We start from the raw sequence: 115,343 nt of genomic DNA, 5'->3' as shown, positions 1-115,343 counted from the left end.
TTATATTCATGGTATCATAAAACTGATTTGCTTAATTCAGACACCAGTATATTATTTATCAAAACCCCCGGATTGTATATTTGTGAGATTAATGACGGTTATTGCATAAATAGGGATACGTTGCTGGTTGAAATGGATAATCCTAAAATTAATATGTATTCAGATAATACAGTTATATGTCCTGGAGATACTGTTGTATTATTTACAGAATATGATACATCCTATATTTATTCCTGGTTTTTAAACGATTTCGATTTAAGTTTAGATAGTAATAATATTCGCGTGGAAAAAGGCGGTAAATATACCGTAAATGTTAATAAGGGCAAATGTAAATCATCTGATTCTGTTACGATTATTTCCAGTTATGCACCTGTTTTTACTTTCGAAAAGGATACAATTTATTCGGATGTGCTACCAATTCGTCTTTCTCCTGAAAATGATTCAACCTATGAATACAATTGGTATTTTGAAGACACAAACTTTATTTCTTCGAATTTTACTATTGATGCTTCTAGATATGGGAAATATAAAATCATTGTAGAAAATAGATGTGGAGCAGTTGCTGATAGCATTTATGTGATTCTCGATGTTACTGATAATTATCAGGGGATAGATAAGGAAGGAAATATTCTTATTTATCCAAATCCAACTAAGGGACTATTTACTATTTATAGTACCAAAGATAATTATACATTTGAACTTACCGATATTAATGGAAGATTGATCGTTGAAAATGATATGAATTTTAATAAAGTTGTAGATATTTCAAAAATGTCAAGAGGTGTATATATTATTAATATTAAGATGGATAATATTGTTGTAAAGCAAGTTAAAATTTTAAAGAACTAGTTCATTATTAGATGTTTAAAAATATTGTATAGAAGTTCGACTTGAACCAGACTAAAAGATTAAATGCTATGTTTTTTGTTAAAAAAATCGTATTCTTTGTGCTAAGTGCAATTGTGATGTCTTCCTGTCATAATAAGCTCCCTGTGGATTCAAATTCTCATATAATTAACAGGATTGACAGCATGAGTTTCACAGATACCGTGTATGAAGTGACCTTTAATGCAGAGGACATCATACAGGACACAATATCCATCAGGTATATAAAAGAAAATGACTCAGGTCAGGTCGTATTCGAGCGGTTGGAATCACTACATCCCAACTTTTATTCCGTTAATGAATCTTATTATAAAGATGGGCGTTTAGTATTACGCAACGCGCAATTAAACGGGCAACCTTATTCAAAGTATGAGAATTTTTTTGATAAAGATACCTTACTTATCAGGTCAGACATGATAAATTTTGACAGTGGAAGAAACGATACATTTATCATTCGCTACAATTATACTTACTTTCCTGATGGAACTAATAAAACCATTAAATCCTTTACCGAAGGTGATACAACGGATACCTATCAGTTGACCAGGTACAATGAAAAAGGTAAGGCAGTTTCAGGGATATTTGTTTTAAAGGGCGATACGGTTCAGGATATGACGTATTTCTATGACAATGGTAAATTAAAAAAATCGGTTCTGGAGTTTATCGGATCAAACCGGAAAGAAGTGCATAATTTTAATCGCGATGAAAAGGAAGTCTTAAGAGAATATTATGCGCTAATCAATAATAAGCCAGTTCTCACTAAAGAAAAGAGCTGGGAATATGATCATGATGGAATCCTTCTTTCGTCGGAAACAAAATACATGGATAACAGAAAACCGGAATTGAGAAGATACATTAAAACAAGTGACTGAAGGGATAAAAAATAAGTCAGCTGGGGGAGTATTTTGTCCGTATGTGTTAGAAAAGTAATCGAAAAGTTCATCCCGTGATATCAGGTTAAGTTCAGCGGTTGACATCGATTGATGAAACAGGCTGTCTGAGCCGTTAATATTTCAAAATTTTGGGAGCCAATCGGCTTAATCCAGCCAGATTACGTTACTTTTACCCTGATGTTATCCGATATTGACATACAGAAGGCGCTGGCCTTGCAATGGCCAGTTATCGATGTGCGTTCACCGGGCGAATTTGAGCATGGTCATATTCCCGGTGCTGTTAATATTCCTTTGTTTTCCAATGATGAAAGAGCGCAGGTTGGAACCGTTTATAAAAAACAGTCCAGAGAAGCTGCGATTGAGCTGGGGCTGACTTTTGTAAGCCCTAAGCTGGAGGATTTTATTACGCAATCGTTTCAGCTTGCACCTGACGGAAAGGTTATTGTGCATTGCTGGCGCGGAGGCATGCGGAGTCAGGCTTTTGCCAGGCATTTAGCGGATAACGGCTTCTCTGATGTCAGGGTGATTACGGGGGGATATAAATCGTACAGACGGCAGGTATTAAGCGATTTTGCTTTTCCGGTTCATCTGAATGTATTGGGAGGATATACCGGGAGCGGCAAGACTTATATTTTAAAAGAGATCAAGAAGAACGGGAATCAGGTGATCGATCTGGAAGGTCTGGCACATCATAAAGGATCAGCCTTCGGTGGAATTGGTCAGGCTAAGCAGCCAACAGTAGAGCAATTTGAGAATAACCTTCATTCGGTTTGGCGTCTGCTTGATTTACAGAAACCCATTTGGGTGGAGGATGAAAGCATTGACATCGGACGGGTAAAAGTTCCGGTACCACTGTTCAGGCAAATGACCGATGCACGACTTATTTTTGTTGAGATACCAAAAGAACAGCGGGCTAAACATCTGGCAGCAGAATATGGAAGTTGTGATACAGAGGCACTTGCAAGTGCGGTAAAGCGTATTTCCAAACGTCTGGGCGGATTGAGGGTGAAAAATGCGCTCGATGATCTTGATAAGCAAAACTATTATGATGTTGCACAGAATACCCTGCATTACTACGATAAAACCTATTTAAAAGGCATGCAAAGGAGGAATAGACAAAACGTATTGCAGATCACCCTTCCTTCGACTAATCATGCAGAAAATGCCTCAAAAATTGAAAAATACTTGAACATGATGGAGAATATTAAACTAACACAATACAGTCACGGTGCAGGTTGCGGATGTAAAATATCACCAGCTGTGCTATCCGATATTCTGAAAACGAACCAGGTGGCTACCCCTGATGCCCGTCTGCTTGTAGGTAACGACAGCCGGGATGATGCTGCGGTATATGATATGGGTGACGGAACAGCGATCATCAGTACCACCGATTTTTTCATGCCCATTGTTGATGATCCGTTTGCTTTTGGTAAAATAGCGGCCACCAATGCCATCAGTGATGTGTATGCTATGGGTGGAAAACCGCTGTTGGCTATTGCTATTTTGGGATGGCCTGTGGACAAGTTACCGGCAGAAGTGGCTCAGCAGGTTCTTGAAGGCGGACGGCAGGCCTGTAAAGAGGCCGGGATTTCCCTGGCAGGCGGACACAGCATTGACAGTCCCGAACCAATATTTGGCCTGGCTGTAACGGGACAGGTTGAGCTGAAAAAACTTAAACGCAATGATACGGCAACAGAGGGATGCCGGCTTTATCTGACTAAGGCACTTGGTGTCGGAGTATTTACCACAGCTCAGAAACAGGGAAAACTACTGCCGGAGCATCAGAATATTGCACCCGATTCCATGTCGAAACTGAACAGAATAGGACAGGAACTGGCTGAGATAAATGGCATTACGGCCATGACTGATGTGACAGGATTTGGTCTTCTTGGACACCTCACCGAAATGTGTGAGGGCAGTAAGCTTTCTGCAGAAATTGTGTTTGATAAAATACCGGTCTTCCCGGATGTGCAGCAGTACCTGGATCAGAAATGTATCCCCGGAGGAACACACCGCAACTGGGCAAGCTACGGACAGCATATTCAGTTAAAATCAGAAAGCGACAAGTTTATTTTATGTGATCCTCAAACCAGCGGAGGACTACTGATTGCTGTGGCAGAAGAAGCTGTTGAGGCCGTGGAGGTGTTGTTAAAAAACAATGATATAGAACCGGTTTCTTTTGGCCAGCTATACCCGCCATCAGATACACTGATAAAAGTTATTTGATGTTTTAATTAAATCTGATTTCCAGGAGTAAATTGTTGCGATATTTACTACCTTGTTACACTTTTACCAACTTACTTAAAAAACCAACCGTTATGATTGTTAAATTCTTAGGTGCGGCTCAGGAAGTTACCGGAAGTAAGCACCTTGTTATCACCCAGAAAAACAAAAAGATATTATTGGATTGTGGCATGTATCAGGGTAAAGGAAAAGAAACCGATGCCATGAACCGTGATCTTGGCTTCGAGCCATCCGAAATAGATCATATCATTCTAACCCACGCACACATCGACCATTCGGGCCTTATACCATATGTATACCGGCGCGGGTTTCGTGGTTCGGTGATCTGTACACATGCCACGCTTGATTTGTGTAAGATTATGCTGGCAGATTCAGGTGCTATACATGAGGCTGATACGATATTATTTAACAAAAAAATGCTGGCACGCGGTCTTCCACCGGTTGAACCGATTTACACCCGTAAGGATGCTGTAAAATGTATGGAGTTGTTTATCGGTGTGGCTTATGAACGAAAGTTTTACATTGACCCTGAAACAAAAGTGCGGTTCACAAATACCGGTCATATGTTGGGAAGTGGTACCGTAATGCTGGAAATACTGGAGACGGATGGGTTGAAAAAACTGGCTTATACCGGTGATATAGGAAGAAAACATAATAAAATACTACGTCCGCCTGTGCCTTTCCCGCAATGTGATTTTCTGATTACGGAATCCACCTATGGCGATCGTCTGCATAAGGATCATAAGGAAGCACGGAATGAGCTCCTCCACGTCATTAAACATACCTGTATTGAAAAGAAAGGAAAACTGGTTATTCCTTCGTTCAGTGTGGGACGTACCCAGGAAATTGTGTATACCCTGAACCAGTTGTTCAATGAAGGCAAGCTGCCACGGGTGGATATCTATGTGGACAGTCCCCTGGCTGTGAATGCCACAGACGTATTCCGTTTGCATCCGGAGTGCTTCAATGATGAGATGCTGGACGAAATATATTCTGATCCTGATCCGTTTGGCTTCAACCGCTTGTTTTATACCCGTACAGTGGCAGAATCAAAACGCATAAATGAACGCAAAGAACCCTGTGTGATTATATCTGCATCGGGCATGATGGAAGCCGGACGTGTAAAACACCATTTGGCCAATACCATTGCAAATCCAAGGAACTCAGTTCTGGCAGTAGGATACTGTGCGCCGCGAACGCTGGGAGCTAAAATATTGCGGGGGGACAAAGAAATCTCAATTCATGGCAATGTTTACCCGGTGAATGCTGAAATATTCAGGATTGATTCTTACAGTGGGCATGGCGATTATGAGGAGATGATCGATTTTTTGAATTGCCAGGATAAGGAGCAGATTAAACGGACCTTTATCGTACATGGTGAGAAGGATGCCCAGGAAACGTATAAACAACATCTGGAAGACGATGGCTTTGGCAATATTGAAATTCCGGAAAGAGGATATTGGGTGTCGTTGTAAAAAATGCTTGGTGACCTTTGTGCGATACTTCGTGACCTCTGTGGTAAATTTTAACCACAAAGCTCGGGGTAAATCACTAAGGTCACAAAGATATTCTAAATACCTGGCTGCTTTTAGACATCAGAAGAGCTTTAATTAACGAGTCGAACTCAGGTGATTAATTAATGTATGAATTTTAATCTTCCAGTATATGCTTTACCCGTCCTACTTCACCCGATTCCAGCATCACTTTAATACCGTGCGGGTGACTGGCAGATTTAGTCAGAATTCTGGCTACAGCTCCTTCTGTTAGCTCTCCGGTGCGCTGGTACTGTTTCTGAACCACCGCAACAGGTAATCCCACTTTTATATTATTTCTTATACGGCCATCTTTCCCCGGTTCATTCATCTTTTACCTGTTTGCAAATGTGTTCAAATTTTACAGTGCAAATCTAAGTTTATTTTCTATGATTCACATCCTGCACCTATATAGGATTTGTAAATCAGGTTTTTTATATAAAATTTGTAACTTTTCTTTCAACTTCTGTACTAATGGGTAAACCAAAGATTAACATAGTGAAGAAAGAAGACACATTTAACCGGCTGGTGTCAGAGAATAGCGAACGGATCAGACGCATCTGTTGCTATTACAATAGCAATCCGGATGATCAGAAGGATATGTACCAGGAAGTGTTGGTAAATGTCTGGAAGAGCCTGGACAATTTCAGGGGTGATGCCAACATCAACACCTGGATCTACCGTATTGCTGTAAACACCTCGCTCACCTTTACCGGTAAAGCATTTAAGGAGATGAAGCTGCTTGTTAGGCAGGATGCAGAGCATCTGAGCTCGATTTTGGATGACGAAGATCTGGCAGCAAAAAAAGTACAGGAGACACAACTGGAGAATCTGCAACTGGAACTGAATCAGCTATCCGTTATTGATAAGGCTTTGATTTCTCTCGTGCTCGAAGGCCTGAGTATGAAGGATATCGCCGATATCATAGGGATTTCTGAAGCGAATGTGAAGGTTAAGATTCACCGGATCAAACAACAGTTAAAGGAAAATTTAAAAGCGTTTACCCATGAAAAATGAAACAAATAAAAATGGATCTGTCAATCTGGAATCCTTAGTTGACCGATTGAGAAATGAAGATCAGCGTTACTCAAGATTGAGTAAGGGGATACAAATTGTTTATTTTGTATTGCTACCCATTTATGTGTTATTATTGGTAGTACATATTATTGAAGGCAGTACCTGGTACGAAATTTTTGGAAGCGTGTGCTTTGCATTATCCATGCTTATTTTTGCCCTTTTCTTCCGCAGATACTATAAAGAGTATAAATATGTGGATTATGCTCAGCCCACACTATCCATGCTTAAGGATGCAGCTTTTCGCTATCAGCCGTTTCAGTGGCGGATGATCTGGCTTGTGTTGGCACTCTTCTTTATGGACATAGGATTAAGTCTCACAACCTTTCAAATGGCATACACAGTCCTGGTACAGATTTTGTTTTTAGGAAGTCTTGGGATTGCAACAATTATCGGATATATCATCTGGTGGTTTCGCTACAGACCCTTAAGAATGGATACTTTGAAACTGATTAAGGAAATAGAAGAAGATTAATATTATGGGTGATCCGATGACTTCAAGTCATCGGATCATTAAGCTGGATGTTATTTCGCTGCACATTCCATGCACACTTTTTTGTCTCCTTTAACGCGTCCGTATTCCATTACAGTCATTTCGCCGCATTCTTCGCATACAAAGCTGTTAAAAGAGTGAACCGGTTGTTTCCATTGGTATTCAAACACCTCTGAAATTTTCATCATCTTATCTTCCGGTGCATTCATTACTTTAACTACCAGAGGTTCTACCACGTCGTCAGGAACCTGTGTTGGGGGCACTCCTTTTTCCCTGTAATCTTTAAAAAAAGTTGTTTTTTTATTGGCCAGCATGGCTTCTGCTGTTGGAGTAACGCGTACGGCACGGTTTGTTTTTTTGTCGATCAGGGTCAAAGCCCATTTCCCTTTGTGGGTTTTTTCAATGTTTCCTTTCCCAAACGTACAACCTGTTATGACCTGAATACCATCTGCAAAACAGGTGGCGCAGTGATTCTCTCCAAGGTCTAGGATGGCGTGTAGGGCGCTGTCGCCGGTCCGTTCAACACCAAGTGCATTCATTGCTGCTGAACCAACCCGTAAGCCGTTCGGCATTGCAGGACATTTGTGCCCGTGAAATTTTTGCCCGAATTCGAGCCAGTCTTTTGGATCTACCATAATTTTTAATTTTATGTTGGTGTAAGTTTTATATTACTAATTAAATGATAGCTGTAACTGGATTGTCACAAAGTAATTTTTAAGTTCCCCTTTGGCAACATTGATTTTGTTATCAAGCATAAGCTTTAAATTGTCGCCGTTTATTTTGTAATTATATCCAAGGTGAACCTCAGGGAAACTATTCGTTTCAGATATCAAATCCGTGTATTGGTTCCATGAGACAGCCAGTTGATTTTTCCCAATATTCACATGTGCTAAAAGATACCATCCGGATGCGGTCGTTCCATTCAGACTGGCTAAAAGATATTCTGCCTGAATCTCTGTTCTTTTTGTGCTATATTTTGTATACAGGTTATATCTGAGATCATTCCCTGTAAAACGTGTTGTATCCGGCAGGATATTCTGTAATTTTAACTGATCTGCTTTTCTGTACATGACAGAATACCCTGCACTAAAGTGGCGTTCCGGCAAAGTAAACTCAGTTTTATGGGTAAGTAGAATCCCAAAATTCTTCAAGCGGTATTCTTTAATTCCGGAACCGTTAAAGAGACCTAGCCATGACTTAAAGCATTCATTTCGGCTTATATAGTTAGCTTCCAGTCCGATATCGCGTAACCCAAGGGTTCCGTTTGGAATCAGACTTATAATGACTTCAGCCCGTTCGGTCAAAGGCAAAAAGAAATCGCGCTGAAATTGTTCTAAACTGTAATGCGGAATGAACTGTCCCATGTTCAGTCTGAATCTGCCATTTTGATAATAGACCAATACATCCTGTAAGCTGAATATCTCATTTGGGTAGCTTTTATAATTTGCCTGAATATGAAATCCCCAATGTTCGCTTAGTCCCGGTGCCGAATTAATCCAGAGTTTCATTCTACGAACCGAAAATCTGTTTACAGTACCTAAATTACTGGTGAACCTTAATTGTGTGTACCCGTCCCATTCTATCGGAGAGGGTTCATTTATGGTTTGAGCCGGAATTGACAGACTTATCAACAAGATTAATATTGTACATATTTGTCTCAATATCATTCATTTATTAATGAAATGCAGACGTAAGGAGCGGCCAGCTCAATTTAACAGCCATCAGTAACAGGATAACAGCAAGGATCTTTTTTACTGTTTTGGGATCAAGTTTTTTATGCATGAATATGGTTCCTAAAGTGGCGCCTGCCAATCCGCATGCAGCAGCTATTAGCGATACCTTCCAATCCACGACACCCAGGCTCCAGTAAGTCAGAAATCCTGAAAACGACGAAAACGGAACGACGAATGCAGTTATCGTTGTTATTTTTTTGGGGTTGAACCCCAGCATTAATAAGAGCGGAGATATTATGCTGCCACCACCGATTCCCAGGATACCCGACAACAATCCGGCAAAGATGCCTATGAGAGTTAAGGCTAATATGGGATTGTCTTTCCGGTACACATCCAATTCTTTCCGTTTGTGAAAAAGAAACATGAACCCCGAGAATACTAAAAAGGCGATAAAAAGTCCCAGAATTATCTGTTTTGGGATGAACTGAGAAACCCAGGCTCCAACAATAGCAAACAGAAATGATGAAATGATAATTGGAATTGCTCCTCTGAAATCAAGAAGTTTGTTCCTGATATTGCTAATGCTGGCACCCGTTAAACTGATTGTATTGTAAAATAATCCGACCGGTCTGGCAACATTAATCGGAATTCCCAGAGATATGAGAATTGGAATGAGTATAACGGCACCACCAATCCCTCCAAGAGAAAAAACAAAAGCGGCAATAAATGATATGATCCCGATTAAGTAATCCATCGTTCATCATTAATATTCTGGTTGAGATTTAAGATGCAATAAAAATGATATATGTTTCATAAAGTCCGATCCCAATAAATAATATGGCAACAACTTTCCGGAACCATGTTTCAAAAACTTTTATCTTGTTGTACAGATTTCCGACTGATCCAATGCTGAAAGCAACTAACCATGCAAAAAGAATAACCGGGATCCCTGTAGCAATAGCAAATGCCAGGGGAAGGAATAATCCGCCGGGACTGCTCATCGTCATCGGGATCAACATACCAAAATAAAGCACGCCACTATACGGACAGAAGGCAAGGGCGAAAACAAGGCCAAGTAACAATACGCCCCAAAATCCGGAGTTGGATTTGCGTTCCATTTTTGAAGTGAGTGTACTGATGCCCGGTATACTTAAACGGAGAACACCCAACATAAATAAGCCGATAATGATAAGTAAGGGTCCGAGAAGTTTTTCGCCCCATTCCTGCAGGAGTGAAGAAACCTCGAACTGGCTGGCCCCCAAAAAGAAAATGATTCCGATGGAAGTATAGGTGATTGCTCTCCCGAGCGTATAAACCACGCCGTTGATAAAAACTGTTTTCCGGTTCTCAATATCTTTACTTATAAACCCTATTGCCGTAATATTAGTCGCTAAAGGGCAGGGACTTATAGCAGTCATAAGTCCCAGTGTAAAGGCTGATAATAACGGAATTTCTGATGACTCAAAAAAGTTTTGAAGCAGCTCCATTACTATAACATTGCATCAACCGTTTCCTTAATCTTTTCTTTTAATTTCTCTGGTTTGGTTCGTGCATTCATAAATGCATCATTGGTAAGATTTACAACTTCATCACCTTTAATAATCAATAATGTAGTGCCACTGACCTGGTACTTTTTGATCAAAGGATTTTCTTTGTCCTTTTCCCTGTTTATTGACTGGAAAGAAATTTTGTCTCCGTAATTCTCTTTCAGTGTTTCCTTTGTTACTTCTTCTACCGCCTGACAGGTAGCACAGCGTTGGGTTGCATGAAAATAGTAGGCTTTAACAGCAGATTCAGCATTTTTCTGATCCGCTTTTTGTGCGTTTTCTTTGCAGGCCGGATCAGGCGTGCTGCAACATTGTGCCTGTATGGCTACCAGTCCGGTTACAAATACAAAGCAGAATAAAATGAGTGTCTTTTTCATGATGTAAATTTTAATTATTCGCAATTCGTAAAACACCGAACATTTTGAAGAAATTTTTTAGAGATTTAAAAACTTCCTGAAAAGTTCCTGTGCTTCATTCCAGTTTTCTTTATTAATGCAATACTTAACCTTGGGTGTTTCAATCTCTCCCTGTATTAAACCTGCCTCTTTTAATTCTTTTAGATGTTGCGAGAGGGTTGATTTAACAACAGGTAGTTCTTCGGAAATATCGCCACTGTAACAACAACTTTGTTTGGAAAGCAACTCCAGTACATGCATCCTGATAGGGTGTCCCATAGCTTTTGCGTAGCGGGCCATTTTCTTTTGCTCTGTTGTTATGACGTCTTTCTTTGACATTATTGTTCGTTAATTAACGAACAAATATAATTACTTTTTTTATATTGATTGCCGGTAAGATGTTAATTTATTCAAAGTGATCCGATGAAATTTGATTCATCGGATCTATATTGTTTCATAGAATTTTTTTCCAGGCTCCATTTATGGATTTGTTATGTCCTCTGAACAGAACATTGAATGCATCAATCATTAACTGATCTTTTAAAGTCATACTCTCATAAAATTTCATTCGGTCTGGAAATAATTCAATGTAATCATGAATAAAAATGCTAAGCAGAACCATGAGATTTTTAAAGTTGTACTTTACTAAATCAGCATAAGCATTGTTTTCACTGCCGAACATCTGACTGAATTGAAAAACCGAAACGTTTGATGGATGCGAATAAAATGAAAAGTAGGTGTAATTGTCATCAAACAAATTACTTTTCAGGTTCATGGCCGTAAAAGTGTCTTGCCAGCTTAATCGTGTCACCTGGTTGTCTTTAAAAACAAGCTTATATTCATTTTCGTCAATTGCTGAAAGAATTTTTCCCTGATTCTTTGCATCCAGATTTTTAAATAGAGCACTGTTTTCAATTTGATTGGTCAGGTCCTTTATAATTTCCTGATCATCCTTTATTATTTGTTTGCTTTCTTCTCCGGCAGCATATTTGGTAAAGCGTTGTCTGTAATTTAACCCGGATAATACCCATAAATTATAGAGAATTAAGCGCTCGTCCTCGTTTTCAGGTTTAACATAAACAATGTAAAACATCGAGATGGTCTCAAAGGTATTTTGAAGATGTGCTGCAACGGTTGTAGGATCAATTAGTTTTTTAAGTTTGGCTCCTGTTTCACTGTCGTTGTAATTCACCCCGGATAAAAGTTTCCTGGCAGCCAGTAATTTTACAAAAACCATTTGTAAAATAGTCATAGCATCAGCTTCCCTGTCAGTTTTTTCAGTAAAATCCTGACTTTCCATCACCCTGAAAAGAAACCGCTCAAATATGTTGGTCAGATCGAATAAATCATCAATTGTATCTAAAGAGGTTAATCGCTCAATTTCCTTTCTTAGTTCATCTGTATTCATAATGTCAAGTTTTATCCGTTAGCAAATTTACTGAATATAATATTCTTTCAATATAGTTTTTTTATGGCAAAATAACTAAAACAAGATAGTATTTATTTATATAGTTTGAGAGGAGCTGTTCGATAATTTATGCTAAAGTTAAAACTCTCTTGTTCAAAACTGCATTGCTATCCCAGGGATAGTCATTCACGGTTCTTTTGAAAGCCTAAAAAGTGAGGATGCTATTTATGTATTTTGAAATGCGGACAAAACGATTAAAAAATGATCAAATCATTTGGGCTTACAGTGCTTCCAGCAACAATTAGTAATTCTATTAATTTTTGAACGATTGCAGGTGTTATAATTAAAAAAATAGTCATATAATTATAATTGTAGTTGTATGATTATAATTATAGTTGTATGTTTGCAGGATCATGGAATAAAACAGAATGACATCGATGAAAGAGCTAACAAAAGCAGAAGAACAAATTATGCGTTATCTGTGGGAATTGGATAAAGCATTCCTGAAAGACATTGTGGACCAATTCCCTGAACCGAGACCAGCCTATACCACGGTTCAGACAGTTGTCAGGGTTCTGACTCAAAAGGGCGTTATCGGGTATCAAACGTTTGGAAAGACTAATCAATATTATCCAATTATTTCCAGGGATGAATATTTCAGAAAGCATTTTAAGGGTGTCGTCAAAAATTTCTTTAATGGTTCCGTAAGTAATTTCGCGTCCTTTTTTACGGATGATGATGATTTAAGCCTTTCGGAACTGGAACGAATGAAAAAGCTCATCGAATCAAAAATTGATAATCTGAAAAAGAACGATGATTGATTATCTGTACTATTTAATCAAAGTCAGCGGGATCTTTGGTATCCTGTATGTCTTTTATTTCGCCTTCTTCAGCAAGCTGACCTTCCATAGGCTAAATCGTGCATACCTGTTAAGTATATTACCACTCTCCTTAATTCTCCCTACTTTAAAAATTGAATTCGGCCCAAATATTCCGATCTCAAAAGGACTTCCTTTTTTATTTAACGATTTTGGAACGGTGCATGGACATGGAATTCAGGCAGACTCTGTCAATCAATTTGAATTGAGTGTGGGAAATCTGTTCTTCATCATTTACAGCTTCGTATTAGTGCTGTTTCTAATAAGGCTAATTCTGAATGTTTTCAGACTAATAAGGATTAAGCGTCAATCAACAACAACTCTAAAAACAGGGAAATTCTCAATTATTCGCACCGGGATATCTTCCTCATTTTCATTTTTTAAATGGATATTTCTTCCTCAGCATATAGAAGTTGAAACAGCTAATCAGATTATTGAGCATGAAAAGTTACATGGAAGTTCATACCATACGCTTGACTTGATCCTGGTTGAAATATTTGCAGCATTCTTCTGGTTTAACCCCATTGTCTATTTTTTCCGCAAGGACCTCAAATCGGTCCATGAATTCCAAATTGACCAATTGCTTCTTAAAGGTCGTATGAAAACATCTGACTATTTGCAACTGCTTCTGAATAATCTGGAGCTCTCAGGTACAACGGCCGCTTTCTGTAACAGTTTTAATGGTTCAACCATTGAGAGAAGAGTTAAAATGATGACAAAAACCAAAAGCTCGGAATGGAAAGCAGTAAGATACGCACTGCTTGTTCCTCTCCTCGCTTTCATAACAATGGCATTCTGCGATCAATCCGGTCTGGCTGCTAATATACCGGATATTTCTCCCGTAAAGCCAGGAAATTATTCTAAAATGTCAGGATATGGTTATAGGATACACCCAATCACTAAAGAAAAAGCTTTCCATTTCGGGATTGACTTTGCGGCCAAAACAGGAACACCAGTCGTAGCCACTGCCAATGGTGTTGTAACCCGTGTTGTATTTCTAAAAAAAACCTATGGAAAATTAGTTGAAATCGACCACAGGAATAGTTATGTCACGCGTTATGCTCAGCTGAGCGATTTCGCTGTGAAAGAAGGAGATCAGGTAAAGAAAGGGGATGTCATAGGGTACGTTGGTCAATCGGGACTCTCTACCGGTCCACATTTGCATTATGAAGTATTTAAAGATGGCAAAAATGTAAATCCTAGGGATTATCTCACAAAATAACAAGCTTACTTCGAATGAAAACAATCCAAATTCTTGCCTTCCTGTTGCTCACGGGCACTGGTTTTAAGTGTTACAGCCAACAGGATACGATACCGGTTTATGCTGATATTTTAAAAAATACTGCATTCGATACAACTTCCATAGATTCAATATCAACCGGCCATTTCTCCGAATTTCTGATTCCCGGGAACAACGGATACATCCTGAGCAGGTTTGGCCCACGGTGGGGAAGAATGCATTACGGAACAGATATCAGGATGAACAAAGGCGATACTATTGTTGCTGTGGAAAGTGGAACCATAGTACGTTCAAGCTGGGGAACGGGATTCGGAAATATTATCATTGTTAAACATCCCAACCATATTGAAACTTATTATGGACATCTGTCAAAGTTCTTAAAAAAGAAGGGCGAGAAGGTAAAACGGGGTGAAGCTATAGCTTTAGCCGGAAGTACGGGAAATGCACAGGGAGTTCACCTGCATTTCGAAATTCATGAGAACGGAAAAGCATACGACCCTGAATTGGTTTACGATTTTAAACAGCATAAAATTAGGAATGAAGCACGGCAGGAGGAATCTCTGTCTGTGGTTCATAAGTTACTTAGACCTAAAGGCTATGCCAACAAAGTTGCTGTTCCTGAGTTTTACAGTGTTCGCGCGGGTGACTCGCTTTGGAAAATTTCACGTAAGTATAAGATATCTATCAATACAATTTGTCAATTAAACCATATTTCGGCTAATAAAGTTTTACGAATTGGGCAGCCATTGCGTTTATATTAGCTAATTGACCCGGAGAGCTCCATAGGAGTGAAAGAATTTCAGGCCATATCTGTCGGGATTATTTACATGATCCCTTTTGCTCCGAATTCCGAATGCAAAGCCCGTTATAAGTCAGCAAGAGAATGAGCAAGAGTTGAGAGGTTTTATTGTATGCTCAATACTGTTGCTCAAAACTGATTTAGATTAAAATTAATAGCTACTGATTTGATCGAAACAATATGTACGTTATTTTCTGCACTAACCTCCGGCAAGAGGGCCGTTGGACTGAAAGTATGGTAGATTGTTTAGATAATTGATCCGGAGAGTTCCATAGGAGTGAAAGAATTTTAGGTCATATCAGCCGGGATTATTTACATGATCCCTGTTACTCCGAATTCCGAATGCAAAGCCCGTTATAATTCAGCAAGAGAGTGAGCAAGAGTGGAGAGGTTTAATTGTATGCTCAATACTCTTGCTCAAAACTGATTTTAAGATAGGTGCTTTATCATTGAAAACAACATTCTGGATATTTCGTCAAGGTCAGAATAAAATTTGGCAAATTCACTTTCGGTAATAGTTCCAATATCTTTTAAATAATCGAAAATAGCAACACATTCAAAAGCTGAGCCCCTTGAGATAACATAAAAATTTCGTTTGTCTTTTTGAGTATATCTTCCGGAGCCTTCTGCTATATTCAGCATAATACTGAAGGATGCACGCCTAAGCTGATCAGTTGTGGTCCTGTCCTGCTTGTTGGAAACCAGAAAATGATTCACTTTTTTATTGAAATCTTTTGCGTGTGAATAGACAGTTAATTTTTCAAAATCAAACATTGTGTAATAATCGTTTAGGGTTGAGTCAGCAAGAGAAAGAGCAAGAGTGGAGAGGTTTAATTTATGCTCAATACTCTTGCTCAAAACTGATTTTAAGATAGGTGTTTTATCATTGAAAACAACATTCTGGATATTTCGTCAAGGTCAGAATAAAATTTGGCAAATTCACTTTCGGTAATAGTTCCAATATCTTTTAAATAATCGAAAATAGCAACACATTCAAAAGCTGAGCCCCTTGAGATAACATAAAAATTTCGTTTGTCTTTTTGAGTATATCTTCCGGAGCCTTCTGCTATATTCAGCATAATACTGAAGGATGCACGCCTAAGCTGATCAGTTGTGGTCCTGTCCTGCTTGTTGGAAACCAGAAAATGATTCACTTTTTTATTGAAATCTTTTGCGTGTGAATAGACAGTTAATTTTTCAAAATCAAACATTGTGTAATATTCGTTTAGGGTTGAGTCAGCAAGAGAAAGAGCAAGAGTGGAGAGGTTTAATTGTATACTCAATACTCTTGCTCAAAACTGTTTTAGTGATCCCGACGGGATTCGAACCCATATCGTCAGAACCGGAATCTGAAATTCTATCCATTGAACTACGGGACCAGAATGGTGGATGCAAAAATAATAATTTTACAATACATCAGTGCACATTACCGATTATGAAATGGTTATTCTAACAAAACTTAAATGAAATATGAATCGTATTGGTAAATTACTAAATTTGCCACACATCCGTTAATACATTATGTTTACTATATATCTTAAAGAGATAAAAACATTTTTCAGTGCACTGCAGGGGTACATCATTACCGGATTATTCCTGTTGTCAACCGCGCTGTTTCTATGGGTAATTCCGGGCAGCTGGAATATACCCGAAAGCGGATATGCTACGCTGAACGGTTTATTTGAACTGGCCCCCTGGTTGTTTCTGTTTTTTGTTCCTGCCATGACCATGCGCATGTTAGCCGATGAATACCGTACCGGGACCATTGAGTTAATCGTCACGCGTCCGGTATTGCCATCAAAAATAGTTGCCGGGAAATATTTAGCAGGGTTGACCCTGTTATTCATCACATTGCTGCCTACATTAATCTGGGTTTTTTCTGTGTCTGCAATGGCTTTACCGGTTGGGAATATTGATGGCGGTGCTATTTTGGGTAGTTACATCGCCTTGTTTTTGCTGGGCAGCTCATATGTTGCTATTGGCGTATTTGGATCATCGCTGACTGATAACCAGGTGGTGGCATTTCTTATAACACTCGCGCTGTCATTTTTGACCTACTCCGGTTTTAGCCTTTTGGGTTCAGCACCCGGAATAAATGCTATAACGGGTTATATGGAACAGCTTGGCATTGAATCGCATTACCTTTCCATGAGCCGTGGAGTAATAGATTCCCGCGATCTGCTCTATTTTATATCGGTGAACCTGTTTTTTCTGGTCGCTGCCAACATTTCACTTAAGCGACGAAAATGAAAAAGTTACTGAAAACCATATCGCGTTCGTGGGCAAGCCTGTTGGTATTGTTTATTGTTCTCTTGCTGGTTAACGGTGCTACCCGCACCATCTTCTTTCGTATGGATTTGACAGGTGATAAGCGCTATACGTTGGCTGATGTTACTAAAAATTATTTAAAGAAACTGGATGAACCTGTCAAGATCAGGGTTTATCTCACAGGAGATCTGAATCCCGGATTTAACAGACTGCGTCAGGCCACAGAAGATATGCTGATGGAGTTTGAAGTGTATGCTGGAAGAAATCTGACATTTTCTTTTCCGGAGCCTGGTAAAATTAAAGATCAAAACGAATATAAAAAATTGCAGAAAGAGGTTCAGGACCTGAATCTTACACCGGTAAATGTGGTGGATAAAGGCTCAAAAGGAGAAGTAAGTCAGATTCCGGTTTTCCCCTGGGCTGTCATCGAAACCAGTGGGAAGCGTTATCCTGTGCGTTTGCTGGTTAATGCCACAGGAAAAAGTGCCGAGGAAAATCTAAACACTTCTATCGAAGAACTTGAATATAATCTGATGGATGGTTTGCGGATTGTTTCTGCCAAATCAGTCCGAAAGATTGCTTTTCTGGAAGGACAGGGCGAACTGGATGAAGGTCATGTGTATGATATTACGACATCCTTAAGTCATTATTTTCAGGTGGATCGCGGAGGAATCAGTAACGATCCTTCAGTATTGGATGGCTATGATGTGTTGATCATTGCCAAACCAACACAGGAATTTGGTGAAAAAGATAAGTTTGTTATTGACCAGTACCTGATGAAAGGGGGAAAGATTATCTGGCTGGTGGATGGCGTGAAAATTTCGGTGGATAGCCTTGCAAAGGGACCTGAAACCATTGGGATATACAATAACCTGAACCTGGAAGACATGCTGTTTACCTATGGCGTTCGGGTCAATCCTACATTGGTACAGGATATGCAATGTGCATTGTATCCGATCAATTTTGCAGAGCCCGGGCAGAAGGCCGATTTTCATCCTGTGCCCTGGTATTATGCACCACTTTTATTCGGATATAAGGATCATCCCATTACACGGGGTTTGTCACCTGTAAAGTCTGAATTTTGCAGTTCCATAGATACGGTAGGTGATGGAAAATTGGTAAAAACACCTTTGCTGGTGACCAGTGGCAATTCGAATGTGTCACAGGCTCCGACGCCGGTCGATTTGCAATTGGCTGTTGCTGATGTAAAATCAGAAGACTTTAAACTGGGACCGCAAATGGTGGCCTGTCTGGTGGAAGGTAAGTTTAAATCTGTTTTTAGGAACCGTTTCGTGCCGAAAGGACTTGTTAATGCTGGTAATGAGGTGGTTAAGGAAAGTGCTCCGACTGCTATGATAGTGATTGGGGATGGTGACATTATTAAAAATGAGGTGGAAGGAAGCGGTGCAAATCAACGGATCATTCCATTGGGGTACGACAGGTTTACATCGCAAAACCTGTTCGGGAACCGCGATTTTCTGCTGAACTGTGTCAATTACCTGACTGATGATAAAGGCTGGATGGAACTAAGGGCGCGAAAGGTTACATTGCGTTTATTGTCTAAAGAAGAGGCAAATGAAGACCGGTTGAAATGGCAGCTGATAAACATTCTTTTACCACTGTTTGTACTTGTGATCGGAGGCGTATTGTTTGTTCGGATCAGGAAAAGAAAATATGCAAAACATTAAAGGTAAAGTCTGATTTCAACACGATTTCCAAAGTTTTTAACAATGCATTCTCAGTTTATAAAATTTATCTATCTTTGATAACCACAAAAAATTGAAAAACATGAAGTTTATTGTTTCAAGCTCAGCACTTTTAAGTCATCTGCAGGCAATCAGCAGGGTTATCAGTTCAAAAAATACACTGGCTATTCTGGACGATTTTTTGTTCACCTTGTCCGGTAACGAATTGAAGATAACAGCTTCTGATCTGGATACAACTATGGTAACAAGCATTCAGGTAGAATCAGCGGAAGGAGAAGGAAGCTTTGCTTCTACAGCCCGCACATTGCTCGATTACCTGAAAGAGTTTTCGGAACAACCTTTGAATTTCAATATTGATGAATCAACACTGACTATTACCAGCGATAGCGATAACTTTAAAATAGCAGCTATTGATGGTGATGAATATCCTTCATTGCCTGCTCTGGAAAGTAATCTTACGGAATTTATGATTACTGCGGAGGCACTGGTAAGAGGAATTAATAAATCAATTTTTGCAACAGCCGACGATGAGCTTCGTCCTGTAATGAACGGGATCTATTTTGATATTAATGAATCAGGTCTGACATTTGCAGCATCAGATGCGCATAAGCTGGTACGGATTACTGACAGTTCAGTGAAAGATGCTCCGGTATCTTCATTTATTCTGCCAAAGAAGCCGGCTGCGTTGTTGAAAAATGTGTTACCAAAGGAAGATGGTAATGTGCATGTAGAATTTGATTCAAAAAATGCAAGCTTCACCCTTCCGAATTACAAGCTGGTTTGCCGGTTGGTGGAAGGACGTTATCCGAATTACAACTCCGTAATTCCAAAGGATAATCCGAACAAGATGATTGTTGACCGTTCTGCTTTACTGACTACTTTAAAACGTGTAGCCGTATGTTCTAACCAGGCCAGTAACCTGATTAAAATTGAACTCGAAGCCAATAAGGCAACAATTTCTGCCCAGGACATTGATTTTTCTATCTCTGCATCAGCAGTGCTCGCATGTCAGTATTCAGGTGATGAACTGACCATAGGGTTCAAATCCAGTTTCCTTATTGAGATTCTCTCGAACATAGAAGCGGATGAGGTTGTTCTTGAATTTGCCGATTCTACACGGGCCGGAGTGATCCTTCCGTTTGAAAAGGACGAAACACAGGATCTGCTCATGTTGCTCATGCCAATGATGTTGAACGATTAATTATTTCACTAAAACATATAAAAAAGGTTTCCGCCGGGAACCTTTTTTTCTATTTATCATGCAGTTAAAACTTAAAAATCCAATTATTTTTTTCGATCTTGAAACTACCGGAATTGATATTGTAAATGACAGAATTGTAGAGATTTCGGTATTAAAGGTCAGTCCCAACGGGATGGAAGAGACAAAAACCGTACGTGTGAATCCGGGAATGCCAATTCCTAAACAGGCATCCGATATACATGGGATCACTGATGAAGACATAAAAGATGCCCCAACATTTAAAGAAGTTGGAAAGGAACTGGCGCGTTTCATAGAGGGATGTGATCTGGCAGGGTTTAACTCAAACCGTTTTGATATTCCTGTGCTGGCTGAAGAATTTTTGCGCAATGGTATTGATACTGATTTTTCAAAGCGCAAATTTGTTGATGTGCAAACTATTTTTCATAAAAAGGAACAGCGTACCCTTACAGCAGCATATAAATTTTACTGCGGCAAGGATCTGGAAGATGCTCATAGTGCAGAAGCCGACGTTACTGCAACCTATGAAGTGTTAAAGTCACAACTGGATCGGTATACAGATCTGAAAAACGATATTGAGTTTCTCTCGGCGTATTCATCATTTAACCGTAATGCCGATTTTGCCGGTCGGATCATCTATGATGAGGATGGAGACGAAATTTTCAATTTCGGTAAGCATAAGGGTAAAAAGGTAAAGGATGTTTTTTCGCGTGAACCGAGTTACTATGCCTGGATGATGAACGGAGACTTCACATTATATACTAAAAAAGTGCTGACAGCCGTTAAACTGAGAGAATTTCAAAAGTAGCGTGTTATGAAGCTGATCTGTGTTGGTAAGAATTACGCAAAACATGTAAAGGAACTGCATGGTGAAGTTCCGGAAGAACCGGTATTATTCATTAAACCTGATTCAGCCATTCTAAAAAATGGTTCAATATTCTATCTGCCGTCTTTTTCGAACGAGGTTCACCACGAAATTGAAATTCTTGTTAAGATTAATCGTTTGGGTAAAAACATTGAACAGCGGTTTGCGCATCGTTATTACGACGAAATAGGTCTCGGCATTGATTTTACAGCCCGTGATTTGCAGGCAGAACTTAAGAAAAAAGGACTACCATGGGCCAAGGCAAAATGTTTTGACGGTTCAGCACCGATCGGGGATTTTGTTCCGTTATCCAAAATCGGGGGTGATATCAACAATATTGAATTTCATCTGGAAAAAAACGGAGAAACCGTACAAAAAGGAAACACAGCAGATATGCTGTTTAAAATAGACGAACTGATCGCGTATATTTCAACGTTTTTTACGTTAAAAATTGGTGATATCATTTATACCGGAACTCCTGAGGGAGTAGGGCCGGTAAAGCCTGATGATCAATTGATTGGTTTTATTGGAGAAAAGCAACTGCTGAAAATTGGCGTTAAATAGGAAGCAAAATAATTGGGAATGAACTACGATCATTGGGGAAGGTTTCTGGCTCAGAAGGTAAATGAACATACCGGCCTGGATATCCTAAAATGGAAAAATGAAAAAAAGCATACCTGGGAAGCACTATCCTGGCCGGATTTTTATGATAAAGTAAACAAAACAGCTCTTGCATTACTTGATCTTGGTGTTAAGTCGGGAGATAATGTCGCTATTTGGGCAGAAAATATGCCACAGTGGCTGGTCGCTGATATGGCAGTATTTTCAATAAGGGCAGTAACGGTACCCTTATATGCCAACTCACCGGAGGTGCAGGCTGAATATATTCTGCACGAGACAGAATCACGCATAGTATTTGTAGGCGAAAATGAGCAGTACACCAAAATAAATGCAATCAGGGAAAAACTACCCTCCTTAAAGCAGGTTATCGTTTTTGCTGAACCGGAATCCCCTGAAGAACCGGATATGTCGTTCGAAACCTTTGTTAGTGCCGGTTCATTTGCTAATAAAGCCGAGGAGTTGGAAAAAAGGCGCAGGGATGCTTCAATGGAGGATCTGGCAACCATAATATATACATCAGGAACCACAGGTGTTCCGAAAGGCGTTATGCTGACCCATGCCAATTTTGCTGAAACGTTGCGTACGCATGAAATCCTTTTGGATATGAACTCGGGTGATACCTCAATAGCTTTTCTTCCCATGAGTCATATCTTTGAAAGAGGATGGATCTATATGTGTCTGAACCGTGGTATGACGATTTACTTTAACCACGATCCAAGGGAAATACAGACTACATTGGCAGAGGTCAGGCCTACATTTATGTGTACTGTGCCCCGGTTTTGGGAAAAGGTTTACGGTGCCGTGACTGAAAATATAAATAACGGTCCTGCCATTAAGAAAAAGATTTTTAACTGGGCTCTAAAAGTTGGGGATTCCTACTATATGAACCATAAACGGGTTAAAAAAGAACCTGGGGTGGTATTAAAACTGCAGCATGCGGTTGCAAATGCCATTGTATATTCAAAGGTTAAGAAAAAGGCAGGCCTGGAAAATGCAAAATTCTTTCCGTGTGCCGGAGCGGCTATTGCCCCCGAAGTAGCCACATTCTTTCATCGCATGGGTATCCATCTTATGATTGGATACGGATTATCTGAAACTACAGCCACTGTTACAGTAAATCGGTATTATGATTTTAACCTGGCCTCAATAGGGAAAGCAATGCCTGATCTGGAGGTTAAGGTTGGGGAGAATAATGAGATCATGGTGAAAGGCAAAACGGTAATGAAAGGGTATTATAAGAAGCCTGTTGAAACTGCCGAAGTGTTTGATGGCGAATGGTTCAAGACAGGTGATGCCGGATATTTTGGTGAAGATGGCAATCTTGTTATGACCGAACGTATAAAGGAGCTTTATAAAACAGCAACAGGTAAATATGTGGCACCTAATTATATTGAAGCCAAACTGGCGATGGATAAATACATTGAACAGATTGCCGTGTTTGGGGATCGTAAAAAATATATTATCGCGTTAATTGCACCTTCGGTTCAAGCCATAAAGGAATATGCTCAGAAAATGAATATTGCCTATGATAACCTTGAAGAGTTACTGAGCCATTCGGGAATTATAAGTTTCTTTGAGGAGCGCTTGCAGAAGATTCAGAGAGAATTTGCTCGCTTTGAACAGATAAAGAAATTTAAGCTTCTGCCATATCCGTTTACCGTTGAAACCGGTGAACTAACATCCACATTAAAATTGCGTCGTAAAATCATCTTCGAAAAGTATAAAGAGCTTATTGAAGGGATGTATGTGGATTAAGTGGTAAGTAGTTAGTTGTAAGTGATAAGTTATAAGAGTCACGTAAAACGATTTTTTGTTTACTCGTAATACCTAATTCGTATGTTGTAATTTATACGGATCCTGTCGGCGTGAATTACTCATTGTCGACTTTTTCACCTTTTCTGTAGTAATAGATCAGTCCGTAGTCGCGACATTTTTGAAGTCGCCTGTCAGGATCTTCAACTTCTGAAAAATGACCTTCCACCTCATTCCAGATAGTCAGAATAATATCATCTGCCCTGTTGCGTAATCCGGCAATATTTTCGAGGTAACGTGCCGTGTTATTCTGTAACACTTTCTGTTTATTGTAAGCGTCTCTGAATATATCGTAATGAACTTTCACATTGGCAATGGACGGAGAGTAAATCGCAGTTCCACCCTGTGATATTCTCTGGCGCTCACCTTCTATAATTTTATGACCCCAATGAATCAGTGAGTCATCCGAGCTTAAATCCGGTACTGACTTTGTATTTGGTTCAAGACCGTATAGTTCCTGATTCACAGCCTTAACCTCACCACGTATCACAGCAAGGTTCATGACCTGAATGAAATGAGAGATGTACAATCTGGCTTTTTTAATTTTTTCCTGGTACTTTAGATTTGAGGCAACCTGAAGTTCATGCGCCTGCTTGTATTCAAACAAAGCTTTTTCAAACAACGGGAGAAAAGATTTGATCTCAACAAGCGTTTTTTGAGTAAACGCAAGGTCGTACATGTCTAAAATTTCACCCTTTTGCAGAGCTCTGTGCAGAGAACGCAAGCGGGCCTGGTCTGTGTTTGGAAGTCTTCTGTATGGCATCTTGTTGATTATGAACCATAAAGAAATGAAAAAAACTGCGAATAAAAAAATATTATCATAAAAAAATAGCTATTCTCGCTCAAAAAAATAATATTTAGTAAACATTAAATTAAATATTAGCATTTGAATGTTAAGTTTTATTTGCTTAAATATGATGTGAGTGATAGTTTGAAGCAATGAATTAATTATTATTTTTATTGGTTAAATAATTATCAGAAAGTTTTTAGGCTAAGTATGGTATAAATTTTTGCTTCTTACATTAAAAAAATCCTTTCTGAACCAAACTCATAAAGAAAACGTTAATTAGGTTAAAATCAAAAAGCGTATGAACCTTCACGAATATCAAAGTAAAGAACTTCTTGCCAGAAATGGCGTACCGGTACAGTTGGGTTATGTGGCTACAAGCATGGACGAAGCCATGGATGCGGCCCAAAAAATCGAGTCAGAAACCAAAGGTGGTGTTTGGGTTATTAAAGCCCAGGTGCATGCCGGGGGAAGAGGGAAAGCCGGAGGCGTAAAAGTTGCATTTTCTCATGATGAAGTTAAGGATAAGGCTTCAGCCATCCTTGGGATGAAGATTGTGAATAACCAGACAGGGAGTGCAGGAAAGCTGGTAAGAAAGATATTGATAGCTGAAGACGTTTATTATAAAGGGAAGCAGGATCCTAAGGAATATTACATGAGCATTCTTTTGAACCGTGCAACCGGAAAAAATATTGTATTGTATTCTCCTGAAGGTGGTATGGATATTGAAGAAGTATCCGAAAAATTCCCTGAAAAGATATTTACAGAAACCGTAGAACCGGGATTTGGATTGACTGATTTTCAGGCACGAAAGATCGCCTTTAATCTCGGGCTGGAAGGAACGGCTGTAAAGGATATGATAAAGTTCGTAAAGGGACTCTACCAGACCTATGTGCAAAATGATGCCTCACTGGTTGAGATCAACCCGGTGCTGAGAACATCGGATAATCATATTGTGGCTGTGGATGCCAAAATGAGTATTGATGACAATGCCTTGTACCGCCATCCTGATCTTGAAGCTATGATGGACAAGGATGAGGAAGATCCTGCTGAACTTGAAGCAGCAGAACACAGTCTGAACTTTGTGAAGCTGGATGGCAATGTTGGATGTATGGTAAACGGGGCCGGTCTGGCTATGGCAACTATGGACGCAATTAAACTTTCAGGCGGTGAGCCGGCCAACTTTCTTGATGTTGGAGGAGGAGCCAATGCTGAACGTGTGGAAGCCGGTCTTCGTATTATATTAAAGGATCCGAATGTGAAAATTGTACTGATCAACATATTTGGTGGTATTGTTCGTTGCGACCGTGTGGCAAATGGTGTGGTTCAGGCATATAAAAACCTTGGTGATATTGCTGTTCCTATGGTGGTTCGTTTGCAGGGAACCAATGCTGAAGAAGGTGCTGCCATTATTCAGGAAAGCGGCTTAAAGGTTCATGGTGTGACAACCATTGATGAAGCAACTGAAAAAATTAAGGAGTTATTATAGGTTAATTGAAACAATTTTTAATCATTGCTAAAGAACTGGCAAAATTATTTGAGATGGTTTTGTCAGTTCTTGTTTTTATTTTATATTTGCACCCGCCAAAGGGCAAATGAAACAGAAAAGTATTACTTAAAGATATTATATTGCGGGGTAGAGCAGTTGGTAGCTCGTCGGGCTCATAACCCGGAGGTCGCAGGTTCGAGTCCTGTCCCCGCTACTACAAACCCTCGAAAACAACGTTTTCGGGGGTTTTTTTGTTTGCCGTGTTTTGGTCGCAGGTTCCCCCGAGGCATCGGGGCTGTCCCCGCTACTAAAAAAACAGTGTGAGTGTGAAGAGCCAAAGCGATGAACACTACACAGTTTTTTGTTTGGACCTGATCAAACCGCTCTCACACTTGGACTCGATCTTTTCTTAAACTCGCTTCCTTTCCAATCACTAATCAGAATGTGTTAAATGAATAATCTGATAAATGGAAGCGGAATTTGATATTTACTGCTGAATCCAGTTGCTGAATAATAGCTTCATTTTTAAATCCAAATCCATTCCATTTGTAACTGATGATCATTTGATTTGCTGAATTTTTAAAACGTTCCAGAATAATTAATCGATTACTAATACTATCAACCTTGAAGTCAACAATTGGATTTCCAACTTTGGATCCAAGCCATTTAGGATAGATGTAATCTTTAGAAATATTATATACGAATATCCGGTTCTCTTCAATATTTTGATAGCGTGTTTTCTTCAATACTCCTACTATTAATTCAGGTCTTTGATCCTCATCAACATCCATTATCTCAAGTTTCCATGGAAATAAGCCGGTGTGACTGTCTATCGATGGTCTTAAGAATTCATTTTTAAGAGTAGCGTATGGAAAGATGGCTAATCTTGAGATGTTGAGCGAAGTATCTTTAACTATGGCATAAATAAAAGCAGTATCCCTTTCTGTATTTAATACAGCATCTGATAAAACAAAGGAGGAATCCTGCATTGAAAACGTTGTTATTTTGTGGTCATAATAACAATCAATTTTGTTTTGGAAGACGTTGAAATGTACACCATCTGACATTAATTCTTTTAGAGGTTTTTCTGCGGAATAGTTGATCTCATAAGCTGCGTTCTTTTTACTGATTTTAACATCGAATGGATTAGATAATCTGTTTAAGCGTTTAATTATTTCTTCAGATGTTTTTTCTTCTGCGGGTTCCGGCCGACAGTTATTTATCCAAACCGGTATAAGTTCAGGAACCATAATTTGACCATTGTGAAACTGACATCGAAAAATAGCACTCTGCCTTTGCTCGTTTTTAGAATTGTCAAATACAAAGTTCCCCAAACTATAGAGTATGAGCTTCCCTCGGTAGTTTTCAATGGACTGCAGTACATGTGGATGATGTCCTAGTACAAGGTCTGCCCCGGCATCAACTACAGCATGGGCCAGTTCTACCTGTCTTTCTGTTGGGAGAGTTTGGTTTTCATTTCCCCAGTGAAAGGAGATGATGATGTTATCTACAACCGTATTGTATTTGGTGATAAGTTTGCAAAGTTTTTCAGTTTGACCATATGCCGGATAAACAGAATGCTCATTGAAAACGGTACCTTCAAGGAGGAAATCCAGAATGGCAAAAAATGCAAATGTTTCACCGTTCTTTTCTATAAGTACCGGCTCAAATGCTTCCTTCTGATCAGAACCTGCACCTACCGGAAGGATCGATGCTTTTTGCAGATTTTTCATGGTTTTCAATAATCCCGGTTTGCCATAGTCAATTGTATGGTTATTGGCAACCGAAGCAACATTGAATCCCGCATATGCAAGGCCATTTATAAAGTCCGGGTCTGCTCTAAATGAATATCTTTTGTTGATTGCATAACCTTCGTCTGGATTTGCAACAGGACATTCCATGTTAAAAAAAGCAATATCGTTTTGAGAAATGAGCCTTCTTGTTCCTTCAAATGGATAGAATGTGCCTTTATCTTCAATAACTTTTCGAACTTCCCGATCCAGTAAAATATCTCCTACCGCACAAAATCTGACCTGCGAAAAGGATGTCCAGTATACGCATGACAGCAATAAAATAAGTGTATTTTTAGCAGCCGGTTTCATAATATATGATTCGCCATCCAGGTTCTTTTGATGATTCCGGGATATCCATCTTTTCAGGTTTATATAAAGGTGTTAAAAATCGTTCTACAGGCATGTTCGATTTGTAATTAATCCAGGAAGGTTGATCCGGTTCTTCCCTGTTTTCAATAAGTTTCTGCCATTTTTCATCAGTTAACCGGTCCGTGGCAGGCCATTCAAATTCATAATAGGAAAAGATGGCTCCACGGGTCAATTTTAATTTGCCTTCTATGTCTACAATAACATACATTGCCTGTGCACGACCCACACCAACCTCAAGTGCTTTATCAGCAGCGGTGTGAACATCTGCTATTACAGGCATGCTTTTATCCGGACCGTCAACCTCCCACCATTCATAGGCACCCTCGGATAATATGCGTAACGTTAAATTATCCAGAAGTGATCCGAACTTCTGAATTTGTTCGTATTCCTCCAGGCTGATTTTATCCTTGTTGTTTTCTTTCTCAGATATCGTGCTCAAAAAGATGAGAAGCTCCATTAATTCAGAACCCGTATATTCCAACCTGTAGTTCAGCATATCACGTTCCTTCAATCCGGCTGTTGTAAATTTTATCAGCGAAAGCATCCTGTCATAAAACTCTGTGTTTGGTTCTACATATCCTTTGGGAGGTTCAGGTATCCATATTGTCAATTCCTCTCCACCGCTTCCACATTCAGCCGCGGAACTTTGTTTGGCATACAATATGGTATTATGGCGTAATTCTGCCCAGCTTGCCATGGCTGTGTTTAATGTTTTAATTTTCCAACCTTCAGTGGTCATGAAAAACGGCTGATTGTCCTTGCTCTTAATATCGTATAACGCTTTTAAATTATATAACCAGTAATAATAAAGGTTCTGTGTCCAGTCATTTTTAGTATAGTTATTTGTCTCTTTTATTATCTGAGCTAAAGTATCAGGGTATCCCGGAAAATCTTCCCACGATGCTTTAAAATCATTCAGCATTAAGGCTTTTGCCGTTGTATTTCCGAAGCCAGCCATAATATCCATTCCGTTAGGCATAGCTCTTTTTCTTGCATCAGTTAATCGGTGAAATATATAGGAGTCAGGGATAAAACGCTGCCCCATTAAACGAAACTGTTTACCCTGTTTTGCTTCAGTTCCATGACCAGAAATTTTTTCGAAAGGAAGGTCTATAAAAAGTTGATTCAACTTTTCTGAGTTCGCAAAACTATTAATATCTGTGTTATCCGTGAACTGGTTATCCATTTTGAGCTTCATTTCCACCGGACCGGTATCATCTGATAATCCTACATAAAAAACGGTTGGCTCGTAAATTTCATTCCACAGCTGGATTAATTTGCCATGTTCATATGAGGTATTGTAAAGGGCTGAAGTTATCAGCATGCTCCCAAGTAATTCTCTTTTATATTTTAAGGAAAACCCTGCATTACCTAACCACATCATAGCCATAAAATAATTTTCAAGGGCTTTACTTCTGGTATAATGGCCCCTGGGAATGTAAAGGCTGTAATCCATATTTCTTCCAAAAAATTCTGAACCTTTCCACGGCACATGATTTTTACAGTTTTCAATTTCCTTCATAACAAGGTCTTTGTATCGACCCTGAATTTCCGTTTCGCCTTCGGATATGAAGTATTTACAGACCCCTAAATACGCCAGATCGTAATCTATGGCATCAAGTATTTCAGAATTGTTTGTTTGAAGTTTTAATTGCCCCAGTTCGATTATTAACAAGTTAATAAGTTTTTCAAGCCGCCCGGTCAGGTATTTGGTTTCAATGGTTCGCAGACTCATATCAAAATAAAGGTGATATAATTGTAGTACTGCATCCGTCGTTATGAAGCTGGGAATTCCCAAGTAATCATTGTTTTCATAAATATAGAAAAGCTGGTCCCTGTTTGTTGGTGTTGCCAAAAATCCATTCTCGCGGAGTTTCTTTTTTTCATATGCATTAAAAGAAGGGTATTGAAAGGTATTGTAAATATTCTCAATGTTAACTTCTTTTGAATCACTGGTGGTTATGTAATCTTTTTCTTTGAGCTGATTTTCCCGTAAACCTATTAAATTAACATTATAACGATCAATATCGGATAAATCAGACTGTTTATATTCCTGATTTGGTTTATACCACGGTTGTTTCATGAAATATGCATGGAGCTCGTAAGTTTTAAACGGACGTCCATATTTAGCAAAGATTGAATTGCGCAATAACCATAATTCGCTTACCGTTTTATTTTCAATGCCTTCTGTTGTGAGTTTAGTTTCAGGTGCTAATATAGACTGGCTACTGCATAGCAGGATGTTGACGAAAAAAAGAATGATAAGAAACCGGCTTTTCATTTGTGGGATATTTTAAGGTTAGAATTCATAAAAGGATTAAAACGGCAGATATACGCCAATAGAGTACATTAAAAAGATGGGATTATCATTGGATTCAAAGGTCCAGTCCTGGTTTTCCGGATCAAGACTGTAAGCCAGACCGATCTGACAAGTGAACCATCTTCTGGCCCGGTAAACATATGTGGCAGTAAGTGCAGAGTTTTCTGCCAGAAATACGTTCCGGCGAAAATTGCTGCTATATGTACTGTATCCCTGGTGAATATACTGAAACGAAATACATGAGCTTCTGATCCCTGGCTGAAGGTGATAATTTATCCCCCCACCATAACCGAATAATCCACCTCCAAGCTGAATGCCGATTCGGTCGGTAGCGCGCTGTTCTACATCCACACCAATTAACGATCCGCCACCCTGTAAAATGCCAATGGTTATAATAGTGTTCTCACTTTTTCCTGACGGAGAAGCAGAAAAGGAATGTAAACTAATGGTAATTAAAATGCACAACAACAAAATCTTTTTCATAACAGGTAAAAAATTATGCATGTAAATTTAATCAAAAATACTATGGAATGGTATATAGTTCACCAAAAAGTCAAATGAGATTCTATTTATCCAGTCCATTTAACGCCGCCGGAATCATACGGTTTACAATGACGGTGTGAAGGTGGGTTTTTCTAATTAAGCATTAATAAATGCTCAAACTCCGTCTTATATCTTATGTCTAGAGCTATTGCTTTATTCCCCTCAATTACATATCTTTAAGACGCCATTTTTAATACACAACATTAATGATTTGTTCCTTAAGGAACCTTCTGCATTGGACAAAGCTTAAATAATGATCTGAAATTATAATTAGAGCTTGCTTTTTAGTGTTCTGTTGGAGTGTGCATATCCGGAATATGAATACAAATGAAATACATGGAGAATGATAAAATAGCTATAAGAACCGAAAATCTGATGAAGAAATTCGGTGAGAGAATTGCTGTAAACAGTATAAACATCGAGATCAAACAAGGTGAGATTTTTTCTTTACTTGGAGAGAACGGGGCAGGAAAGACTACGACAATTAAGATGCTGTGTTGTTTGTCTCGGCCCACGTCAGGAAGAGCCTCGGTTATGGATTTTGGTATTACGGAAAATCCGTTAAAAATAAAACATATTATTGGCGTTTCTCCCCAGGAAAATGCGATAGCTGGTCATCTGAGCTCCCGGGAGAATCTCCAGTTGATGGGTGGCGTTTTCGGTCTTAACAAAGATGAATCGAAAAAGAGAGCCAGGGACTTAATGCAGTTGCTTGAACTTGAGGACAGGAAAGATCAGGCCAGAAAATTATCGGGAGGATTACAGCGTAGATTGAGCATCGCCATGGCGTTAATTTCAGATCCCGAAATACTTTTTCTTGATGAACCTACTTTGGGGCTTGATCCTCATGCAAGAAAATCAGTCTGGAATTATATTGAAAAACTGAAGAATGAAAAAACCATTTTATTAACAACACACTATCTGGAAGAGGCTGATGCATTGGCTGATCATATAGCCATAATGAATAAAGGGAATATTATCGCCAAAGGAACTTCACATGAATTAAAGCAGAAATATATTAAAAACAATTCAATAAAAATTTCCGGCAAAAACATAAATGATGAAACGATAAATGCCCTAAAAAATAAAGGAATGGATGTGAATTTAATATCATCGGGAATAGAGATAGAATCAAAAGAACCGGATATTTATGCTATAGTAGATCTTTTAAGACAAAATAAAGTAATAATTACAGGGATACAAATGATGGAGCCAACTTTAGAAGATGTATTCCTTCATCTGACAGGAGAGGAGGTAAACGTATGAAATTCTATAGTCTTGCAAGGAGAAATATAAAAGAGATATATCGTGATCCGGTATCCATTTTACTGGGTCTTGTAATGCCGATCGCCCTGCTGATTCTTTTCTCTTCCATTTATAAGAGTGCACAGGCAGAGATGTTTGCTCCTCAAAGATTAACGCCAGGAATTACGATTTTTAGTTTTGCCTTTTTAATCATGTTCTCAGCTATATTGCTTGCAAAAGACAGGCAGAGCGCTTTTTTGATGAGGCTTTTTGCTGCACCCTTAAAACCGTCTGATTTTATAATGTCGTACATGTTACCGTTTGTACCACTGGCAATTTTGCAAATCGTTGTATGTTTTATAGTTGGAGTATTTCTTGGTGCTACCTTCAGCAATATTTTTGTATCCTTTCTAATTATCCTTTTAATTGCAACTATATGCATCAGCCTTGGCACAATGATCGGTGCATTGTTTACAGTCAATCAGGTATCAGGTGTGGGTGCTTTGCTCATTACAGCCATCAGTCTGTTTTCCGGAGCATGGACGCCACTGAAACAAATTGGTGGCACTTTTGAAGCTATTGGTTATTCGCTTCCTTTTGCACATGGTGTTGATGCATCCATAGCATTGCTCAAGGGTTCTGATTTTGCAGAGATATCGCATAATTTTTATATTGTGTTAATATATGCCGTTTCAACATTCTTACTAGCCATTTTGTCCTTTACATGGAAGATGAAAAGAGCTTAATACAACAGGAAATAATACATTATAAAGATTTTCTGAATTAAGTGGCACCTCCGGAACCAGGCGTCTTGTTCTAAGTTGAGACAATGTAAAACAGGAGGGACGTAATAGCTTTATTCATGGAACAGTTTTTCCAGATTATCCACAAGGCATGAAAAAAGTTTATAAAAGCGAAGTTACTGAGGGATTAAAATGCACAAATGGTATAAAACCTGAGATAATTGCGGAAAATGATTTAGCGCATTTACCCTCGGTTGTAAAAAAATGTTTAAAGCTTGCGGGTGTCGTCGGTAAGGAAAAAATAGTCAACGTCAGGTTTAATTGTAAAGGCAGGATCAGATCCAAACCCGGTGATAGCTGGATGAATTTTAAATCCGAGCAGTATGATTTTTTTGACCCACCAAGACGGGTATTTTATATTAAAGCCCATAAAATGGGTATTCCGGCCACAGGAATTCATTTATATAAAAATGTGGAGGCATCGATGGTTGTTAAAATTGCCGGACTATTTAAAGTGGTGGATGCGAAAGGGCCTGAAATGAATCAGGGAGAAACAGTAACGGTCTTTAATGATATGTGCCTGATAGCACCCGCAACATTAATTGATAAACGTATTGAATGGGAAACTATTGATCCGCTATCAGTGAGGGCTAACTATAAAAACGGAGATATACAAATATCTGCTACGTTACAATTTAATGAGTCAGGAGAGTTGATTAACTTTATCAGCAATGATAGATTTGAAACAGCAGATGGCAAAACATATATGAATTATCCCTGGTCAACTCCATTCGCAGAGTACAAGGATTTTAACGGAAACCGGGTTGGAACGAAAGCGTCTACAATTTATCATAAACCAGACTCGGATTTTTGTTATGGAGAATTTGAACTGACAGAGGTTGAATATAACTGTAAGGAATTATAAAATAGTAAAAGTCCCGTGCTCCTCAGTTAAAAGGTTAGTAAGGGCATCTCTTGAAGTCCACTATTCTCGTGTTGTCCCTGTTTTTTCGATAACACTTTCCAGGGAACAGAGAATTCTACCTGCCTGTTATCTTTTTGAGCATGTGTTCTACAGAAACAGAGCACAGATTCCGGAATTCCCGATGCACAACAAAATCAATTTTCCTGGGATATATAATTTCTAGTTGAGCCACCCGTTCAAAACATTCTTTGGCAATTCCATATATGTAATCTGTGTGCAGCTGAAATAATCACTGGATAATCTGTTTATTTTCATTGTCTTGTGTTACATTTTCTGCATGGTTTTTTCCTGCCGGATAATCAATTGAGTGGCCATTTATTTTTATGAAGACCAAATAACCAGTGTAGTAAGATCGACATGGGTTTGTTATTCAAACTTATTTTCAATGATATAGTAATGAGATGCTTATGGCATATTATTGGGGCTTAATTTAAAAACCTATTAATTATGCGAAAGTTTCTACTCATTTTATTCCTTTTGGGAATAATTTCTTATGGTGCGAATGCTGATAATGAAAACACAGATGCAGGTGCCAGTAAACCAACGATAGCGGGTCGGATTGTAGACGAACAGAACCTGCCTTTGCCAGGCGCTTCGGTATTTATAGAGTCGATAAATAAAGGTTCAATTTCAGATGTGAACGGATTCTATCGTTTGACAGTTGCCAAAGAAGGTGACTACACCGTGTCGGTATCATACATTGGCTTTAAATCCCAGTCTAAAGATGTTAAAGTGACAGGGGGAGAAACAGTTACCCTGGACTTTGAAATGGAGGCGGGAATAAACATGGAAGAATTGGTTGTAAACAGTTCTCTGCAGGGACAATCAAAAGCTATGAACCAACAAAAAAACAGTGTAAATATTACCAATGTTATATCGTCCGATCAGGTGACCAGGTTTCCTGATGCCAATATTGGTGATGCATTAAAACGAATTCCTGGTATTAATGTCCAATACGATCAGGGAGAGGCTCGTTTTGGTAATATTCGGGGTACGGCTCCTGAATATAATTCTGTAACTATTAATGGTGATCGTATCCCTTCTGCAGAAGCTGAAACACGTTCTATTCAGCTTGACCTGATTCCATCGGATATGATTCAGATGGTAGAAGTAAATAAGGTTGTTACACCAGATATGGACGCAGACGCCATCGGCGGATCTGTTAATCTTGTGACTAAGAGTTCTCCTTATAAACGTCGTATTTCTGGTACTGTAGGTAGTGGATATAACTTTTTATCAAATAAGGCTGACGGTAATTTTTCTTTGGTTTACGGCGACAGATTTTTAAAAGATAAATTAGGTATGGTGCTTTCCGGTTCATACCAGAATATTCATTTAGGATCTGATAACATAGAAGGTGAATGGGAAAAGGGTGATGGTATGAGTTACATGACCGATTTTCAAGTTCGTACCTATAATGTGCAACGCGAACGCCAAAGTTATTCTGCTTCATTCGATTATAACTTTAACGCGAATCATAAAATAGAACTTAAAGGGATTTATAATCATCGCAAAGACTGGGAAAACAGATACAGGTTGCGCTTTAAAGATATTGAGTATAATGATGATGATGGTGTTTGGGAAGCAGAAATGCGTCGACAGACAAAGGCTGGTACCGGAGATAATAAATATGCCCGTCTGGAGGATCAGAAAGCCATGGATTTTTCTTTAAATGGGGAACATCATTTTGGGGCAGCAGAATTAAAATGGAAAGGTTCCTATGCGAAAGCCTCGGAAGACAGGCCCAATGAAAGATATATTGCGTACCGTTATAAAGGAACTGTTATTAATCCGGATCTTTCAAATACCAATAAACCGGTTTATAATATTGTAACGCCCGAGGCAAAGGACTTAAACAGTGAATGGGGATTGAAAGAGTTGACAGAACAGCATCAGTATACAGATGATGTGGATAAAAACTTTAAAATGGATTTCTCTCTTCCGCTCATGGATGGTAAATATAAAAACAGACTAAAATTTGGAGCAAGCTACAAAGGAAAGGAGAAGAAACGTGATAATGATTTTTACGAATATGAGCCGGATGATGAGGATGCATTTAATGCCGGTTCGTTTCAGAATCTGGTTGACGTGACGAAAGATAATTTCCTTGCGGGAGATCAGTATCAGGCCGGGAGTTTTATTTCGAAGGAATATTTGGGTGGTATTGATTTTAATTCGGGTTTTACAAAAACACAGGTTCTTGAAGAACTGGCTGGTAACTTTAATGCCAAAGAAAATGTATTTGCAGGTTATATTAGATATGATCAGAGTATTGGCAAAAAACTGGACATGATAGCTGGTTTGCGCATGGAAGCAACGAATCTTGAATATACAGGCAGGGAGCTTAAGGTTGATACTGAAGGGGATGAAACGTTGACGGTAACAGGGCCTATGACCGATAACTATATGAATATTCTACCAAGTATTATAGGAAAATACTCTTTCAGAAAAAATACGATGCTGAAATTCGCGTGGACCAATACAATTGCCCGTCCTAAATATTTTGACCTGGTTCCGCATGTTCAGATTAACCTAGAAGATATGGAAGCTGAAATCGGAAATCCAGAACTAGTGCCTACAACATCCATGAATTTCGATGTGATGTTTGAACACTATTACAAAAGCATCGGAGAGATATCTGCCGGTGTTTTCTATAAAAGCATTACAAATTTTATAGTTACTCAGGAATCACGCGACTATGAATATGCCGGAAATATATACGATAAGTTTTACCAGCCGCTAAATGCGGGAGATGCAAATCTTTATGGTATTGAGTTGTCTTTCCAGAGACAGTTTGATTTTCTTCCGGGATTTTTGAAGCAGACAGGTTTTTATGCCAATTACACGTACAATCATTCAAAAGTTAAAAACTTTAACCTCGAAGGCCGTGAGAATGAAGATGTAAAATTACCTGGTACTCCTGATAACACACTTAATGCTTCTCTTTATTACGAAGGGAAGAAGCTAACTTTAAGGGCATCGTTTAATTATGCAGATGCGTTTATTGATGAGATGGGAGATGAAGCATTTTATGACAGGTACTACGATAAAGTAACTTATCTGGACTTCAATGCAAATTATTCGATCAATAAGAAACTTAACGTATTCTTTGAGGCAAATAACCTTTTGAATCAGCCGCTGAGATATTATCAGGGAACTTCTGAATATATGATGCAGGAAGAATATTATGGGCCTAAAATATTTTTAGGTATTAAATTTGATATTTGATAATTTTATATGAATTAACAGGGCCTGCATTGCAGGCCCTGAATTTTAAAAAGTCTCTATGAAGCATTTTAACTACGTAATTATAACAGGTCTTGGGATATTCCTTTTTTCATGTAACCGACCGAGTGAAGGTTCCCGGAAAGCAGGAGAGCATATTAAAAATGTTGTTTCTGCAACAGATGAGACCACTCCGGTTCCGGAAGGTAAAAACGAAGATTCCGCTGATGATCCGGCTATTTGGATCAACCGAAAAAATCCGGGAAAGTCAATAATTGTTGGAACCGATAAAAAAGGTGGTATGGCAACATATAACATGGAAGGTGATCAACTTTACTATCTGGCCTCCGGTAAAATGAACAACTGTGATATCAGACAGGGTTATCCGCTGAATGGCGATACTGTAGACATTGTTGCAGCATCCAACAGGTCTTTTCAAACCATATCATTATACCGTATTTACGAGGACGGGAAACTTGATACTATTCATGCACGCATGATACAATCACAGATGAAGAATGAAGTTTATGGCTTGTGTATGTACCAAAGCAGGATATCAGGCAAATTCTACGTGTTTGTTAACAGCAAAGCCGGTGAAGTGGAGCAATGGGAGTTGTTTAATGCAGGTGACAGGATCGATGCCCGATTGGTACGCGCTTTTTCGGTAGGAACCCAAACGGAAGGGATGGTGACTGATGATGAAAATGCTCTGCTGTATTTGGGTGAAGAGCAGGCTGGAATCTGGAAATTCAATGCAGAACCGGAAGGATCAACAAAGGGATCATTTGTGATGAATAGCTCTGAAGATAACAACAACATTAAATATGACATAGAAGGATTGGCCATATATGATTCAGGGAATGGGAAAGGCCTTCTGCTGGCATCGTCGCAGGGAAATTATTCTTATGCTGTATTTGAAAGGCAGGATAGTAATAAATATCTGGGTAGTTTCAGAATTGTTGATGGTGAAGTTGATGGTGTGGAAGAAACAGATGGCATTGATATTAGTGCTGTTCCAATGGGAACGAAATATCCCAAAGGCATTCTGGTGGTTCAGGATGGATACAATTATGACGGGCGAAAAAAGATGAGCCAGAATTATAAATACATTTCAATGGATAGTGTACTGAACCTTTTTAACTAACACCATAATCTTGATTTTAGGTACTTGGGGGACACATTGTGCGTCCCCTTTTTATTGCGTCAATGTTATATTGAATTAATAACATTCAGTTGGTCTGATACCGGAAAACTTATTCAATATTTAGATTATAGACTCCTGTTACCAGTATTTTTTTAGATTGTGGTACATCAGTAAGCTCTACCAGTTTTTCTGTTTTTCTACCAGTTTTTATTTTTGCTTTACTGAAAAAATAATCTTCAGGTGTTTCTTTTTCATACATTAAGATATAGGCATCATTATCTGAGAATACTACTGCAGACTCAGGTAGAGCAAACACCATTTCTGAGTTTGTAATAACATTACCTTCCACAAATTGTTGATTTACAAAATTTGCAGATTCGGAAGCATCAATATCCGCAAAGCATTCAATGGAGCGGGTATCGGGCATGATGGCCTTACCAACTGAAGCTAACTTAGCTGTATGTTTGATGGTTTTGTTACCGGCCGGAGAGAATTCAATGGTTTGACCCGGTTTTAATTTATTGATGTCTTTCTCAAAAACTGAAAGTTTAATCTGGAAAGATTCAGGATCAACAATTTCAGCAATGGTTTGCTGCGGTTCAATAAACTGTCCAACGGTTGCATTTATGTTTGTAAGATAACCTTTAATGGGTGCCTTAAGTGTATAAGATGTATAAAAATTACCATCCTGAACCCGGTTTACATCCAACCCTATTTTCTCTAATTTAAGTTTCAAAGCATTAAATTTGGCTCTTTCTGCCAAATAGTTGCTTTCTGCCATGATATACTCTTTTTTTGAACCAATATTTTCGTCATTAAGCTCTTTGGTTCTTTCGTATTCACTTTTCAGTCGTTTGAGCATGGCAGCTGATTCTGCATAGTCTTTTTGCAGATCAATCAGCACACCTCCCGATATTTCTATTAAAGATGTCCCTTTAATAGTTTGCATACCGGGTTTTCCATATACCTTGCTGATTATTCCGGGGACAGGAAGGCTGATTTGTGCTTTCCCGTTTGCTTTGGGCGTAATTGTACCTGTAAAGTATACCATATCAGAAAACGGGCTTAGGGCAGGTTCTCCCAAAGCCATCTTTTCGGTATCAAACTGGGCTTTTGTTATTTGAATCAAATCTGAAGCAGTTTCTTCAGTCTCTGCAGATTTATGCTGACAGGATAAAAATACGGTACTGAATAATAGTATGGATAAAATAAAGTGTGATTTCATAATCGTTACTGTTTATTTTGAATAGTTTATTATTTCTGAAGAAATGACGTTGTAGTTAAAAAGATTATCATAATAATCAAGCTCAATTCCTGATGCTGACTCGAAACTAGTGACAAACTGGTAGAAATTTATCTCCCCAAGTTCATACGATTTCAATGCTGTTCTCATTATTTCTTTGTACAGCATTTTCCCTTCAGTAAAGTAGTAATCAAGTAAAGCTTTGTATTTTAACCGTGAATTTATGAGTTCATTTAAACTTGTGTTTATTTTTTTAATCTCATTCTCTGATGATATGGTTTGTGCATGACCCGCAATTTTTGCAGCCTGGATTCTGGCTTTGTCATCTGCAAAAAGAAGTGGAATAGCCACGCCAACCTGAAAACCATGGTAGATCTTTGAATTATCATAACGGTTCGATCCAAGAAAGTAATTAACCGTGAAATCAGGAAGCGTTTTATTCTTCTCAATTTTAATCAGGGAATTCGTAAAGTCATTCTCAAACCTGAGGAGTTGAATCGATGGAACCGAATCCGTTTTCAGCGTCGTTGTTTGTATGAACTCAAGTGAATCAGATACATAAAAGTCGGCATCGTAATTCATTAGTGTTTTGAGTTTTTTGTAAGTATTTCCCAGATCAATTTCAATGGAGTTCAGAAATATGCCTGTCTGACTTTTTTTAGCTTTAATATTTAATACATCAAGTCGGCTGATGTCACCTTTTTCCGCTCTTTTTTCAGAATTGTTCAGTAACTCCGTATATAAACTGTCCAGTTTAAGATACAGCTTTTGCTTATTCCGAAGCATCTGGTAATTGAAAAATGCATATGAAACATCTTTAATGACAATCCTTTTTTGAATGTCTAGTCTTGTTTTAGCCATGGAGACTTCAATAGACCTGGAATTGCTTTGAGCCGAATAATACGTTGGAAAACTAAAGCTCTGTTCAACCCCCCATACTTTCAACGGGTAACCGTTTTCAGCAATATTATTCTGATCCAGTCCATAATTGACCGTTGTTTTATCAAATGCATATGCCGTTTTCTTTAAAGCCTTACTTTCATCTACTTTGAGCGAATATGCCGCAATATCTGCATTGTTTTGAACGGCAATGTCAATCGCTTCATTTAAGTTCAGTGTTTTGTTTTGTCCGAACAACGAAAGGCCGGGCATTAGTAATAACAAGATGATAATGCTAGTACTATTTGACCGGATAAACCGTAACGGAAAAAGCTGAATGCGTTTTACGTTGTAAAATATTTCGTAAAGGAGTGGCAGAGCAATCATCGTAAGCATGGTAGATGTTACCAGTCCGCCAATGACTACTGTGGCAAGCGGGCGCTGCACTTCGGCTCCGGCTCCGGTAGATATTGCCATAGGCAAAAATCCTGTGGCTGCCGCACCTGCAGTTAGCATAACAGGGCGCAGGCGGTCTTTTGTTCCTGTCATGATCAGCTCCCGCATTGATTTCATACCCTGATGTTCCAGTTCCTTTAAATGTTCAATGAGTACAATTCCGTTTAGTACAGCTATACCGAACAATGCGATAAAACCTACACCTGCAGAAACGCTAAAAGGCATCCCGCGTAACCATAACAGGAATACACCTCCAACAATAGATAATGGGATCGCTGTGAAAATCATGATGGCATCGCGCAATGATTTAAAAGCAAAATGTAAAAAGATAAATATTAACAACATTGCTATGGGAACAGCAATCAGCAGGCGGTTGGATGCGTTCTGTAAATTCTCAAACTGTCCGCCATATTCAATATAATTTCCGGGACTGAGTTTGACATTGTCATTTATGCGCTGCTGTATATCCATGATCACAGATTGCAAGTCGCGGTTTCTCACATTCACACTAACTACAACACGTCGCTGGGTGTTGTCACGCGATATCTTAGCCGGACCCTGCGTGTAAGAAATTTCTGCAAGTTCAGACAATGGTATTTGTGCACCTGTGGAAACAGGAACCTGAAGTTGTCGGATATTTTCAATGCCTGTCCGGTTTTCATTTCCAAAACGCATGACCATATCAAACCGTTTTTCACCTTCAAAAACAACTCCGACAATTTTCCCCCCAAAGGCAGATGATAAATACGTGTTTAAATCGTCGATATTAACGCCATAATATGCAATTTTACTTCTGTTATATTTTACCCTGATCTGTGGCAGACCTGATGTTTTCTCCAGTATAACATCACTTGCACCGGGAATATCAGCAATTAAATCCTTCACCTCCGCAGCTTTTTGAGTGATATAGTTAAGATCTTCACCAAATATTTTAATGGCAATATCGGATCGTACACCTGTTATGAGTTCGTTAAACCTCATTTCGATGGGCTGTGTAAATTCATAATCAATTCCGGGAATAACCGATAATGCATTTTTGAATTTATCAGCCAGTTCTTCCTTCCCTTTTGCAGCAGTCCATTCTTCCCTTGGTTTTAATTTGATGATCATATCGATTTCTTCCATCGACATCGGGTCGGTTGGTACTTCTGCCGCACCAATTCTGGATACTATCTGATGAACTTCATCGGGAAATTCCTTTATCAGTATATTTTCCATTTTTGTAGTTGTCTCAACTGTTTTCGAAAGGGATGTGCCGGTTTTTAATACGGGTTGGATCACAAAATCACCTTCATCAAGTGTCGGAACAAATTCACCGCCCATTTTTGAGAATAATACACCTGTGAAAATGAGTGATATAATAGCAAGCCCAAGCACAATCTTTTTGTGATCATAGGACCATTCGATAACCGGGTGATAGGAATTGTAGGCGATCTTCATGATCCAGTCTGAAATATTTCGTTTTTTCGTTTTTCCTGGTCTCAGGAATAAAGAAGAGGCAACCGGAAGCCAGGTAAGCCCCATAATCATGGCGCCAATAATCGCAAAGGAAAAAGCCAGTGCCATTGGACGGAACATTTTTCCCTCCACTCCACTTAATGAAAGAATGGGAATAAATACGATCAGAATAATCACCTGTCCGAAAATGGCGGACTGCATCATTTTTGAAGCTCCTTCGTGTGATATCCTGTCCATAATAGTTTGGCGCCCATTTTTGTCACTTTCCAGGATCTCCTTTTTTTGCACCGTCATTTTTATGGCAATAAATTCTACGATGATCACCGCACCGTCTATTATGATTCCAAAGTCCAGTGCGCCCAAACTCATTAAATTGGCATCGATCCCAAAAATATACATCATTGAAATGGTGAACAGTAGTGCCAAAGGTATCATGGATGCAATTACAAGTGCGGACCGGATATTACCAAGTAAAAGGATAACAGTCAGCATAACGATAATGGCACCAAGAACCAGGTTTTCAACCACAGTAAACGATGTTTTGGCTATCAGTTCGCTACGTTCCAGAATGGGATTAATGAATATGCCTTCCGGTAGATTCGTCTGTATCTCGGCCACTCTGGAGTTTACTTCATTAATAACCTCTTTGGAGTTTGCATTTTTGAGCATCATGATCTGCCCCAATACTGTTTCTCCTTTCCCGTTTGCCGTTATGGCTCCGAAACGGTTGGCATAACCATAATGAACTTTGCCCAGATCCTTTACTAATACAGGCGTCCCGGCATTGTTTTTAACCACAATGTTTTCTATGTCCTCCAGAGATGTTACCTGCCCATCGCCCCTGATAAAATAACTTTGGTTTGTCTTCTCAATATAGGATCCTCCTGAAATACTGTTGTTTTTTTCAAGGGCATTAAATACATCCATCAAGGTTATATTAAGGCTTAACAGGCGCGAAGGCTCAACCGCTACTTCGTACTGCTTTAAATAACCACCCCAGCTGTTTATTTCTACTACCCCGTTAATGCCTGATAATCTTCGTTTGATGATCCAGTCCTGAATGGTCCTTAATTCCATTGGAGAATACTTGTTTTCGTATCCGGGTTTTACATCCACAATATACTGGTATATCTCACCCAGTCCGGTTGTGATAGGACCCATTTCGGGTGCACCGTAGGCTTCGGGAATATTGGCCGATGCACTCTTGATTTTTTCGGCAATTAACTGACGGGGAAGATACGTGCCTAAATTTTCTTTAAACACAACGGTAACAACCGAAATACCAAATTTTGATACTGACCTGATTTCCTCTACTCCAGGCAAATTGGCCATTTCCATTTCTACAGGAGCAGTAATAAACTGCTCAATCTCCTGGGTCGATAGGTTTCCTGAAGTTGTAATGACCTGAACCTGGTTGTTGGTAATATCAGGTACTGCACCAACCGGTATTCTAAGGATGGAATAAAAACCAAAGCCTGCAACTGTTAATGTGAAGAGAATTACGATCAGTTTATTTCTGACACTAAAATTTACAATTTTTTCTAACATGGTGAGTAATATTCAGTAAAATTGAATTCTTTTAATAATTATCAATAAGACACTATGTCTGTAATAAAAATCTAGTTTTGGGTGGAAGAGAATGATGACTGATACAATTCTTCAATTGCATTCAGAGTATTTCGATTTACTATAAATTATGTATCGCATATATGATGTGTATACATGACTTTCTCAGCATTTATTAAATTTTCCCCGGATCTGAAGCACTATATCTTCTATTTTAAATCCCGGCAACTGTTTATGGTTGAAATAATCTTTTAAGTAATTATCCAGATCGCTATCGAAATAATCTTCAATTACATCGCATTCGGAGCAGTATAAATGATGATGATTTTCCGTCAGTCCATCGTAACGCATAATATCCCTGTCTGTCTTAACTTTTTTAATGATATTCTTTTCAACCAGGGTTTCCAGTACCTTGTAAACTGTTCCGGTGGCTATATTAGGATTGCGTTCCCGGATGAACTCACAGATTCTTTCAGCTGTAGGATGGTTTTTAAGGGCATAAACAGCCTCAAGGATATTCATCCGTTGTGGTGTTACTTTTAGCCCTGCACCCACAAGTTTGGTTCTGACCTCTTCTGCTGTCACTTTCATTTGAATTGTATCTAAATAAGAATCATTCCTGTTTAGAAACATATAAATTTACGAATTGTTTTGGCGACATGAAAACAAATGGTAAATAAACATTGTAGAAAACAGATTTTATTTCATAAATCATTCCAGACCTGCTACTAATTACTCATCATTAGCCTCTTTCTTTACTAATCTATCCACTATCTGAGTATTGTTATAGATATAAGCTGTTATTAAAGAACCGGAATCATCCAGATAGAATGTTACGGTTAGCGGTGAATTTTCAACCTGATATACATTTCCTGATTTTGGCAGCAAGCTAAACTGTCGTCCTGCCGGATCTGTAACTTGAATTTTCCCGTCAAGGAGTTCTATTTGAAGGAATTCGTGACTAATGGTTTCATAGGAACCTGTAAGCTTGTGAAGATCAATTGCTGACGCAGTTGTGTGGTTTGTATTTAACGAAGGCAGTATGTAGCGGGTCAGTATCTCATCCTGGCGTTGAGGCTTCAGCATAAAATTACCACCTGTCATAACAAATACAGCATTGGCTTCAGGAATCAGCATGATGATCTGTTCTCCGTGACCAAGGGCAAATATAGTCCGGAATGATCTTCCATTAACAGTATAGTTTCTCATCCACCAGGTATAACCGTAATCCAGTGTTCCTGCATTGGCATGCTTCTCAGTTGAAACGCGTACCCATTCCGGCGAGATAATCTGCTGGTTATTCCATTTACCCTTATTAAGGTATAACATACCGAACTTTATCATTGTCCTGGGTGAAAGCTTCAGTGCATCAAGAAATTTATAATTCCCGTTTTCAATTATCTTCCATTCATATTCATCTGTTCCCAGCGGATCAAATAAAAAAGTCTTTGCAAAACTGTCCAGGGGCATGCCGGAAGTTTTTTCTATTATACCCTGGTGCAAAAAGTTAAAGCGGTTGTTGTACAAAAACGTTTTCCCTGGTTTGTTAATAAGATTTTTATTCAGGACGTAGTTGATGTAATCCGGTGACAGGTAAATCTCAGAATCATCACTTGGTCCATCTTCGTTATAGGGCTTCCACTCCAAGCCGGACGTCATACTTAAAAGATGTCTGATTTGTACCGGATAATTTTTTCTGATCCATTGGGTACTGTCCCTGTTCGAAAAATAGTTGCTGACATATTCATTCTCGTCCGGAATAAACCCGTTGTCAATGGCAATGCCAACCAGGGCTGATTGAATGGTTTTGATCACAGATTCTACCTTGTGTACATCATGGATGTTATAGTTGTGAAAATATTCCTCAAATACCAGTTTATTGTCTTTTACAAGCAGAAGACTGTGAACAGTAGCCATTTTACCGCTCAGGATATCTTTAACAAGCTGAACCAGATAGCTGGTATCAATGCCTGCATTAGCCAGGGTGCCGGTTGCAATGCCATCCTCTGCATGAACCGGAGGACGATATGTATATGAAAATTCGCGATCCCCGTTAGCTTTAAGGCGTGGTATTTTGTAATAAGTAAGTGCTTCTGGTGTAGTACGTTTTATGATAAACGGAGATGAATAGGTCGTTCCGGCAAACCGTATGCCTTTTATGATATTTTTATCAGGATTTAGTTTTCCGTCATATTTGTAGATTCCGCTTACAGTTTCATAGTGCAGACTGTCATTTTGAAACCAGACATGTTCTCCAGGAACGTGTAATAAGCCATCTTTCGGTTCATCAATGGTTAGTTTTAATTTTCCATTTTCAGCATTAAAATACAATATTTGGTTAGGAAAATTAACCGAATCCGCAAATGTAGCTTCCCAATAGCCTGTTATGGTCTCGTATTTGTTATGACAGGCTGAAAATAGTAACAGCGATGTAAGAAATAAATGGATGTGGTGAGGTTTCATGAGACTATAAATTGCAATGATATAAAAATGCGGTATAATTTTTAAAATTATACCGCATTAACGTAAAATATTTTAAAATGATTTATTTAATTTTTTCTTCAATTATAGAATCTTCAATTATTAATAAATTATTGTCAATTATTATCTGATTATTTTTCATTTCATCAACTAGTGTATCACGTTTTGATGAAGTTTCATAATATGGATTTTCAATTGCCGTATTATCGAATTTGGCAGAAGTTATTGTATATCCAGTAGTTGCCATAATTTACTCTTTAACATTACAAAGTTAGAAATTTTTCCAAATTAATCTAATAATTCTTTTTTCCACCCTTCAAACGTTCTATTGTCTTGAATTATTGTCTGTTGGTTGTTAGGTGGTGTCTGTATTGTTTGTCGATTTAATTTTCCTTCACTTACAAATACGTCACAACCATAATCAATACTTTCAATTAATGCTCGTCTCAATTGATAGTCAATATGATTCTGATTTCCTAAGATGACATTTGGATCAAAGGGGATTCTCAATTGAAGTTCAGATTCCAAGTCGTCATAAATATTCTTAATACATTTATATAGTTCCATATCCGGTTTTTCTATGTTTAAACCAAGTTTTTTAGCTTCATTTCTATGCATTGTATAATCATGAGAACCAGATTCAGAGCAAAGGAATTTGATAACAGCATCTTTGTTTTCAATTTTAATCTCGTGATATTCCAATAGTTTATCTGCCAACATTTGAATTTGAGCTTTGGATTTATAAACTTGACCTAAGGTAAGAGGATGAATATGCTTACTCAAGTCTATTAAAATGTTGGCGAGCCCTATTTGATCTTTGATCCCTAATTCACTTTTGGCCATCTGTAGATAGGCATCTACAAATTCTACGCTGATAGGAACTTTAGCATTAGGATTGTTTGTGCCTGGAATTTGAGGGTTTAATGGTCCATTCACACTTGGATCAATAGGTCCCAATGTCGCTTGTTTGGTCATAATAATTCTGTTTGCTCCTAAAGAGATTAATGTTCCTGCACTGTGACAATTAAAAGGTATTATTACTTCAAAATCTTTACAAAAGTTTCTTATCAAATTGACTAAAGTCCAAGCGGCAAGTGTGTTCCCTCCTCTAGTATAAATATAGAGGCTGATTTTTTCAACATCACCAATTTTGTCGAGGTGTTCTGTAAATGGACTTAAAATGTCTGAGGCAATTTGCGTTCCAAGATTTGGTCTGTCACTTGTCACATAAACCATTAATTTTGAATTTCTTCGTTCCTCAAGTTCTTTGTAAAAGGTAATTCGGTCTTTTAGCATAATTTTATATTTTGAGTATAATTACGTAATAGTTAGACTAATATTGCAGATGTTTTGGTGAGTTACTATATAATAGGCCATTTAAATTCATTTAGGATCTTTAAATTTAAACAATTAATGTTTTATAATCAAGAAGATTTGAATTGCTGTGATTAATTAGCACTAAATATTGTATTTTAACAAAAGATTCCGTTTAATACTTGATTTCGAAAGAGAGTAAAATAGGGTATGTCGAACATATCACATAAAAACCTATATTTACTCAGTTTTATCAATCCCAACGACGCAACATTGAAGAAGATCGATTACGCCTTTTTAAGCTATCTGTTTTTCAGTACGTTTCTCATGGCATTTGCAATAGATGCATCTGTGCATATTTTACCACTGATTTTAATTCGGATACTGATACTACCAATAGTTTTTCTGCTGATATATTATGAAAAAAGGACTTTGAACCCTGTCCTGTTGCTGATGCGTTACGCTTATCCGCTGATTCTGAGCGGTTATTTTTATTCCGAAACAGTACATTACAACAAGTTTCTCTTCAGCAATATTGACCCACTGTTGATTCGGGTTGATGAAGCCCTTTTTGGCATGCAGCCGAGCCTCGTTTTTTCAGAGCACTTTCCCGGTCATCTGTTCAGCGAACTGATGTATTTTGGATATTTTAGTTTTTATATTCTTCTGGCCGGATTTGCAATTTACGTTTTTGTAAAAAAGAGGGATAGCTTTAAGCGTCTGATGTTTGAACTGACTTTTTCAATGTATGTATTTTATTTGTTGTTTAGTATCATTCCATCCGAGGGTCCGCAGTTTTACTTTTCATATCCCGAAAATGTGGTGCCGGGAGGGTATTTATTCGCTTCTGCTGTGCATTTTGTTCAGAAAATGGCAGAACAGCCTACTGGAGCATTCCCCAGTTCGCATGTGGGCATCTCGGTTATTATTCTGATTCTTTCAAGGAAATATATTCCGCATTTTTTTCATGTGATATGGCCGGTGGTCATCATTCTTATCTTTTCAACCGTTTATATCAAAGCGCATTACGCTGTTGATGTGATAGGAGGATTGGTTCTGGCTCCGTTAATACTCATATTGTCCGGCTTGATATACAGGATTCCTGACGGATGGAATAAAACAGGTTCAACTTAATTTTACAGCATGGTTACAGTTCGGGAAGTTCTTAATAGAAGCGATCTGAAGACGTTTATTCATCTGCCGTTTAAAATTCACAGACACCATAAGCAGTGGTTACCGCCGCTTCTTTCGGATGAATGGAAAGTATTTGATAAAACAAAAAACCATGCCTTTGAACACTGCGATACCGTTATGATTCTCGCAGAAAAGGATGGGAAGGTGGAAGGCCGTATCATGGGCATCATAAATCATGTGTATAATGCCGGCCATAAAGAAAACAATGCCCGCTTTTGTTTCCTGGAATGCACAGAGGATTATGAGGTTTTTGAAGCACTGACAGATGCCGTGGAAAAATGGGCAAAGGACAAAGGAACCGAAAAAGTGGTAGGGCCACTGGGATTTTCAGATAAGGATCCGCAGGGATTTCTAATTGACGGGTTCGATGATCCGGTTACAGTGATGGTTACGAACCATAGTTTTCAGTACATGGTTGATTTTACCGAGCGACGTGGTTATGGCAAAAAACTTGACTTGTTTCAGTACAGAAGTACGATCCCTGAAATTGTTCCTGATGTATATTATCGCATAGCGGAAAGGGTTAAAAAAAGAGGTTTTAAGGTATTGAAGTTTAAAAACTCAAAAGAAATAAGACCCTATGTTCAGCCTGTGTTCGACCTGATTAACGAAACGTATACCGATATTTATGGCTTTGCGCCTTTGGATGAGCAGGAAGCCAGAGAATTTTCCGAGAGGTTTTTGCCGTTATTAAATCATGAATACATCAAGGTTGTGGTTGATCCTGACAACAATGTTGTTGCCTTTATCGTGGCCATGCCGGATATAAGTAAAGGATTTAAACAAGCAAAAGGGAGGTTATTCCCAATTGGGTTTGCATATATTTTGCGCTCATTTAAAACCACAAAGCAATTGAACCTGCTTCTGGGTTGTGTGAAAACTAATCTTCAGAATTCAGGCATTGATGCCCTTATGACGGTGGCCTTGTTTGAGTCTGCCAATAAAGGAAAACTGACTACCCTTGACAGTCATTTGATTATGGAGGAAAATCTTCGCATGCGGGCCTTAATGGAACGGCAGGATTATACGATATACAAGAAATACCGGATTTTTGAAAAAGATATAAGTTAAATCAGTAGGTTAGCTTATATATTCCCAGGTTCAGTCCGTTTTCTTTATCTGAGAAAACTTTTTCAGAGAATAATCCAAACTGTACATTTTTTTCGTTTGCCAGATCAGAACGGGGGAAAATAAGCTTTTTGTCCTCCAGATTGTTTTTTATCAGTGTTTTTGACCATGTGCCGTCCTTTTCTATTTCAGCCATAAAAAGTCCTGATTTTAGCGGGTCGTCCATTCTTCTTACTTCTGCTTCGGGAATCTTCTCAGCCGTTGTGTTTTTTATAAAATCATTGAAGAAAAGCAGAATCCGGTCCCCTTTCTCTTTGACCATCATCGAGCTGTATACGCCGTTATCGTTGAATGACCACTGCTTTTTAGGGATAACAGTGTAATCGGATACCTCGCAGCTTTTGTCAGTTTTTATAATAATAGCGGATCCAAACTGGTAAAAATCATTATGAACATAAGACCCATATCTGGGATCATATGTATTATACTTTCTGTAAATAACATTATCAAAAACCAGCCATCTTTCTTTTCCGCGAAATATAACATCAATGATTTTATATTGTTTGGGCAGACCTTTGTGCTTATTTAATTTTGATTCTTTTGTATTCAGAAGGTCTGCTATAATATCCTTTTTAAATGGTTGTTTTACATCTTGTTTCAACAATCCTGTTTCAACATCAATAGTAATATTAAACAGACCATTGGCATCATCTCCTCCAAACCTGTTATCAACATCTGAATACATGCCCCAGCACTCAATATTATTCTGATCGGGTGACAGTCGATAATCAAATGTGGAATACTCATAATCCATAGAATAAACATCCACGGTTTTAAATGCATTGTCCGCTTGACTGATGTAAAGATTCAGTTTTATTTCCTTCATGTAGCTGGGCCGCAACTGGTTATTTTTTCGTTCTGAAATGGCGACGATAATGCGACCTGAATCTGTCACTCTTATTTTTCCAACGTTTGTCCATTGTGCTTCATAATCTGTAGTCAGAAGATAATACCCTATAGATTGGTTGGTGGCATTGTATAATATGAATTCAGACGTGAATGCGGCTTCATCAGTAGCACTGACGGGAGCCATCACTGTGAGAAAAGTATGATTTGCCGAAGTTACCACCTTCATGCTGTATTGTTCAAATAATTCCCCGATCTTAAATGATCCGATTTGTTTAACTTTACCAACTGCTTTACCGGTTTTATCAATTTGTTGAATAGCTATGTACTGCTTCATATTTCCCGGATCTATCGCAGAAAGGACCATGTAATTTTCATTGTTGAGATTCACCAGATCCACCGGTGTGAAATAGAATGAAGCATTATCTGCCGCTGAAAGTTTTATCTCCTCTGTATTTATCAGCTTTAAGTCATCGGAGTTGTAAGATTCAACATAAAAATCTCTTTTATGATCCTTTTTTAAAACCTGAAGTACGCCATCCCTACTGTCAACAGCCGAAATAATATTCTGAACGGTTGTAAATTCCGGTTCGCTGTAATTCAGTTGAACGTTTTCCTGTGAAAATAGTATGGAAACATATCCGGTCAGGAGAACTATAAGTATTGAGGTTCGCATATCCTTATTTTTTTAAGCTAATAAAATTAGTAAAATCCCGGGGATTATCGAAAGAAAGATTCAACGCTTTCATATTCTTAACATCAATGGTAATGTGGATAAATCAATTCAGGAATCAGTGCAGTAAAATTGTTTTTGAAGTGTAGAAATGATTGGGAACAACATTATAAATCTATATAGTTATTCATTGTTTACAGTTCATTTTTCATTGTTCGGTTCCTTATCGTAATTTAGTTTCAATTTGAATTGATGAGAGATCAAAGATATTGTTTCAGAGGATGATAGGAATTGTTATTTTTGTTTGCTATGAGGAGCGATTTAGCTCTGAAAATAATTAACTTGAATTGTATGAGAGTACAACGATTAATGGTTGAGAAAGAGGCTGAACAAGATCAGGCTGATATTGATCTGTCTCTTATTGATGACCTGATTAATACTTACCGTGGAAAGGCAGGAAATCTGATTCCTTTGCTTCAAAAAACACAGGATATTTACGGATATATTCCGCGTCAGGCCATGGTAAAAATCTCCGAACAAGCGGGACTTGAATTGAGTGATATGTACGGTGTGGCAACTTTCTATACACAATTCCGCCTTAATCCGGTGGGGAAAAACATCATAAAAGTGTGCCATGGTACTGCCTGTCATGTCCAGAATGCTGGAACCATTACTGAATCGCTTGCTGAGAGCCTGAAGGTGAAGGACGGTGAAACAACTCCCGATGGAATGTTTACACTGGAGTCAGTGGCATGTTTAGGATGCTGTTCCCTGGCACCGGTGATGATGATTGGTGATGAGACCTATGGAAAACTAACCGGCAAACAGGCCGTTCGGATCATCCATGAAATAAGACTAAAAGATAATTCCACAAAATAAGAACCATGCAGAACACAAAAGTCATAGTCGGATTAGGCAGTTGCGGTGTTGCTGCAGGTGCATCCAAAGTCTACAGTAAGCTGCAGCAATTGAAGGAGGCTGAAAAGCTGGATTTTGAACTGGCCAAAACCAGTTGTGTGGGGATGTGCTTCAAGGAACCATTGGTGGAGGTCATTGATGCTTCAGGTCATCATTTGTATGGTGAAATAACCGAGGAAAAGGTAGCTGAGCTTATTGATAAGCATATCATCAACAATGAACCGGTAAAGGAATACATCGTAAAAAGCGATTTGTACAATACCGCAGAAGAGTATTTTCTAAATCATCAGACCAAGCTTGTAACTAAGCGATGTGGTGTAATTGATCCGGAAAACATTGAAGAATACGAACAGAATAGTGGGTATAAGGGCATAAAAAAAATTCTTGAAGAAGGCCAAACTTCTGAACAGGTTATTCAGGAGGTTCTGGACTCCGGAATTCGCGGAAGAGGTGGTGGTGGCTTTCCTACCGGATTGAAATGGCGCTTTGCGCTGAATTATCAATCCGAACAAAAATATATTATTTGTAATGCTGACGAGGGTGATCCGGGAGCATTTATGGACCGTTCCATTTTGGAAGGTGATCCGCATTCTGTACTGGAAGGAATGATCATTGGCGGCTTCTCCATCAAGGCTAAATCAGGTGTCATCTATTGTCGTGCAGAGTATCCGCTGGCGATCAAACGCCTGAATATTGCCATTGAACAGGCCAGGAGTAAAGGTTATCTTGGGAATAACATTTTTGGGGTTGAAGGACTGGATTTTGATATCTATGTAAAAGAAGGGGCAGGAGCATTTGTATGCGGAGAAGAAACGGCGCTAATCGCTTCCATTGAGGGTGAACGGGGAATGCCACGGAAACGTCCACCCTTTCCGGCCGAAGCAGGGTTATGGAAAAAGCCAACCAACATTAACAACGTGGAAACCTGGGCGAATATTCCGGGTATTATCCTGAATGGTGCGGCTGAATATGCCAAATACGGAACTGAAAAAAGCAAGGGAACCAAAGTGTTTGCTCTAACCGGAAAGATCAATAATGGTGGTCTGGTTGAGGTTCCAATGGGCATTACCATTAACGATATTATTTACAAACTGGGTGGTGGTATTCAGGATGGGAAAAAATTTAAGGCTGTTCAGTTGGGAGGTCCTTCGGGCGGTTGTATCCCTGCTTACCTTGGTGATACCATCGTGGATTACGATTCGGTGAATAAAACCGGTGCCATCATGGGATCAGGTGGCATGGTGATCATGGACGAGACCACCTGTATGGTGGATATGGCCCGCTTTTTCCTTGATTTTACGGTGAAGGAATCCTGTGGAAAATGTACGTTCTGTCGTATGGGAACACGCCGTATGCTGGAGATCCTGACGCGCATTACCGAAGGAAACGGAGAAGAAGGCGACATTGAAAAGCTGGAAGAACTGGCAGTTCAGATTAAGGAAAACTCATTGTGCGGTTTAGGGCAGACAGCGCCAAATCCGGTGCTGACTACCATTAAATATTTCCGTGATGAGTACGAGGCACACATTGTTGAAAAGAAATGTCCGGCGCTGAATTGTAAGCAGTTGCTAACCTATACGGTGATAGAAGACAACTGTACCGGATGTACGCTCTGCGCACGTAATTGCCCTACAGATGCTATTGAGGGTGAAAAGAAAGGTATGCATTATATCATACAGGATAAGTGTATTCAGTGCGGCATGTGTTTCACTAAATGTAAATTCGATGCCATCAAATTATCATAATAACATGATGCAAAAATCTTGATTCTTGTGTCTTGATACTTGATTCTAATAGAAAATGAAAACAATAAATATCATACTGAACGGAAAAACGGTAAAAGCTACAGAAGGGGAAACCATTCTGGATGTGGCGAAACGTAATGGAATCTCTATCCCTACTTTATGCCATGATCCGAGGTTAAAGCCGTTCTCCTCATGTTTTGTGTGCGTGGTGGAGATTGAGGGAATGCGCAATATGCAGCCGTCATGTTCAACCAGAGCTGCAGAGGGGATGGTGATCCATACCGAAAACGAAAAGGTTAAGAAAGCCCGTAAAACAGCACTCGATCTGATGGTGAGTAATCACTATGCCGATTGTGTGGCGCCGTGTAAGCAGACCTGTCCTGCAGGAGTAGACGTTCAGGGATATATTTCACTGATTGAAAAAGGAAAATACAATGAGGCAGTAGAGCTGATCAAGGAGGTGAATCCGCTGCCTGCCATTTGTGGTCGCGTATGCGTGCGTCCGTGTGAAGTAGCGTGCCGCAGGAACCTGTTGGACGAAGGGGCCCCGGTCGGGATTGATTATCTGAAGCGTTTTACATCTGATATGGATCTGCAGTCCCTAACCCGTTATGTAGGCGATGTGGCTGAACCAACAGGAAAAAAAGTGGCTATTATTGGTGCCGGCCCTGGCGGATTATCAGCTGCCTGGTTTTTGCAGCGCAAAGGACATCAGTGCGATATTTACGAAGCAGCACCTCAGTCCGGAGGTTGGTTGCGCTATGGTATTCCGGAGTATCGTCTGCCCAATAATATTCTGGACAAAGAAGTCGCTGCCATCACGGAACTTGGCGCAAAGATTTTTTACAATCACAAGTTGGGTGATAATCTGAGCTATGAAACGCTGAAAGAAAACTACGATTCTGTGGTACTGACCATAGGATCACAAAAGGGAACGCTGATTGGCTGCGAAGGCGACGATGCCGGGAAGGTGTATCCCGGAATTGACTTTCTGAAAAATATGGAAGTTACGGGTCAGCGTTACAATTTTAAAGGCAAAACGGTTGCTGTGGTTGGCGGTGGAAATACAGCCATGGACTGTTGCCGGACATCCATGCGGTGCGGAGCAGATAAAGTATATGTGGTATACCGACGAACTGAAAAGGAGATGCCGGCCAACCCGATTGAAATTCATGAATCCAAACTGGAAGGTGTGGAGTACCTGTTCCTTACAAACCCGAAAAAGGTCAACAAGGGTGCTAACGGAGTTGTAAAATCCATGACGCTGCTACGTATGGAACTGGGAGAGCCGGATGCATCCGGACGAAGAAGACCGGTTCCTGTGGAGGGATCAGATTTTGACTTGGAAGTGGATTACATTCTGGCGGCCATTGGTCAGAAAACGCAGGTGGAATTTATTGATAACATCAATGAATTCGCTTCAGAAGGTGAACTGGAAGTCAATCGCTGGGGCGATATTGTGGCTGATAAAGAAACATTACAGACCGGTATCCCGTCGGTATTTGCTGCCGGAGACGGTGTGACAGGACCGGCAACTATTATTGAAGCCATTGCGCAGGCAAAAAAGGCATCTCGCAGTTGCCATCAGTTTTTAATGAATGAGGCCATCGAACCTGAACCGTTTGAGTTCATAAGTAAAAAGGACAATTTTAAACCACAGGTTAAAGAAGAATATATAGGAAAATTTGCGAACCAGACACGTGAAGAGATGCCGGTGCTTGATCCCACAGACCGTCTTAATTTTAATGAAGTGGAACTGGGTTATGCCGGAGAAAAGGTGGCACTGCACGAAACCAGCCGTTGCCTGGAATGTGGTTGTACCGAATATTTTACCTGCGACCTGAAAAAATACAGTACGCAGTACGGGGCCGATCAAAGCCGCTTTAATGGTGATTATGCTGAGTACAAAGTGGACTTTTCGCATCCGTACATTGAGATCGACAATAACAAATGTATTTTGTGCGCGCGATGCGTACGCATCTGTGACGAAGTTGTTGGGGCCAAAGCATTGGGACTGGTGGAACGTGGATTTAAAACATTTGTAGCCCCGAGCATGGGCGACAGTCTCACCGAATCCACCTGCGAATCGTGCGGCATGTGCATCTCTACCTGTCCAACCGGTGCCATTACTGAGAATGTAACGTTTAAACCGGGACCTGTAAAACTGGATCGTTCCGAAACCGTTTGTAATTATTGTGGTGTGGGATGTAAGCTGTCCGTTCTGGATAGAGGTGGATTTGTCTGGAAAACCGAAGGCGCACAAGGTCCTGCTAATCCCGATGGTAACATCTGTAAATATCCGCGATTTGGCTATCGGTTTTATAACGATGCAGAACGGATCACCAAACCATTGCTGAAAGTAAATGGTTCATTTAAAGAAATATCTTTTGATGAAGCGTACCGGATCATTGGTGATAAGATTAAGGAAGGGATGCCGGATCAGGCCAATGCATTTTATGCCGGTGCGCGGTTGACCAACGAAGAGCAGTATCTGGTTCAGAAACTGGCACGGGCCGGTGCAAAAACCAATCACGTAAATAACTTCCATTATATGGGAGGTGGTACAGGTTATATTCAGAATTTTAAAGCGAATGTACCCTACGAGCAGATCCAACATGCTTCAGCAATTTATGTGTTGGGATCGGAACTGAACAACGACCACGCTGTGGTTGGATTTATGGTTCAGAATGCACGGGCCACAAAAAATGTTCCGGTGACATACGTGACTACAAACACGGATCACAGTATGAAAGCCAAGGTGGATAACGAGGTAAAAGTTGATTCATATTATTATTTTGTAAAAGCTGTGAATCATTATTTGCTTTCTGCCGGAATGCATAATGCCTTTTATATTAAGGATAATGCAACAGGATTCGAAATTTACAAGGAGTCGTTGCTGAAGGAGGACTTTGATCAGTTATTAAAACAGGCCGGAACAACAGCAGATGCGGTTAAGGATTTTGCCAAAACCTACAATGAAGAGATGAATGCCATCCTGATATTCTCGGAAAAGCAGGTATCCGCTAACTGTAGTTTCGAATTGTATAACCTTGCATTGATTACCGGAAAACTTGGCAAATCTGCCAGCGGACTGGTGGCGTTAAAAGAAAAGAATAATGCTCAGGGCTTATTCGATATGGGTGCATGCAACAAAGTTGGCATCGGAGCGGTTGCCATCGATGATCCTGAGTTGAAAGAAAAAATGGCATCTGCCTGGGGTATAGATCAGTTGCCGGAAAAAGTAGAAGAGACAAATCTGTCACTGTTGAACCGGAATGCGTTCCGGAACTTCTTCATTTTCGGAGAGGATCCGATAGGTTGTGCTACCGACAGCAAGCAGGTGAAAAACTGGTTTAAGCAAGCTGACTTTATCATGGTTCAGGATTATTTTATGACAGACACAGCAGATAATGCGGACCTGGTTTTACCGGCCTCGGCTCCGCTGGAAACCACCGGAAGTTTCACCAATAGTGCACGGATCATTCAGCAGTTTGATAAAGCAATTCATAACGGTGGTCAGGTTGAAAATTATGCGCAGATAAACGGTATTATGAAGGTGCTGAATGTTGAAAGTCCGGAAACAATAGATGAAATCCGGATGGAACTTTTTGCCTTACTTCCTTCACCCGATTCATCAGAATTGCATAAATTTACACACACAAAAAATGATAACTATAACCGCTTGTTTGAATACGGATGTGATGGGCTGGTTAAAAGGTTTGATGATGAATTTCAAAACAACCTGAATTAAAGATTTAAGTGATGAAAACATTTAACACCATCGATGAGATTCTGGACTTTGCCATGGATGAAGAACAGAAAGCCGTAGAATTTTATGCGGAACTGGCATCAAAGGCGAAAACCAGGGATATGAAAGCAGTTTTTGAAGAGTTTGCCAAGGAAGAGGTGACACACAAGGTGCGGTTGCTTAAGATTAAAGAAGAAGGGATTAAACATTACAAAAAAGCAGAGATCACGGATTTAAAGATCAGTGATTATGTGGCACGCGTGAAAGTGGAGCCGGAAATGAGTTATGAACAGGCCCTGGTTGTGGCTATGAATAAGGAAAAAGCGGCTTTTCGTTTATATATGGCTTTGGCCGATAAAGCGCCAACTGAAGAATTGAAAAATGTATTCCTGGATCTGGCTCAGGAAGAAAGCAAGCATAAACTTCGCTTCGAAATTGAGTACGACGATCTGGTGTACCGCGAAAATTAAGATTTAAAGAAATATCAGGATACAGGCTGGCGCAGATTTATAATTTGCGCTTTTTTTTGTTTTTTGTCCCAAGGTTAGGTGCAGGCTCCTGTCTACGTCATTATTTATAAAAAGATCAAACTTGCGGACTTATTAACATTGCTTTTTTGGAAAATTTTTTTGTGCCCCAATAACCTATATAATACAGCACACTTATTAGTATGAAAATGCCACTTTTAGTATAAATTTACCAGTATCATTTCTCCATCTTATCCAGCCATTTTTATCTTCCCCAAAATTTTTGTTTGTAAAGCTATCATCATCTAAAATAAGCTTCACCCAGTCGCCCTGAACAGCCGTTGCGACATAATCTACTTTTTGAAAATCCTCGACAATATTTGAATTTGCACAAGGCTTCTCATGCACTGGGTTATCTAATGTTGGAATGGGGAATGATTCTTGTAAATATTTATTAAAATCTTTATACTCAATATACATATTATCGACTACCCAAGGGGAAAAACATACTTTATTGTCAATATACACTTTTAATATATTATTTGCTTTTAAGCATTTTAATACAAAAATATTATACTCAACATCTACATAAGTAATATTTATTAATTTTCTATATTGATTCTCATCATCAGTTAAACTAAACCATTGATTATCATACCTTAATGCATCGCCTTTAATAAAAAGTACTGTATCTTTGTTAATATCCGTATAATTAATTTCAATATTATCTTGTGCAATTCCATATGGGTATAAAAATAAAAATCCATTGTATGATTTACCATTATCATCAATGCACTGCACTTGTTGAGAATAACTATAGTTAGATATGACTATCATGATAATTAAAAAAGTATTAATCCTTTTCATAATGGTGAATTTAATGGTACAGAATTATTAGATCTTGGGAGTAATTTATTAGGAACAGATATCTTTGGTTAATAATCATGTTCATGATTATGATAGATTTTTATATGTTTAGTTCATATACTAGCATCGATTACATATCTGCACCTTTTGTTTTCTGCCTGATGAGTAAAAAAGTTATGATCTAATCTTATTCCATTGTTCCAGGCGTTCACTGATCCATGCTGTCACTCTTTCATGATCTTCTTTTCCGTTTCCGCTTACAGCAAATGGTTTACCTATTTCAATAAAAACTGTCTTTTTACGATTTAGCTTACCAAACTCCTTGATCAGTTTTCCGTTTCCCCAGAAATCTGATTTTATAGCCATAGGCACAACTTTTACTTTCGCTTTTTGAGCCAGCTTGATGCCCATGCTGTTAAACTCTTTCGGGTTAAAATTAACGGTACGTGTGCTTTGCGGAAAAATAATAATGGATGTCCCCTCTTTCAACTTTTCCTGTCCCTGCGACATTACAGCCATCAGATCTTCCCTAACATTTTCCCTTTTTACGGTTATCGGTTCACGTGAACGCATCACCGGACCAAATAAAGGAGCAGTCATTAAACTTTCTTTTACCACAAATGTAACAGGCATTTCGGGTGCAATAATGCCCGGATATACCATGGTTTCCAGTGTGCTCATATGATTACTCACAAATACTGCAGGCCCTTCGAGTTCATGCAGGTTATCAAGACCAGAAATATTGTATCTGGCGCCACAATCTTCGGTAAGGTTCAGGATGTCAATGCTCGATTCTGCCCATGCTTCCCGGTCGTATACGCCGGCCAAAGCTTTTCTGGCGTTAACATTAATAGCGCGGATATAACGGAGCACGAAATAAATACGTGTTCCTAAAACCAGTTTGTCCCAGAATTTGCGTTTTTTTGTCTCAGGTGTCTTGTAAACATTACCAGGGAAGTAAGTCCATCTTTTATAATCAGATTCCACTTTTCAGGATTTTTTTACAAAGATAAACGGATTGACGGAAACAAAAATAAGGATGACATAAAAACCACTGACGTAGGGTCAAATGTTGAAAAATCGGCGTATGTGATATAATGATAGGCCATGTACTAGTTACAGGATCAAATTTATGAGTTCAGATTTACCGCATCCGAGAAAAAGCGTTAAGAAATTCAATTTAAGGAGCGTCAAAAAATCAAAGCTGTTTGACGTTCGTTAAGTTTGAGGTACGAAAACTTAAAAGGAGGAGTTCTTTGGTTTTAGTGGAATAAATTGAATTTTAGCAATTTTATCGGTGGCGGCGGCTTTTTTTGTTTCGTTTTTGCAGCTGAAGGCAAAAATGAAAAGCCCATGCGGCTTGAGCATGTTACATTCAACTAGTTTTATTTAAAGCTTTTTCAGGAATATCAATATTATAGAACCATTCATTTGTATTGATGGACCGGACAGAAAATATATTTTATCATGGGCATTAAATCTGCACCCTTTTACAGTCTGGAAGCTGCTGCTTCATCAATGATCCAAAGAAGATTGCCGCTGCGGGGTTTCACATAAGCCGCAGGATATTCCCTGAATTTTCCTTTTTTATTCACAATGTCACTTAAAACTTCCGCTTTGGATTCTCCGGTTACCAGAAATACCACCCGAAAAGAATTTTTCAGCACTTCGCCTGTTAACGTTAAGCGGAACTGACCTGATTCAGGGTGTTTGGCAATTTCCACCCAATCGTGAGACATCAGCAGATCCATGTTGTTCGGGAAGATAGATGCAGTGTGACCGTCTGTTCCAAGTCCAAGGATCATCAGGTCGAAAGCCGGATATTCATTGCGTTTGGGTAATACGCTGTCGATGACTTTTATATAACGAATACGTTCCTTGCATATGTTTTCTTCACCGCGAATGCGAAAAACCCGTGAAAAGCTAATGGGAACTTTTGAAAATAACCGTTCATTCACATCCTTGTAATTACTTTGGTCATCGTCGGGAGAAACCATGCGTTCGTCTCCCCAGAACCAATTCAGATTTCGCAGAAAAACGGCGTTAGGGTCTGATTTTGCGAGTGCAGAAAAGAGCAGAGATGGTGTTGATCCACCGGATAAAGCCACATTGTATTTCCCCGCGTCAATTTTTGACGCGTCCTCTACAATCTGATCCGCCATCCACGTGGTAGCGACTTCAGGCGTTTCAAAAATATAGATGTTATGGCCATTGATGTTACGTTTTCTCATGGCTTGAGTATTATAATTCACAGTATTCATCACTGTTTGAGAGATTTTTACACGGGAATCGCCACGTCTGTCCCTCGGCATCAATTAATCCTTCTGCTTCTCTTGGCCCCCATGTTCCTGCCGGATAACCAAATAGCGGGAAGTCCGGGTCGTCATTCATTCTGTCAATAATCGGCTGAACGATATCCCAGGCCTCTTCCACATTATCACCACGCGAGAACAACGTGCTGTCTCCCATCATGGAATCCAGTAACAGCCTTTCGTAAGCTTGAGGCAAATATACCTGGCTCAGATCTGAATAATGGAAATCCATTCCCACATTTTTTACCTCATAACCTGCTCCCGGCAATTTCATACCAAAGTTAAGCAAAATACCTTCATCCGGTTGAATTCTTATAATTAACTGGTTCGGTGATTGTACAATAGACTGGTTCCGGTGAAACAGATGGTGCGGTGTATGTTTAAAATTGATCACGATTTCTGTCACCCGGGTTGGAAGTCTTTTACCTGACCTGACATAAAAAGGCACACCTGCCCAGCGCCAGTTATCGATGAAAAGTTTAACGGCGATATAGGTTTCGGTACGGCTTTGCGGATCAACGCCTTCTTCCTGCCGGTAGCCTTTTACTTCTTCTCCACGAATTTTTGATGCTGTATACTGACCCCGAATGACATGCTTGTACATATTATCCTTATCGATTGCCCTGACAGCCTGAAGCACTTTTTTACTTTCGTTACGAATGCTCTCTGAATCAATCACAGTTGGTGGTTCCATGGCCACAAATGTGAGCAACTGCAGCAGGTGATTCTGGAACATGTCCCGCAAAGCACCGGATTGGTCATAATAACCGGCACGTGAACCAATTCCCAGGCTTTCGGATGCCGTAATCTCAACATGCGAAATGAAATTCCGGTTCCAAAGCGGTTCAAAAATGCTGTTGGAGAAACGGGTAACCAAAAGATTCTGTACCGTTTCTTTCCCTAAGTAATGGTCGATACGGTAAATCTGGTCCTCTTTAAAAACTGATTTAAGTTTGTTATTCAACTCTTTGGCCGAAGACAGATCATGTCCAAATGGTTTTTCTATAATGATGCGTCTGAAATTTCCATGCTTTTCTTTGTGCAGCCCCTGTGATTTCAGGTTCTTTGAGATCGGCTCAAACATACCAGGTGGCGTAGCCAGATAAAAAATAATGTTGCCGTTGATGTCGTGCGCTTTTGCTATTTTCTCAATTCGTTCCTTCAGAACAGCATAGTCATCTGCATTTTTGGTGTCGATGGACTGGTAGTGTACTTGCTGAAGAAATTTGTCCACATCCTCACGTTTTACCTGTGAAAAGTTGGTGATGCCTTCAACAAGTGATTCACGGAACGACTCATCCTTCATTTCGGTACGACCAACTCCCAGGACAGCAAAATTTTCACATAAAAACTCCTGTTCGTACAGATCATGAATGGCAGGCATTAATTTACGGTGAGTCAGGTCACCGGAAGCTCCAAATATTACGAGTATGTGTGATTCGGGTTTGTTTTCCATTTTAATTTTATTCTACGTTCAGAACCTAAACAAGCAAGCACCGTTTTATGTTTAGTTTTGGGTGCTGTGTATGACCGGATTAAAATCCGCTGAAATTAAACATTTTTCTATCTTTGTGGCGCATGAAAGAGGATAAAAAAGTTGTATCACCATATCACGGTGAAAAGGGGACAAAAAAAGAGGAAGTAGCTTCTATGTTTGATAATATTTCAAAGAAGTATGACTTCCTGAATATATTTTTGTCATTCGGAATTGACCGGCTGTGGCGCAAAAGGGTGATTCGGACCCTAAGACCGGTTCAACCCGAACAGGTGCTGGACATTGCAACCGGAACCGGTGATCTGGCTTTCCAGCTGGCAAAAATAACATCGGAAAAAGTGACCGGTGCTGATATTTCTGAAGGAATGCTGGCCGTTGCACGGGAAAAAATGGAGAAGCGCAACCTGAACTGTGCCATGGAATTTATTACCGGAGATGCGGAAAATCTGCCGTTTAAGGACAATACGTTTGATGTGGTGACAGTAGGTTTCGGCATCCGCAATTTTCAGGATCCCCTTGCCGGATTAAAGGATATGACCAGGGTGGTCAGAAAAGGTGGAACCATTGCCGTTCTTGAGTTTTCCAAGCCAACGGTATTTCCGGTGAAACAGCTTTATCGCTTTTATTCCTTTCATCTGATCCCGTTTTTTGGTCGCTTTGTTTCCGGCGATAACAGGGCTTATACATACCTGCCCGAATCGGTGGATGCATTTCCCGAGGGAGAAGGTTTTCTGAACCTAATGAAAAATGCCGGACTTAAAGACAGAAGACAACGGAAACTGACCTTCGGGATCGCCTCGTTATATACGGGTGTGAAATAATAAAAGTTTAAATATTTTTAACTGACTGACTTTTAGAATATTTTTGCATTGAATTCGTTTACAATCATAAACATCACATTTTGAAGCGAAAACTAACAGGCATATTGGTCCTTTTGATCCTGGCCATTCAGATCCGGGGGCAGGAAGTGGTTGAAAACCTTCCTACGTTCGATCAGGACAGGTTGCATTTCGGGTTCACACTGGGAACAAACTTTATGTACTTTACATCAGTACATTCCGGTGTTCCGGATGGAGATGGCAACATTTGGTTTACCGATCAGTCTTCATTAAACCCGGGCTTTCACGTAGGGATTATATCATCTTTACGTCTGAATAAATTCATGAACCTGCGTTTTGTTCCGGGTATCTCATTCGGGCAACGGGATATGAATTTTATAACCGAATCAGGCGTATTACGGGAGTCGCCGATTTCTGTAAAATCCACTTTTATTGAAACACCGTTATTGATAAAATATAAAGCACTTCGCGACGGAAATGCCAAGCCTTATTTGGTATTTGGTCCGAATGTAAGGTTTGATCTGGCCAGAAGCCGGAAAGACGATATTGTGCTGAATCCCGTGGATTACTATTTTGAAATGGGTGTTGGATCCGATTTTTATCTGCCCTATTTCAGGTTTGGTCTGGAAGTGCGTTTTGCCATCGGATTTAATGATGTGCTTTGGCACGACAGACCACCGACAGAAGGCTATGATCCCCGTTATACGAATGCCATCAGTAACCTCTATTCCCGCTTATTTATTATTTCGTTTAATTTTGAATAATGATCCGGGATATACAGCTCAGAGTTTCTCCTAAAGAGGCTGCCACTGCAGAATTGTACACAAAAGCTGCAGCCAGAAAAGCTGGCATAAATACGAATCAAATAACACACGTTAGAATATTAAAACGTTCCGTTGATGCCCGTCAGCGTACCATCTGGATCAATCTTAATGTGCGCCTTTATATCAACGAGGAAGCAACGGATGATGTCGTTCCCGTATTTGAATACCCTGACGTACATGAAGGGAAGCAGGTGGTGATTGTAGGCGCCGGACCCGCCGGATTATTTGCTGCTTTGCGATGCATTGAGAAAGGACTGAAACCCATAGTACTGGAACGTGGAAAGAAGGTAGCTGAACGCAAACGGGATATTGCAGTGCTCAACCGGTCGCATGTTGTTGATCCGGATTCCAACTACGGATTCGGGGAAGGCGGAGCCGGAACCTTTTCGGACGGGAAGTTATACACACGCAGCGTGAAGCGCGGGAACGTAAAACGCATTCTTGAGGTCCTCTGTTTTCATGGTGCTACCACAGATATCCTGATTGATGCCCATCCACATATCGGGACAGATAAACTGCCGGCCGTAATCACAAATATCCGCGCTACCATCGAAAATGCGGGAGGAAAAGTATATTTCAGTTCTAAAGTCACCGGTTTAATTCTGGAAGACAATACCGTTAAAGGCGTCCGTACTCATGATGGAAATGAGTATATGGGCCCCGTTATTCTGGCAACAGGTCATTCTGCGAGGGATGTGTACCGTTTTCTGGATCAGAGCCAGGTATTGCTTGAATCCAAAACCTTTGCCATGGGCGTTCGTGTAGAACACCCGCAGGAACTGATAAATCAGATCCAGTACCATTCTCCCAAAGGCAGAGGTGACTATCTGCCGGCGGCATCCTATGCGTTAACGGCGCAGGTATCAGAACGTGGTGTGTATTCGTTTTGCATGTGTCCGGGCGGTTTTATTGTGCCTTCAGCTACATCACCGGGCGAAGTGGTAGTCAACGGTATGTCACCGTCCCTGAGAAACTCCAGGTGGGCTAACTCGGGAATCGTAGTCGAAGTCCGTCCTGAAGATATTGGTTCTGATAGTGAACCGTTAAAAGGACTGGATTACCAGGAGAATCTGGAAAAAGAAGCTTTTGAATCGGGAGGTCAGACACAGGTTGCACCGGCACAACGGCTGGATGATTTTGTGCAGAACCGACATTCCAAATCGCTGCCTTCGTCGTCGTATGTTCCGGGATTACTGTCCTCTCCTTTGCACGAATGGTTGCCCAAATCAATCCGGTACAGGTTACAACAGGGTTTCCGTCAATTCGATAATAAAACAAGAGGATTTCTGACCAATGAAGCCTTGATAGCCGGAGTGGAATCAAGGACTTCTTCACCGGTTCGAATACCCAGAAACAGGGAAACCTTTGAACATGTTTCCATTAAAAACCTCTATCCCTGCGGAGAAGGTTCAGGCTATGCCGGAGGTATCGTGTCATCAGCCATGGATGGTGAGAACGCCGCTGAAGCTCTGGCTGCCCGAATGGGCTGAGTATTACTTCAGGTTGGTTTCGAACAGGCGTTTATTGGCTCTCACCTCACCCAGAGCTCCAGGCCCGGCTATACAACCACCTTCACAACACATCACCTCAATGAAGTTTCCTTCTGCTTTTCCTTCAGCTGCAGCTTTCAGCACAGCAATACTTTTTTTATCCAGACCATTGATAACCATATCGCGGATTTCCACATCCTTATTTACAGATTTTATTGCAGCCAGTACGCCTCCGCTCATAGCAAAACCACGGTTGACGGTACGTTTGTTGTTTTTGCTTTCATCATCGGGGATTTCACCCAGGTCAATACCAAGTGCCACGATGATGGAGTTAAGTTCCTCAAATGACAATACATAATCCACATCCGGATTATCAGCAGCCTCTTTGCGCTTTGCAATGCAGGGGCCGACGAAAACAGTTTTGCAGCTTTTGTTATTCTCCCGTGCAATTTTTGCAGCATAGGCCATTGGTGATGGTGTTTCTGACACAAAGGACATTAATTGCGGGATATGCTTTTTTACGGTTTCCATGTAGCCCGGACAACAGCTGGTGGTCATCAGAGGTTGCCCCTCTGCCATCTTCTCTCCGAATTCTTTAGCTTCGTGTTCTGTGGTCAGAACGGCACCATCAGCTACTTCAACCACATCCTTAAACCCAAGTATTTTAAACAGGTTATGGATTTGTCCGGTGGTGAGTGAAAACTGACTGTGAATGGAAGGTGCAAACAGGGCTGTCAATGCATCATTCCGGTCAATATCCCGCAGAATGTCAATCATCTGGCTCACTTCAAATATGGACCCGAATGGACAGGCCTGCAGGCATTTGCCACAGTAAATACATTTGCTGTGGTCGATCTCTTCAATCTTATTTTCGTTTTTTGAGATCGCTCCTACAGGGCAGGCAGCCTCACAGGGGATTGGCTGGTAAATTATAGCATGATACTGACATTCCTTCTGACATATGCCACAGTTGATACATTTATCGGTATCAATTTCTGCCTGCCCGCTTTTATTCATGGAGACGGCATCTTTCGGACAGTTCATCACACATGGACGGGCCACACAGCCACGGCACATGTTGCTCACTACGTATTGTGCCTTTATGCAACTGGTACAGGCTTCATCCACCACTGTCAGAATTTCTTCTGATGGTTTCTCACGAAGATACGCCTGACGTGCGTATTCCGATAAGGGTGTCAGTTCATCTTCTTCCTGTGCTGTGGTGAACCCCAGTAAGGGGAACGATTTATACTTAATGACGGCGCGTTCTTTATGGATGCAGCAACGACGGGAAGCGGCACTGTTTTTAGGTGCCATCTTTAATGGTATGCGGTCAATCTCCTGCTCCAAAACCCCTTCATAATGCAACCGGACGATCCTGCTCAGCAACTCCCTGCGGATGATCATCGTATTACTTGTATGTGCCATTTTCTTTGTCCCTTATTTTTGAGGCTGCAAAAGTAGAACAGTTTTTTGACTGGCGGAAATAAATTAAAGAAAAATTTCTTTATTTAGAAATGTATCAAAATAAAACCGCCGGATCAGGCGGTTTTAAAGTCTAATCAGGAGAAATTAATTCATTAATTCGATATCCCTGACAATAAGATTTAGTGTACCGGCAGCATCGCCATCTTTAGTGATAAAGGCATCGGCACTGGGTTCGCCTTCCACATAAACCCTTTTGCCTTTCTTAAGGTACTCGGCAATTTTAGTGCTTTGTTTTTCACTCTTCCAGATAACCGCTTTTATCCAGTCTGTTTTTTCAACTTTATTGCCGTTGGAATCTTTGTATTCCTTATGAACAGCAACACTGAAATTAATGGCTTTGCGTTTGCCAACTTCACGAACTTCGGCATCGGTGCCAAGTACACCATTTAATTGTAGTCTAAACATGATGAATTGTTTTAGGTTTTGGTAAATAAATTATCTTAGACAAATTACGTTTTTTTTGCCTAAAAGTCAAGTCTGAAAGAATAAGATAGCTTATTTTAAGGCACTTAACATGATTTCCACTGGGTGGAGGGCAGATTTTCCGGTTCCATCTTTAATGTGATGGCGGCAACTTGTTCCGGGTGCTGCCAATATCGTTTCCTCATTGCTTTTGCGAACCTCCGGAAACAATATCATTTCGCCGATCTGCATGGAAAGGTCATAATGTTCTTTTTCGTAACCGAATGATCCGGCCATGCCGCAGCATCCGGTTTTAAACTCTTCAACGCTGTAATTCTCAGGAAAAGAGAGCATCTGTAAGGTCGGCGTAGTAGAAGCCACCGCTTTTTGCTGACAATGACCATGCAATCTGATGGTTTTGGGTTCAGCAGAAAACGATGCTTTTGAAATACGACCAGCTTCTGCTTCACGCATAAAAAACTCTTCGAACAGCATGGTGTATCCGGCAACTTTCTTAGCATCTTCCTGCAAATGCTTATCCACAAGTTCCGGATACTCATCCCGGAAGGACAGGATGGTGGAGGGTTCCAGCCCGATCAACGGATGATCTGATGAAATAAGATCTTTCAGCAGCATGATGTTGTCTGTTGCCAGCTGTTTGGCTTTTCGCAACAAGCCCTTTGAGATGTAAGTCCGGCCACTGTCACGAAGCTTAGGTATCACCACATGATAACCCAGTTTATTGAGTAGTGCAATGGCAGCGAGACCGGTCTCGGGTTCCTGCATGTTGGTAAACTCATCAGCATACAGGTATACCAGCTTGTCTTTTGTATCAGTGGTTTGACGCACGCGCGAGGTAAGCTGACGTTTCACCATAGGGAGCGTTCGTTTGGGAGCAAATCCCATGAGTTTTTTGAATGCCGTTGTTTTTTGAACCAGGTTGGCCATTTCCCGGACCGGATAGATCAGGCGGTTCATAACCGGAAGGTAGGCAATCATTCCTGAACGAAACGGAATGCCGTGAATATCGTAATAATGCTGCAGGAATTCGGCTTTGAAACGTGCCATGTCAATATTCGCCGGGCATTCAGATTTACAGGCTTTACACGATATACACAAATCCAGAATATCGTAAAGTTCCTGTTGATCAAGAGGATCTGGTTTAGTGCTGTGGTGCATATGTTCCCTCAGCAGATTAGATCGTCCCCGGGTGGATTTATCTTCATCGCGGGTAGCCATATAGGTCGGGCACATGGTACCGCCAATAAACTCACTTTTGCGGCAATCTCCCGATCCGTTGCATTTTTCCACGGCTCTTAAAAATCCTTTCACCGGTGTGAAATCGCTTACGGTTTCAATTTCCGGATAACGGTTGGAAGGCAGATATCTCAGGCTTTCTGTAATGGGTGGAACATCCACTATTTTTCCCGGGTTAAAGATGTTGTTCGGATCCCAGGTTTGTTTGATATCCTTAAAAAGACGATAGATTTTATCGCCGTACATAAACGGAATAAAGTGCCCGCGTAAGCGTCCGTCTCCGTGTTCTCCGCTGAGCGAGCCACGGTATTTTTTTACCAGTTTTGCAATCTCTTCAGCGATGGTTTGATAGAGCTGTCTGTCTTCCTCCACTTTCAGATTTAGCAAGGGACGCAGATGAATCTCCCCTGATCCTGCGTGGGCATAAAACACACATTGTAAACCATATTTATCCAGTACTGCCTGAAATTCGTTAATGTAATCCGGCAACAGGCGCGGCGCTACTGCAGTATCTTCAATAACGGTAGTGCTTTTACGGTCACCCTCTACATTGGACAACAGACCAAGACCGGCAGTACGCAGATCCCAGACGCGTTTAATCTTATCATCCCCAAAGATGAGTGGAAAGGCATAGCCATAACCGTTTTTCTCTAGTTCTGCGGTCATCTTATCCACCACATCCCGGATTTCCGTTTCGGTTTCGCGGGCAAATTCAATAACGAGAACATTCTTTGGGTTCCCTTCCAGCCAGAAGCGGTTTTTGCGTTGTTCAATGTTTGATTCGGTGCACTTAATGATAATATCATCCATCATCTCAACGGCACCAGGATGATATTTTAATGCAATGATGTTGGCCTTTAAGGCCTCTTCAAGTGAATTAAAATGAGCTGCCACCACACCCTTTACCTTAGGAGGCAGCGGGATAAGGTTCAGCTTCATGGATTTTGTAAAGGCCAGAGTGCCCTCGGATCCTGCCAGTAACTTGCAGAAGTTAAAGGGTGTTTCTGTAGGTTCAAATGGCGCAGTTTCCGTTAAAAAGTCAAGAGCATATCCCATATTTCGCCGGTGAACCTCTTCCAGTGGATAGGCGTCCTTTATTTCCTGTTTTAGTTCCGGATCAGTCAGTATCTTTTGGATGTTCTGATAAATTGAGCGTTCAAGGCTGTTTTCTGAATGAAGCTTTGCCTCAAACTTTTGTTGATCGAGGGCTTCAAACTTAACTTCGGACCCATCAGAAAGAATGGCATCAACTTCAAGAATATGGTCTCGCACACTGCCATAAATAAGGGAATGCAGACCACAGGAATTATTTCCCAGCATACCGCCCACGCGGCACCGGTTGGCAGTGGACGTTTCGGGTCCGAACTGCAGACCGTGAGGTTTGAGATGCATATTAAGTTCGGCCAGGTTTACACCCGGCTCAACCTTTACCCAGTGTTCTTTAGTATTCAACTCAAGAATCCGGTTCAAATGTTTGGAGATATCAATGGCTATGCCTGACCCAACCACCTGGCCTGCAAGTGATGTTCCGGCAGCCCTTGGAATAACAGATGTTTTGTGGGTGTTGGCAAAGGCAATGGTTTTTTTGATATCATCGACAGTCTCCGGGATGACAACGGCCAGCGGTTTTTCGCGGTACGATGATGCATCTGTTGCATAAAGCGACCGCCAGACGTCGTTAAAATGTACATCTCCCTTTATTTCTTCCCTGAGTTGTTGCAATGCATCCGTCATGTCTCCGCTTTTAGTACCACGAATATAGTCCAAATTCAATAAAATTGTAAATCTGTCGTGTTTCGGATGAACCGGTTTCAAAAATAAGCGCTAATTTTATTCTGTTGATGGACGCTGAGAAATATATATCCGTTTCATACTACAGATCACCATTCGGGGAGTTGATTTTAGGATCATTTGATGGCGATCTTTGTCTGTGCGACTGGCGCTACCGGAAGATGCGGCAAGCCGTGGATGAACGGATCAAAGCCGGATTACGGGCAGAGTTTAAAACGGAAGAAACACCCGTGATCAAAGCAACGATTCAACAACTTGAGGCGTATTTTGAAGGGAAAAGAAAAGATTTTGAAATTCCAGTGAGGTTTGTTGGATCCGATTTTCAAAAGCGTGTTTGGAATGCCTCGCTAAACATTCCGTTTGGAGAAACCATCACGTATCTGGATCTGGCTAAAAGTCTGGGCGATGAGAAATCCATTCGGGCGGCAGCCTCTGCTAACGGTGCAAATGCCATTTCCATAATTGTTCCCTGCCACAGGGTGGTCGGACAAAACGGAAAACTGACTGGTTATGCAGGCGGTCTGGATACTAAACGCAGATTGTTGTTGCTGGAATCAAAAGGCCTTCATAAAAATGAACTTCCACTGTTTGACTGAAGTTAAACCGGAACAGCCGTACTGTATTTAACTTCATTTAAAACGAAAAAACTTTTAATCTGTTTGATATTTGGCAGAACGGCTAGTTTGTCGGATGAGAAAATATGATAGGCCTCAAGATCGCTGACGATCACCTTTAACATATAATCAAAAGCTCCACCCATCAGGTAACACTCCACTACTTCAGGTATTTTAGAAATGGCTTCGTTAAACTTATGCAGTTCCTCCCTTTTTTGTACATCCAGCGATACAGAACAAAAAACCACCATGGCATTTGTAAGTTTCTTCTTATCAACCAATGCTACATGCTTTAAGATGATCCCTTCTTTTTCCAGCCGTTTGATGCGTTCATAGATGGGTGTTTTTGACATTTTAAGGGCTGCAGCTATCTCTTTTACATTGCGTTTGGCATCCTCCTGCAACATTTGCAGAATGATTTTATCCGTTGAATCGAGTGTTATCATGGGAAATTTTCCGTTTTAATATTGAATTTGAAAGCAAGATAGTTAATAATTACTTGATAAAGTTTAAAAATACGGAAAAAATACTTTAATGATAAATGACATCCTTTAAATTTCCTGTATTAATTAAATTTAAAATAAAAATGTCAGAATCAAATCATAAATTTCATCCTGAGAGTGAGATGATGTCCTACGGGTATAATTCTGCCCTGTCAGAAGGTTCAATCAAATGTCCGATTTTTCAAACCTCAACTTTTGTCTTTAAAAATGCAGAAGCAGGTAAAGCTTATTTTGAACTTGCCGTTGGGTTGCGTGAAAAAGCCAAAGATGAGGAAGAACCGGGACTTATCTACAGCCGGCTGAATAATCCCGATCTTGAAATTCTGGAGGACCGCCTGTGCCTGTGGGACGAGGCTGAGGATTGTGCCGTATTCGAAAGTGGCATGTCGGCCATCAGTACGGTTTTTCTTACCCTGCTGAAACCGGGAGATGTTTTGCTTTACAGTTCACCAACTTATGGCGGGACAGATCACCTGATTCATCATTTTTTACCCGGACTTGACATTACCTGCATTGGATTTCATGCAGGCATGAGCAAGGATGAGCTGATAAAACTTGTGGAAGCTACCGGTAAACCAGAACGGCTGAAGCTGATTTTCATTGAAACGCCGGCTAATCCAACCAACGATATTCTGGATATTTCGTGTTGCAAGGCTGTAGCGGATCATTTTAAGACAAACATAAATGAGCCGCTTCTTGCTGTGGACAATACCTATATGGGACCACTGTGGCAGCATCCGTTAAAACATGGTGCCGACTTTGTGATCTATTCTGCAACCAAATACATCGGGGGCCACAGCGATGTGATAGCCGGTGCGGTTTTAGGTTCAAAACAACTGATGAAACAGATTCGTCATTTGCGTACCTATCTTGGCAATATGGCAGGCCCGTGGACGGGATGGTTGCTGATGCGCAGTCTCGAAACCCTGAAGGTCAGAATGGAGGCACAGACGCTGAATGCTCAGAAGGTGGCGGCTTTTCTGGTGGATCATCCTAAAATTGAAAAAGTGTATTATCCGGGGTTAATTCGTCCCGATTCAGAGATCTACGAGGTTTATAAACGACAGTACACTGCACCGGGTGCAATGTTATCATTTGATATTGCCGGTGGCGAAAAAGAGGCTTTTAAGTTTCTGAATAATCTGAAAATGATGAAGCTGGCAGTGAGCCTGGGGAGTACCGAAAGCCTTGTACAGCATCCCTATAGCATGACCCATGCCGGTGTTGATCCGGAATTTAAAAAACAGCTGGGTGTAACACCTAAAATGGTCAGGTTGTCTGTTGGTGTGGAAAATTATGAAGATATCATATGGGATATTAAGCAATCGTTAGATATGATTTAGGAAGGATGTTTTCCTGATTTTGGAGTTAGTGTTAAGGGGTTGCCGGCAGGCGGTCCCTTTTTTATGTTTTGAAGAATTGCCTGAGGAGCAATATTATTTCAGCCCTGGGTGAAAACCTGGGATTAAGAATGAAATGTAATTAAACCGCGTGATTGATAACAACAATGGATGCATGTTCATGACGGTTTATTACTGAAATAGAATAAAAGGAATTTTGTTGTGTTTTTCCGATGAATGGAAGTATATAATTTTCAGTTAGAAACCATTTCCAGATTAGCTTGTTGTAATCTTTACAACAAAAAAGAGTTGACGAAAAGATATGCCCGATTCTCATAACATACTGGTCGTTGGTTTTGGTCTGGCCGGTGCTGCCGTTGCGGCACATCTGGAGAAAAGAAAAGCAGATTATACGGTCATCACTTCCCCTTCCAAATCCAGCTCATCACGTGTTGCAGCAGGCATGTTCAATCCCATTGTATTCAGGAGACTGCTGAAAACATGGATGGCTGACACGATTCTGCCTTATGCTGAAACTTTCTACAGGGAGCTTGAGGAAAAGCTCAATGCAGAATTCTATCATCCGGTGCGGTATTATAAACTATTCGGAAAGGAGGAAGCTGAATTCTGGGAGAAACGCTCCCTGCTGGATGATACAAAGCCGTACCTGTCAGAGACTGTTATACCTGATCTAAACCAGAATTACCTTAAAACACCCTTTGGTGCAGGAGAGGTGTTTGGTGCCGGATATGTGGATATCAACACGTATCTTGATGCTTTCAGACATTACCTGAAATCCTCAGGAAAACTGATTATTGATGATCTGGACTATTTTGAGATTGAATTAAAAGAGCGTAATGCACATTTCAGAGACAAGGCTTATGATCGGGTTATTTTTTGTGAAGGGAGCCACGCCATACATAATCCATGGTTCAGCGATTTGCCGTTTAAATTGACCAAAGGTGAAGTCCTGACCATTGAGAGTGAACTGGACATGGATTTTGCGGTCAATAAAAACGGATTTGTGCTGCCACTGGGCAATCATCGTTACAGGGTTGGTGCCACCTATGAGTGGAAGGACGTGACAGAAGAACCGACTGAAGAGGGCAGGGAAACACTGGTCGGGAAATTCAGAGCGATATCGGATGCGAAATTCAGCATCATTGAGCATAAGGCGGGCATACGGCCAACACTGGCAAACCGGAGACCCGTATATCAGATTCACGATATATACAGGCAACTGGCCGTCTTTAACGGGCTTGGCACCAAAGGAGTGATGCTGGCACCGTATTTTGCAAATGAACTGGTAAAAAGTTTGTAGTGGGAGTGCGACATTGAATCGTGTTCCTACAAATAAAAAGAGGTTGCCTTTCGACAACCTCTTTGCTATGATAAATATGTTATTACTTATTTTGCATAACTTACTGAACGTGTTTCACGGATAACAGTGATCTTCACCTGTCCCGGATACGTCAGCTCATCCTGAATACGTTTGGCAATATCGAAAGATAACGTTTCAGAATCTTTATCCGAAACCTTGTCAGCTCCAACTATTACACGCAATTCACGACCTGCCTGAATGGCGTATGTTTTGGTGACACCTGGATAGGAAAGTGCCAGATCTTCCAGGTCTTTCAGTCGTTTGATATAAGCTTCAACAATTTCACGACGGGCACCCGGACGTGCGCCTGAGATGGCATCGCAAACCTGTACAATTGGCGCCAGCAAGGTGGTCATTTCCACCTCATCGTGGTGTGAACCAATGGCATTTGCCACATCCGGCTTTTCCTTATATTTCTCAGCCAGCTTCATACCGAATACGGCGTGTGGCATTTCCGGCTCATCATCCGGTACTTTTCCGATATCATGCAAGAGACCTGCACGTTTTGCTTTTTTCGGATTCAGCCCTAGTTCTGATGCCATGATAGCACAGAGGTTAGCTGTCTCACGCGAGTGTTGCAGCAGGTTCTGTCCGTAAGAAGAACGGTATTTCATTTTACCGACCAGGCGAATCAGTTCGGGATGCAGGCCATGAATACCGAGGTCAATCGCTGTGCGCTTACCGGTTTCAATGATCTCCTCCTCAATCTGTTTGCGTACCTTGTTTACAACTTCTTCGATACGTGCAGGGTGAATCCTTCCGTCAGATACCAACTGGTGTAATGCCAGACGGGCAATCTCACGGCGTACGGGATCAAAACCACTCAGTACGATGGCTTCCGGAGTGTCGTCTACAATAAATTCCACGCCGGTAGCTGCTTCTAGTGCCCTGATGTTACGTCCTTCACGGCCGATGATCCGTCCTTTTACCTCATCAGAATCGATGTGGAAAATAGTCACGGAATTTTCGATGGCAGCTTCTGTAGCAACCCGTTGAATGGTTTGAACCACGATTTTTTTCGCCTCTTTATTGGCGGTCATCCGTGCTTCGTCCATAATTTCATTGATCAGGGACATGGCGTTTGTTTTGGCTTCATCCCTCAACGATTCAATCAGTCTCTCCTTGGCTTCTTCAGCAGATAATCCTGAAATAGCTTCCAGGTGCTCTACTTCCTGTTTGTGCATCCGTTCCAGCTCTGTTTGTTTCTTATCAACTATTTCCAGTTGCTGATCCAGATTGGTACGTATGGCATCCAGTTCGTTACTTTTACGATTCAGTTCATCGTTTTTACGTTGAACATCTTTCTGTTGATCTTTAATGCGGTTTTCCGCAGCCAGCATCTTATTGTTTCTGGCATTTATCTGTTTCTCATGTTCGCTCTTCAGCTGCAAAAATTTTTCTTTTGCCTGAAGAATCTTATCCTTTTTGATCACTTCTCCTTCCTGTTCGGCTTCCTTGATAATCTTGGAAGTCTTTGATTTCAGGAGTTGCTGGATCATGACCCAGGATATTAAACCGCCCACAAGAAACGCTCCAAAACCTATTAAATATGACTCCATTGTTACATTTTATTAATGTTTATATATAAAAAAAGCATCATTCTCAGACCGTAATGATTACAGTCTTAAAATGATGCGTTATCGTTGATAAAATATCTTCTTTATGAATGCTGTTCGTCATTCTTAAGGAAATCTTCGAGTTCTGCGTTCAGATCCCGTAGTTCCTCTACAATAGGATTTATGTCTTTTTTGTTCTTTAAATCAACCAGCTCCGACACAAGGTCGACAGCTGCCATTGCTAAATAATCCCGTTCTTCCCCCTCTGAATAACTTTCCCGATATTTTAACACCTTATCGGTTATGAGTTTCGCAGCTTTTCTAAACTTTTCTTCATCCTTTCTCAGAATCCTGAGTGGATAGTATTTTCCGGCTACATTCAAATGGATGTTAAATTTCTCGTCACCCATTTCGTTATTCATTTAACAGCTCTATACACTTATCAATATCCCGCACCATCAATCCAATCTTTTTCCTTAAACCTTCTTTTTCTTCATCACTTCCGGAAAAAGCCCTGGATATTTTCAACATCTCGTGATTGTGATTTAATTCATCATACCTCTCATTTGCTTCAGACAGGCTTGCTTTTAATGCGACGTTTTCTTCGTTTAACGTTTTATACGATTTTTTAAGCTCTGTCAATTGCCCCTTTAAAACGGATATTTTTTCTTTCAGATCCCTGAGCAATATAGCCTGTTCGTCGGTCATTTTAAGAATTAATCACTTACAAAAATAGTTAAGCAACGTCAAAATAAAAATTAATTGACCTAATTTTTCAAAAAATGCAATATGCCTTTATATTTGTCGTCATTCAAAATAAAGCGTTTTATGCAAAAAGGATTGCACATCATCATATTTCTTGTTCTGTTTTCCGGTCTTCAGGCTCAGGTCGACAAATACCGGACCGGATTTACACCTCCACTGGATATTCCCTTATACCTGAGCGGCAATTTTGGAGAGACACGGGGAGGACATTTTCATACAGGTATTGATATTAAAACTCTGGGTAGAACCGGACTTCCTGTAAAAGCGGTTGGTGATGGTTATGTGTCGCGGGTTTATGTATCGGAGGGCGGATACGGAAAAGCACTTTATATCACACATCCAAATGGTTTTACCTCTGTTTATGGTCATCTGGAAGGTTTTTCTCCAAAAATCGATGCCGTGGTTAAAGATCTGCAATATAAGAACGAGGCATTTAAACTAAACCACATTTTTATGGAAGGGGAACTTTCCGTAAAACAGGGAGAAATCATTGCAAATTCCGGTAATACAGGTTCGTCCGGTGGACCTCATCTGCATTTTGAGATCAGAAGAACAGATACGGAGCATCCTGTAAACCCTCTGCATTGCGGCATGCCGGTTAAGGATGATATGCGGCCGCAGATTGTTGGAATAAAAGTGTTTCCCGTTTCCGGCAAAGGAGCTGTGAACCGGAAGCCCGAAGGCCATTATTATCCTGCTGTCTTTTATGCCAATGCATATCATCTGAAATCATCACCCCGCATAACTGTATCCGGTGAGGTTGGTATCGGGATAGAGACCTTTGATTATCTGACCGGGGACTGGAGTAAATGCGGAACCTATTCTGCCGATTTGTATGTGGATAATATCCTGACATTTTGCTGGACAATCGACAGTCTGTCCTTTGATGAAAGCCGGTGTATCAATACGGTTTGTGATTTTAAATCAAAAGTGGATGATCATAAATGGATCTACAAGATGTTTCGCGATGAACCCAACAACATTTTCAGCAACTACTGCAATGATAATACGGGAATCATCAACTTTGAAAAGCCGGGGACACATACTGTAAAACTGATCGTACACGATGCGTACGGTAACCGATCGGATTGCGAATTTAAGGTTCTGGCGGAAAGAGCAACTATTCCTCATGTGCAGGATAACGGTATTATGCAGGTTGCCTGGGATGAAGGCGGCACTTATGCCGATGATTCCCTGCAGGTAATCTTTCCCCCAAAAGCATTGTTCAATACCATAAATTTTGAACTAAAGAAGGAATCATCTGCAGATTTTTGGTCACAGACTTATACCGTGCACAAGGACAACGTAGCCATTTTTAAAACCATTTCTATAAAGATGAAACCTGAAGAAACCGGGGATATGAAAAAACTGTACATTGCCGGTGTGGGACGGTCCGGTAAGCCTGAAGGTTTTTATGGCAATACAGAAGCGGATGGATGGATATCAGGATCGACCAGAAGTTTTGGACGGTATGCCATTGCAAAGGATACCATTGCACCGGAAATCCGTTCACTGGATGTGAGTGATGGTCATAACATTGCATGGAAAAAGGAACTCCGGTTTAAGATTAAAGATGATGAGTCGGGTATTGCATCTTTCAGGGGAGAAATTGATGGCAAATGGATTTTGCTGGATCATGAAGCGAAAAAAGATATGCTGACCTACACCTTCGATCCGTCACGCGTTGAAAAAGGAAAAGATCATACCTTGTTTGTCAAGGTTGAAGATAATGTGGGGAATGTGAAGGTGTTTTTGTGTTCGTTCACATGGTAGATATACAATTAGGAATTACTGTTGTCCGGTTAAATCAGAGATTCCTCGCTTCACTCGGAATGACAGGCATTGGCTGGCTGTAGGACTGGAGGATGGGTTGGTTGATTCGCAACCAACCCATCCTCCAGTCACATATGAACCTAAAAGACTGTCATTCTGAGCGTAGTAAAATGAAGCGAAGAATCTTTATTAATATTGATTTTAGCCTGACATCAATAATTACGAATGTATAATGAACAATGAATAATTTTCACTCTTCATTTAATTAATCTGCAAAACTGTGTAAAAACACGCAAAAGTGTGTCTTATGTCTTGTGTCTTGAATCTTATATCTCAATTACTGTTTCACATTCTTCATGGAAAGGGCGATGCGTTTCCGGTCATGATCGATGCTTAGTACGCGGACAAACACCTGCTGCTGTAACGAGACTTCCGTGGTTGGGTCGCTGACAAATTTATCGGCCAGTTCCGAAATATGTACCAGCCCGTTTTCTTTAATACCAATATCTACAAACGCACCAAATTTTGTGACGTTGTTGATGATGCCAGGCAGAACCATGCCCGGTTTAAGATCGGTTATCTTACGAATATTCTGATCGAACTCAAAAACCTTAATCTGTTTCCTGGGGTCACGTCCCGGTTTTTCAAGTTCCTTGATGATATCGGTTATGGTTGGGATTCCAATAGTTCCGGTGACAAACTGTTCCGGCTGTAAACCACCCAGAAGTGTTTTATCGGCAATGAGATCTTTCACCTCTTTTTTGAGGGTGCGTGCCATGGCTGTTGCAATATGATACGACTCTGGATGAACAGCAGAGTTATCCAGCGGATTTACGGCATCAGGAATGCGAAGAAATCCTGCACACTGTGTAAATGTTTTGTCTCCCAGTCCGGGGACTTTTTTAATGTCCTCACGTGATTTAAATACGCCGTTATCTTTCCTGTAATCTGTCACCGATTCTGCAACCTTCGGCCCCAAACCGCTCACATAACTCAGTAAATGTTTAGAGGCTGTATTCAGATTTACGCCCACATGGTTCACACACGATTCCACTACCATGTCCAGCGACTTCTTCAGTTCGTTCTGATCCACATCGTGTTGGTATTGTCCCACGCCGATGGCTTTAGGTTCAATTTTAACCAGTTCGGCCAACGGGTCCATCAGCCGGCGACCGATGGAGATGGCACCGCGTACCGTCACATCGTATTCAGGAAATTCATCGCGTGCCAGTTTCGATGCCGAATAAACCGATGCGCCTGCTTCGCTGATCACAAACACTTTCAGTTCGCGGTCGAACCGGATGCGCTGAATAAAGGCCTCGGTTTCGCGGCTTGCTGTGCCGTTCCCGATGGAGATGGCCTCAATTTTAAACATCTCAACCAGGGATGACAGCTTTTTCATCGCCAGTCCGGTCTGACTCTGCGGCGGATGAGGATATATGGTTTCGTTGTGCAACAGGTTGCCCTGTTCGTCCAGGCAGACCACCTTACAACCGGTACGAAATCCCGGATCAATGGCCAGAATACGTTTTTGGCCCAGCGGTGGAGCCAGCAACAACTGTCTGAGGTTATTGGCAAAAATATTGATTGCGTCCTTGTCCGCTTTTTCTTTGGACAGGGCCGCAAATTCGGTTTCAATGGAAGGTTTAATCAGACGTTTATAGGCATCTTCCATGGCCTGATAAACCAGATCGGACGATGCCGTACTGCCTTTTACAAAAAAACGTTCCAGGTGATGTAAGGGTGATGCTTCCTCGGGAGAGATGGATACGCGCAGAATGCCCTCTTTTTCGGCCCGCCGGATGGCCAGCAAGCGATGCGATGAAATGCGCTTCAGTGATTCCGAAAACTCAAAATAGTCGCGGTAGTTGTCACCTTCCTCTTCCTTGCCTTTGATGACTTTAGCCGAAATGACTGCCGCTTTTTCAAAACTCCGGCGCACGATATTACGGGCCGTTTCGTGTTCGCTGATCCATTCCGCAATGATGTGCTGTGCGCCTTCAATGGCTTCATCGGTCGTTTTGACCTCGTCATTCAGAAAGCGACGGGCACTGTATTCCGGGTCATCCACCTGTTGTTTCATGATGATCTTCGCCAGCCCTTCCAGTCCTTTTTCGCGGGCGATCTGTGCCTTGGTTCGCCGCCTTGGCTTGTAAGGCAGATAAATATCTTCGAGTTCAATTGAAGAGAAGCAATTTTTAATTTTATTTTCCAGTTCAGGAGTCAGTTTTTCCTGTTCACGGATGGTATTCAGTATGGTTTCCCTGCGCTTTTCAAGCTCCTTCAGCTTGTCGTACTGCTCGCTTATCGCAGCGACTTTTACCTCGTCAAGATTACCGGTAAGCTCCTTGCGATAGCGGCTGATAAAGGGAATAGTGGCACCGTCGTCCAGCAGATATATAGTGTTATTTACCTGGCTTAGTTCAAGCGAAAGGGTTTGTGCGATTATGTCAGCGATCTGTTTCATGGTCAATTTCTGTATCAAATTCAATCCTCAACTGAATAGGTTCTCCATCATTCAGGGCATGCAGGTTGCTCATTGAAATTCCCAGAAGCCGAACCGGACGTTCTTCCCCTTCAAGGGCTTCGAGCAACATGTTATTTGCGCTTGTAAAAATAGTGTTTTCATCCGATATGGCATTGAGATGACTGCGACTTCTGGTGATCTGTTCGAAATCGGCAAATTTAATCTTCACAGTGATCGTTCTGCCCAGTGCCTGGTGTTTAAGCATCCGTTCACTTACCTTTTCAGCAATTTTTCGGAGTTCGCCGGACAGGCTTTCCCTGCTGTACAGATCCTTTAAAAACGTGTCTTCTGCGCCAACCGATTTACGGATGCGGTCGGGTTCAACCGGCCGGTCATCAATGCCACGAACGATGTTATAGTAGAATGCACCGGCTTTACCAAAAATCTGCATCAGGTTCTGCTGACTCATAGCCCGGAGATCTTTCCCTGTATGAATCCCCAGCGTATGCATTTTTTCTGCCGTTACCTTTCCTACTCCAAAGAATTTTTTTACGGGTAATGCATCCAGAAAATCCTGTGCCTGTTCCGGTGTGATCACAAATATCCCATCCGGTTTATCCATATCTGAAGCCACTTTAGCCAGAAATTTACAGTACGATACACCGGCAGAAGCTGTCAATCCGGTTGTGGTTTTTACCTTTTCTTTAATCTCTTTGGCGATCAGTGTGGCTGACGGATTATTGAATTTATTTTCGGTAACATCCAGGAAAGCTTCATCGATGGAAAGTGGTTCAACCAGATCGGTATACTGATGGAAGATATCCCGGATCCGGTTGGACTCGTATCTGTATTTGTCAAAATTTCCACGGGTAAAGATCAGATCAGGACATTTGCGTTTGGCTGTTACCGATGGCATGGCCGAATGAATACCGAATTTGCGGGCCTCGTAACTGGCAGCCGCTACCACACCCCGCGCATTGGGACTGCCAACCACCAGTGGTTTCCCCTGCCACTGCGGGTTGTCACGCTGTTCAATGGCAGCAAAAAAAGCGTCCATATCGATATGTATGATTTTGCGGATCATGGCACAAAATTAAAAGACTCATCATCAAAAATTAATTTTTATTATTACTTTTAACTTTTATATAATGTAAAAACCGGTGATAAAAAACTTGATAGAATTTTTTTGAATGGAAACCTGTTTAATCTATTGATAACACTTAAAGCTGAAAAACAGAACAACTATTATTGAAAGAAATATGGGATTTGATAGAGGAATTTGTACATCAATGCTTCTTCAACCTACATAAATCGTAAACTATGAAAAAGATAAAACTTGTTGTGCTATTATTCCTGGTCTTGTCCTGTTTCCCGGGATACAGCCAGGTAAACTTCAGAAGTGGATTTATTATTACCAATGATCATGATACGATTCAGGGTAAGGTTGATTACCGGTCGGACAAACGCATGTGCAATCTTTGTTTGTTTAAACCAGAAAAAGGTGTCAAAACAGAATATTTACCCGGAGAAATATTTGCTTATGGTTTTACAGGTGGTCGGGTTTTTGTATCCCGGAATATTGATGGGAAACCAAGATTTCTTGAATTACTTATTGAGGGGTACGCCAGTTTATATTATTACATTTCAGGAACTGAAAGGAGATTCTTTCTGGAAAAGCATCAAAACAGCCTGGCAGCGCTTGATTATGAAGAACGTCATGTGTATGTACATGCGGACAGTATCGGGGATGATGGGATAAAATATATTCCTACTAATCATCCTCCTAATTTCCAGTATTTTGGACAATATACATTCCGTACAACAGAGTTTAGGAGGGTTTTGCTGGATTCTTTATCCGATGTTCCGAAACTTGAAGAACAGATTAATCGTATTAACAGACCAAATCACCACAGTTTAATAAAAGTCGTTGAAGCATACGATGAGATAAAAAGTGGCGAGGACAACTATAAGGTATATCATGATTTACACATGAAGCCGGAATTTATTCTTGGTGTTGGTTGGTTAAATATTAGCTTAAGAGGTATTCAACCTGAGGAAAAGTTCTTAATGTACAGTTTTAAAGGGTATTACCCCGTTTCGGGAGAAAAATTATACCTGGGCCTTGGTTTTCAGCGTGCACTAGCGGAATCCCGTTATTATTCGTATAAAATTTCAAGAATACCCGTTTCGCTCAAATACCAGTATCCGGGAAAAATAATTAAGCCACAGGTCTCACTTGGACTGAATATTTACAATATTGACGGTGCATACAGTTACCAGGATTTTTGGGATTATGTTCCCTCATACTCCGTTGGTGTTGCTTTAACAGTATATAAAGGTATATCCATAGCGTACAGCTTTGATGGTGATATGCTGGGAAACTCCAACACATCATCAGCCGTCCTGTTTTTTAGCTATTCCAATAATATTGGCTTGATGGTGAGTTTTTAATGCTGGCAAACAAGGAAGATAAATTACTTGTCAGGACAAAACTTTTGCTTATTTTTGATATGAAACTGTTTGCGGTTGACCTGTTTGAGGATTGAATAATGCATATTGTAATGAAGAAAACCTGCCATATGAAAAAGATTGTTTTAATATTTCTTCTGTTAACATCCATCATCCTTAATGTTTTACCTAATACGCGAAATACTCCCATTAAAGCCGTTTTAGGTCTTAATTATTCAGAACATATCAATTCTGATGATTGCTGGTTTGAATATACACCAAAGCATCCCACCTATTTGGTAATATCCAGTTGCGATGAAACGGACGAGGATACATATTGTGAAATTTATTACATCAATTCAGATCATCCAATTGAGGAGAACGATGATGCATGTGATGCACAGTCCAGCATCCGGTTTATTGCTGAGAAAGATTCTACTTATTTAATTCGCTGGAGGGGCATTTATGCAAAAGGCGATTACAGCTGGAAATTGGAGGAAGAGAATATCGGTGCCGGAGAACATGCAACAACGGCGATAGAAATAGGGAAGAACCATTTAGACATTGAAATTCCTCCAAAATCAACCAGATGGTATAAATATACAAGTAATGACTATGAAGTGATCGAATTGTATTTTAGTCGGGATATCTCCGGAATGTATTTTGGTGTACCAGATCACTACTTTAATTTATATTATAATTCCATAGTTAGTTATGATTCTAAAAGGCCCTATTTAATTTCAACGGTTAAGGGGGAAGTATACTATTTTAAATTATTCAATTTCCATGAAGATACGAAACAAATGTTTTTGGAAATACAAAACACGGCACCAGAGTCTGGAGAAACGTTTTATCTGGCCAGGGAACTAGTCCCTAATGATACAACAATTGTAACATACAACGGGCTTAAAGATCATTGGTATCATTTTAAAAGTGATTCTTCCGGATATTTAATTATTGATCCAATTGAAAAAGGTCCAAGATCTTCAATGACTGTTTTAAAAAAGCAATCAAATGAAATAGTGGATGTTATTGTAGAAGAGGTGACTTCATTTAAAAACCAGTTTAAGTTTAGATACGAACCTGGTGTTGAATATGTTTTCAGGCTTAGATTAAGTAATGAAAGCTATTTTTACGCAAGAGAACATAATTTTTATAAGGGAGAGTCTCAGTTTGAGCCCATCAATATAGAACAAGGTGTTTATAAAATTGATTTTCATTGGGGTAAAGGTCTTTGGTATAGATACATTCCTGATTCAAGTATGACTGTAAATATTGTACCTGAGTATTTTAGCAGTCGGGTTATTTTGCAAATTTATGATGAGGAAAGTGGAAATTTACTTTCAGATTACCTCTTTTACGATTTTAATGATGAGGGTAAAATAGAGGTGAAAGTAAATAAGGGGAAAGCCTATTTATTTTATATTGGAAAAAACAACTATATTGATGATAATAGGTTTCTTTGGGATTTAAGAGAGAATCTCTCCGACTGCGCATCTCCTGAAATTATTGATGATCAAATCACTGTGTCAGGGAATACAGAATACTGGTTTAAATATGTGACTAAAAACCGTTGTAAACTGGATGTGTCAACTTCAAATTTAAATAACGGAGGTAGTGTTGATATCTCAATGTATAAAAATTGTGATTCGTTATTAGATTTAAGGTATGGATTATACCTATATTCGAACGACACAATACTTATAAGATCAAAGGGCTATGATATTTTAAATGAATATAAAATATTAGTTAACGAAACACCTTTAAAAGGAGGTGTACAACAGCTCCCTGTATTGGTAAGTGAGGGAAGTTACGTTACAAATACCTTAACTGATACCTGGTATAAGTTTATACCCAGAAAGGATGGTAAAGTTGTTGTTGATCTTAATGTCTTTGCAGACTCAGTGCCTAAAGTATGGATGTACAAATATGTGGATGATGTTTTATTTGGAGGGGAATATAATACAAAAAGTCATAGAGCTGCCATTAAATGTAATGCAGGAATCCCTGTTTATATAAGGTTTTACAACAATGACTCAGAGGATTCCGTCACATGGGTGATAAAGGAACATGCAACTGAACCTGGTGATGAGGTGAGAAAAGCTCTCGAAGCCAGAAGCGGAATAAATACTTCAGCTAAATTAAACAGTATGCCGTCGTATTATTTCTTTGTTCCAAGTGTAACGGGCGAAGTAATAATAACAAGTTATGAATTAACAGATCAGGATACTTATTTAGTTGTTGTTGACAGTGTAAATCAGAAATATTCTTCGTTGCGGAATGATGATTATTTAAGTAAACAATCTTACATAAGAATGAATTGTTACAAAAATGATACCTTGTATCTGATTTGGAGAGAATATAATATTACGGATGCTTATTCCTGGAAAATTGAGGAATATGCCTTTGAAAAAGGTGATCATAAAGAAAATCCCCTGGATGCTTATAACGGAATAAATCATTGTGATTTCTCAGTCTTCAGACGTAAATGGTTTCAATATACACCTGGGGTTGATGGTTACCTGAATATAAATAATTGTAATTTGGGACCTGTTGATAGAATGCTGGAAGAAATTAGAATTTATAAAGACGATTCTTCGGTTTATAGTTGGTCAAGATATTGTGGAGAGAATCAGTTTAATAAAACTATTGAGTGCAAAAAAGGGGCTACATATTATATTTATTTTAAAAATTGGAATAATGACTCAACGCATATAATGGATTGGAGGCTTACGGAAATACCTTATAAAGATGGTGAAAATTGTATTTATCCTATATCAGTTGATCAGGGGCCAAACATTTCGGATTCAGATACGAGGAAGTGGTTTTCATATACTGCCAAGGAGAATTCTGAAATTACCATTTCGTGCTGTGAATATAAGAATGGTAGTCATTCTAATTTACAGGTTTATAAAGAATGTAATAACCAAGCCATCTGGACTTCCAAAGAATCGTGTGATTATAATTATCCCATTTATACATTTCAGGCTTATAAGGATACGACTTATATTTTATTTTGGGACGTATCTAATTATGATGATAATATATCATGGAATTTGACGGAAACACCGTTTGGTCCACATGGTAGATGTGAGGATTGTAAGCAGGCAATAGAAGGTAATAATGTTGCAACACATACAGATTATGGTGATCTTTGGTACACTTATACGGCTCCGGAAGATGGTGAGTTGGACATCTCAATTGATAAGGATTCTGAGGTCAAAACCCGGTTGGAATTGTATTCTGGTTGTCCTGATGAGTATAATTTCCCGATACAGGAATGGATAGATTACTACTATAATAGTAGCAGAGATCATATTTTGAAACAGAGTTGTAGTAAAGGGAGTCAATTCAGAATTTGCTTTCGGGGCGATAGTGTAAAACAATCATATAGTTGGAATCTCATTTACAGACGTATAGGTGATTATGAGGATCTTCCAATTAATGCGTCACTTGGGACAAATACCAGAACAGGTTCAAACAGTAGAACCCAATATTTTTTATTTGAGAATGATTCAGCTAATACGGTATACGAAATAATTGTTCCTAAGAAAAATGGTAGAAAAAGAACCATTAATGTGAGTTATACAGATTCAAGATATAATGATGGAATTGAGATTTATGATGATTCAACAAAAGCAACCATGATTACTTTGCAAAGAAGAAAGTATTTAATAGAACTCATGAGTGAACCATCAGATACATTCGATTTTAGTATAATAAAACGGGATATTCATAATTTGAATACCAATGAATCTGTTTCTAGGCACAGTGAATACAAAAATGATTGGTATAAGTTAGGGTATACTCCGACAAATTATTATACAATTAATTCTGTTGAAAATGAAATTTCAGATTCTGAAATAGAACTCTATTCATCGCATGGAAGTTCTCTTGGAAAGAAAGAAATCATCTCATCCAACATTTATTGGCCAATTTATGAATTGGATTCTGTAAGAGAAAATTACGTAAAATGGATTTATAATCAATATGAAGTAAAAAACTGGAGTATTGCACCATTAAAAGTCGATAGACTTAATGATTGCAGAGATGCCAGGCTAGCACAATTAGGCACTAATAGACTCTTGCTGAATGCCCACAAATTTTATTATAAATTAAGGATCAATAAAACCGGCAAATATATTTTATCAGGGACTATTCCGGATAGTGTTAATGCAATTTTGGACATCTATCTCTACTATGGTGATTGTAAGGATTTTAAGCGAATAGACAATCTGTCCTACAATAAGTATAACGAACATATTGGCAATCAGTATGAAATAGAACTTAATCCTCTTATTAATACTTATACATATTATTTGCTATTTAATTTTTCAAATTATAGAGGTGTCGCCATATATAATTTTGAGTGGAATCTTGAATTTGATTCAACCTACACTGAGAAAAACTATTCAGATGATATTTTAGTATTTGAAAATCCCAATAATGGGAAGTTCAACATATCCTTTACGTCTCTCAAAGAAGATGCATTATTGTCAATTTATTCTCTGACAGGGAATATAGTTTGCCAGGAGATTATTGGAGAAGGGGAAGACAATCATTACATAGATATATCAGATGAACCCAATGGAATTTATGTATTAAGCATTAAGTCTGAAGATTCAGATTTTCAGAGAAAGATTATAAGCCTGGTTAAAGACTAACGCATTATTCATTTTTCATTATAAATTGTTCACTGAATTTGATTACTTTTAAGTAGTTGAAAATGAAAAGCTTCCGTTTATTTTTGAATGGTAATTTTAAAAAGGGAGACTTCATACTATTTAGATTTAAGAGTAAAATTCAGTAGGAACAATAATTAGAATTAATACAATCACAGAATGAAAAGCATAATTTACAGTTTGATCCTTTGTTGTGCATATCTCATTTGTGGAACGTCGTATGCTCAGCGTTACCAGGCCATGGTATCGCCCGGAGAAAGCATACAGGCTGTCATAGAATCTGCACCGGATGCACCAATGAACCCGTATGTGATATTGGTTAAAAACGGCATTTATAACGAGAAAGTCATCATTGATAAACCAAACATTGTGCTGCTTGGCGAGGACCGCGACAGTACCCGGCTTGTTTACGCTGAACTGGCCAGCAAGCGTACGATTAAGGAATACAAAGGAAAGCCGGTAGGTAATGGCGTGATTGTGTTGCAGGAAGGTGCCGATGACTGCATCATCAGTGGTTTAACAGTTTACAATAATTATGGTAGTACGGTAGAGGAAACCACCGCACATCAGATGGCGATCTTCGGACGAGCCACACGTACCATCGTCATCAACTGCAATGTGTGGGCTGATGGTAATGATGCCCTGTCTTTGTGGGCACCTGGAAGCAACGGAATGTATTACCACGCCGATCTTGACCTGCGTTGTCCGGGGGTGGATTTTCTATGTCCCCGTGGTTGGTGCTATGCAACACGGTGTACGTTTTACGGCGACGGGCGCGCCCTGATATGGCATGATGGGCGGGGCGATTATGATAAAAAGCTGGTGATAACCAATTCGCATTTTGACTCTAAAAGTCCGGTTACACTTGGACGTTACCATCACGATGCACAGTTTTTCCTGCTCAACTGCACCATGACGGATAAGATCATCGACCATCCGATTGGTTATGCATATACCGACAAAGTCCTCGATCCGTGTCCGTGGGGTCAGCGGGTCTATATGTACAACGTCACGCGGAAAGGCGGAAACTTTGAATGGATGAAAAACAATCTTGACGAGGCAAAAGGCTCACCCCGACCAGAAGATATAACTGCACAATGGACATTCAACGGGAAATGGGATCCGGAAGCCAAAATAAAGGCTCTATGGGATGTGCTTACTTATTCTAAAAAGTAAATTTGTTTAAAAAATCACTGTACTTATTAAAATACTCCAAAATGGAAAAGCCAAACAAAATGTGTCAAAGTTGTGGAATGCCTTTGAGCAAAGACGCTGAAAAAGGTGGCACCAATGCTGATGGTACAAAGAATCTGAAATACTGTAGTTACTGTTATCAAAACGGTGAGTTTACATTTAAAGGGAGTGTGAAAGAGTTTCAGGAATTCTGTCGTCAGAAAATGGTGGAGCAAGGTCATGGTAAATTTACAGCCTGGCTCTTTACGCGTGGATTAAAGCGTTTGGAGCGGTGGAAGAATTAAGCATTGAGAAATGAGTGAGAAATTTTTTACGGTTCAGTCAATAAATGTCACAATATTTGAGAACAGAACAGGTTAGGGTAAACATTGCCTGAAAAATATTATTTTTGCTGGACATATTAATTCTCAGGAGAACAGACATGCTTCAAAAGAAAATTGCCGGCGAAAAAGCAGCAGAATACATCAAGGACGATATGATCCTTGGAATGGGAACCGGTTCCACAGCATATTATATGATACAACGTGTTGGAGAACTTGTTGCAGAAGGTCTAAAGATAAAAGCAGTGGCCACATCTAAAAGTACAGAAAATCTGGCTACAGAATTAAATATTCCCTTATTAACAGTTGAAGAAGTCGATAGTATTGATCTGGTTATTGATGGCGTAGATGAAATAGATCCTCAGTTTAATGCCATCAAAGGTGGAGGTGGAGCACTGTTCCGTGAGAAAATAGTGGCCAAACTGGCCAAAGAGATCATCTGGATCATGGACGAAAGCAAACTGGTAGATGCCATCGGGAATTTCCCATTGCCTGTGGAGATATTGCCATATGGCTATACGCAACATTTAAGACGGCTGGAGGAATTCGGATTTAATCCGGTTTTAAGACTAAGCAAAGAAGGTGATACCTATATTACTGATAATGGCAATTACATCGCGGACCTTCATCTTGGTAAGCCGATGAATATTGAAGATGTACATCATAAATTGAGAGACCTGACCGGCGTTCTTGAAACCGGCCTTTTCCTGAATATGTGTAATCGCATCGTTGTTGGAACAGATGATGGAGTTAAGGTGATTGAAAACAGCACTAAGGAATTACGAATTACGAATTAGGGATTACGAATTTTTTATGCATTAATCTGTGTGATTTGAGGGAGGGAAAAGTTCTTGCTGATTTTCGCGTATGAATGACGCTGAGATGCGCAGAAGTTTTTTATTACCCTTCCCAAACTTCCGCCTCTTTAGGACTGTGTTGTGAACTATGAAATTTAAGCCGTAAATTGAGATATAGTCGGTCGTGCTTCGATCTGTTCAATATTGGAAGGATTTCTGTATAAATTGACCCGATTAGTTTCGGCGTTAATCTGCGGAAACATCTGCGTTAATCTGCGAGAAATAAGACGATGAACAATGAACAATGAAAAATTAAGAATGAACAATAATCAGCTATTCACTTTTCATTTTTAACTATTCATTTATTTTGATCACTTTTTGCTGGAACGTTCCTGCTTTAACCAGGTAAACTCCCTGTGATAAGTTGCTTAAATCAATTTGATTTGCTGATGCACTCAGAATTGATGTTTTAACCAGTTTGCCGGTTACAGTGTACACTTCAACAACCTGCAGATTTTGTAATCCTGAAATCGTAACTAAACCACTGGTCGGATTCGGATAAATCTCTTGCTCACTACTCACACTCTTACTCTCCAATCCAACCCAGGTGTTATTATTATAAGATTGCCAGTTTTTTCCGAAATGGTTGTCCAGATTGGATGATGCCAGTACAATTCCCTGCGCGGATGTTATGACAGGCCACGGTGCGCCGTTTTTATATTTCACCTGGTCAGCAATAATTCCGGTCGATGAAACCAGTCTAATAGTTTCACCCTCATTCGCAAGTCGTCCGCTTTCCCACTGATATAATGGTTTTGGATAGCCAGCCCAGAAGTCCAGGGCTGCATTGTTGGTTATGATCAGTTCGCCGTTTCCTCCTAAAGTTGTATTTTCAGGAAACACAAAGGTCACCCCTTTAGTGATCCTGTACCCTGACATATCAATCGGTTCGGTTTCCGGATTGCTAATAACCACGTACTCAACTTCTCCGGCACTGGCATCCGAGTTATACAATATCCTGCTTATGTATGGCTGATGTTCAGACGGTGAGAACTCTACATCTGCACCGATGTTCCCGGTAAGGCCTTTATTAAAGCACGGTGAATAGTGCGAAAGCGACAGATCAAACGTATTTGGATCACTCAGAATCGGATCCATGAAATAATTGTTATTATTGGCTGGCAGGGTATCATTGTCCGAAGCGGAGTACATCACTTTCAATGAAGAGTATGGATCAACCAGAATTGTTTCATCGTATGTATTTGATAAAACTGAGCTGGTAACAATGCCATTTCCTCCGGCATCGCCCACATTTTTTTCATAGCTGGCAACGGCAGTATTTACGCCATAATACGTGCAATGATCTATGGTAACATTACTGGAATCCTTAAGGCCTGCACCCAGTGTACAGTTGGTAAATACTGACTGACTTATTTTCACAGATGATTGCTGCCCGACTGATACGCTTTTGTCAGTAATATTATAAACGAATACCGAATCAATTGTTATATTCTGACATTTTTCGCCAATATCTATAGCATCGCTGTTTGATCCAAAGAAGTTATGAATCACGCAATTCCGGATTACTCCATCCCTTACGTCGTCATAGTCTATGGCGTCGGTATCCGGCATATCGTTGCCCCTGAACGAACTGTTATAAATATGACCTTTACCATATTTTACGTTAATCAGGTCTCCGGTTATTTCTGAGTGAAGCGAGCTGTTGGTTAAAGTGATATCTGAATAACGTGCGGCGATAGGGTTGGCATGGTTGTTTTCAAGCGTCATATGATCCATGATAAGGATGGAACTAAACGCAGAAATTGCTGCTACTTCCCGCACAGAGTGGTTTCCGATAGAAGCGTTTTCAACCACCACATAACTCAGGCGTGAAGTATCTGCTCCAACAAATCGCAATATGCTCCATTTGTGTTTGGGACTATCCGGATTACTTGTGAAAAATATGGGGGCTGTTTCCGTTCCTTCGGCATTTAAACGGCCATTTACTGTCATGGAAATGCCATCATCCATCCATATTTCCACACCCGGTTCAACGGTGAGTGTAGCACCTTTGGCAACAGTTACATTATCCGGAACCACATATGGCGAACATGCCATTGAAAGGATCATGTCGTTTGTTATTTCAGCAGGCAAAACACACTGACCATTTTCTTCAAATACCGCTGTCAGACTCAGGTTTCCAGTCTGAGAGGTGGTTATTTCGTTAGATGTGGAATAAAACGAGTTTTGATCGGTCTGGTAAGCATCCAGACTTAAGTCAAAGCTTATATCACTGCTTGTAGCCGAACTCTGATGTATTTCAACGGCAATGGTATTGGTTCCGTCAACCAAAACAGTGTTCTCTGTCAGATAAGTACTGTAATCATCCTCCGATACACCACCAACAGAAACAAGAGCCTCAGTGTTATAGCCGATCACTCCTGAGGGCATATTTTCCCTTGCTACTTCTGTTCCGTTGATATATACTACGGCTCCATCATCACATTTCAGGCTGATCCGGAGTTGCTGAACCGAACTTTTATCCGCAATATCAAAGGTTTTTCTAAAGTAAGTTGTAATATTTTTATTATTGGATCCACCGGTGTAAGCAACAACAGTATTTTCATCACCGTCTCCATAACCCAGTTCGGCCTGACCGGAAGCCCATATCTGGTCATCAAAACCGTTTTCTTTCCATGTTGATCCTAAGTCGTTGCCGGAATCGTTGTATTTCCATGTCTGTTCAATACCGAATACCGGTATCAACTGCGGTTTTATCCAACCTTTAAACGTATATCCGCTTTTTGCTTCTGCTTTTAACCTTATTGGTTCATCCAGTGGGTATGATCCAACATTTGGAGATGCATCGATAAGCAATCCGTTGAACGTAATTTTACCCGCACCGGCAGGTATGGATGAAACAGACAGCGGACTGCTTTCCTGAAATCCGTAGTTTTTCAGGTCGGCAAGAATTACATCCGGCCTTGCTGCTGCAAATGCTTTCAATGCATCAACTTCATCTTCCCAGTATGCAATGGAGGGAATGGCATCCCCATAACTCGATGTTGCTCCCTGCCAGCGGTTGATGTGGTCAGGTATTTCATCACTGATTCGGGCTTTAAACTCATCAATAATCCGGTTGACCCGTGTCTGGTTAAATGAGGTGAAGAACTGGTCTGCCAGTCGTCGACCAAAATATTTTACATAGTCCTGATTTTTCATCAGACCTGTAAATGGTGTAGCACCTTCATTTTCAAAATAGCTGATCATGCTGGATGACGGATTGAAGAAGCCCCGGTCCATATCTACCAGGATCCATTTCCATATGCCACCGTCCCTTGGTTTCCATGCCATCACATTATGGTCAAGGGAACTGTTACGTACATAGATTTCGGTTATCACAAAATCGGTGAAATTATCCAGATCCATGGATGATACCACGGCATCGTAATTTGCCTGAACGGTAAGATCCTTATTATACAGTGCCATGAAATCCTGATACTGATCCAGTGTGCCTGCTTCGGCATAGTCTTCGTTTTCAACCATATCCACACCGGCAGGTCCAATATCATGGTTCTCCAGAATAAAGTCTTCATCCACTTTCGAGCGGATATTGTGAATCCCCATGTACTGTCCGTTTACATAAACCACACAGGGCTTGTAACCCTGAACGTCAACCGTGGAGTTGAGTTTCATAAGATGTTGTGACAAAGCGTCCCTGAATAAGGTATAGGACCAATCGCTACCGGAAGCTCTGAGGGCAAACGAATCAAAAACATTACGGGCACGATCCGAAAACAGAGGATAGTCCAGCTTGCCTTTCCCATATTCTTTTCTGAAATAGATCCCCAGCATTTTTTGCGGCAACTGCCAGGAGTAAAGTCCATTGACCTTTGTCCCTGCCTGTAAATTAAAAGCTGCACGGTCTGATCCGTCATTTTCAAAAAGTTCCACATTAACGGGCACTTCCCAATCCGGTTTAAAACTCTGAACATAAATGCCTGTATCTGCATCCCAGAAGTTTCCGGGGTCTGTCGCTAATGAAATGACCGGAAGTTTTCCGATTTCATTATTAGGATCAATAAAATAAGTATGTGTGATAACTTCACCGGGGACCATTCCGGGCTTGAATATCCTAGCCCTCAGCATCCCTGTTTCCGTTACATCTATCATTCCGTCAACGACCGGTGAACTTTCAGTGGGAACAGATCCGTCAAGCGTATACCTTACAGTACCTCCAAAGGTGTTTTTTATGGTTACAGAAACGGATGTTTTGAAAATTCCTCCCAATGGTTCAAATGTGGGTTTATTTTTTACGATCCCATCATAACTGGTAGTGTTGTTAGTCGCGCCGGGAGTAGGTGAAGTAAAATAGCCCCATGAACCGGCTCCGTCAGAAGTTCGTCCCATAGATATATTCACTTCCTGCAATCCATAGATCAACGAATCTACCGGTATTGAGTCAGGAGTGAAGAGCCCAATCTCCTCGCCTGAAGCGGATAGTTTAAAACTGGTGTGCAGACCCGAATTATATCCGTCTGTCCAGATAATCAGAAAACTGTTTGGTGCAATCGAAGTTCCTGATGGAATTTGCCATTTATCTTTATTGGAAAGATTATCGGTTAAATAGTATCCACTCAGGTCAACCACTGTATTTCCCTGGTTATAAAGTTCAACCCAATCTGAACTTTCGTTGTAATCAGGGTCTGTTATAATACCTGTATTGGAAGCTAAAAACTCATTTATAATAACCTGCCCCGATAAGGAAAATTCCACAAGCAGCAGGAGTGGCAAAACGATACTTAATACTAAAAATTTCATTGTCTTTCCGACCAATTAACAATACCTTTTTGATAGGATAAATTGCAAACACCGGATCAAATGTATTAAATATTATTAAAAACCAGCTGTTTTGTATGATATTTTGATAGTTATCTTAAGGCAATTTTAAGAAACTTGCTGATTACATAACGTTGAAATATTAATCTGTAATATCGGATTTATATTGAATTTCTATAAAAAAGTTTCCCTGTTATCAATAGTCCGGCAAAAACAAATCCTGCAAACACAAGACTGCTGATGGCAAGCTGCATACCTCCGGATAATATATGTCCACTGGTGCAGCCTCCGGCCATTCTTGCCCCAAAGATCAGGATGAAACCACCTGCAAAGGACCATAAAATTCGTTTCATCTTATTGGAGCCATGATATTTTTGCCAGTTATCGTGGATTAATGTAAGTTTAAACTCCTTTCTGATAAGTGAGAAAATTAAACCAGCTAAAAAGGCACCTGCCAGAAATATTAATTCCCAATGGCCGGGTGTGGCAATTTTTGAAAAGTAAGTGCCGGATGTTGTGCTGGTTAAAACATCTGCGACATAAGGATACGAGGTGGAAGCACCTATTGGCCTGTTGGTTGTGGCAGTTAAAAATACAATCAGGTTAAGGATGGCTAATGCAATACCTGAAACCAGCCATTTATAATCACTCTTTTTGTCCATCTTATGCATCCGGAAGGCCAGAAGGATCAGCATAATGCCAACCATTAAGGTAAAGATGTAGAATAAAACCCGGTTGTGAATAAGAGAATCAATAGAGAGCTTACCCCAATCAGGACCAAGAATTGCCTGAAGGTGAGGAAACAGTGCCGTAAACACAAATCCTCCTGCCAAACCTCCGATAATGCCGATCAATGCGTCGAGTGAACCTTCGCCCATAGAAACTGCCATGGTCCCGGGGCAATATCCAAGGATGGCCATTCCGGCTCCAAAGATCAAACCGCCGGCCATAATTCCAACAGCTATAAATGGCTTCACGTGATAGGTTGCCAATCCGAGTCCGATCTCGACGTTTAAGAAGATTGCGCCAATGCCAACCGCAACTGCCAATGCTTTTGCAACAGTAAGGTCAGAGAGTGTGGCAAGACCACTAATGGTGTTAAATCTGTTAAGTTTGGCATACTGTAAAATGGCGCCAAACAGAATTCCGAAAGTGAGAATAAGTAAAAACATGATATATAATTTAAGTGATTTCTTTAAAATTTAAGTATCACATAAGGCACAGCACTTAAAGAAATATCAGGTTATTTGGGAATAGTATAACAATGTAAATCAGGAAAAGTTGGTGAAACAATTATTCCTTAAGTAATTTTTTTATATCCACGGTAAAAAAAGGGCCTTTGGAGGCTGGAACTTTATTCATGCTTACATGCATTAACATTTTTGATGGTTCAAAAAGTACACACTGCAAATTTTTATTTGGGACGCGGGCATCATACATGGCATCCTGCAAATAATTCAGGCTGAATTCGCCGTAATGATCACGGGCATTCAGCATCAGACATGCAAAACGGTTGTCAATCTCAGGTTTGGAATACATCTCAGAACTGTAAAAATAGTTAGACGATGCCAGGACGCCTTTACTTCCTTCACGCACAGAAAATCTATTGAGACCAAGTTCGGCAATGATGGCTTCTGAAGTGTCCGCGCACATCACATTTATCGGAATCATTTGTTTTTGTAGCGTCAGAAAATTTATCATTTCGCGTGCGCTTGCAGACTTTTCACTACCGATCTGCATCCACAGGTGAATGGGTAAACCATCAATCTGCGTTGAATCTTTTCGGCTGTTTTTTACCAGCATATTGCCGAAGCAAACTCCTTTTTCGTTTATTCCGGTTAAAGAACCAACCAACCCGATGAATGACGAGGCCACTGTGGCATATCCGGTTTTCGGGTGTTTTACAATAATGATTCCAAGCGCTTTATTGATTTTTTTCAGGTTGTAATCGGCGTTTCTTCCCATCATCAGGCTTCCGTCGGGTGTAGCCTTATCCCAAACTGCCAGAACAGAACATGACGTTTTAGGAACGAGATTTATAGCCAATAGTTTTTTGTAATCTGTGCCTGAACTTTCGGCCATAGCTTTAATAAAGGTCCGGTATTCATAAGGCATGGAAGGTTCTGCCTTTTCGGCGAAAGCCATGTATTTTTTTACCATGCGTTTTGGGAAAACCTTTTCAACCATATATATTACAGAGACAAGCTGCTTTTTCAGAATCTTACCGTACTGTGAACCCATCTCTTCAGGAGTGCCGTAGAGGTGTAAAACCGGGATATTATTCTGAATCTCCAGTCGCGGTTCACCCAGATGAGCTGTTGAAGATGCTTCAAGGTGGCTGTGCATAACATCATTATAGGCTGTATAAAGTTTACACCCCGAAACAAGAATCACTACTGCGAGCAAAGTGATAATATGACTGAATTTTCTGTTCATCCTTCATTACCTCATAACAGGCATGTGAAAATTAGAAGATAATTTTCAAAAAAGGAAATTTTAGAAACCAGATTTGGAATATTTTTAATTGTTGATTTCTCTAACGATATAACTTAATATAAAATAATCAGGCGAAGAATTTAATATTTTATTTGTTGCATCTTCACCCTTAGATAATTCTCGTGCTCCACAATTTCTGATATATCCCCGCTTATCCTTCCATGATGAAATGTATGCCAGTACTGGTATTTGTTCGTTAAGTTTCCATTCTGTTTCAGAATACTTTTTCCAAATATAAAATTGTCGGTTATAGGTTTTAGTAAATTCAAAATTGCGATTTAAAGTAGTCCTGTGTAAATAAATAGAAAGGTCACAGTTGTTTTCATTTTCTTTCGTAATGATTCTCATAGAGTTGATGTATTTTTTTGTTCTTTGGTTCAGACTATCATTTAGTGAGCTGTACCAGTTCTCTCCTCTATAGAGAATTTTTGAACTAATTAAGGAATCTTTGGAGTATTCTTCTAAACGCAGAATGAATTCCAGCTATTTATCAAAAATTCCGATGTTGAATTTGAAAATTTCTATTCCGGCTACATTTAAAGCTGCCATGATATCATTTTGGTTCAACTGCATATTATCTATGGAATTTTTAATATCGCCAGTATTCTGACTATTTATATTGAGCCATATTGCATTAATGAGCACAAGTCAAAAAAAATCTTTTTCATAGATTACCTTTGTATTGAATGGGTTAGTATTTTTTTAGGTTAAATATGTAGTTATCCGATATTAAATGCCAGTTTAATGCCATCAATGGTCATTCCTGCGCCTATAATGGCCAGAATTAGTCCCATCAGCTTTCCCATTACGGCAATAAGGTTATGTCCCAGTTTGTCTACGATTTTTTCACTTAAGGTAAAAGCCAGATAAGTGAGATATACCATTAGGGCAAATATCAGGACTACTATACCGATATGAATAAAATCGGCATTCGTAACATTGTTCATGGCTGAAACGATGGTTCCAGGACCTGCAAGAATAGGAATCGCGAGAGGTGAAATAGCAACGCCGTCATCCACTTCAATGTGTTCCTGGGTATGGATTTTGGATTTTTGAGATAAGAGCATTTCAAAGCCGATGTAAAAGATCAGAATCCCACCGGTCATTTTAAACGCCGGAATGGTGATGCCAAATAGCTCAAAAATATACTTTCCAAGAATAACAAATGCGGTTACAATAACAAATGCCGTAATTGTGGCTCTTTTGGCAATGCGCTTTTTTACGTCATCACTGCTGTCGCCCACTAAACCCATGAAAATAGGCGTGTTGGCAATAGGGTTCATAATGGCAAAGAAACCGGTGAAAACAGAAAGTGAAAAAGTCAGATAATTATCGCTCATCGTTCTGCAGTTTTTTTAATTAGTACCAAAATTACTAAATGCTGGAATGAAGTAGCTCCTTTTTTAAGATTTAATAAGTGTTTGTCGGATTAAAAAACTAAACGGACAAGTCACTACTGTGCTTGTCCGTGAGAATGTTAATTGTTTTTAGTCGGCGGTGGTGGTGGCGGTAGAACCTCACTTATTTTAGGTGGTGGCGGGGGAGGAGGTGGTTTGGGACTTGCAAAGGAAATCCTGACCGGTACGATTTCATTAATGATCTTTCTTTGCTCAGTAGTTAGCTTAAAATAATCATTTTTAAACAATTGGTTTGCTTTGATTTGTCGCAAAGCCAGGTATTTTTCACCTATGCCTCTGAGCAGATCATCCAATACGTCCTTGTCTGTTGCTTTGTCAAACTGTATGCTGATGACGCCTTTAGGTATCTTCTGCATTCCCAGGTTTCCGATTTTCTTTTCAGAATAATCAGGACTGAGATGCTGAGTTTTCAGCGCAGGTTTTCCATTAATGAAATTTTCAACGCTGTTTATAACACCGTCCAGATTTGATCTTTCATTTTCAACCAGAAATTCATTCTGTCTGTTAATTAAGATGATCAAGACATTTTTTTCTTTCATTGGTGGAAGATTTGGTTCAGCTTCAGGAATCGGCATACCGTTTTTCGCTTCCTTAGCAGTTGGAATATGAACCTGTTTTACATGAATGTTTTCCCTTACTTTATTGACATTTGTAAGCGTCCATAAGCTTAGCCATTGCTGCGAACTGTCCTGAACAGAAAAAAGAGGTACTGCAGAAGCAATATTATTTATCGCTTCGGGGCGTGAAAATGCCTGGAGCATCAGAGCTGCCAGGGGCACAAACAATAGTAGTTTGAGTCCGGCCCATCGTGGTTTATTCGTTTTTTGAATCATTTTAAATCGTTTTAAAATTGGTTTTTGAATAAATTGATTTGCCAGGGCAAAACGTCTTTCACCCACAGCTTTTTCAAGGACCAACAGTTGGTATGTTTGTGCATCGATGCCTGTATTAATGACGGCCTCATCGGCCTGGTATTCGTGAATCAGTTTCAGATCACGCCTTAAAAGCCACATAAAGGGGTTGAACCAATGGAACAGGGTAAAGAGCTCCAGAACGAACAAATCTGTTGCATGGTTGAATTGAATATGTGCTTTTTCGTGTGTAATAATGATGTCCCTGTCTTTTTCATAATCGTGTTGATTCATCACAATCCGGTTCATAAAGGTAAACGGTTGAACCAACTCTTTTACGATGGCTATCATCACATCTTTGATGTGAACGCTTTCGGCTTTTCGAATCAGCTGAACTACTTTGAAAAGGGATATAATGAGTTTTAGAATCAGAAGTGCTATGCCAACGAAATAAGCTAAATAAATTATATTTCCGGTTGTAAGAAGGTGTTTATAAGCCAGTGTATCTGTTGCCGGAGCTGCCTTTTCTGTGATATCAAATGTGAGCGGGGCGAACAACTCCTGTAGCACATTTAATGGAACAATGTGATTTTTTTCGGGGATGAATGAGAAATTCAGAAAGGGAATTATGGCTGAACTCAGCATGACACCGATTAAAACGAATCGATTCAGATAATGTGTTTTCATCCGGCTCATAAAACCTTTGTAAACCATGTAAAAAACAGCCAGGCTCAAAGTTGATTTCAGCAGATATGTCAGAAATGGTGTCATTTCGTTTCCTTTTTGCTGTTTTCTATTTTCCTGATGATTTTCTTAAGTTCTTTGACTGAGATGTTCTGATCTTCCACGAATTGTGATACCACATTCTGATACGAGTTGTTAAAGTACTTTTTTACAACAGTGCTGAGTGTTTTTGTACGGTATTCCTCCTGAGATATTGCTGGAAAGTACCGGTAAGTATTTCCAAATTGTTCGTGATCGAGGTAGCCCTTTTCTTCCAATGCCCGAACCATAGTTGATAAAGTATTGTAATGTAATTTCTGATCTGCATAAAGTTCAACCAGTTCCTTGACAAACATTGGGCCTTTCTCCCAATAGAAATTCATGATTTCTTCTTCTTTTTGCGTCAGTTTTTTCATAATCAAACAATTTATATCACAAATATAACTAAATAATCTAGTTTTTAAACTATAAAATATAGTTATTCGCACTAAAAAATATATTAATATTTTTAATATTCTGAATATTAATATTTTAATCGAATATTTATTGATTGTGTAAAGCGTAATAGTACAGGTCGCTTGATAAAATTGAAAGCGAAAACTATAATATTTAGTTGTTAGTTCCGACAATCACTATCCGTTTTGGGATATTTTTCCTAAAGGTTCGGGAAAATTCAACACAAGTGGTGCATTTTTCTACAGCATGAACATAAGTGTATTTTGTAAGATACAGATAATCAGGCCTTAATGGGAGTTGCTCTTGTTGGCATGGTTTTGTTATATACAATATATGTTGACTTGAACAGCAGATTATTAGAATAGCATATTAACTTTTTAAAACAAATAATTATGAGATCAATACTTTATTTAATAGCAGTAGTCCTTGTTGTCGGTTGGATATTCGGATTCTTTGTCTATTCTGTCGGAGGACTGATCCACATATTACTTGTTCTTGCCGTTATATCTCTCCTCATCTCAATTATCAGGGGAAAGTAGCCCTGTAATGTAACACTCAAAAACCAATATATATACAACACAAACTACAATCCGTTTGCTTGTTGTCAGAACCTGAGAATCAATACATGGAATGGTATGTGATTTTCAGGTTCTTTTTTCTGATCAAAACCATTGCCGTTTTCGGAATAATAATACGCCTAGTATTGAAAATATCAGTGACCCGGAAATAATAGCCGGCATTGCCCAAAGACTGTTCTCCATACCATTGTGTATGTTCATTCCAAATATACTGGCTATTAAGGTTGGGATCATTAATATAATGGAAATAAGAGTAAGTTGCTTCATCACTACGTTCAGGTTATTTGAAATAACGGAAGCAAAGGCATCCATCATGCCGCTCTGAATATCGGAGTAGATCTGCGCCATTTCGAGCGCCTGTTTATTTTCAATGATGGCATCTTCAAGCAGGTCTTCATTTATTTCGGAGGTTATTTTTTTAGAGCTACGCAGTTTTGCAAGTACAATTTCATTGGCCTTGATGGAAGTTATGAAATACACAAGGCATTTTTCCATTTTTAGCAGCTTATTCAGTTCTCTGTTTTTTATTGATTTTTCCAGATCCTGTTCAATGGAAGATGTCATTTGGTTGATCTGCTTCAGATATTTCAGGTATAAACTTCCGGATCTTAAAAACAAACGCAAAATAAAATTGATGTTATCGGTTATTTTGCTGTATTGTTCTCTGAAAGGAGAGGGTTGACCGATAGGTAGTACATCATTGTCCTGAAGGCAGATCGTTAGTGTAAAATCGTCGGTAATAAAAATGGCAAGCGGAACGGTGTAAAACGGCACACCATTATTGGTTTGTTCAACCGGAATACGTAAGATGATCAGTGTCCAGTCGTCTTCAAACTCAACACGAGGTCGTTCGTCAGCATCCAGTATATCATTTTGTAAATCCGCCGGTAATCTGAATTCAGATGTAATTTTTTGAATTTCTTCGGTAGTTGGTTTGGTCACATTAATCCAGCAACCTTTTTCTACTTTGGAGATCTCGTTGTATCCGCCAAATGTTTTGAAGATTTTTATCATGATTTTGCCTCCTTACATGAAATCTGCAAGGAAACCGGAAGTGCCCTTACAGATAGGTTAATAAATAAACTGACTATGATACGGGCCTTCGTCCATGTGATAGTGTTTTAAAATTCGGATGCAAATGTATGCCTTATTTTTTTGAATAAGGAAATAAAACGGACTTTTAAACTTTTTTTGCATTAGCTTAAAAAATAAAAAAGGATCCGGAATGTAATCCGGAATCCTTTTAATTGGAGAGTAATTCCCTGTGGGAAATTACAGTGAGTTATGATTCTTTACCAGGTTTTGCTGTCCGGGTTTAATTCGCTAATTATCAGTTTGCCAGAAATGCACTGTACATCCAGACCAGTTTTTCCTGCTCTCTGATGTAGTCACTCATTAAGGCATTTGTTCCTTCATCATTTGCTTCATCACTCAGGTCGAGAATGTCCCGCTGTTTTTTTATCAGTATTTCAAAACTATCTAAAACAGAACTAACTGTTCCCTGGGCATCGCTGACATTTTTCAACTCTTTCACTTCTGAATTTTCCAGATAGTCGCTGTAAGAGTGGACCGGAGTTTCTGCCAGAGTGAGTACCCGTTCTGCTAATTCATCAACTTTAATCAGCAGATCATTGTACAACTCCTCGAATTTGACATGTAATTCAAAAAACTTTTCACCTTTTATGTTCCAGTGAAATCCTCTTACGTTCATGTAAAATACCTGGTAGTTGGCCAGTAAATCGTTCAGCTTCTGTGATAATACAACTGATTTTTGTTTGTCTAAACCTATTCTGTTCATAATATTTCGTTTTTAGATTTTATGTTTTGTTTTTATCTGTTACAAATATCCGGTTTAAAACAATATCAATCAAATTGATAACATCTATCTTTGTATAGATAAAATCTATAATTATGACATTACAACAACTGGAATATGTAATAGCGCTGGATAACTACCGGCATTTTGTTACGGCTGCAGAAAAGTGTTATGTTACACAGCCAACGCTGACCATGCAGGTTAAAAAACTGGAAGATGAAATCGGTGTTCGATTGTTTGACCGGAACCGGAAACCTTTAATTCCAACAGCCGCAGGGGAGAAAATGATTATCAAGGCACGGCAGATATTGCGTGAGGTTGAAGAAATGAAGGCTTTTGTCTACAACGAAACAGAAATGCTGGAAGGCGAGTATCGCTTAGGAATTATCCCGACCATTTCACCGTATATTCTGCCACGGTTTTTACCGGGATTTCTAACTGAGAATCCCCAAACAAGGCTTAAAATTACGGAGTTGCAAACCGATCAGATTATTGATAAACTGAAAAACGGCATGCTGGATATTGCCATTCTTTCCACACCGCTCAACGACAAGGCCATCAGAACCATTCCATTGTATTATGAACCGTTTCTGCTTTATCTTCCAGATGATCACAAACTAAATAGGGTTGAAAACTTAACTGCAGACATGTTGAACCCTGAGGAGATACTCGTTCTGGAGGAAGGCCATTGTTTCCGCGATCAGGCTTTGGCTATTTGTTCCACAACGCTTGCCGGCAAAAGGCTTAATTTTGAATATGATAGCGGTTCCATAGAGGCATTAAAAGGTCTGGTGGAAAAAAAGCTGGGGTATACCCTGGTACCGGAATTGTCAGTTGGCAATAGGGCAGGATCAGTCTCTGCTAAGCGATTCAGCGAACCGGAGCCGGTAAGAGAGGTAAGTATTGTGGTTCATAACAGTTTCACTAAAGAGGCTCTGATTGATCGACTGCACAAATCCATTCTCGAAGCTATCCCGGATCAGTTTAAAAAGATGAAACACTATACACGGGTAAAGTGGAGATAGGATTAATGAGAAATTATCAGTGTAACTGTTAATTTAAAATAATATACCTGATCTAATACTTATTCCATTAATTCCAACTGTAAGTGGCTTATTACTTGTCCAAAAATCATCGTAAGTAATATCTAAAAATATTCCAAATTGACTGTTTGTATTATACATAAAACCTCCTCCAAATGAATATCCAAGTAGAAAATCGTTGATTAAATTAGATTCATCAGTTTCATTAATTTCAATAATGTTATCATCAAAGGATGTAACATAGAGGTTGGAATTATTTCTTAGATTAAATAATCCTGAAGGACCAGCTTTTAAATAAAAATGGTAATTTCTTAACGGTAAAGTAAATTTAAGATTAATCGGAATGTTTAATGAAGTTATATTTGCCACTAAATCTAAATCTACTTCTCTGAAATTATTGAATTCATGATATGAAAATGCATGTTTTGAAAAGCTCAATCCACTAAAAATCGATAAATTGCTAATAGAAATAGGTTGATCAATAAAAACACTAATATCATAACTTGGGATGTAATCGAATTTAAAGTTCATAATATCAATATCCGCTTCATCCACAATATATAATTTTATAGGATTATACCCAATAGATACACCATATCTAAAATGAGGAAAATACCTGGAATTGTTGTTATTATACCTTGAAATATATTTCGACATTGATCTTTTTGAATAATCAACATATTTTAAGTTTTTTCTAATATCAGGTTTCCCTTTAGTTAACTGAAATAATTGAGATTTAAAAGTGTTGTCAAGTTTGTATTTTGGAATTTCGAGTAATGTTGTATCATCAATGCTGATAAAAAATGTTTTAAAGTCTTTTTCTTTGTAATAAAAAAGAGTTATATCACCTGACTCAAGCTTCTGTAGAAACACTTTTTTTGTTGAGCCAGAAATACTAATTTTTTTTGATACAAAAACGCGTCCATCTTTAAAACCATATTCTTTTATCTCGGAAGGTGTAAAACGTAATATGGAATTGCCCTGCTTTACCTGACAAATTTTACAATTTATTATATCGTCACTATCTATGAGTTTCACTCCAATGAAAGCTGAGCTATCATTCTCATAGTAACTGTTTTGACTCAATCCCAAGATTGGGAACAATACGAAAAAAAGAATAATTATTTTAAGTCTCATATAGGTTGTTTTAAATCATATATAGTAAAGTCAGAATTTAATTGATTTAAATAAATAAGGTCAAAAATCATCAAGGAGTAAATTCATAAAAATAAGGGAGGTCCACTCTGCCGGAGCAATCCCCGTATCCCAGATATGCCTTATCTCCAATGACAAAATGAGCAACCTCATCTATACAGCGGGGAAAATCTTCTTTTTGAATCCATTTATTTAAATCGGGATGATATTCCCATGTTTCGCTATATGATGTTCCACCTCCAACATATCCTTTGCCGTTCAAAGAAAAACCATAAACATTTGATTTAGAAGGGAGTTTTGCAACAGGTGTCCACTCTTCAGTTTCTGGATTAAATTGCCAAAAACCGCTATTATAACTAGCTCCTTCTTTAATATACCCTTTGGAGTTTATAGAAAAAGCAAGTGCTTTATTAAGTGATACCTTTCCCGGAAAAGGATCCAATTCCTTCCAAACACCAGTCTTAAAATTATATTTCCAAAAATCGGATAATGGCCTATTCTCATTGAATCCAAGCCCAAAATATAAGTAATCTCCTATAACAAATCCCGATGCTTTGATCCGGGGTCCGCCTTTAAAATCAGTCAGTTTTATCCATTTGTCCTGTTGTGGATCATATTGCCAGAATTCATTTGTAATACTTACACTATACGATGAACCGCCAATGTTTTTTGTTTTCCTTCCGGTTATCATATATCCTTTTGCGTTATAACTAAACCCAAAAGCCATATCGAAAGCATAACCTTCAGGAAAATCAGATAATCTTTCCCAAAGATCTAAACCAGGATCATAGCGCCATAATTCTTTTACTCCAGTATTCCCTCCACTAAAATATCCTTTATTATTAATTGAAAAGGTTGTTGCATTTGCTCTGTTTTTAAAAGAAGTGCCTCCAAAATTGCTGACTTCCTTCCATGAATGTTTTAGAATAAAGGGTTTCTGAGAATAAGTTCTTTTGCTACCGTTTTTTATAGTGATAATTGGATTTTCATGTAACCATCTCGGGACAGTACAAATTATTAAACTATCAGAAACGTTAATAGTTTGTGCTCTTTTTTCTTTAAAGAATATTTCAGATTTACCATCATTGGTAATAAAACTTTTACCACTGATTTTAATAATTATGCCTGTGGTTCCGGTTAAAGGACTAATATTATCTATTAAGGGGCCAAGAATTGTAAATTTATTTTCAGGTTCTAAGTAACTATTTCCATAAGTAAACTTAAAGCTATAGTTCCCAATGAGGGTATTATGGGGTATATTGGCAATTATTGTATCTGTTTTTCTTTGTACGATTTGTAATTCAACATTATCTAAAAAAATATTAATATCAGTTTTAAAAAATCCTAAATTTTCAAATATGAAAGTAACCGGAGTATTATCATAACCAGCAGTTGGCAAGAAAGAAACTAATTTTGGTGTTAAGCTTCCATTACTGATAAATTTTTTCTCATTACTGTATAAAATGTTTTTGTCTGTAATAATAACCGCCCTTATATAATACCTTTGATTATCGATTAAACCTGTACTTATAGTTGTATTAAATGAGTTTTGCGATGGACTCCCATTTTGTATACTCTGATTACTTTTATTAAGCAAAGGATCTTTATTTTCATCCCACACAAATCCATACCCAGTTATATCCTGATTCCCAATGGATTTAATTTCAGCATTGATTTTAACTCCTTTATCAAATAATACAGGTTCGTCCAATAATAAATAGGGATAATCCTTTGGGCTAATTTCTGCATCCTTAATGCAATTTTGAAATCCCAATGTAACTACCAGTATCAAAACAAAGATATATAGATACTTCATTATTGAATTTTCCAAATAATTTCTTTCAATATCAAAAGTATAATATTTTTTTGTTAATCTTTAATTTGCAGTGCATATTGATGTAATTGTTTCATTGTTTAAGCGCAGCTTTAGTAAAAATATATTCCGGTATGTCCTGGTTGAATTTGATATCGGTGATTTCGAACTCTGTGCCTTCACCCTGTTTCAGCATATCTTTGTACACCATCTTCATAGGGAACCAGCGGCCATCAACCTTTCTGACATCAGAGAGCGTTGTGCGTTTTAGTAACTGCCCGCTTTTGGCATATAATTCTTCTTTTAAGGGAACAAAACGTTCGGTATCAATCCACATTACACGTTTGTAGTAAGCCACATCAGGCACATTGGCTATCATCTCCAGCTCGTAGGTATTGCGACCATCAATTTCTTCTTCCCCAATCAAAGCTGCATCGTAAATATCGGTCAGTTTGCGGTCGTCCATCATATCTTCGTACGAAAGGTCGGAACCCATTACACTTTGCCGTAACATATGGCCCGAGATCTGGATGGTTCGGTCCGTAGAAGGAGCGTAAATCCAAAGCTGATCTTCCAGCTTTAACATTTTAGTGCCTTCTTCCCGGGCCGGTGAAAGATATTCTGTAAAGGATTTTGTAGTCCCTACAGAATATGTTTTGGAGGTGATCGTCCGACTGGCTCTTCTGCCATGAATGGTCATGGACGATTCCATTACACGGTTATCTGATGACAGATTCTGATCCACTTTGTCGATGATTTGTTTTGCCGTCAGTTGAGCCTGCATCAGTCCTGGTGCAGAAAGAAGTACCAACCCGGCCAGTATAAATTTTATGTTTTTCATATCTAATAGTAATTTAATCTTGTTTCTCGATTCTTGTGTCTTGCATCTAATTAAACTTCCAGTTCATTAAATAGCCGTGCTGTTTGTCGCTTATAGATTCCAATTCCAGACAAAGCATTGCCCAGAACCATTGCAATTATACCCGGAATAAATCCAATATAGTAAGCTTCAGGAGTAACCTCTGTTCTGAAAACTGTTGGCAACATCATGCTGCTGCCCTGGAAATTAATGCCCAGATCCAGCCCGTTAATCTGCAGATAATATCCAACGCTCAGACCAATAATCGTTCCAATAACTGATCCTATCGTTCCAATAAGGGCAGCTTCATATATCAGTGATAGGTATATGTGTGTTTTATCTTCGCCAAGAGCCAGGCGTACGCCAAATTCTGTGTAACGCCTTAAGCCGCCCAAAAGGCCCATATTCCACAACACAATACTCATGGCCACTACAAAAATAAAGGTGAAAATAGTGCCCATCATGTTCATAGCCGTAATATAAACATCCATCCCGCTCTGATCTTTCAATTGTCGCATTTCAGGCGAAAATTCATCGTTAGGATTGTAATATTCGGCATTAAATTTTTCTTTAATAGCTTCGGCTCCATCCATATTGTAGCCATCTTTCATGAACCCCAGAATTTCACCGGAAGCATTCTGCATATCAAAGGCTTTCTGAGCATCGGTAATATCAATCAGTATAGCTCCTCTATCCAGTTGCTGGTTCCCGAACCTTACGGTTCCGCAAACTTTAAAATTATAAAACATCATGCTTCCATACATGGTAGATCCAAACAGGGTAACCTCGCTGCCTACACTTACATCATATTTTTCCGCAAACATATCGCTGATCAGCGCATCTCCAGGTTCTGAAGGCAGCTTTCCTTTAATAATGGACTTCGGGATATTCATGCGTTCTGCTTCTTTGCTTCCTTTTGAGAAAAAGTCTATGGCCTGACCAATGGCTGGTCCCTGTGCTCTGGTTTCTCCCTTTGCATCAGCTACATCAAGTAGTCCCCCGAATTTGGTGCGTTCAACCCATTCAACATCTGGAAATTCCTTATGTAATCTTTCGATTAATTTTTTTACGTCAAGAAGTGCAAGATCATTGGCTGCCATAGTACTTTCGGCATATGCATGCGTCGTTATTTTCAGATGACCGAGTTCATAATTCGCATTCATGTTTATCATATCGGAAAAGATACCTCTCATCCAGGTGCTAAGGAACACGGTTAGTGTTACTCCGAGTGCCACAATGATAATTGGGATTACGCTGCGGTTCTTATCTCTGAGTATGCCTTTAAATAAGAATTTTATCATTGTATTTTACCTTTAAGTGCTTCAGTTGGTTTGAGCCGGGCGATTTTACGTGCCGGAATAAAACTCACAATAGTAGCCGTTAGTATCACCAGTAATACGGTAGATACAATCAGTCCCAGTGAGAAGTAAGGATAAATCACATCAGACATGGCAATACCGATATCTGCGTCTCCCATGGGTAGCGGGAAGCCTTTGTTTGCCAGGTAATAGAAGACCGGTGTTCCGTAGATTGTAGTCAGTATGGCTGCAAATATGCTGTATGCTGTACCTTCTACCGTAAAGATCCTGACGACCTGCCACCGGGTCATTCCAAGTGCAATGTATGTTCCTATTTCTTTCTGACGCCTGAAGATCGACAAAACCTGTGTGTCAAAAATGGCCAGTAAAGCCAAAATCAAAATCAGTCCCCATAACAAAGAGGATCCGCCTTTTTTGGATTTGATCAACATGTCAATATCCTTAAAAAGGTAGTTCTGGTCCTTGAATTTCCAGTTTTCAATATCTCCTCCCGGATAACTATTGCCTGCAACAAAAATGGTTGCTTCATTTTGCATCCCGGTCATTTTCTGTAGTTTATCAAGAGGAAGCCAAATAATTCCTCCATCAACTGTAGGGACTATGGTTTCAAATACGTCCACAATTTTTACTTCACGGGCATCAAAGGTTCCGTTTTTGTCTCTCCAGCGCACCAACAGTGTCTTCCCTTTTTCAGTCTTCATTGCCCTGGCCATTCTCTTTCCTATTATTGCAGGGAGAAAATCTGATGTTGCTTCCAGTTCCTTTGTCGGTAATTCCAGGATCTTCTGTTCCGGATCAATTCCTTTCAGAAGAACCGTCATCATACGACCTTCGGGATAAACGGATGCCTGACTATACAAAATTGGCGTCAGCTCATCTTTCTTTATCAGATTATGAATTTCTGGTGATATGGGTGCGTGTGCATCCTGATAAGTATATACATCCAACGGATCAAAATCCGGGTGCCAAAGTTCGCCTTTGCCTACTTCCCATGCCTCAGTATCATGTTTTGCCTGAACATTCCATCCTTCAAACAAACCGTTATAAAAAATAATCAGGAAGAATGCGAATGAAAGCACACCAGCATTAAGCCAGGTGCGCAGGCCTGCACCCAGTAAATTTTTAAAAGCTAATCGTATTGCAATCATAGCAGTATATTTAAGGTTGAACCTTAACCTTTTGAGGTTTCATTATTTCATCACTGGCTACTTTGCCATCAGAGAGAGTTATTTTTCGTCTCAGGTACTGCATCACTTTTTCGTCATGTGTAGCAAAAATGAATGTTGTTTGAAGTTCCTCGTTCAGTTTTACCATGGTTTGCAGTATATGGTGTGAATTCTTTGAGTCCAGATTTGCGGTTGGTTCATCAGCCAGTACAATTTCCGGTTTTTTCACCATGGATCTTGCAATGGCTACCCGTTGGCTTTCTCCGCCTGAAAGTTGTGAAGGCTTTGATTTTACTTTATCCGTGAGTCCGACCCACTCCAAAGCTTCCATTACCATTTTTCTGCGTTGTGCACTTGTCAGATTTTGTAAAAGCAGAGCAAATTCTACATTTTCGAAGACCGTATAAACCGGAAGAAGATTATAGGTTTGAAAAATAAAACCGATGTGCAGGTTTCGTAGTTTAGCCGATTGTTTATGGCTCAGGTCTGAAACCGATTGTCCTAAAACTGCGGCTGAACCTTCAGAAGGCACATCCAGGGATCCTATAATATTCAGCAGGGTTGTTTTTCCAGATCCGCTTGGCCCGACCAGCCCGGCAAATTCTCCTTTGCCAAAGCTCAGATTTACATCTTTTAAGGCTGTAAACTCACTGTTTCCTGCCGGAAACTTTTTAGTGAGATGTTCAATCGTGATGATTTCCATAATATATTAGTTTAATGTCTTTCCGGTTGTTAATCCGGTATCTGACGATTGTTTCAGTTTTAATGATTAAATACCAGCATCAGTTGTATGCCTTTCCCTCCGAAAATATTCGTTGTTCCACCCTGAAGCGGCACGTTAAAATTCTCAGGATTCCAGTATGCCATAACATAAAGTGTCAGTTTATTGAACTGCCTCTGGTAGTTGATAAAGTTATATGCATTGTCGTTGTTCCAGTCATAATACATGATGGCACTGATTTGATCAAATATCCCAATGGGATACGATAAGGAAAGCAGTGAGAACGTCGCTGTCTGGTTCATGGCAAAAGCCTTTTCATCAAACGAAAATACCAATTGTTCAAATGCGGCATACAAGCCGCTGCCAATTCCAAAAGTGTAGTCAGCACCGGCATTAAAAACTTCCTGATTTTTGAGCCATCCCAGATCTGCCTGTTTATTAATCCATGATCCTTCCACCCAGAATCCGATGACATAATCCATCCTGAGATCGAATCCAAATCTGTTTTCCGGTATTTTTGTAAAAACGGGCAGGTTGTAATCTGTTAAATTTGCTGTGCTTGCAAATCTGTGATGATAGGTGATGCCGGATTCACCCGACAGAACCGGAAACTGAAAACGGCCACCGAGTTCAGGATACCTGGTATTGGTTTGAGCCTGTTCCCAGCCTTTTGGGTTTTTATTTCCGGCTAATCCCCACAACCAAATGTTGGCATTGTTTAAAAAGTAATACCGTCCTAATACTCCCCACACGCCATCTGTTAGCTTTAAAGGATCACGCGGATCAATCTGGTCGAACCACATCAATGGTCGAAGCATGGTGGCGGAGCCAAAATTGATCTTTTGGAGACCTGCCCGTATTTCGAGCTGAGGTGTGCTGTAGCGTATCCAAGCACGGTATGGTTTTATTTTTCCGTCGGTTTCAGCATCGGTAAACGGATCAATAGAGGCGGAGCCAAACATGTTCCCTGACACTTCCAGATCCAAAAGCCTGTTGTTTTTCAGGTTCAACCGGTAATTGATTTGTGGTAAATACCTGCCGCCAATCAAAAGAGACTCTTCGTTGGATGGGTTGTAATGCAACCATGATATTGCCTGTCCTCTGAATTCGAAAGTTTTTTCAGAATCCTGCGCATTAACTCTTGTAAAAAGAAATATGCTGACAGTAATGGTTAATATGATAAATAGTTTATTCATCTTTCCGGGGAATAATCCCGTAAAACATCAGGTTTATGAATTCCATAACAATATTTTGTACATTGCCGTTATACATTGCAACCAATTGAGGATCAGAGATCATCTCGGTCATTTTGTTGCTTAGGTAAAAAATAAAATCAATGTTGACGTTATTTCTAATTGCACCTTTTTTTTGTGCTTGTAAATAATTATCTCTTACCATATTTACCATTCTTACAGTAATTTCGTTGAAGAAGGTTTTTAGTTCTTCATTCCAACCTGAATATACATCTGCAACAAATGCCTCACTTATGTTAATGGTGCCTTCAAACTTCATTCTGACCTGTTCTTTTATCTTTTCTTCAAATGCAATGTCCTGTGACATCAAGGTCTTGTAATCCTTTTCAGCTTTTTCAAAAATGCTTGAAATAACAACTTTTGCCAGTTCAATTTTATTAGGGAAGAATCTGTAAAAGGTCATTTTGCTAACTCCGGATTCAGAACATATCTCTTCAATGGTCACCCTTTTGATGCCGAATTTCCAGAAGAGATCGTGTGCCGTTTCAACAATTTGTTTGTATTTCGGATTTGATTTATGGCTTGACATTTGGTTTTTATTTTTACAATGATGGTACAAATATACGAATATTGTAAAATAAAACAAATATCGTATAATTATTTTTGATTCGTATGATAATATGGAAGCCATAAAATGATGCAAAATCGTACGTTTATGTCTGAGTTTTTTAGTTAAAAATTTATATATTTGTTGTGTAAACATGTGTAAGGTTGTTTAATGATATGGAGAAGTATTTGTCAATTAGTCAGGCTGCTGAAAAACTTAATGTAAGTTCTGAAACCCTTAGAAGATGGGATAAAAGCGGAAAATTTAAAAGTATACGGCATCCGATAAATAATTATCGGGTTTACTCCGAAGTACAGGTGGTGAGTCTGGTAGAAGAGCTACAGTTAGAGCTACAATATAAGCCTGTAAAGGCAGATGAAACTATAAAGCCTTACTTTTCAGCACAATATGGGAATCTGTATAATTATGACGCCATAAAGTATTTAAAACAACTGGATTCTAATTCTGTTGATCTGATTTTTGCCGATCCACCATATAATATTAAGAAAGCAGAGTGGGATACATTTTCTTCTCAAAATGAGTATGTTGAATGGAGTATGGAATGGATATCTGAGGCTCACCGGGTGTTGAGAAAAACGGGATCGCTTTATGTTTGTGGTTTTTCGGAAATACTGGCAGATATTAAATGGTCTGCATCTCATTTATTTAAAGGTTGTAAATGGCTGGTTTGGTTTTACAGGAACAAAGCAAACCTTGGTAGCGACTGGGGCCGTTCACACGAAAGTATTTTGCATTTTAGAAAGTCAAAAGATTTTATTTTTAATATTGATGACGTAAGGATTCCATATAATGAGCATACTTTAAAATATCCAAAAAGAACTCAGGCTGAAACCTCTCAATATTCAAATGGTAAAAAGGATTATGTATGGGAGCCCAATCCTTTAGGTGCCAAACCTAAAGATGTGTTTGAGATCCCAACCATTTCTAATGGTGCGTGGGAGAAATATCCTCATCTTACACAAAAACCAGTGGAATTACTTAGAAAAATAATCCTGTCTTCTTCAAATCAAGATAGCTTAATACTGGATCCGTTTGGTGGTTCAGGTACAACCTATGCTGTGGCAGAAGCTTATAAAAGGCGTTGGTTAGGGACAGAACTTAATCTTGAATACTGTAATATTATTAAGGAAAGGTTGTCTGATCAGGAACATATTATCAGAATTCTTGGAGCCAAAGATGAAATGGAATCCAATAACAGAAGAAAAAAGTTAAGAGGCTAGAAGTTCATTCAATTTACCGGTTAGAAGCTCTGAAAATGTACTTATATAAACATTGTAAGGTGACTTAAGGGCTGTAGGCGGAGGGTCAAGATAATAAACACCTTCCAATTTCGTCAGAAACTCGGTATACACC

The 115,343-nt window shown here is 39.6% G+C and carries 94 protein-coding genes, 2 tRNA genes and 1 pseudogene (2 of these 97 cut by a window edge); 44 read left to right on the top strand and 53 right to left on the bottom strand.

The window, feature by feature from the left end; all coding sequences use genetic code 11:
• From ACE01N_RS00985 to ACE01N_RS00965, 5 genes and pseudogenes are all read left to right on the top strand, one after another.
• Nucleotides 1–849 carry the final stretch of a T9SS type A sorting domain-containing protein gene (locus ACE01N_RS00985; protein WP_380583923.1) on the top strand. 1,737 nt of this gene lie to the left of the window's left edge, so 849 of the gene's 2,586 nt are visible here — the last part of the coding sequence; its start codon lies off the left edge, out of view; its stop codon occupies nucleotides 847–849.
• A gap of 68 nt (nucleotides 850–917) precedes the next feature.
• Nucleotides 918–1,757, top strand: coding sequence for a hypothetical protein (locus ACE01N_RS00980; RefSeq protein ID WP_380583921.1), 840 nt, complete (start codon nucleotides 918–920; stop codon nucleotides 1,755–1,757).
• A gap of 198 nt (nucleotides 1,758–1,955) precedes the next feature.
• Nucleotides 1,956–2,957, top strand: a pseudogene (mnmH, locus tag ACE01N_RS00975) (tRNA 2-selenouridine(34) synthase MnmH); the annotation flags it as partial.
• A 12-nt stretch (nucleotides 2,958–2,969) separates the two neighbouring features.
• Complete coding sequence (gene selD, locus ACE01N_RS00970; protein WP_380584849.1) at nucleotides 2,970–4,004, top strand: selenide, water dikinase SelD; 1,035 nt, start codon at nucleotides 2,970–2,972, stop codon at nucleotides 4,002–4,004.
• A gap of 92 nt (nucleotides 4,005–4,096) precedes the next feature.
• Nucleotides 4,097–5,497 carry an MBL fold metallo-hydrolase RNA specificity domain-containing protein gene (locus ACE01N_RS00965; RefSeq protein ID WP_380583919.1) on the top strand — a complete coding sequence of 467 codons (1,401 nt, stop codon included), beginning with the start codon at nucleotides 4,097–4,099 and terminating at the stop codon, nucleotides 5,495–5,497.
• 175 nt (nucleotides 5,498–5,672) lie between these two features.
• Here the strand turns inward: ACE01N_RS00965 and ACE01N_RS00960 are convergent, their stop codons facing one another.
• Complete coding sequence (locus ACE01N_RS00960; protein WP_380583917.1) at nucleotides 5,673–5,885, bottom strand: YwbE family protein; 213 nt, start codon at nucleotides 5,883–5,885, stop codon at nucleotides 5,673–5,675.
• A 143-nt stretch (nucleotides 5,886–6,028) separates the two neighbouring features.
• Between ACE01N_RS00960 and ACE01N_RS00955 the strand changes: the two genes are divergently transcribed.
• Nucleotides 6,029–6,571 (top strand): RNA polymerase sigma factor, encoded by a 543-nt coding sequence (locus ACE01N_RS00955; protein ID WP_380583915.1) that lies wholly within the window; start codon nucleotides 6,029–6,031, stop codon nucleotides 6,569–6,571.
• Nucleotides 6,561–7,103, top strand: coding sequence for a hypothetical protein (locus tag ACE01N_RS00950; RefSeq protein ID WP_380583913.1), 543 nt, complete (start codon nucleotides 6,561–6,563; stop codon nucleotides 7,101–7,103). Before ACE01N_RS00955 ends, ACE01N_RS00950 begins: the two co-directional genes overlap by 11 nt.
• A gap of 50 nt (nucleotides 7,104–7,153) precedes the next feature.
• On the opposite strand, the gene ACE01N_RS00945 is transcribed toward ACE01N_RS00950, so the two are convergent.
• The 7 genes from ACE01N_RS00945 to ACE01N_RS00915 all read right to left on the bottom strand — a co-directional run bounded on the left by ACE01N_RS00945 (nucleotide 7,154) and on the right by ACE01N_RS00915 (nucleotide 12,144).
• Nucleotides 7,154–7,756 carry an FmdE family protein gene (locus ACE01N_RS00945; protein ID WP_380583911.1) on the bottom strand — a complete coding sequence of 201 codons (603 nt, stop codon included), beginning with the start codon at nucleotides 7,754–7,756 and terminating at the stop codon, nucleotides 7,154–7,156.
• A gap of 36 nt (nucleotides 7,757–7,792) precedes the next feature.
• On the bottom strand, nucleotides 7,793–8,782 hold the full coding sequence (locus ACE01N_RS00940; protein WP_380583909.1) for a hypothetical protein: 990 nt from the start codon (nucleotides 8,780–8,782) through the stop codon (nucleotides 7,793–7,795).
• A gap of 13 nt (nucleotides 8,783–8,795) precedes the next feature.
• Nucleotides 8,796–9,548: a sulfite exporter TauE/SafE family protein gene (locus ACE01N_RS00935; RefSeq protein ID WP_380583906.1), complete on the bottom strand. Its 753-nt coding sequence runs from the start codon at nucleotides 9,546–9,548 to the stop codon at nucleotides 8,796–8,798.
• Nucleotides 9,549–9,576: 28 nt separating this feature from the next.
• Nucleotides 9,577–10,281, bottom strand: a complete 705-nt coding sequence (locus ACE01N_RS00930; RefSeq protein WP_380583904.1) for an aromatic aminobenezylarsenical efflux permease ArsG family transporter — start codon at nucleotides 10,279–10,281, stop codon at nucleotides 9,577–9,579.
• 2 nt (nucleotides 10,282–10,283) lie between these two features.
• On the bottom strand, nucleotides 10,284–10,718 hold the full coding sequence (locus tag ACE01N_RS00925) for a nitrophenyl compound nitroreductase subunit ArsF family protein (protein WP_380583902.1): 435 nt from the start codon (nucleotides 10,716–10,718) through the stop codon (nucleotides 10,284–10,286).
• 57 nt (nucleotides 10,719–10,775) lie between these two features.
• A complete protein-coding gene (locus ACE01N_RS00920) occupies nucleotides 10,776–11,075 on the bottom strand; it encodes an ArsR/SmtB family transcription factor (protein ID WP_380583900.1) in 300 nt (99 codons plus the stop codon).
• Nucleotides 11,076–11,190: 115 nt separating this feature from the next.
• Nucleotides 11,191–12,144 carry a hypothetical protein gene (locus ACE01N_RS00915; RefSeq protein ID WP_380583898.1) on the bottom strand — a complete coding sequence of 318 codons (954 nt, stop codon included), beginning with the start codon at nucleotides 12,142–12,144 and terminating at the stop codon, nucleotides 11,191–11,193.
• A 437-nt stretch (nucleotides 12,145–12,581) separates the two neighbouring features.
• Between ACE01N_RS00915 and ACE01N_RS00910 the strand changes: the two genes are divergently transcribed.
• From ACE01N_RS00910 to ACE01N_RS00900, 3 genes are read left to right on the top strand one after another with little or no spacing between them, the layout of a single operon-like run.
• Nucleotides 12,582–12,965: a BlaI/MecI/CopY family transcriptional regulator gene (locus ACE01N_RS00910; RefSeq protein WP_380583896.1), complete on the top strand. Its 384-nt coding sequence runs from the start codon at nucleotides 12,582–12,584 to the stop codon at nucleotides 12,963–12,965.
• Nucleotides 12,958–14,244, top strand: coding sequence for a peptidoglycan DD-metalloendopeptidase family protein (locus ACE01N_RS00905; RefSeq protein WP_380583894.1), 1,287 nt, complete (start codon nucleotides 12,958–12,960; stop codon nucleotides 14,242–14,244). The genes ACE01N_RS00910 and ACE01N_RS00905 overlap by 8 nt, the downstream gene beginning before the upstream one ends.
• 14 nt (nucleotides 14,245–14,258) lie before the next feature.
• Nucleotides 14,259–15,023 (top strand): peptidoglycan DD-metalloendopeptidase family protein, encoded by a 765-nt coding sequence (locus tag ACE01N_RS00900; RefSeq protein WP_380583892.1) that lies wholly within the window; start codon nucleotides 14,259–14,261, stop codon nucleotides 15,021–15,023.
• A gap of 467 nt (nucleotides 15,024–15,490) precedes the next feature.
• Here ACE01N_RS00900 and ACE01N_RS00895 read toward each other — a convergent pair whose 3' ends face one another.
• The 3 genes from ACE01N_RS00895 to ACE01N_RS00885 form a co-directional block, all read right to left on the bottom strand.
• Complete coding sequence (locus tag ACE01N_RS00895) at nucleotides 15,491–15,919, bottom strand: four helix bundle protein (RefSeq protein WP_380583890.1); 429 nt, start codon at nucleotides 15,917–15,919, stop codon at nucleotides 15,491–15,493.
• Between the two features lie 8 nt (nucleotides 15,920–15,927).
• The gene (locus tag ACE01N_RS00890; protein WP_380583888.1) at nucleotides 15,928–16,272 is read right to left on the bottom strand and encodes a four helix bundle protein; all 345 of its coding nucleotides are present in this window, start codon (nucleotides 16,270–16,272) and stop codon (nucleotides 15,928–15,930) included.
• A 96-nt stretch (nucleotides 16,273–16,368) separates the two neighbouring features.
• A tRNA-Arg gene (locus tag ACE01N_RS00885) sits at nucleotides 16,369–16,440 on the bottom strand.
• Between the two features lie 142 nt (nucleotides 16,441–16,582).
• On the opposite strand from ACE01N_RS00885, the gene gldF reads away from it, so the two are divergent.
• The 6 genes from gldF to ACE01N_RS00855 all read left to right on the top strand — a co-directional run bounded on the left by gldF (nucleotide 16,583) and on the right by ACE01N_RS00855 (nucleotide 23,495).
• Entirely contained in the window at nucleotides 16,583–17,311 is a 729-nt protein-coding gene (gene gldF, locus ACE01N_RS00880; RefSeq protein ID WP_380583886.1) for a gliding motility-associated ABC transporter permease subunit GldF, read from the top strand.
• Entirely contained in the window at nucleotides 17,308–19,017 is a 1,710-nt protein-coding gene (gene gldG / locus ACE01N_RS00875; protein ID WP_380583884.1) for a gliding motility-associated ABC transporter substrate-binding protein GldG, read from the top strand. Before gldF ends, gldG begins: the two co-directional genes overlap by 4 nt.
• Nucleotides 19,018–19,117: 100 nt before the next feature.
• A complete protein-coding gene (gene dnaN, locus ACE01N_RS00870) occupies nucleotides 19,118–20,236 on the top strand; it encodes a DNA polymerase III subunit beta (protein WP_375729330.1) in 1,119 nt (372 codons plus the stop codon).
• Nucleotides 20,237–20,294: 58 nt separating this feature from the next.
• Nucleotides 20,295–21,062 carry an exonuclease domain-containing protein gene (locus tag ACE01N_RS00865; protein ID WP_380583882.1) on the top strand — a complete coding sequence of 256 codons (768 nt, stop codon included), beginning with the start codon at nucleotides 20,295–20,297 and terminating at the stop codon, nucleotides 21,060–21,062.
• Between the two features lie 6 nt (nucleotides 21,063–21,068).
• Nucleotides 21,069–21,683, top strand: a complete 615-nt coding sequence (locus tag ACE01N_RS00860; RefSeq protein ID WP_380583880.1) for a fumarylacetoacetate hydrolase family protein — start codon at nucleotides 21,069–21,071, stop codon at nucleotides 21,681–21,683.
• Nucleotides 21,684–21,701: 18 nt separating this feature from the next.
• A complete protein-coding gene (locus ACE01N_RS00855) occupies nucleotides 21,702–23,495 on the top strand; it encodes an AMP-dependent synthetase/ligase (RefSeq protein ID WP_380583878.1) in 1,794 nt (597 codons plus the stop codon).
• 115 nt (nucleotides 23,496–23,610) lie between these two features.
• Here the strand turns inward: ACE01N_RS00855 and ACE01N_RS00850 are convergent, their stop codons facing one another.
• Nucleotides 23,611–24,315: a hypothetical protein gene (locus ACE01N_RS00850; RefSeq protein WP_380583876.1), complete on the bottom strand. Its 705-nt coding sequence runs from the start codon at nucleotides 24,313–24,315 to the stop codon at nucleotides 23,611–23,613.
• 325 nt (nucleotides 24,316–24,640) lie between these two features.
• Between ACE01N_RS00850 and sucC the strand changes: the two genes are divergently transcribed.
• Complete coding sequence (gene sucC / locus ACE01N_RS00845; RefSeq protein ID WP_380583874.1) at nucleotides 24,641–25,828, top strand: ADP-forming succinate--CoA ligase subunit beta; 1,188 nt, start codon at nucleotides 24,641–24,643, stop codon at nucleotides 25,826–25,828.
• A gap of 141 nt (nucleotides 25,829–25,969) precedes the next feature.
• Nucleotides 25,970–26,042, top strand: a tRNA-Met gene (locus tag ACE01N_RS00840).
• A gap of 223 nt (nucleotides 26,043–26,265) precedes the next feature.
• On the opposite strand, the gene ACE01N_RS00835 is transcribed toward ACE01N_RS00840, so the two are convergent.
• The 3 genes from ACE01N_RS00835 to ACE01N_RS00825 are packed head-to-tail and all read right to left on the bottom strand — an operon-like array spanning nucleotide 26,266 to nucleotide 30,793.
• Nucleotides 26,266–27,930: a CapA family protein gene (locus ACE01N_RS00835; protein WP_380583872.1), complete on the bottom strand. Its 1,665-nt coding sequence runs from the start codon at nucleotides 27,928–27,930 to the stop codon at nucleotides 26,266–26,268.
• Nucleotides 27,914–30,271: a DUF3160 domain-containing protein gene (locus tag ACE01N_RS00830; protein WP_380583870.1), complete on the bottom strand. Its 2,358-nt coding sequence runs from the start codon at nucleotides 30,269–30,271 to the stop codon at nucleotides 27,914–27,916. Before ACE01N_RS00830 ends, ACE01N_RS00835 begins: the two co-directional genes overlap by 17 nt.
• A gap of 36 nt (nucleotides 30,272–30,307) precedes the next feature.
• On the bottom strand, nucleotides 30,308–30,793 hold the full coding sequence (locus ACE01N_RS00825) for a hypothetical protein (RefSeq protein ID WP_380583868.1): 486 nt from the start codon (nucleotides 30,791–30,793) through the stop codon (nucleotides 30,308–30,310).
• Nucleotides 30,794–31,189: 396 nt separating this feature from the next.
• Between ACE01N_RS00825 and ACE01N_RS00820 the strand changes: the two genes are divergently transcribed.
• From ACE01N_RS00820 to ACE01N_RS00800, 5 genes are all read left to right on the top strand, one after another.
• Nucleotides 31,190–32,119, top strand: a complete 930-nt coding sequence (locus ACE01N_RS00820) for an ABC transporter ATP-binding protein (protein ID WP_380583866.1) — start codon at nucleotides 31,190–31,192, stop codon at nucleotides 32,117–32,119.
• Nucleotides 32,116–32,844 (top strand): ABC transporter permease, encoded by a 729-nt coding sequence (locus tag ACE01N_RS00815; RefSeq protein WP_380583864.1) that lies wholly within the window; start codon nucleotides 32,116–32,118, stop codon nucleotides 32,842–32,844. Before ACE01N_RS00820 ends, ACE01N_RS00815 begins: the two co-directional genes overlap by 4 nt.
• A 148-nt stretch (nucleotides 32,845–32,992) precedes the next feature.
• On the top strand, nucleotides 32,993–33,766 hold the full coding sequence (locus ACE01N_RS00810; protein ID WP_380583862.1) for a DUF6544 family protein: 774 nt from the start codon (nucleotides 32,993–32,995) through the stop codon (nucleotides 33,764–33,766).
• 507 nt (nucleotides 33,767–34,273) lie between these two features.
• Complete coding sequence (locus ACE01N_RS00805; protein WP_380583860.1) at nucleotides 34,274–37,054, top strand: TonB-dependent receptor; 2,781 nt, start codon at nucleotides 34,274–34,276, stop codon at nucleotides 37,052–37,054.
• A gap of 58 nt (nucleotides 37,055–37,112) precedes the next feature.
• On the top strand, nucleotides 37,113–38,195 hold the full coding sequence (locus ACE01N_RS00800; protein WP_380583858.1) for a phytase: 1,083 nt from the start codon (nucleotides 37,113–37,115) through the stop codon (nucleotides 38,193–38,195).
• Between the two features lie 109 nt (nucleotides 38,196–38,304).
• Here ACE01N_RS00800 and ACE01N_RS00795 read toward each other — a convergent pair whose 3' ends face one another.
• From ACE01N_RS00795 to ACE01N_RS00770, 6 genes are all read right to left on the bottom strand, one after another.
• Nucleotides 38,305–39,420, bottom strand: a complete 1,116-nt coding sequence (locus tag ACE01N_RS00795) for an efflux RND transporter periplasmic adaptor subunit (protein WP_380583856.1) — start codon at nucleotides 39,418–39,420, stop codon at nucleotides 38,305–38,307.
• A 12-nt stretch (nucleotides 39,421–39,432) separates the two neighbouring features.
• Entirely contained in the window at nucleotides 39,433–43,779 is a 4,347-nt protein-coding gene (locus ACE01N_RS00790; protein WP_380583854.1) for a CusA/CzcA family heavy metal efflux RND transporter, read from the bottom strand.
• 183 nt (nucleotides 43,780–43,962) lie between these two features.
• Nucleotides 43,963–44,388 (bottom strand): Fur family transcriptional regulator, encoded by a 426-nt coding sequence (locus tag ACE01N_RS00785; RefSeq protein WP_380583852.1) that lies wholly within the window; start codon nucleotides 44,386–44,388, stop codon nucleotides 43,963–43,965.
• Between the two features lie 141 nt (nucleotides 44,389–44,529).
• The gene (locus ACE01N_RS00780; RefSeq protein WP_380583850.1) at nucleotides 44,530–46,260 is read right to left on the bottom strand and encodes a serine hydrolase domain-containing protein; all 1,731 of its coding nucleotides are present in this window, start codon (nucleotides 46,258–46,260) and stop codon (nucleotides 44,530–44,532) included.
• Nucleotides 46,261–46,342: 82 nt separating this feature from the next.
• Nucleotides 46,343–46,525: a hypothetical protein gene (locus ACE01N_RS00775; protein ID WP_380583848.1), complete on the bottom strand. Its 183-nt coding sequence runs from the start codon at nucleotides 46,523–46,525 to the stop codon at nucleotides 46,343–46,345.
• A gap of 41 nt (nucleotides 46,526–46,566) precedes the next feature.
• The gene (locus tag ACE01N_RS00770) at nucleotides 46,567–47,574 is read right to left on the bottom strand and encodes an SDH family Clp fold serine proteinase (protein WP_380583846.1); all 1,008 of its coding nucleotides are present in this window, start codon (nucleotides 47,572–47,574) and stop codon (nucleotides 46,567–46,569) included.
• Nucleotides 47,575–47,802: 228 nt separating this feature from the next.
• On the opposite strand from ACE01N_RS00770, the gene ACE01N_RS00765 reads away from it, so the two are divergent.
• Nucleotides 47,803–48,726 (top strand): phosphatase PAP2 family protein, encoded by a 924-nt coding sequence (locus ACE01N_RS00765; protein ID WP_380583844.1) that lies wholly within the window; start codon nucleotides 47,803–47,805, stop codon nucleotides 48,724–48,726.
• A gap of 9 nt (nucleotides 48,727–48,735) precedes the next feature.
• Nucleotides 48,736–49,857, top strand: a complete 1,122-nt coding sequence (locus ACE01N_RS00760) for a hypothetical protein (protein ID WP_380583842.1) — start codon at nucleotides 48,736–48,738, stop codon at nucleotides 49,855–49,857.
• 1 nt (nucleotide 49,858) lies between these two features.
• Here the strand turns inward: ACE01N_RS00760 and ACE01N_RS00755 are convergent, their stop codons facing one another.
• Nucleotides 49,859–51,436: a hypothetical protein gene (locus ACE01N_RS00755; protein ID WP_380583840.1), complete on the bottom strand. Its 1,578-nt coding sequence runs from the start codon at nucleotides 51,434–51,436 to the stop codon at nucleotides 49,859–49,861.
• Nucleotides 51,437–51,784: 348 nt separating this feature from the next.
• Here ACE01N_RS00755 and nuoE point away from each other — a divergent pair, with 348 nt between their 5' ends.
• Genes nuoE through ACE01N_RS00735 form a run of 4 tightly spaced genes read left to right on the top strand, consistent with a single transcriptional unit; the run spans nucleotide 51,785 to nucleotide 58,314 of the window.
• Nucleotides 51,785–52,312, top strand: a complete 528-nt coding sequence (gene nuoE / locus ACE01N_RS00750; RefSeq protein ID WP_380583838.1) for an NADH-quinone oxidoreductase subunit NuoE — start codon at nucleotides 51,785–51,787, stop codon at nucleotides 52,310–52,312.
• A 5-nt stretch (nucleotides 52,313–52,317) separates the two neighbouring features.
• Nucleotides 52,318–54,096, top strand: coding sequence for an NADH-ubiquinone oxidoreductase-F iron-sulfur binding region domain-containing protein (locus tag ACE01N_RS00745; protein WP_380583836.1), 1,779 nt, complete (start codon nucleotides 52,318–52,320; stop codon nucleotides 54,094–54,096).
• A gap of 55 nt (nucleotides 54,097–54,151) precedes the next feature.
• Complete coding sequence (locus tag ACE01N_RS00740; RefSeq protein WP_380583834.1) at nucleotides 54,152–57,847, top strand: molybdopterin-dependent oxidoreductase; 3,696 nt, start codon at nucleotides 54,152–54,154, stop codon at nucleotides 57,845–57,847.
• 11 nt (nucleotides 57,848–57,858) lie between these two features.
• Nucleotides 57,859–58,314, top strand: a complete 456-nt coding sequence (locus ACE01N_RS00735) for a ferritin-like domain-containing protein (protein WP_375729364.1) — start codon at nucleotides 57,859–57,861, stop codon at nucleotides 58,312–58,314.
• A 195-nt stretch (nucleotides 58,315–58,509) separates the two neighbouring features.
• On the opposite strand, the gene ACE01N_RS00730 is transcribed toward ACE01N_RS00735, so the two are convergent.
• From ACE01N_RS00730 to zwf, 4 genes are all read right to left on the bottom strand, one after another.
• Entirely contained in the window at nucleotides 58,510–59,178 is a 669-nt protein-coding gene (locus ACE01N_RS00730) for a hypothetical protein (RefSeq protein ID WP_380583831.1), read from the bottom strand.
• Between the two features lie 174 nt (nucleotides 59,179–59,352).
• Complete coding sequence (locus tag ACE01N_RS00725; RefSeq protein ID WP_380583829.1) at nucleotides 59,353–60,165, bottom strand: lysophospholipid acyltransferase family protein; 813 nt, start codon at nucleotides 60,163–60,165, stop codon at nucleotides 59,353–59,355.
• A gap of 503 nt (nucleotides 60,166–60,668) precedes the next feature.
• A complete protein-coding gene (gene pgl, locus ACE01N_RS00720) occupies nucleotides 60,669–61,409 on the bottom strand; it encodes a 6-phosphogluconolactonase (RefSeq protein WP_375729362.1) in 741 nt (246 codons plus the stop codon).
• 10 nt (nucleotides 61,410–61,419) lie between these two features.
• Nucleotides 61,420–62,946, bottom strand: a complete 1,527-nt coding sequence (gene zwf / locus ACE01N_RS00715; protein WP_380583827.1) for a glucose-6-phosphate dehydrogenase — start codon at nucleotides 62,944–62,946, stop codon at nucleotides 61,420–61,422.
• 122 nt (nucleotides 62,947–63,068) lie between these two features.
• Between zwf and ubiE the strand changes: the two genes are divergently transcribed.
• From ubiE to ACE01N_RS00700, 3 genes are all read left to right on the top strand, one after another.
• Nucleotides 63,069–63,806, top strand: coding sequence for a bifunctional demethylmenaquinone methyltransferase/2-methoxy-6-polyprenyl-1,4-benzoquinol methylase UbiE (gene ubiE / locus ACE01N_RS00710; RefSeq protein ID WP_380583825.1), 738 nt, complete (start codon nucleotides 63,069–63,071; stop codon nucleotides 63,804–63,806).
• 80 nt (nucleotides 63,807–63,886) lie between these two features.
• Entirely contained in the window at nucleotides 63,887–64,588 is a 702-nt protein-coding gene (gene porT, locus ACE01N_RS00705) for a type IX secretion/gliding motility protein PorT/SprT (RefSeq protein WP_380583823.1), read from the top strand.
• On the top strand, nucleotides 64,588–66,138 hold the full coding sequence (locus tag ACE01N_RS00700; RefSeq protein WP_380583821.1) for an NAD(P)/FAD-dependent oxidoreductase: 1,551 nt from the start codon (nucleotides 64,588–64,590) through the stop codon (nucleotides 66,136–66,138). The genes porT and ACE01N_RS00700 overlap by 1 nt, the downstream gene beginning before the upstream one ends.
• 3 nt (nucleotides 66,139–66,141) lie before the next feature.
• Here ACE01N_RS00700 and ACE01N_RS00695 read toward each other — a convergent pair whose 3' ends face one another.
• The 3 genes from ACE01N_RS00695 to ACE01N_RS00685 all read right to left on the bottom strand — a co-directional run bounded on the left by ACE01N_RS00695 (nucleotide 66,142) and on the right by ACE01N_RS00685 (nucleotide 71,100).
• Complete coding sequence (locus ACE01N_RS00695) at nucleotides 66,142–67,566, bottom strand: monomeric [FeFe] hydrogenase (RefSeq protein WP_380583819.1); 1,425 nt, start codon at nucleotides 67,564–67,566, stop codon at nucleotides 66,142–66,144.
• Nucleotides 67,567–67,710: 144 nt separating this feature from the next.
• On the bottom strand, nucleotides 67,711–68,031 hold the full coding sequence (locus ACE01N_RS00690) for a single-stranded DNA-binding protein (RefSeq protein ID WP_375721496.1): 321 nt from the start codon (nucleotides 68,029–68,031) through the stop codon (nucleotides 67,711–67,713).
• A 90-nt stretch (nucleotides 68,032–68,121) separates the two neighbouring features.
• Nucleotides 68,122–71,100, bottom strand: coding sequence for an FAD-binding and (Fe-S)-binding domain-containing protein (locus tag ACE01N_RS00685; RefSeq protein ID WP_380583816.1), 2,979 nt, complete (start codon nucleotides 71,098–71,100; stop codon nucleotides 68,122–68,124).
• Between the two features lie 26 nt (nucleotides 71,101–71,126).
• On the opposite strand from ACE01N_RS00685, the gene ACE01N_RS00680 reads away from it, so the two are divergent.
• Nucleotides 71,127–71,672, top strand: coding sequence for a methylated-DNA--[protein]-cysteine S-methyltransferase (locus tag ACE01N_RS00680; RefSeq protein WP_380583814.1), 546 nt, complete (start codon nucleotides 71,127–71,129; stop codon nucleotides 71,670–71,672).
• Between the two features lie 2 nt (nucleotides 71,673–71,674).
• Here ACE01N_RS00680 and ACE01N_RS00675 read toward each other — a convergent pair whose 3' ends face one another.
• Complete coding sequence (locus ACE01N_RS00675; RefSeq protein ID WP_380583807.1) at nucleotides 71,675–72,136, bottom strand: Lrp/AsnC family transcriptional regulator; 462 nt, start codon at nucleotides 72,134–72,136, stop codon at nucleotides 71,675–71,677.
• Nucleotides 72,137–72,276: 140 nt separating this feature from the next.
• Between ACE01N_RS00675 and ACE01N_RS00670 the strand changes: the two genes are divergently transcribed.
• Nucleotides 72,277–73,536 (top strand): cystathionine gamma-synthase family protein, encoded by a 1,260-nt coding sequence (locus ACE01N_RS00670; protein WP_380583798.1) that lies wholly within the window; start codon nucleotides 72,277–72,279, stop codon nucleotides 73,534–73,536.
• A 319-nt stretch (nucleotides 73,537–73,855) separates the two neighbouring features.
• Complete coding sequence (locus ACE01N_RS00665) at nucleotides 73,856–74,854, top strand: NAD(P)/FAD-dependent oxidoreductase (protein WP_380583796.1); 999 nt, start codon at nucleotides 73,856–73,858, stop codon at nucleotides 74,852–74,854.
• A gap of 86 nt (nucleotides 74,855–74,940) precedes the next feature.
• Here the strand turns inward: ACE01N_RS00665 and rny are convergent, their stop codons facing one another.
• The 3 genes from rny to ACE01N_RS00650 form a co-directional block, all read right to left on the bottom strand.
• Complete coding sequence (gene rny / locus ACE01N_RS00660; protein WP_380583794.1) at nucleotides 74,941–76,473, bottom strand: ribonuclease Y; 1,533 nt, start codon at nucleotides 76,471–76,473, stop codon at nucleotides 74,941–74,943.
• 101 nt (nucleotides 76,474–76,574) lie between these two features.
• Complete coding sequence (locus ACE01N_RS00655; RefSeq protein ID WP_375729351.1) at nucleotides 76,575–76,880, bottom strand: cell division protein ZapA; 306 nt, start codon at nucleotides 76,878–76,880, stop codon at nucleotides 76,575–76,577.
• 4 nt (nucleotides 76,881–76,884) lie between these two features.
• Entirely contained in the window at nucleotides 76,885–77,178 is a 294-nt protein-coding gene (locus ACE01N_RS00650) for a hypothetical protein (protein ID WP_375721506.1), read from the bottom strand.
• 120 nt (nucleotides 77,179–77,298) lie between these two features.
• Between ACE01N_RS00650 and ACE01N_RS00645 the strand changes: the two genes are divergently transcribed.
• The gene (locus ACE01N_RS00645; protein WP_380583791.1) at nucleotides 77,299–79,008 is read left to right on the top strand and encodes a M23 family metallopeptidase; all 1,710 of its coding nucleotides are present in this window, start codon (nucleotides 77,299–77,301) and stop codon (nucleotides 79,006–79,008) included.
• A gap of 337 nt (nucleotides 79,009–79,345) precedes the next feature.
• Here ACE01N_RS00645 and ACE01N_RS00640 read toward each other — a convergent pair whose 3' ends face one another.
• Nucleotides 79,346–81,475 (bottom strand): Tex family protein, encoded by a 2,130-nt coding sequence (locus ACE01N_RS00640; protein WP_380583789.1) that lies wholly within the window; start codon nucleotides 81,473–81,475, stop codon nucleotides 79,346–79,348.
• The gene (gene dinB, locus ACE01N_RS00635) at nucleotides 81,459–82,559 is read right to left on the bottom strand and encodes a DNA polymerase IV (RefSeq protein ID WP_380583786.1); all 1,101 of its coding nucleotides are present in this window, start codon (nucleotides 82,557–82,559) and stop codon (nucleotides 81,459–81,461) included. The genes ACE01N_RS00640 and dinB overlap by 17 nt, the downstream gene beginning before the upstream one ends.
• A 236-nt stretch (nucleotides 82,560–82,795) precedes the next feature.
• Between dinB and ACE01N_RS00630 the strand changes: the two genes are divergently transcribed.
• The 5 genes from ACE01N_RS00630 (at nucleotide 82,796) to rpiA (ending at nucleotide 90,916) form a co-directional block, all read left to right on the top strand.
• Nucleotides 82,796–83,926, top strand: coding sequence for a hypothetical protein (locus ACE01N_RS00630; protein ID WP_380583784.1), 1,131 nt, complete (start codon nucleotides 82,796–82,798; stop codon nucleotides 83,924–83,926).
• A 128-nt stretch (nucleotides 83,927–84,054) separates the two neighbouring features.
• Nucleotides 84,055–88,587, top strand: a complete 4,533-nt coding sequence (locus tag ACE01N_RS00625; RefSeq protein ID WP_380583781.1) for a T9SS type A sorting domain-containing protein — start codon at nucleotides 84,055–84,057, stop codon at nucleotides 88,585–88,587.
• A 177-nt stretch (nucleotides 88,588–88,764) separates the two neighbouring features.
• The gene (locus ACE01N_RS00620; protein WP_380583779.1) at nucleotides 88,765–89,781 is read left to right on the top strand and encodes a pectinesterase family protein; all 1,017 of its coding nucleotides are present in this window, start codon (nucleotides 88,765–88,767) and stop codon (nucleotides 89,779–89,781) included.
• 41 nt (nucleotides 89,782–89,822) lie between these two features.
• Nucleotides 89,823–90,083 carry a zinc ribbon domain-containing protein gene (locus ACE01N_RS00615; RefSeq protein ID WP_380583777.1) on the top strand — a complete coding sequence of 87 codons (261 nt, stop codon included), beginning with the start codon at nucleotides 89,823–89,825 and terminating at the stop codon, nucleotides 90,081–90,083.
• A 104-nt stretch (nucleotides 90,084–90,187) separates the two neighbouring features.
• Nucleotides 90,188–90,916 carry a ribose-5-phosphate isomerase RpiA gene (rpiA, locus tag ACE01N_RS00610; RefSeq protein WP_380583775.1) on the top strand — a complete coding sequence of 243 codons (729 nt, stop codon included), beginning with the start codon at nucleotides 90,188–90,190 and terminating at the stop codon, nucleotides 90,914–90,916.
• A 354-nt stretch (nucleotides 90,917–91,270) separates the two neighbouring features.
• On the opposite strand, the gene ACE01N_RS00605 is transcribed toward rpiA, so the two are convergent.
• The 7 genes from ACE01N_RS00605 to ACE01N_RS00575 form a co-directional block, all read right to left on the bottom strand.
• Nucleotides 91,271–95,737: a CotH kinase family protein gene (locus tag ACE01N_RS00605; RefSeq protein WP_380583773.1), complete on the bottom strand. Its 4,467-nt coding sequence runs from the start codon at nucleotides 95,735–95,737 to the stop codon at nucleotides 91,271–91,273.
• 179 nt (nucleotides 95,738–95,916) lie between these two features.
• Complete coding sequence (locus tag ACE01N_RS00600; RefSeq protein WP_380583771.1) at nucleotides 95,917–96,927, bottom strand: YeeE/YedE thiosulfate transporter family protein; 1,011 nt, start codon at nucleotides 96,925–96,927, stop codon at nucleotides 95,917–95,919.
• 121 nt (nucleotides 96,928–97,048) lie between these two features.
• A complete protein-coding gene (locus ACE01N_RS00595; RefSeq protein ID WP_380583768.1) occupies nucleotides 97,049–98,191 on the bottom strand; it encodes a C45 family autoproteolytic acyltransferase/hydrolase in 1,143 nt (380 codons plus the stop codon).
• Between the two features lie 84 nt (nucleotides 98,192–98,275).
• The gene (locus tag ACE01N_RS00590) at nucleotides 98,276–98,722 is read right to left on the bottom strand and encodes a DUF5041 domain-containing protein (protein WP_473965030.1); all 447 of its coding nucleotides are present in this window, start codon (nucleotides 98,720–98,722) and stop codon (nucleotides 98,276–98,278) included.
• A gap of 248 nt (nucleotides 98,723–98,970) precedes the next feature.
• The gene (locus tag ACE01N_RS00585) at nucleotides 98,971–99,591 is read right to left on the bottom strand and encodes a MarC family protein (protein WP_380583764.1); all 621 of its coding nucleotides are present in this window, start codon (nucleotides 99,589–99,591) and stop codon (nucleotides 98,971–98,973) included.
• A gap of 137 nt (nucleotides 99,592–99,728) precedes the next feature.
• Complete coding sequence (locus ACE01N_RS00580; protein WP_380583762.1) at nucleotides 99,729–101,291, bottom strand: M56 family metallopeptidase; 1,563 nt, start codon at nucleotides 101,289–101,291, stop codon at nucleotides 99,729–99,731.
• Nucleotides 101,288–101,659, bottom strand: a complete 372-nt coding sequence (locus tag ACE01N_RS00575; RefSeq protein WP_380583760.1) for a BlaI/MecI/CopY family transcriptional regulator — start codon at nucleotides 101,657–101,659, stop codon at nucleotides 101,288–101,290. Before ACE01N_RS00575 ends, ACE01N_RS00580 begins: the two co-directional genes overlap by 4 nt.
• A gap of 432 nt (nucleotides 101,660–102,091) precedes the next feature.
• Here ACE01N_RS00575 and ACE01N_RS00570 point away from each other — a divergent pair, with 432 nt between their 5' ends.
• Nucleotides 102,092–102,238 carry a lmo0937 family membrane protein gene (locus ACE01N_RS00570; RefSeq protein ID WP_375721525.1) on the top strand — a complete coding sequence of 49 codons (147 nt, stop codon included), beginning with the start codon at nucleotides 102,092–102,094 and terminating at the stop codon, nucleotides 102,236–102,238.
• A 123-nt stretch (nucleotides 102,239–102,361) separates the two neighbouring features.
• Here ACE01N_RS00570 and ACE01N_RS00565 read toward each other — a convergent pair whose 3' ends face one another.
• Together ACE01N_RS00565 and ACE01N_RS00560 are read right to left on the bottom strand one after the other, a co-directional pair.
• Nucleotides 102,362–103,291: a magnesium transporter CorA family protein gene (locus tag ACE01N_RS00565; protein ID WP_380583758.1), complete on the bottom strand. Its 930-nt coding sequence runs from the start codon at nucleotides 103,289–103,291 to the stop codon at nucleotides 102,362–102,364.
• A gap of 316 nt (nucleotides 103,292–103,607) precedes the next feature.
• Complete coding sequence (locus ACE01N_RS00560) at nucleotides 103,608–104,075, bottom strand: Dps family protein (RefSeq protein WP_380583756.1); 468 nt, start codon at nucleotides 104,073–104,075, stop codon at nucleotides 103,608–103,610.
• Between the two features lie 113 nt (nucleotides 104,076–104,188).
• Between ACE01N_RS00560 and ACE01N_RS00555 the strand changes: the two genes are divergently transcribed.
• The gene (locus tag ACE01N_RS00555; protein ID WP_380583754.1) at nucleotides 104,189–105,118 is read left to right on the top strand and encodes a LysR substrate-binding domain-containing protein; all 930 of its coding nucleotides are present in this window, start codon (nucleotides 104,189–104,191) and stop codon (nucleotides 105,116–105,118) included.
• Nucleotides 105,119–105,151: 33 nt separating this feature from the next.
• Here the strand turns inward: ACE01N_RS00555 and ACE01N_RS00550 are convergent, their stop codons facing one another.
• The 8 genes from ACE01N_RS00550 to ACE01N_RS00515 all read right to left on the bottom strand — a co-directional run bounded on the left by ACE01N_RS00550 (nucleotide 105,152) and on the right by ACE01N_RS00515 (nucleotide 113,951).
• Nucleotides 105,152–106,273, bottom strand: a complete 1,122-nt coding sequence (locus tag ACE01N_RS00550; protein WP_380583752.1) for a porin family protein — start codon at nucleotides 106,271–106,273, stop codon at nucleotides 105,152–105,154.
• Nucleotides 106,274–106,343: 70 nt separating this feature from the next.
• A complete protein-coding gene (locus ACE01N_RS00545) occupies nucleotides 106,344–108,107 on the bottom strand; it encodes an IPT/TIG domain-containing protein (protein ID WP_380583750.1) in 1,764 nt (587 codons plus the stop codon).
• 91 nt (nucleotides 108,108–108,198) lie between these two features.
• Entirely contained in the window at nucleotides 108,199–108,945 is a 747-nt protein-coding gene (locus ACE01N_RS00540; protein ID WP_380583748.1) for an outer membrane lipoprotein-sorting protein, read from the bottom strand.
• A gap of 50 nt (nucleotides 108,946–108,995) precedes the next feature.
• Nucleotides 108,996–110,264 (bottom strand): ABC transporter permease, encoded by a 1,269-nt coding sequence (locus ACE01N_RS00535; RefSeq protein ID WP_380583746.1) that lies wholly within the window; start codon nucleotides 110,262–110,264, stop codon nucleotides 108,996–108,998.
• Complete coding sequence (locus tag ACE01N_RS00530; RefSeq protein ID WP_380583744.1) at nucleotides 110,261–111,430, bottom strand: ABC transporter permease; 1,170 nt, start codon at nucleotides 111,428–111,430, stop codon at nucleotides 110,261–110,263. The genes ACE01N_RS00535 and ACE01N_RS00530 overlap by 4 nt, the downstream gene beginning before the upstream one ends.
• A gap of 10 nt (nucleotides 111,431–111,440) precedes the next feature.
• Complete coding sequence (locus tag ACE01N_RS00525; RefSeq protein WP_380583742.1) at nucleotides 111,441–112,151, bottom strand: ABC transporter ATP-binding protein; 711 nt, start codon at nucleotides 112,149–112,151, stop codon at nucleotides 111,441–111,443.
• A 59-nt stretch (nucleotides 112,152–112,210) separates the two neighbouring features.
• Nucleotides 112,211–113,365, bottom strand: a complete 1,155-nt coding sequence (locus tag ACE01N_RS00520) for a hypothetical protein (RefSeq protein WP_380583740.1) — start codon at nucleotides 113,363–113,365, stop codon at nucleotides 112,211–112,213.
• Nucleotides 113,358–113,951, bottom strand: coding sequence for a TetR/AcrR family transcriptional regulator (locus ACE01N_RS00515; RefSeq protein ID WP_380583738.1), 594 nt, complete (start codon nucleotides 113,949–113,951; stop codon nucleotides 113,358–113,360). Before ACE01N_RS00515 ends, ACE01N_RS00520 begins: the two co-directional genes overlap by 8 nt.
• A 194-nt stretch (nucleotides 113,952–114,145) precedes the next feature.
• Between ACE01N_RS00515 and ACE01N_RS00510 the strand changes: the two genes are divergently transcribed.
• The gene (locus ACE01N_RS00510) at nucleotides 114,146–115,210 is read left to right on the top strand and encodes a DNA methyltransferase (RefSeq protein WP_380583736.1); all 1,065 of its coding nucleotides are present in this window, start codon (nucleotides 114,146–114,148) and stop codon (nucleotides 115,208–115,210) included.
• On the opposite strand, the gene ACE01N_RS00505 is transcribed toward ACE01N_RS00510, so the two are convergent.
• Nucleotides 115,199–115,343 carry the end of a hypothetical protein gene (locus tag ACE01N_RS00505; protein ID WP_380583734.1) on the bottom strand. It continues 743 nt past the right edge of the window, so only the last 145 of its 888 coding nucleotides appear in the window; its start codon lies off the right edge, out of view — the gene reads right to left on this strand; the stop codon is at nucleotides 115,199–115,201. The genes ACE01N_RS00510 and ACE01N_RS00505 overlap by 12 nt on opposite strands.

The organism is Quyinboa ferrireducens, assembly GCF_042436675.1.
Lineage (GTDB): Bacteria > Bacteroidota > Bacteroidia > Bacteroidales > UBA5342 > JBHJHP01.
Note: the sequence above shows the minus strand (reverse complement) of the source record. Positions and strands in the feature narration are given on the sequence as shown.

What these genes read in the sequence shown, in the direction of transcription:
- ACE01N_RS00560 (WP_380583756.1), bottom strand. Translation starts at nt 104,075, where the DNA reads ATGAACAGAATAGGTTTAGACAAACAAAAATCAGTTGTATTATCACAG.
- ACE01N_RS00615 (WP_380583777.1), top strand. Translation starts at nt 89,823, where the DNA reads ATGGAAAAGCCAAACAAAATGTGTCAAAGTTGTGGAATGCCTTTGAGC.
- ACE01N_RS00655 (WP_375729351.1), bottom strand. Translation starts at nt 76,880, where the DNA reads ATGGGTGACGAGAAATTTAACATCCATTTGAATGTAGCCGGAAAATAC.
- ACE01N_RS00675 (WP_380583807.1), bottom strand. Translation starts at nt 72,136, where the DNA reads ATGATAACACTCGATTCAACGGATAAAATCATTCTGCAAATGTTGCAG.
- ACE01N_RS00835 (WP_380583872.1), bottom strand. Translation starts at nt 27,930, where the DNA reads ATGAAACCGGCTGCTAAAAATACACTTATTTTATTGCTGTCATGCGTA.
- ACE01N_RS00800 (WP_380583858.1), top strand. Translation starts at nt 37,113, where the DNA reads ATGAAGCATTTTAACTACGTAATTATAACAGGTCTTGGGATATTCCTT.
- ACE01N_RS00920 (WP_380583900.1), bottom strand. Translation starts at nt 11,075, where the DNA reads ATGTCAAAGAAAGACGTCATAACAACAGAGCAAAAGAAAATGGCCCGC.
- dinB (WP_380583786.1), bottom strand. Translation starts at nt 82,559, where the DNA reads ATGATCCGCAAAATCATACATATCGATATGGACGCTTTTTTTGCTGCC.
- ACE01N_RS00955 (WP_380583915.1), top strand. Translation starts at nt 6,029, where the DNA reads ATGGGTAAACCAAAGATTAACATAGTGAAGAAAGAAGACACATTTAAC.
- ACE01N_RS00775 (WP_380583848.1), bottom strand. Translation starts at nt 46,525, where the DNA reads ATGGCAACTACTGGATATACAATAACTTCTGCCAAATTCGATAATACG.
- gldG (WP_380583884.1), top strand. Translation starts at nt 17,308, where the DNA reads ATGAAAAAGTTACTGAAAACCATATCGCGTTCGTGGGCAAGCCTGTTG.
- ACE01N_RS00580 (WP_380583762.1), bottom strand. Translation starts at nt 101,291, where the DNA reads ATGACACCATTTCTGACATATCTGCTGAAATCAACTTTGAGCCTGGCT.
- ACE01N_RS00670 (WP_380583798.1), top strand. Translation starts at nt 72,277, where the DNA reads ATGTCAGAATCAAATCATAAATTTCATCCTGAGAGTGAGATGATGTCC.
- ACE01N_RS00585 (WP_380583764.1), bottom strand. Translation starts at nt 99,591, where the DNA reads ATGAGCGATAATTATCTGACTTTTTCACTTTCTGTTTTCACCGGTTTC.
- ACE01N_RS00520 (WP_380583740.1), bottom strand. Translation starts at nt 113,365, where the DNA reads ATGAATAAACTATTTATCATATTAACCATTACTGTCAGCATATTTCTT.
- ACE01N_RS00690 (WP_375721496.1), bottom strand. Translation starts at nt 68,031, where the DNA reads ATGTTTAGACTACAATTAAATGGTGTACTTGGCACCGATGCCGAAGTT.
- ACE01N_RS00625 (WP_380583781.1), top strand. Translation starts at nt 84,055, where the DNA reads ATGAAAAAGATTGTTTTAATATTTCTTCTGTTAACATCCATCATCCTT.
- ACE01N_RS00525 (WP_380583742.1), bottom strand. Translation starts at nt 112,151, where the DNA reads ATGGAAATCATCACGATTGAACATCTCACTAAAAAGTTTCCGGCAGGA.
- ACE01N_RS00540 (WP_380583748.1), bottom strand. Translation starts at nt 108,945, where the DNA reads ATGAAAAACATAAAATTTATACTGGCCGGGTTGGTACTTCTTTCTGCA.
- ACE01N_RS00575 (WP_380583760.1), bottom strand. Translation starts at nt 101,659, where the DNA reads ATGAAAAAACTGACGCAAAAAGAAGAAGAAATCATGAATTTCTATTGG.
- ACE01N_RS00945 (WP_380583911.1), bottom strand. Translation starts at nt 7,756, where the DNA reads ATGGTAGATCCAAAAGACTGGCTCGAATTCGGGCAAAAATTTCACGGG.
- ACE01N_RS00790 (WP_380583854.1), bottom strand. Translation starts at nt 43,779, where the DNA reads ATGTTAGAAAAAATTGTAAATTTTAGTGTCAGAAATAAACTGATCGTA.
- gldF (WP_380583886.1), top strand. Translation starts at nt 16,583, where the DNA reads ATGTTTACTATATATCTTAAAGAGATAAAAACATTTTTCAGTGCACTG.
- ACE01N_RS00850 (WP_380583876.1), bottom strand. Translation starts at nt 24,315, where the DNA reads ATGCCATACAGAAGACTTCCAAACACAGACCAGGCCCGCTTGCGTTCT.
- ACE01N_RS00530 (WP_380583744.1), bottom strand. Translation starts at nt 111,430, where the DNA reads ATGATTGCAATACGATTAGCTTTTAAAAATTTACTGGGTGCAGGCCTG.
- ACE01N_RS00780 (WP_380583850.1), bottom strand. Translation starts at nt 46,260, where the DNA reads ATGAAACCTCACCACATCCATTTATTTCTTACATCGCTGTTACTATTT.
- ACE01N_RS00855 (WP_380583878.1), top strand. Translation starts at nt 21,702, where the DNA reads ATGAACTACGATCATTGGGGAAGGTTTCTGGCTCAGAAGGTAAATGAA.
- ACE01N_RS00900 (WP_380583892.1), top strand. Translation starts at nt 14,259, where the DNA reads ATGAAAACAATCCAAATTCTTGCCTTCCTGTTGCTCACGGGCACTGGT.
- ACE01N_RS00565 (WP_380583758.1), bottom strand. Translation starts at nt 103,291, where the DNA reads ATGATAAAAATCTTCAAAACATTTGGCGGATACAACGAGATCTCCAAA.
- ACE01N_RS00510 (WP_380583736.1), top strand. Translation starts at nt 114,146, where the DNA reads ATGGAGAAGTATTTGTCAATTAGTCAGGCTGCTGAAAAACTTAATGTA.
- ACE01N_RS00605 (WP_380583773.1), bottom strand. Translation starts at nt 95,737, where the DNA reads ATGAAATTTTTAGTATTAAGTATCGTTTTGCCACTCCTGCTGCTTGTG.
- ACE01N_RS00650 (WP_375721506.1), bottom strand. Translation starts at nt 77,178, where the DNA reads ATGACCGACGAACAGGCTATATTGCTCAGGGATCTGAAAGAAAAAATA.
- ACE01N_RS00910 (WP_380583896.1), top strand. Translation starts at nt 12,582, where the DNA reads ATGAAAGAGCTAACAAAAGCAGAAGAACAAATTATGCGTTATCTGTGG.
- sucC (WP_380583874.1), top strand. Translation starts at nt 24,641, where the DNA reads ATGAACCTTCACGAATATCAAAGTAAAGAACTTCTTGCCAGAAATGGC.
- ACE01N_RS00555 (WP_380583754.1), top strand. Translation starts at nt 104,189, where the DNA reads ATGACATTACAACAACTGGAATATGTAATAGCGCTGGATAACTACCGG.
- ACE01N_RS00805 (WP_380583860.1), top strand. Translation starts at nt 34,274, where the DNA reads ATGCGAAAGTTTCTACTCATTTTATTCCTTTTGGGAATAATTTCTTAT.
- ACE01N_RS00700 (WP_380583821.1), top strand. Translation starts at nt 64,588, where the DNA reads ATGATCCGGGATATACAGCTCAGAGTTTCTCCTAAAGAGGCTGCCACT.
- ACE01N_RS00735 (WP_375729364.1), top strand. Translation starts at nt 57,859, where the DNA reads ATGAAAACATTTAACACCATCGATGAGATTCTGGACTTTGCCATGGAT.
- ACE01N_RS00680 (WP_380583814.1), top strand. Translation starts at nt 71,127, where the DNA reads ATGGACGCTGAGAAATATATATCCGTTTCATACTACAGATCACCATTC.
- ACE01N_RS00760 (WP_380583842.1), top strand. Translation starts at nt 48,736, where the DNA reads ATGGTTACAGTTCGGGAAGTTCTTAATAGAAGCGATCTGAAGACGTTT.
- ACE01N_RS00755 (WP_380583840.1), bottom strand. Translation starts at nt 51,436, where the DNA reads ATGCGAACCTCAATACTTATAGTTCTCCTGACCGGATATGTTTCCATA.
- ACE01N_RS00600 (WP_380583771.1), bottom strand. Translation starts at nt 96,927, where the DNA reads ATGTTTTTACTTATTCTCACTTTCGGAATTCTGTTTGGCGCCATTTTA.
- ACE01N_RS00515 (WP_380583738.1), bottom strand. Translation starts at nt 113,951, where the DNA reads ATGTCAAGCCATAAATCAAATCCGAAATACAAACAAATTGTTGAAACG.
- ACE01N_RS00980 (WP_380583921.1), top strand. Translation starts at nt 918, where the DNA reads ATGTTTTTTGTTAAAAAAATCGTATTCTTTGTGCTAAGTGCAATTGTG.
- ACE01N_RS00905 (WP_380583894.1), top strand. Translation starts at nt 12,958, where the DNA reads ATGATTGATTATCTGTACTATTTAATCAAAGTCAGCGGGATCTTTGGT.
- ACE01N_RS00960 (WP_380583917.1), bottom strand. Translation starts at nt 5,885, where the DNA reads ATGAATGAACCGGGGAAAGATGGCCGTATAAGAAATAATATAAAAGTG.
- ACE01N_RS00745 (WP_380583836.1), top strand. Translation starts at nt 52,318, where the DNA reads ATGCAGAACACAAAAGTCATAGTCGGATTAGGCAGTTGCGGTGTTGCT.
- ACE01N_RS00695 (WP_380583819.1), bottom strand. Translation starts at nt 67,566, where the DNA reads ATGGCACATACAAGTAATACGATGATCATCCGCAGGGAGTTGCTGAGC.
- ACE01N_RS00915 (WP_380583898.1), bottom strand. Translation starts at nt 12,144, where the DNA reads ATGAATACAGATGAACTAAGAAAGGAAATTGAGCGATTAACCTCTTTA.
- ACE01N_RS00765 (WP_380583844.1), top strand. Translation starts at nt 47,803, where the DNA reads ATGTCGAACATATCACATAAAAACCTATATTTACTCAGTTTTATCAAT.
- ACE01N_RS00865 (WP_380583882.1), top strand. Translation starts at nt 20,295, where the DNA reads ATGCAGTTAAAACTTAAAAATCCAATTATTTTTTTCGATCTTGAAACT.
- ACE01N_RS00930 (WP_380583904.1), bottom strand. Translation starts at nt 10,281, where the DNA reads ATGGAGCTGCTTCAAAACTTTTTTGAGTCATCAGAAATTCCGTTATTA.
- ACE01N_RS00820 (WP_380583866.1), top strand. Translation starts at nt 31,190, where the DNA reads ATGGAGAATGATAAAATAGCTATAAGAACCGAAAATCTGATGAAGAAA.
- ubiE (WP_380583825.1), top strand. Translation starts at nt 63,069, where the DNA reads ATGAAAGAGGATAAAAAAGTTGTATCACCATATCACGGTGAAAAGGGG.
- ACE01N_RS00825 (WP_380583868.1), bottom strand. Translation starts at nt 30,793, where the DNA reads ATGAAAAAGATTTTGTTGTTGTGCATTTTAATTACCATTAGTTTACAT.
- nuoE (WP_380583838.1), top strand. Translation starts at nt 51,785, where the DNA reads ATGAGAGTACAACGATTAATGGTTGAGAAAGAGGCTGAACAAGATCAG.
- ACE01N_RS00965 (WP_380583919.1), top strand. Translation starts at nt 4,097, where the DNA reads ATGATTGTTAAATTCTTAGGTGCGGCTCAGGAAGTTACCGGAAGTAAG.
- ACE01N_RS00830 (WP_380583870.1), bottom strand. Translation starts at nt 30,271, where the DNA reads ATGAAAAGCCGGTTTCTTATCATTCTTTTTTTCGTCAACATCCTGCTA.
- ACE01N_RS00595 (WP_380583768.1), bottom strand. Translation starts at nt 98,191, where the DNA reads ATGAACAGAAAATTCAGTCATATTATCACTTTGCTCGCAGTAGTGATT.
- dnaN (WP_375729330.1), top strand. Translation starts at nt 19,118, where the DNA reads ATGAAGTTTATTGTTTCAAGCTCAGCACTTTTAAGTCATCTGCAGGCA.
- ACE01N_RS00730 (WP_380583831.1), bottom strand. Translation starts at nt 59,178, where the DNA reads ATGAAAAGGATTAATACTTTTTTAATTATCATGATAGTCATATCTAAC.
- ACE01N_RS00640 (WP_380583789.1), bottom strand. Translation starts at nt 81,475, where the DNA reads ATGAAACAGATCGCTGACATAATCGCACAAACCCTTTCGCTTGAACTA.
- ACE01N_RS00925 (WP_380583902.1), bottom strand. Translation starts at nt 10,718, where the DNA reads ATGAAAAAGACACTCATTTTATTCTGCTTTGTATTTGTAACCGGACTG.
- ACE01N_RS00815 (WP_380583864.1), top strand. Translation starts at nt 32,116, where the DNA reads ATGAAATTCTATAGTCTTGCAAGGAGAAATATAAAAGAGATATATCGT.
- ACE01N_RS00810 (WP_380583862.1), top strand. Translation starts at nt 32,993, where the DNA reads ATGAAAAAAGTTTATAAAAGCGAAGTTACTGAGGGATTAAAATGCACA.
- rny (WP_380583794.1), bottom strand. Translation starts at nt 76,473, where the DNA reads ATGGAGTCATATTTAATAGGTTTTGGAGCGTTTCTTGTGGGCGGTTTA.
- ACE01N_RS00545 (WP_380583750.1), bottom strand. Translation starts at nt 108,107, where the DNA reads ATGAAGTATCTATATATCTTTGTTTTGATACTGGTAGTTACATTGGGA.
- ACE01N_RS00550 (WP_380583752.1), bottom strand. Translation starts at nt 106,273, where the DNA reads ATGAGACTTAAAATAATTATTCTTTTTTTCGTATTGTTCCCAATCTTG.
- ACE01N_RS00935 (WP_380583906.1), bottom strand. Translation starts at nt 9,548, where the DNA reads ATGGATTACTTAATCGGGATCATATCATTTATTGCCGCTTTTGTTTTT.
- ACE01N_RS00785 (WP_380583852.1), bottom strand. Translation starts at nt 44,388, where the DNA reads ATGAAAGTGACAGCAGAAGAGGTCAGAACCAAACTTGTGGGTGCAGGG.
- ACE01N_RS00740 (WP_380583834.1), top strand. Translation starts at nt 54,152, where the DNA reads ATGAAAACAATAAATATCATACTGAACGGAAAAACGGTAAAAGCTACA.
- ACE01N_RS00570 (WP_375721525.1), top strand. Translation starts at nt 102,092, where the DNA reads ATGAGATCAATACTTTATTTAATAGCAGTAGTCCTTGTTGTCGGTTGG.
- zwf (WP_380583827.1), bottom strand. Translation starts at nt 62,946, where the DNA reads ATGGAAAACAAACCCGAATCACACATACTCGTAATATTTGGAGCTTCC.
- ACE01N_RS00630 (WP_380583784.1), top strand. Translation starts at nt 82,796, where the DNA reads ATGAAAAAGATAAAACTTGTTGTGCTATTATTCCTGGTCTTGTCCTGT.
- ACE01N_RS00665 (WP_380583796.1), top strand. Translation starts at nt 73,856, where the DNA reads ATGCCCGATTCTCATAACATACTGGTCGTTGGTTTTGGTCTGGCCGGT.
- selD (WP_380584849.1), top strand. Translation starts at nt 2,970, where the DNA reads ATGATGGAGAATATTAAACTAACACAATACAGTCACGGTGCAGGTTGC.
- ACE01N_RS00645 (WP_380583791.1), top strand. Translation starts at nt 77,299, where the DNA reads ATGCAAAAAGGATTGCACATCATCATATTTCTTGTTCTGTTTTCCGGT.
- ACE01N_RS00950 (WP_380583913.1), top strand. Translation starts at nt 6,561, where the DNA reads ATGAAAAATGAAACAAATAAAAATGGATCTGTCAATCTGGAATCCTTA.
- ACE01N_RS00890 (WP_380583888.1), bottom strand. Translation starts at nt 16,272, where the DNA reads ATGTTTGATTTTGAAAAATTAACTGTCTATTCACACGCAAAAGATTTC.
- ACE01N_RS00535 (WP_380583746.1), bottom strand. Translation starts at nt 110,264, where the DNA reads ATGATAAAATTCTTATTTAAAGGCATACTCAGAGATAAGAACCGCAGC.
- ACE01N_RS00770 (WP_380583846.1), bottom strand. Translation starts at nt 47,574, where the DNA reads ATGCTAAAAGACCGAATTACCTTTTACAAAGAACTTGAGGAACGAAGA.
- pgl (WP_375729362.1), bottom strand. Translation starts at nt 61,409, where the DNA reads ATGAGAAAACGTAACATCAATGGCCATAACATCTATATTTTTGAAACG.
- ACE01N_RS00860 (WP_380583880.1), top strand. Translation starts at nt 21,069, where the DNA reads ATGAAGCTGATCTGTGTTGGTAAGAATTACGCAAAACATGTAAAGGAA.
- ACE01N_RS00620 (WP_380583779.1), top strand. Translation starts at nt 88,765, where the DNA reads ATGAAAAGCATAATTTACAGTTTGATCCTTTGTTGTGCATATCTCATT.
- ACE01N_RS00795 (WP_380583856.1), bottom strand. Translation starts at nt 39,420, where the DNA reads ATGAAATCACACTTTATTTTATCCATACTATTATTCAGTACCGTATTT.